The 113,533-nt window shown below is 39.9% G+C and carries 126 protein-coding genes and 1 other annotated feature (1 of these 127 only partly in view); of the genes, 41 read left to right on the forward strand and 85 right to left on the reverse strand.

Annotated elements, in window-relative coordinates; all coding sequences use genetic code 11:
* The first annotated feature begins 29 nt into the window (after nt 1–29).
* Nucleotides 30–596 carry an NADPH-dependent FMN reductase gene (locus SJY16_RS17660; RefSeq protein WP_377891251.1) on the forward strand — a complete coding sequence of 189 codons (567 nt, stop codon included), beginning with the start codon at nt 30–32 and terminating at the stop codon, nt 594–596.
* A gap of 146 nt (nt 597–742) precedes the next feature.
* Here the strand turns inward: SJY16_RS17660 and SJY16_RS17665 are convergent, their stop codons facing one another.
* From SJY16_RS17665 to SJY16_RS17700, 8 genes are all read right to left on the reverse strand, one after another.
* The gene (locus SJY16_RS17665; protein ID WP_377891253.1) at nt 743–2,182 is read right to left on the reverse strand and encodes an NADP-dependent isocitrate dehydrogenase; all 1,440 of its coding nucleotides are present in this window, start codon (nt 2,180–2,182) and stop codon (nt 743–745) included.
* Nucleotides 2,183–2,347: 165 nt separating this feature from the next.
* Complete coding sequence (locus tag SJY16_RS17670) at nt 2,348–2,920, reverse strand: SCO family protein (RefSeq protein WP_377891255.1); 573 nt, start codon at nt 2,918–2,920, stop codon at nt 2,348–2,350.
* Between the two features lie 227 nt (nt 2,921–3,147).
* On the reverse strand, nt 3,148–7,425 hold the full coding sequence (locus tag SJY16_RS17675; protein ID WP_377891256.1) for a S8 family serine peptidase: 4,278 nt from the start codon (nt 7,423–7,425) through the stop codon (nt 3,148–3,150).
* A gap of 693 nt (nt 7,426–8,118) precedes the next feature.
* On the reverse strand, nt 8,119–8,436 hold the full coding sequence (locus SJY16_RS17680; protein ID WP_377891257.1) for an ArsR/SmtB family transcription factor: 318 nt from the start codon (nt 8,434–8,436) through the stop codon (nt 8,119–8,121).
* Nucleotides 8,437–8,558: 122 nt separating this feature from the next.
* Nucleotides 8,559–9,455, reverse strand: coding sequence for a cation diffusion facilitator family transporter (locus tag SJY16_RS17685; protein ID WP_377891259.1), 897 nt, complete (start codon nt 9,453–9,455; stop codon nt 8,559–8,561).
* Nucleotides 9,456–9,649: 194 nt separating this feature from the next.
* Nucleotides 9,650–9,796 (reverse strand): hypothetical protein, encoded by a 147-nt coding sequence (locus tag SJY16_RS17690; protein WP_377891260.1) that lies wholly within the window; start codon nt 9,794–9,796, stop codon nt 9,650–9,652.
* Nucleotides 9,797–9,831: 35 nt separating this feature from the next.
* Complete coding sequence (locus tag SJY16_RS17695; protein WP_377891261.1) at nt 9,832–9,954, reverse strand: hypothetical protein; 123 nt, start codon at nt 9,952–9,954, stop codon at nt 9,832–9,834.
* 102 nt (nt 9,955–10,056) lie between these two features.
* Nucleotides 10,057–10,383 (reverse strand): ArsR/SmtB family transcription factor, encoded by a 327-nt coding sequence (locus SJY16_RS17700; protein WP_377891263.1) that lies wholly within the window; start codon nt 10,381–10,383, stop codon nt 10,057–10,059.
* Nucleotides 10,384–10,646: 263 nt separating this feature from the next.
* On the opposite strand from SJY16_RS17700, the gene ctaG reads away from it, so the two are divergent.
* Nucleotides 10,647–11,552, forward strand: a complete 906-nt coding sequence (ctaG, locus tag SJY16_RS17705) for a cytochrome c oxidase assembly factor CtaG (protein WP_377891265.1) — start codon at nt 10,647–10,649, stop codon at nt 11,550–11,552.
* A 41-nt stretch (nt 11,553–11,593) separates the two neighbouring features.
* On the opposite strand, the gene SJY16_RS17710 is transcribed toward ctaG, so the two are convergent.
* On the reverse strand, nt 11,594–12,061 hold the full coding sequence (locus SJY16_RS17710) for a hypothetical protein (protein WP_377891266.1): 468 nt from the start codon (nt 12,059–12,061) through the stop codon (nt 11,594–11,596).
* 149 nt (nt 12,062–12,210) lie between these two features.
* On the opposite strand from SJY16_RS17710, the gene SJY16_RS17715 reads away from it, so the two are divergent.
* Nucleotides 12,211–12,948, forward strand: coding sequence for a TraR/DksA C4-type zinc finger protein (locus SJY16_RS17715; RefSeq protein WP_377891268.1), 738 nt, complete (start codon nt 12,211–12,213; stop codon nt 12,946–12,948).
* A 37-nt stretch (nt 12,949–12,985) separates the two neighbouring features.
* On the opposite strand, the gene argS is transcribed toward SJY16_RS17715, so the two are convergent.
* The 3 genes from argS to SJY16_RS17730 all read right to left on the reverse strand — a co-directional run bounded on the left by argS (nt 12,986) and on the right by SJY16_RS17730 (nt 15,718).
* Nucleotides 12,986–14,671 carry an arginine--tRNA ligase gene (gene argS / locus SJY16_RS17720; RefSeq protein WP_377891270.1) on the reverse strand — a complete coding sequence of 562 codons (1,686 nt, stop codon included), beginning with the start codon at nt 14,669–14,671 and terminating at the stop codon, nt 12,986–12,988.
* Between the two features lie 45 nt (nt 14,672–14,716).
* Nucleotides 14,717–14,935: a binding site (T-box leader), on the reverse strand.
* A gap of 55 nt (nt 14,936–14,990) precedes the next feature.
* Nucleotides 14,991–15,173: a hypothetical protein gene (locus SJY16_RS17725; protein WP_377891271.1), complete on the reverse strand. Its 183-nt coding sequence runs from the start codon at nt 15,171–15,173 to the stop codon at nt 14,991–14,993.
* 230 nt (nt 15,174–15,403) lie between these two features.
* On the reverse strand, nt 15,404–15,718 hold the full coding sequence (locus SJY16_RS17730) for a hypothetical protein (protein ID WP_377891272.1): 315 nt from the start codon (nt 15,716–15,718) through the stop codon (nt 15,404–15,406).
* 159 nt (nt 15,719–15,877) lie between these two features.
* On the opposite strand from SJY16_RS17730, the gene SJY16_RS17735 reads away from it, so the two are divergent.
* Nucleotides 15,878–16,045, forward strand: a complete 168-nt coding sequence (locus tag SJY16_RS17735; protein WP_377891274.1) for a YfhE family protein — start codon at nt 15,878–15,880, stop codon at nt 16,043–16,045.
* A gap of 178 nt (nt 16,046–16,223) precedes the next feature.
* Here the strand turns inward: SJY16_RS17735 and SJY16_RS17740 are convergent, their stop codons facing one another.
* The gene (locus tag SJY16_RS17740) at nt 16,224–16,865 is read right to left on the reverse strand and encodes an N-acetylmuramoyl-L-alanine amidase (protein WP_377891276.1); all 642 of its coding nucleotides are present in this window, start codon (nt 16,863–16,865) and stop codon (nt 16,224–16,226) included.
* A 154-nt stretch (nt 16,866–17,019) separates the two neighbouring features.
* Between SJY16_RS17740 and SJY16_RS17745 the strand changes: the two genes are divergently transcribed.
* Both SJY16_RS17745 and SJY16_RS17750 read left to right on the forward strand, forming a co-directional pair.
* Nucleotides 17,020–17,583, forward strand: a complete 564-nt coding sequence (locus SJY16_RS17745) for a sigma-70 family RNA polymerase sigma factor (RefSeq protein ID WP_377891278.1) — start codon at nt 17,020–17,022, stop codon at nt 17,581–17,583.
* Nucleotides 17,580–18,218, forward strand: a complete 639-nt coding sequence (locus SJY16_RS17750) for a hypothetical protein (protein WP_377891280.1) — start codon at nt 17,580–17,582, stop codon at nt 18,216–18,218. The genes SJY16_RS17745 and SJY16_RS17750 overlap by 4 nt, the downstream gene beginning before the upstream one ends.
* 45 nt (nt 18,219–18,263) lie before the next feature.
* Here the strand turns inward: SJY16_RS17750 and SJY16_RS17755 are convergent, their stop codons facing one another.
* Nucleotides 18,264–19,313 (reverse strand): ABC transporter permease, encoded by a 1,050-nt coding sequence (locus SJY16_RS17755; protein WP_377891282.1) that lies wholly within the window; start codon nt 19,311–19,313, stop codon nt 18,264–18,266.
* Nucleotides 19,314–19,334: 21 nt separating this feature from the next.
* Nucleotides 19,335–20,189 (reverse strand): ABC transporter permease subunit, encoded by an 855-nt coding sequence (locus SJY16_RS17760; protein WP_377891283.1) that lies wholly within the window; start codon nt 20,187–20,189, stop codon nt 19,335–19,337.
* 167 nt (nt 20,190–20,356) lie between these two features.
* On the opposite strand from SJY16_RS17760, the gene SJY16_RS17765 reads away from it, so the two are divergent.
* The 3 genes from SJY16_RS17765 to SJY16_RS17775 all read left to right on the forward strand — a co-directional run bounded on the left by SJY16_RS17765 (nt 20,357) and on the right by SJY16_RS17775 (nt 22,781).
* A complete protein-coding gene (locus SJY16_RS17765) occupies nt 20,357–21,286 on the forward strand; it encodes a hypothetical protein (RefSeq protein WP_377891285.1) in 930 nt (309 codons plus the stop codon).
* Entirely contained in the window at nt 21,267–22,148 is an 882-nt protein-coding gene (locus tag SJY16_RS17770) for a protein-glutamine gamma-glutamyltransferase (RefSeq protein WP_377891287.1), read from the forward strand. Before SJY16_RS17765 ends, SJY16_RS17770 begins: the two co-directional genes overlap by 20 nt.
* A 93-nt stretch (nt 22,149–22,241) precedes the next feature.
* Nucleotides 22,242–22,781 carry a GNAT family N-acetyltransferase gene (locus tag SJY16_RS17775; protein WP_377891288.1) on the forward strand — a complete coding sequence of 180 codons (540 nt, stop codon included), beginning with the start codon at nt 22,242–22,244 and terminating at the stop codon, nt 22,779–22,781.
* Nucleotides 22,782–22,813: 32 nt separating this feature from the next.
* Here SJY16_RS17775 and SJY16_RS17780 read toward each other — a convergent pair whose 3' ends face one another.
* Complete coding sequence (locus SJY16_RS17780) at nt 22,814–24,091, reverse strand: MFS transporter (protein WP_377891290.1); 1,278 nt, start codon at nt 24,089–24,091, stop codon at nt 22,814–22,816.
* Between the two features lie 151 nt (nt 24,092–24,242).
* Between SJY16_RS17780 and SJY16_RS17785 the strand changes: the two genes are divergently transcribed.
* Nucleotides 24,243–24,776, forward strand: coding sequence for an RNA polymerase sigma factor SigX (locus tag SJY16_RS17785; protein ID WP_377891292.1), 534 nt, complete (start codon nt 24,243–24,245; stop codon nt 24,774–24,776).
* Nucleotides 24,776–25,981, forward strand: a complete 1,206-nt coding sequence (locus SJY16_RS17790; RefSeq protein ID WP_377891293.1) for a GerMN domain-containing protein — start codon at nt 24,776–24,778, stop codon at nt 25,979–25,981. Before SJY16_RS17785 ends, SJY16_RS17790 begins: the two co-directional genes overlap by 1 nt.
* A 195-nt stretch (nt 25,982–26,176) precedes the next feature.
* Here the strand turns inward: SJY16_RS17790 and SJY16_RS17795 are convergent, their stop codons facing one another.
* From SJY16_RS17795 to SJY16_RS17805, 3 genes are all read right to left on the reverse strand, one after another.
* The gene (locus SJY16_RS17795; protein ID WP_377891295.1) at nt 26,177–26,659 is read right to left on the reverse strand and encodes an endolytic transglycosylase MltG; all 483 of its coding nucleotides are present in this window, start codon (nt 26,657–26,659) and stop codon (nt 26,177–26,179) included.
* Nucleotides 26,652–26,855 (reverse strand): hypothetical protein, encoded by a 204-nt coding sequence (locus tag SJY16_RS17800; RefSeq protein WP_224884582.1) that lies wholly within the window; start codon nt 26,853–26,855, stop codon nt 26,652–26,654. Before SJY16_RS17800 ends, SJY16_RS17795 begins: the two co-directional genes overlap by 8 nt.
* A 204-nt stretch (nt 26,856–27,059) precedes the next feature.
* Entirely contained in the window at nt 27,060–27,683 is a 624-nt protein-coding gene (locus SJY16_RS17805) for an NUDIX hydrolase (protein ID WP_377891297.1), read from the reverse strand.
* A 140-nt stretch (nt 27,684–27,823) separates the two neighbouring features.
* Here SJY16_RS17805 and SJY16_RS17810 point away from each other — a divergent pair, with 140 nt between their 5' ends.
* Nucleotides 27,824–28,330, forward strand: a complete 507-nt coding sequence (locus SJY16_RS17810; protein WP_377891298.1) for a BsuPI-related putative proteinase inhibitor — start codon at nt 27,824–27,826, stop codon at nt 28,328–28,330.
* Nucleotides 28,331–28,388: 58 nt separating this feature from the next.
* Here the strand turns inward: SJY16_RS17810 and SJY16_RS17815 are convergent, their stop codons facing one another.
* Entirely contained in the window at nt 28,389–29,069 is a 681-nt protein-coding gene (locus tag SJY16_RS17815; protein ID WP_377891300.1) for a DUF1836 domain-containing protein, read from the reverse strand.
* 172 nt (nt 29,070–29,241) lie between these two features.
* Between SJY16_RS17815 and SJY16_RS17820 the strand changes: the two genes are divergently transcribed.
* The gene (locus tag SJY16_RS17820) at nt 29,242–29,772 is read left to right on the forward strand and encodes a hypothetical protein (RefSeq protein ID WP_377891302.1); all 531 of its coding nucleotides are present in this window, start codon (nt 29,242–29,244) and stop codon (nt 29,770–29,772) included.
* Nucleotides 29,773–29,861: 89 nt separating this feature from the next.
* On the opposite strand, the gene SJY16_RS17825 is transcribed toward SJY16_RS17820, so the two are convergent.
* The 5 genes from SJY16_RS17825 to SJY16_RS17845 all read right to left on the reverse strand — a co-directional run bounded on the left by SJY16_RS17825 (nt 29,862) and on the right by SJY16_RS17845 (nt 36,896).
* Complete coding sequence (locus SJY16_RS17825; protein WP_377891303.1) at nt 29,862–30,032, reverse strand: hypothetical protein; 171 nt, start codon at nt 30,030–30,032, stop codon at nt 29,862–29,864.
* Between the two features lie 65 nt (nt 30,033–30,097).
* Nucleotides 30,098–31,090 carry a zinc-binding dehydrogenase gene (locus SJY16_RS17830; RefSeq protein WP_377891304.1) on the reverse strand — a complete coding sequence of 331 codons (993 nt, stop codon included), beginning with the start codon at nt 31,088–31,090 and terminating at the stop codon, nt 30,098–30,100.
* A gap of 149 nt (nt 31,091–31,239) precedes the next feature.
* On the reverse strand, nt 31,240–33,210 hold the full coding sequence (locus SJY16_RS17835; protein ID WP_377891306.1) for a hypothetical protein: 1,971 nt from the start codon (nt 33,208–33,210) through the stop codon (nt 31,240–31,242).
* A 30-nt stretch (nt 33,211–33,240) separates the two neighbouring features.
* Nucleotides 33,241–34,509, reverse strand: coding sequence for an ATP-grasp domain-containing protein (locus tag SJY16_RS17840; protein ID WP_377891308.1), 1,269 nt, complete (start codon nt 34,507–34,509; stop codon nt 33,241–33,243).
* Between the two features lie 260 nt (nt 34,510–34,769).
* A complete protein-coding gene (locus SJY16_RS17845; RefSeq protein ID WP_377891310.1) occupies nt 34,770–36,896 on the reverse strand; it encodes an ATP-dependent Clp protease ATP-binding subunit in 2,127 nt (708 codons plus the stop codon).
* Between the two features lie 333 nt (nt 36,897–37,229).
* Here SJY16_RS17845 and SJY16_RS17850 point away from each other — a divergent pair, with 333 nt between their 5' ends.
* Nucleotides 37,230–37,694 carry a hypothetical protein gene (locus tag SJY16_RS17850; RefSeq protein ID WP_377891311.1) on the forward strand — a complete coding sequence of 155 codons (465 nt, stop codon included), beginning with the start codon at nt 37,230–37,232 and terminating at the stop codon, nt 37,692–37,694.
* On the opposite strand, the gene mnmH is transcribed toward SJY16_RS17850, so the two are convergent.
* Complete coding sequence (gene mnmH / locus SJY16_RS17855; protein WP_377891313.1) at nt 37,657–38,718, reverse strand: tRNA 2-selenouridine(34) synthase MnmH; 1,062 nt, start codon at nt 38,716–38,718, stop codon at nt 37,657–37,659. The genes SJY16_RS17850 and mnmH overlap by 38 nt on opposite strands.
* A 117-nt stretch (nt 38,719–38,835) precedes the next feature.
* Between mnmH and ymzB the strand changes: the two genes are divergently transcribed.
* The 3 genes from ymzB to SJY16_RS17870 all read left to right on the forward strand — a co-directional run bounded on the left by ymzB (nt 38,836) and on the right by SJY16_RS17870 (nt 40,180).
* A complete protein-coding gene (gene ymzB, locus SJY16_RS17860; protein ID WP_377891315.1) occupies nt 38,836–39,183 on the forward strand; it encodes a protein YmzB in 348 nt (115 codons plus the stop codon).
* A 131-nt stretch (nt 39,184–39,314) separates the two neighbouring features.
* The gene (locus SJY16_RS17865) at nt 39,315–39,677 is read left to right on the forward strand and encodes a DUF4870 domain-containing protein (protein ID WP_377891317.1); all 363 of its coding nucleotides are present in this window, start codon (nt 39,315–39,317) and stop codon (nt 39,675–39,677) included.
* 305 nt (nt 39,678–39,982) lie between these two features.
* Nucleotides 39,983–40,180 (forward strand): DUF2188 domain-containing protein, encoded by a 198-nt coding sequence (locus SJY16_RS17870; RefSeq protein WP_377891319.1) that lies wholly within the window; start codon nt 39,983–39,985, stop codon nt 40,178–40,180.
* Nucleotides 40,181–40,429: 249 nt separating this feature from the next.
* Here the strand turns inward: SJY16_RS17870 and SJY16_RS17875 are convergent, their stop codons facing one another.
* The 3 genes from SJY16_RS17875 to SJY16_RS17885 all read right to left on the reverse strand — a co-directional run bounded on the left by SJY16_RS17875 (nt 40,430) and on the right by SJY16_RS17885 (nt 42,273).
* Entirely contained in the window at nt 40,430–40,807 is a 378-nt protein-coding gene (locus SJY16_RS17875; protein ID WP_377891321.1) for a KGG domain-containing protein, read from the reverse strand.
* Between the two features lie 173 nt (nt 40,808–40,980).
* On the reverse strand, nt 40,981–41,421 hold the full coding sequence (locus SJY16_RS17880; RefSeq protein WP_377891322.1) for a macro domain-containing protein: 441 nt from the start codon (nt 41,419–41,421) through the stop codon (nt 40,981–40,983).
* A gap of 153 nt (nt 41,422–41,574) precedes the next feature.
* Nucleotides 41,575–42,273, reverse strand: a complete 699-nt coding sequence (locus tag SJY16_RS17885) for an AIM24 family protein (protein ID WP_377891324.1) — start codon at nt 42,271–42,273, stop codon at nt 41,575–41,577.
* 161 nt (nt 42,274–42,434) lie between these two features.
* On the opposite strand from SJY16_RS17885, the gene SJY16_RS17890 reads away from it, so the two are divergent.
* Together SJY16_RS17890 and cls are read left to right on the forward strand one after the other, a co-directional pair.
* The gene (locus SJY16_RS17890; RefSeq protein WP_377892319.1) at nt 42,435–42,830 is read left to right on the forward strand and encodes a DUF948 domain-containing protein; all 396 of its coding nucleotides are present in this window, start codon (nt 42,435–42,437) and stop codon (nt 42,828–42,830) included.
* Nucleotides 42,831–42,885: 55 nt separating this feature from the next.
* Nucleotides 42,886–44,385, forward strand: coding sequence for a cardiolipin synthase (cls, locus tag SJY16_RS17895; RefSeq protein ID WP_377891325.1), 1,500 nt, complete (start codon nt 42,886–42,888; stop codon nt 44,383–44,385).
* On the opposite strand, the gene SJY16_RS17900 is transcribed toward cls, so the two are convergent.
* Complete coding sequence (locus SJY16_RS17900) at nt 44,380–44,931, reverse strand: GNAT family N-acetyltransferase (RefSeq protein WP_377891327.1); 552 nt, start codon at nt 44,929–44,931, stop codon at nt 44,380–44,382. The two genes, cls and SJY16_RS17900, sit on opposite strands and share 6 nt — an antisense overlap.
* 203 nt (nt 44,932–45,134) lie before the next feature.
* On the opposite strand from SJY16_RS17900, the gene SJY16_RS17905 reads away from it, so the two are divergent.
* Nucleotides 45,135–45,689 (forward strand): histidine phosphatase family protein, encoded by a 555-nt coding sequence (locus SJY16_RS17905; protein WP_377891328.1) that lies wholly within the window; start codon nt 45,135–45,137, stop codon nt 45,687–45,689.
* Between the two features lies 1 nt (nt 45,690).
* The gene (locus SJY16_RS17910) at nt 45,691–45,879 is read left to right on the forward strand and encodes a hypothetical protein (RefSeq protein WP_377891330.1); all 189 of its coding nucleotides are present in this window, start codon (nt 45,691–45,693) and stop codon (nt 45,877–45,879) included.
* Between the two features lie 42 nt (nt 45,880–45,921).
* Here the strand turns inward: SJY16_RS17910 and SJY16_RS17915 are convergent, their stop codons facing one another.
* Nucleotides 45,922–46,095 (reverse strand): hypothetical protein, encoded by a 174-nt coding sequence (locus SJY16_RS17915; RefSeq protein WP_377891331.1) that lies wholly within the window; start codon nt 46,093–46,095, stop codon nt 45,922–45,924.
* 132 nt (nt 46,096–46,227) lie between these two features.
* Between SJY16_RS17915 and SJY16_RS17920 the strand changes: the two genes are divergently transcribed.
* Nucleotides 46,228–47,565, forward strand: coding sequence for a DUF2254 domain-containing protein (locus SJY16_RS17920; protein ID WP_377891332.1), 1,338 nt, complete (start codon nt 46,228–46,230; stop codon nt 47,563–47,565).
* A gap of 35 nt (nt 47,566–47,600) precedes the next feature.
* Here the strand turns inward: SJY16_RS17920 and SJY16_RS17925 are convergent, their stop codons facing one another.
* The 7 genes from SJY16_RS17925 to SJY16_RS17955 all read right to left on the reverse strand — a co-directional run bounded on the left by SJY16_RS17925 (nt 47,601) and on the right by SJY16_RS17955 (nt 52,208).
* Nucleotides 47,601–48,116, reverse strand: a complete 516-nt coding sequence (locus SJY16_RS17925; protein ID WP_377891333.1) for a redoxin domain-containing protein — start codon at nt 48,114–48,116, stop codon at nt 47,601–47,603.
* Nucleotides 48,117–48,142: 26 nt separating this feature from the next.
* Nucleotides 48,143–48,529, reverse strand: coding sequence for a YueI family protein (locus tag SJY16_RS17930; RefSeq protein WP_377891335.1), 387 nt, complete (start codon nt 48,527–48,529; stop codon nt 48,143–48,145).
* 524 nt (nt 48,530–49,053) lie between these two features.
* Nucleotides 49,054–50,325, reverse strand: coding sequence for a M48 family metallopeptidase (locus SJY16_RS17935; RefSeq protein ID WP_377891337.1), 1,272 nt, complete (start codon nt 50,323–50,325; stop codon nt 49,054–49,056).
* 202 nt (nt 50,326–50,527) lie between these two features.
* Nucleotides 50,528–50,779, reverse strand: coding sequence for a hypothetical protein (locus tag SJY16_RS17940; protein WP_377891338.1), 252 nt, complete (start codon nt 50,777–50,779; stop codon nt 50,528–50,530).
* Between the two features lie 206 nt (nt 50,780–50,985).
* Entirely contained in the window at nt 50,986–51,108 is a 123-nt protein-coding gene (locus SJY16_RS17945) for a hypothetical protein (RefSeq protein ID WP_377891340.1), read from the reverse strand.
* 88 nt (nt 51,109–51,196) lie between these two features.
* Nucleotides 51,197–51,505: an AzlD domain-containing protein gene (locus SJY16_RS17950; RefSeq protein WP_377891341.1), complete on the reverse strand. Its 309-nt coding sequence runs from the start codon at nt 51,503–51,505 to the stop codon at nt 51,197–51,199.
* Complete coding sequence (locus SJY16_RS17955; RefSeq protein ID WP_377891343.1) at nt 51,498–52,208, reverse strand: AzlC family ABC transporter permease; 711 nt, start codon at nt 52,206–52,208, stop codon at nt 51,498–51,500. Before SJY16_RS17955 ends, SJY16_RS17950 begins: the two co-directional genes overlap by 8 nt.
* A gap of 98 nt (nt 52,209–52,306) precedes the next feature.
* Between SJY16_RS17955 and SJY16_RS17960 the strand changes: the two genes are divergently transcribed.
* Complete coding sequence (locus SJY16_RS17960) at nt 52,307–52,876, forward strand: helix-turn-helix domain-containing protein (protein ID WP_377891344.1); 570 nt, start codon at nt 52,307–52,309, stop codon at nt 52,874–52,876.
* 18 nt (nt 52,877–52,894) lie between these two features.
* On the opposite strand, the gene SJY16_RS17965 is transcribed toward SJY16_RS17960, so the two are convergent.
* The 10 genes from SJY16_RS17965 to SJY16_RS18010 all read right to left on the reverse strand — a co-directional run bounded on the left by SJY16_RS17965 (nt 52,895) and on the right by SJY16_RS18010 (nt 63,300).
* The gene (locus SJY16_RS17965) at nt 52,895–54,310 is read right to left on the reverse strand and encodes a dihydrolipoyl dehydrogenase family protein (protein WP_377891346.1); all 1,416 of its coding nucleotides are present in this window, start codon (nt 54,308–54,310) and stop codon (nt 52,895–52,897) included.
* Nucleotides 54,310–55,479 carry a dihydrolipoamide acetyltransferase family protein gene (locus tag SJY16_RS17970; RefSeq protein WP_377891347.1) on the reverse strand — a complete coding sequence of 390 codons (1,170 nt, stop codon included), beginning with the start codon at nt 55,477–55,479 and terminating at the stop codon, nt 54,310–54,312. The genes SJY16_RS17965 and SJY16_RS17970 overlap by 1 nt, the downstream gene beginning before the upstream one ends.
* Nucleotides 55,480–55,494: 15 nt before the next feature.
* On the reverse strand, nt 55,495–56,490 hold the full coding sequence (locus SJY16_RS17975) for an alpha-ketoacid dehydrogenase subunit beta (protein WP_377891349.1): 996 nt from the start codon (nt 56,488–56,490) through the stop codon (nt 55,495–55,497).
* Nucleotides 56,487–57,551, reverse strand: a complete 1,065-nt coding sequence (gene pdhA / locus SJY16_RS17980; protein WP_377892321.1) for a pyruvate dehydrogenase (acetyl-transferring) E1 component subunit alpha — start codon at nt 57,549–57,551, stop codon at nt 56,487–56,489. Before pdhA ends, SJY16_RS17975 begins: the two co-directional genes overlap by 4 nt.
* A 29-nt stretch (nt 57,552–57,580) precedes the next feature.
* Complete coding sequence (locus tag SJY16_RS17985) at nt 57,581–58,681, reverse strand: Glu/Leu/Phe/Val dehydrogenase dimerization domain-containing protein (protein WP_377891351.1); 1,101 nt, start codon at nt 58,679–58,681, stop codon at nt 57,581–57,583.
* A 24-nt stretch (nt 58,682–58,705) separates the two neighbouring features.
* A complete protein-coding gene (locus SJY16_RS17990) occupies nt 58,706–59,101 on the reverse strand; it encodes a thioesterase family protein (protein WP_377891352.1) in 396 nt (131 codons plus the stop codon).
* A 164-nt stretch (nt 59,102–59,265) separates the two neighbouring features.
* Nucleotides 59,266–60,060, reverse strand: a complete 795-nt coding sequence (locus SJY16_RS17995; protein WP_377891354.1) for an ABC transporter ATP-binding protein — start codon at nt 60,058–60,060, stop codon at nt 59,266–59,268.
* The gene (locus SJY16_RS18000; protein WP_377891355.1) at nt 60,026–61,060 is read right to left on the reverse strand and encodes an ABC transporter permease; all 1,035 of its coding nucleotides are present in this window, start codon (nt 61,058–61,060) and stop codon (nt 60,026–60,028) included. Before SJY16_RS18000 ends, SJY16_RS17995 begins: the two co-directional genes overlap by 35 nt.
* Nucleotides 61,061–61,144: 84 nt before the next feature.
* Nucleotides 61,145–62,161: an ABC transporter substrate-binding protein gene (locus tag SJY16_RS18005; protein ID WP_377892323.1), complete on the reverse strand. Its 1,017-nt coding sequence runs from the start codon at nt 62,159–62,161 to the stop codon at nt 61,145–61,147.
* A 167-nt stretch (nt 62,162–62,328) separates the two neighbouring features.
* The gene (locus SJY16_RS18010; protein ID WP_377891357.1) at nt 62,329–63,300 is read right to left on the reverse strand and encodes an NAD(P)H-dependent flavin oxidoreductase; all 972 of its coding nucleotides are present in this window, start codon (nt 63,298–63,300) and stop codon (nt 62,329–62,331) included.
* A gap of 126 nt (nt 63,301–63,426) precedes the next feature.
* Between SJY16_RS18010 and SJY16_RS18015 the strand changes: the two genes are divergently transcribed.
* Together SJY16_RS18015 and SJY16_RS18020 are read left to right on the forward strand one after the other, a co-directional pair.
* Nucleotides 63,427–63,957 (forward strand): gamma carbonic anhydrase family protein, encoded by a 531-nt coding sequence (locus SJY16_RS18015; protein WP_377891359.1) that lies wholly within the window; start codon nt 63,427–63,429, stop codon nt 63,955–63,957.
* A gap of 126 nt (nt 63,958–64,083) precedes the next feature.
* A complete protein-coding gene (locus SJY16_RS18020; RefSeq protein ID WP_377887949.1) occupies nt 64,084–65,436 on the forward strand; it encodes an IS1182 family transposase in 1,353 nt (450 codons plus the stop codon).
* Nucleotides 65,437–65,572: 136 nt separating this feature from the next.
* On the opposite strand, the gene paaX is transcribed toward SJY16_RS18020, so the two are convergent.
* The 10 genes from paaX to lplA all read right to left on the reverse strand — a co-directional run bounded on the left by paaX (nt 65,573) and on the right by lplA (nt 73,961).
* A complete protein-coding gene (gene paaX / locus SJY16_RS18025; protein ID WP_377891361.1) occupies nt 65,573–66,463 on the reverse strand; it encodes a phenylacetic acid degradation operon negative regulatory protein PaaX in 891 nt (296 codons plus the stop codon).
* Between the two features lie 90 nt (nt 66,464–66,553).
* On the reverse strand, nt 66,554–67,330 hold the full coding sequence (locus tag SJY16_RS18030) for an enoyl-CoA hydratase-related protein (RefSeq protein ID WP_377891363.1): 777 nt from the start codon (nt 67,328–67,330) through the stop codon (nt 66,554–66,556).
* Nucleotides 67,331–67,461: 131 nt separating this feature from the next.
* Nucleotides 67,462–68,235, reverse strand: coding sequence for an enoyl-CoA hydratase-related protein (locus tag SJY16_RS18035; RefSeq protein ID WP_377891365.1), 774 nt, complete (start codon nt 68,233–68,235; stop codon nt 67,462–67,464).
* A gap of 15 nt (nt 68,236–68,250) precedes the next feature.
* Nucleotides 68,251–68,574 carry an EthD family reductase gene (locus SJY16_RS18040; protein ID WP_224884670.1) on the reverse strand — a complete coding sequence of 108 codons (324 nt, stop codon included), beginning with the start codon at nt 68,572–68,574 and terminating at the stop codon, nt 68,251–68,253.
* Nucleotides 68,575–68,598: 24 nt separating this feature from the next.
* The gene (gene paaD, locus SJY16_RS18045; protein ID WP_377891367.1) at nt 68,599–69,072 is read right to left on the reverse strand and encodes a 1,2-phenylacetyl-CoA epoxidase subunit PaaD; all 474 of its coding nucleotides are present in this window, start codon (nt 69,070–69,072) and stop codon (nt 68,599–68,601) included.
* A gap of 18 nt (nt 69,073–69,090) precedes the next feature.
* Nucleotides 69,091–69,870: a 1,2-phenylacetyl-CoA epoxidase subunit PaaC gene (gene paaC, locus SJY16_RS18050; RefSeq protein WP_377891368.1), complete on the reverse strand. Its 780-nt coding sequence runs from the start codon at nt 69,868–69,870 to the stop codon at nt 69,091–69,093.
* Complete coding sequence (gene paaB, locus SJY16_RS18055) at nt 69,870–70,211, reverse strand: 1,2-phenylacetyl-CoA epoxidase subunit PaaB (RefSeq protein WP_377891370.1); 342 nt, start codon at nt 70,209–70,211, stop codon at nt 69,870–69,872. The genes paaC and paaB overlap by 1 nt, the downstream gene beginning before the upstream one ends.
* Nucleotides 70,212–70,225: 14 nt before the next feature.
* Nucleotides 70,226–71,173, reverse strand: a complete 948-nt coding sequence (gene paaA, locus SJY16_RS18060; protein WP_377891372.1) for a 1,2-phenylacetyl-CoA epoxidase subunit PaaA — start codon at nt 71,171–71,173, stop codon at nt 70,226–70,228.
* A 124-nt stretch (nt 71,174–71,297) separates the two neighbouring features.
* Nucleotides 71,298–72,824 carry a fatty acid--CoA ligase family protein gene (locus SJY16_RS18065; protein ID WP_377891374.1) on the reverse strand — a complete coding sequence of 509 codons (1,527 nt, stop codon included), beginning with the start codon at nt 72,822–72,824 and terminating at the stop codon, nt 71,298–71,300.
* Between the two features lie 147 nt (nt 72,825–72,971).
* Nucleotides 72,972–73,961, reverse strand: coding sequence for a lipoate--protein ligase (lplA, locus tag SJY16_RS18070; protein ID WP_377892326.1), 990 nt, complete (start codon nt 73,959–73,961; stop codon nt 72,972–72,974).
* A 154-nt stretch (nt 73,962–74,115) separates the two neighbouring features.
* On the opposite strand from lplA, the gene SJY16_RS18075 reads away from it, so the two are divergent.
* Complete coding sequence (locus tag SJY16_RS18075; RefSeq protein WP_224884683.1) at nt 74,116–74,310, forward strand: hypothetical protein; 195 nt, start codon at nt 74,116–74,118, stop codon at nt 74,308–74,310.
* Nucleotides 74,311–74,444: 134 nt separating this feature from the next.
* Complete coding sequence (locus SJY16_RS18080; protein WP_377887949.1) at nt 74,445–75,797, forward strand: IS1182 family transposase; 1,353 nt, start codon at nt 74,445–74,447, stop codon at nt 75,795–75,797.
* A gap of 141 nt (nt 75,798–75,938) precedes the next feature.
* Here SJY16_RS18080 and SJY16_RS18085 read toward each other — a convergent pair whose 3' ends face one another.
* The 3 genes from SJY16_RS18085 to tkt form a co-directional block, all read right to left on the reverse strand.
* Nucleotides 75,939–76,673: an MBL fold metallo-hydrolase gene (locus tag SJY16_RS18085; protein WP_377891376.1), complete on the reverse strand. Its 735-nt coding sequence runs from the start codon at nt 76,671–76,673 to the stop codon at nt 75,939–75,941.
* Nucleotides 76,670–77,629, reverse strand: coding sequence for a DNA-binding transcriptional repressor DeoR (locus tag SJY16_RS18090; RefSeq protein WP_377892329.1), 960 nt, complete (start codon nt 77,627–77,629; stop codon nt 76,670–76,672). Before SJY16_RS18090 ends, SJY16_RS18085 begins: the two co-directional genes overlap by 4 nt.
* 96 nt (nt 77,630–77,725) lie before the next feature.
* On the reverse strand, nt 77,726–79,726 hold the full coding sequence (gene tkt / locus SJY16_RS18095) for a transketolase (protein ID WP_377891378.1): 2,001 nt from the start codon (nt 79,724–79,726) through the stop codon (nt 77,726–77,728).
* Between the two features lie 393 nt (nt 79,727–80,119).
* Between tkt and SJY16_RS18100 the strand changes: the two genes are divergently transcribed.
* Nucleotides 80,120–80,848 (forward strand): amino acid ABC transporter ATP-binding protein, encoded by a 729-nt coding sequence (locus SJY16_RS18100; RefSeq protein WP_377891380.1) that lies wholly within the window; start codon nt 80,120–80,122, stop codon nt 80,846–80,848.
* 55 nt (nt 80,849–80,903) lie between these two features.
* Here the strand turns inward: SJY16_RS18100 and SJY16_RS18105 are convergent, their stop codons facing one another.
* The 10 genes from SJY16_RS18105 to SJY16_RS18150 form a co-directional block, all read right to left on the reverse strand.
* Nucleotides 80,904–81,806: an ABC transporter substrate-binding protein gene (locus SJY16_RS18105; protein WP_377891382.1), complete on the reverse strand. Its 903-nt coding sequence runs from the start codon at nt 81,804–81,806 to the stop codon at nt 80,904–80,906.
* A 13-nt stretch (nt 81,807–81,819) separates the two neighbouring features.
* On the reverse strand, nt 81,820–82,482 hold the full coding sequence (locus SJY16_RS18110; RefSeq protein ID WP_377891384.1) for an ABC transporter permease: 663 nt from the start codon (nt 82,480–82,482) through the stop codon (nt 81,820–81,822).
* Nucleotides 82,475–83,611 carry an ABC transporter ATP-binding protein gene (locus SJY16_RS18115; RefSeq protein WP_377891386.1) on the reverse strand — a complete coding sequence of 379 codons (1,137 nt, stop codon included), beginning with the start codon at nt 83,609–83,611 and terminating at the stop codon, nt 82,475–82,477. Before SJY16_RS18115 ends, SJY16_RS18110 begins: the two co-directional genes overlap by 8 nt.
* A 174-nt stretch (nt 83,612–83,785) precedes the next feature.
* Nucleotides 83,786–86,092 (reverse strand): YhgE/Pip family protein, encoded by a 2,307-nt coding sequence (locus SJY16_RS18120; protein ID WP_377891388.1) that lies wholly within the window; start codon nt 86,090–86,092, stop codon nt 83,786–83,788.
* Nucleotides 86,093–86,273: 181 nt separating this feature from the next.
* The gene (locus SJY16_RS18125) at nt 86,274–86,849 is read right to left on the reverse strand and encodes a TetR/AcrR family transcriptional regulator (RefSeq protein ID WP_377891390.1); all 576 of its coding nucleotides are present in this window, start codon (nt 86,847–86,849) and stop codon (nt 86,274–86,276) included.
* Nucleotides 86,850–86,861: 12 nt separating this feature from the next.
* Nucleotides 86,862–88,109, reverse strand: coding sequence for an ATP-binding protein (locus SJY16_RS18130; protein ID WP_377891392.1), 1,248 nt, complete (start codon nt 88,107–88,109; stop codon nt 86,862–86,864).
* Nucleotides 88,110–88,224: 115 nt separating this feature from the next.
* The gene (gene hemY / locus SJY16_RS18135; protein WP_377891394.1) at nt 88,225–89,640 is read right to left on the reverse strand and encodes a protoporphyrinogen oxidase; all 1,416 of its coding nucleotides are present in this window, start codon (nt 89,638–89,640) and stop codon (nt 88,225–88,227) included.
* Entirely contained in the window at nt 89,637–90,590 is a 954-nt protein-coding gene (hemH, locus tag SJY16_RS18140; RefSeq protein ID WP_377891395.1) for a ferrochelatase, read from the reverse strand. The genes hemY and hemH overlap by 4 nt, the downstream gene beginning before the upstream one ends.
* Nucleotides 90,591–90,608: 18 nt before the next feature.
* Nucleotides 90,609–91,652, reverse strand: a complete 1,044-nt coding sequence (hemE, locus tag SJY16_RS18145) for a uroporphyrinogen decarboxylase (RefSeq protein ID WP_377891396.1) — start codon at nt 91,650–91,652, stop codon at nt 90,609–90,611.
* A gap of 205 nt (nt 91,653–91,857) precedes the next feature.
* Nucleotides 91,858–94,020, reverse strand: a complete 2,163-nt coding sequence (locus tag SJY16_RS18150; protein WP_377891397.1) for a transglycosylase domain-containing protein — start codon at nt 94,018–94,020, stop codon at nt 91,858–91,860.
* Nucleotides 94,021–94,175: 155 nt separating this feature from the next.
* Here SJY16_RS18150 and SJY16_RS18155 point away from each other — a divergent pair, with 155 nt between their 5' ends.
* From SJY16_RS18155 to SJY16_RS18170, 4 genes are all read left to right on the forward strand, one after another.
* A complete protein-coding gene (locus tag SJY16_RS18155) occupies nt 94,176–94,682 on the forward strand; it encodes an antibiotic biosynthesis monooxygenase family protein (RefSeq protein WP_377891399.1) in 507 nt (168 codons plus the stop codon).
* 65 nt (nt 94,683–94,747) lie between these two features.
* A complete protein-coding gene (locus tag SJY16_RS18160; RefSeq protein ID WP_377891401.1) occupies nt 94,748–95,494 on the forward strand; it encodes a PRC-barrel domain containing protein in 747 nt (248 codons plus the stop codon).
* Between the two features lie 181 nt (nt 95,495–95,675).
* Nucleotides 95,676–96,545: a formate/nitrite transporter family protein gene (locus SJY16_RS18165; RefSeq protein ID WP_377891403.1), complete on the forward strand. Its 870-nt coding sequence runs from the start codon at nt 95,676–95,678 to the stop codon at nt 96,543–96,545.
* Between the two features lie 40 nt (nt 96,546–96,585).
* A complete protein-coding gene (locus SJY16_RS18170; RefSeq protein ID WP_377891405.1) occupies nt 96,586–97,470 on the forward strand; it encodes a diacylglycerol/lipid kinase family protein in 885 nt (294 codons plus the stop codon).
* 62 nt (nt 97,471–97,532) lie between these two features.
* Here the strand turns inward: SJY16_RS18170 and SJY16_RS18175 are convergent, their stop codons facing one another.
* Nucleotides 97,533–97,880, reverse strand: a complete 348-nt coding sequence (locus SJY16_RS18175) for a DUF3243 domain-containing protein (protein ID WP_377891407.1) — start codon at nt 97,878–97,880, stop codon at nt 97,533–97,535.
* A gap of 15 nt (nt 97,881–97,895) precedes the next feature.
* Complete coding sequence (locus SJY16_RS18180) at nt 97,896–98,411, reverse strand: type 1 glutamine amidotransferase domain-containing protein (RefSeq protein ID WP_377891409.1); 516 nt, start codon at nt 98,409–98,411, stop codon at nt 97,896–97,898.
* Between the two features lie 166 nt (nt 98,412–98,577).
* On the opposite strand from SJY16_RS18180, the gene SJY16_RS18185 reads away from it, so the two are divergent.
* Nucleotides 98,578–99,012 carry a ferritin-like domain-containing protein gene (locus SJY16_RS18185; RefSeq protein WP_377891411.1) on the forward strand — a complete coding sequence of 145 codons (435 nt, stop codon included), beginning with the start codon at nt 98,578–98,580 and terminating at the stop codon, nt 99,010–99,012.
* A 50-nt stretch (nt 99,013–99,062) separates the two neighbouring features.
* Here SJY16_RS18185 and SJY16_RS18190 read toward each other — a convergent pair whose 3' ends face one another.
* From SJY16_RS18190 to SJY16_RS18205, 4 genes are all read right to left on the reverse strand, one after another.
* Nucleotides 99,063–99,800, reverse strand: a complete 738-nt coding sequence (locus tag SJY16_RS18190; RefSeq protein ID WP_377891413.1) for an EcsC family protein — start codon at nt 99,798–99,800, stop codon at nt 99,063–99,065.
* 42 nt (nt 99,801–99,842) lie between these two features.
* Nucleotides 99,843–101,045, reverse strand: coding sequence for an ABC transporter permease (locus SJY16_RS18195; protein WP_377891415.1), 1,203 nt, complete (start codon nt 101,043–101,045; stop codon nt 99,843–99,845).
* On the reverse strand, nt 101,045–101,785 hold the full coding sequence (locus tag SJY16_RS18200) for an ABC transporter ATP-binding protein (RefSeq protein WP_377891416.1): 741 nt from the start codon (nt 101,783–101,785) through the stop codon (nt 101,045–101,047). The genes SJY16_RS18195 and SJY16_RS18200 overlap by 1 nt, the downstream gene beginning before the upstream one ends.
* A 64-nt stretch (nt 101,786–101,849) precedes the next feature.
* Nucleotides 101,850–101,993, reverse strand: a complete 144-nt coding sequence (locus SJY16_RS18205) for a PCYCGC motif-containing (lipo)protein (RefSeq protein WP_377892331.1) — start codon at nt 101,991–101,993, stop codon at nt 101,850–101,852.
* A gap of 307 nt (nt 101,994–102,300) precedes the next feature.
* On the opposite strand from SJY16_RS18205, the gene SJY16_RS18210 reads away from it, so the two are divergent.
* Entirely contained in the window at nt 102,301–102,732 is a 432-nt protein-coding gene (locus SJY16_RS18210; RefSeq protein ID WP_377891418.1) for an HIT family protein, read from the forward strand.
* Nucleotides 102,733–102,763: 31 nt separating this feature from the next.
* Here the strand turns inward: SJY16_RS18210 and SJY16_RS18215 are convergent, their stop codons facing one another.
* Complete coding sequence (locus SJY16_RS18215; RefSeq protein ID WP_377891420.1) at nt 102,764–103,651, reverse strand: hypothetical protein; 888 nt, start codon at nt 103,649–103,651, stop codon at nt 102,764–102,766.
* Nucleotides 103,652–103,844: 193 nt separating this feature from the next.
* Between SJY16_RS18215 and serC the strand changes: the two genes are divergently transcribed.
* Together serC and SJY16_RS18225 are read left to right on the forward strand one after the other, a co-directional pair.
* Nucleotides 103,845–104,933: a 3-phosphoserine/phosphohydroxythreonine transaminase gene (gene serC, locus SJY16_RS18220; protein ID WP_377891421.1), complete on the forward strand. Its 1,089-nt coding sequence runs from the start codon at nt 103,845–103,847 to the stop codon at nt 104,931–104,933.
* Nucleotides 104,934–105,062: 129 nt separating this feature from the next.
* The gene (locus SJY16_RS18225) at nt 105,063–105,581 is read left to right on the forward strand and encodes a tryptophan transporter (protein ID WP_377891422.1); all 519 of its coding nucleotides are present in this window, start codon (nt 105,063–105,065) and stop codon (nt 105,579–105,581) included.
* Between the two features lie 249 nt (nt 105,582–105,830).
* Here SJY16_RS18225 and SJY16_RS18230 read toward each other — a convergent pair whose 3' ends face one another.
* Both SJY16_RS18230 and yhzF read right to left on the reverse strand, forming a co-directional pair.
* Nucleotides 105,831–106,229: a YkvA family protein gene (locus SJY16_RS18230; protein ID WP_377891424.1), complete on the reverse strand. Its 399-nt coding sequence runs from the start codon at nt 106,227–106,229 to the stop codon at nt 105,831–105,833.
* Nucleotides 106,230–106,357: 128 nt separating this feature from the next.
* Entirely contained in the window at nt 106,358–106,555 is a 198-nt protein-coding gene (gene yhzF / locus SJY16_RS18235) for a membrane protein YhzF (RefSeq protein ID WP_377891425.1), read from the reverse strand.
* A gap of 165 nt (nt 106,556–106,720) precedes the next feature.
* On the opposite strand from yhzF, the gene SJY16_RS18240 reads away from it, so the two are divergent.
* Entirely contained in the window at nt 106,721–107,089 is a 369-nt protein-coding gene (locus SJY16_RS18240; protein ID WP_377891427.1) for a YtxH domain-containing protein, read from the forward strand.
* Nucleotides 107,090–107,167: 78 nt separating this feature from the next.
* The gene (locus tag SJY16_RS18245; protein ID WP_377891429.1) at nt 107,168–107,740 is read left to right on the forward strand and encodes an HTH-type transcriptional regulator Hpr; all 573 of its coding nucleotides are present in this window, start codon (nt 107,168–107,170) and stop codon (nt 107,738–107,740) included.
* Here the strand turns inward: SJY16_RS18245 and SJY16_RS18250 are convergent.
* Nucleotides 107,737–108,081, reverse strand: a complete 345-nt coding sequence (locus SJY16_RS18250; RefSeq protein WP_377891431.1) for a DUF1878 family protein — start codon at nt 108,079–108,081, stop codon at nt 107,737–107,739. The two genes, SJY16_RS18245 and SJY16_RS18250, sit on opposite strands and share 4 nt — an antisense overlap.
* Before the next feature lie 229 nt (nt 108,082–108,310).
* On the opposite strand from SJY16_RS18250, the gene SJY16_RS18255 reads away from it, so the two are divergent.
* Nucleotides 108,311–108,856 (forward strand): DUF3267 domain-containing protein, encoded by a 546-nt coding sequence (locus SJY16_RS18255; protein ID WP_377891432.1) that lies wholly within the window; start codon nt 108,311–108,313, stop codon nt 108,854–108,856.
* A gap of 132 nt (nt 108,857–108,988) precedes the next feature.
* Here SJY16_RS18255 and SJY16_RS18260 read toward each other — a convergent pair whose 3' ends face one another.
* The gene (locus tag SJY16_RS18260) at nt 108,989–109,585 is read right to left on the reverse strand and encodes a YpmS family protein (protein ID WP_377891434.1); all 597 of its coding nucleotides are present in this window, start codon (nt 109,583–109,585) and stop codon (nt 108,989–108,991) included.
* 124 nt (nt 109,586–109,709) lie between these two features.
* On the opposite strand from SJY16_RS18260, the gene SJY16_RS18265 reads away from it, so the two are divergent.
* Together SJY16_RS18265 and SJY16_RS18270 are read left to right on the forward strand one after the other, a co-directional pair.
* Nucleotides 109,710–109,889 carry a hypothetical protein gene (locus SJY16_RS18265; RefSeq protein WP_224884855.1) on the forward strand — a complete coding sequence of 60 codons (180 nt, stop codon included), beginning with the start codon at nt 109,710–109,712 and terminating at the stop codon, nt 109,887–109,889.
* A gap of 195 nt (nt 109,890–110,084) precedes the next feature.
* Nucleotides 110,085–110,987: a peptidylprolyl isomerase gene (locus SJY16_RS18270; protein WP_377891436.1), complete on the forward strand. Its 903-nt coding sequence runs from the start codon at nt 110,085–110,087 to the stop codon at nt 110,985–110,987.
* 45 nt (nt 110,988–111,032) lie between these two features.
* Here the strand turns inward: SJY16_RS18270 and SJY16_RS18275 are convergent, their stop codons facing one another.
* The 3 genes from SJY16_RS18275 to yhaM form a co-directional block, all read right to left on the reverse strand.
* Complete coding sequence (locus tag SJY16_RS18275) at nt 111,033–111,314, reverse strand: sporulation YhaL family protein (protein ID WP_377891438.1); 282 nt, start codon at nt 111,312–111,314, stop codon at nt 111,033–111,035.
* A gap of 98 nt (nt 111,315–111,412) precedes the next feature.
* Nucleotides 111,413–112,696 carry an MDR family MFS transporter gene (locus tag SJY16_RS18280; protein ID WP_377891439.1) on the reverse strand — a complete coding sequence of 428 codons (1,284 nt, stop codon included), beginning with the start codon at nt 112,694–112,696 and terminating at the stop codon, nt 111,413–111,415.
* 90 nt (nt 112,697–112,786) lie between these two features.
* A protein-coding gene (gene yhaM / locus SJY16_RS18285; protein ID WP_377891441.1) for a 3'-5' exoribonuclease YhaM crosses the window boundary here: on the reverse strand, nt 112,787–113,533 show its 3' portion. The gene runs 231 nt beyond the window's last position; 747 of the gene's 978 nt are visible here — the last part of the coding sequence; the start codon falls outside the window, past its right edge; the stop codon is at nt 112,787–112,789.

Here is a 113,533-nt window from a genome sequence, read left to right on the forward strand (position 1 = left end):
TATTTTATTAGATTGGAAGGAGTTTAACTATGAACATTCTCGTAATCAATGGCAGTCCAAGAGAGAAATCGATGACACGCAATTTAACGAATACCATTATCGACCAGCTAGATGAGAAAGGAATCAATGTCTTCTCTTTTGATGTTAACTTTCATGAGCTACCACTGTTCAAAGGAGAGTCTAGCGATTTAGAGCACCCAGAGGTGAAACGCCTCGTACAATATGCAACGAAAGCAGATGCTTTCTTTCTTTGCTCTCCTGAGTACCATAATGGGATGAGTGGTGCTCTAAAAAACGCACTTGATTTCCTAGGTGGCAGCCACTTTAAACACAAGCCTGCAGCCCTCGCATCCGTTGGTGGTGGAGGAAAAGGTGGAATCAATGCCCTTAACAACATGAGAACGGTTATGCGAGGCTTATATGCTCTTGCGCTACCAGATCAGTTCTGTGCTGACCCTACATGTTTTGATGAGAAAGGCGATATGGCAGATAGTAAAGCGAAAGAACGATTAACAGTTGTAGTGAATGAACTAGTATCCCTCACCACCCAGGTTAGCCAAAGCTCAGCACAAAAACAACAAAACGCATCCAGCTAAGGATGCGTTTTCAGATTGTTGAGAAAGTCTTAAGAACCATCTCCCACAGTTATGGTGGTGATTTCCGCTTCTGGATGCTCCAATCAACAGATAGGGAGCTCAATAACCAGGGTTTCTCTACAAACAGAAGAGCGCAAACGGCGCTCTTACTGACCTTGTGCTAATGAATAAGCAATTTTCCCATTGAAACGATAGAGGTTTTCAATCTTAATCCAATCAAGCTCTTCATCTTCAATGCGTGAAAGCAATTCACGAATCTCTGACTGCTTAACCTGTTGTCCTTCTCCCTTATGGAAACGACAACGCCAATGGTCAGAAAGGAACGTCTCAGAGAAACCATTAGGATATACTTTGACACCTCTGTTTGTCATCATCACGAATTCAAACGTATCTCCTGCTGCTCTTTCAAGCTTTTGACCAATTTCATCAACTGTAAGAGTGTTGTTGAATAAGAAGACATCCGTTCCGTCTAGTTCACGTTCCACTTCATGTTTAGGTCGTTTAAAATCTTTTTCTTTTTGAATGGTTTTCTTACTATACGTAACTGGTTCAAGGGTAGATGGAGATTGTCCAAGACGGTCAACAACAGCTGTAGCGAATTCTTTCGTTCCTACAGAAGCTTTTCCTCTTGCCATATCACCTGTTAAAACGCCATCTTCAAGAGTTTTCAACCATGCATTATGAACTTTTTCTGCAGCTTCAGGCTGTCCAATATGAACGAGCATCATGATTGCTCCATGTAAAAGTCCAGATGGATTCGCAATTTCCTTTCCTGCGATATCAGGAGCACTTCCGTGAATCGCTTCAAACATTGCGATTTCATCGCCGATGTTCGCAGATCCTGCCAGCCCTACGCTTCCTGCAATTTGGGCTGCGATATCTGATGCAATATCACCATAAAGGTTAGGAGTAACGATGACATCAAACTCTTCAGGCGTATCTGCAAGACGCGCCATACCGATATCAACAATATAGTGGCTAGATTCGATGTCAGGATATTCAGCTGCAATTTCTTTAAATACTTGATGAAATAATCCATCACTCAATTTCATAATATTATCTTTGACTAAGCACGTAACTTTTTTGCGATTGTTTTGACGAGCGTATTCAAATGCATATCGCACAATGCGTTCAGAGCCAGGACGAGAAATTAACTTCAGGCTTTGAACAACATCAGGAGTTTGTTGGTGTTCGATTCCTGCATATAGATCTTCCTCATTTTCACGAACGATCACTAAGTCCATGTCTGGATGTTTATTTTCGATCACTGGGCTATAAGATACACAGGGGCGAACGTTTGCATACAATCCCATAGCTGTTCTTATCGTAACGTTCAAGCTTTTATAGCCTCCACCCTGAGGTGTTGTAATCGGCGCTTTCAAAAACACTTTTGTTCGACGTAGTGAATCCCATGCTTCTTGTGGAATCCCAGTAGAGTTGCCTGTAAGATAAACCTTTTCACCTACATCGATATACTCTGGCTCGATCTCTGCACCAGCTTTTTCTAGAATGTGCATTGTTGCTTCCATAATTTCAGGACCTATCCCGTCCCCTGTCGCAACTGTAATCGGACGCTTTTCTGCCATGGTTCTCTCTCCTTCTCTCTGGTCAATCTCAAAGATTCTATGATAAACCATTTATGTTATCGCTTTCCTTCGTTATTATAGAAACCCTGTTGTTTTTTGTCAATTTAGCAAGGTACAGTAACGGAATGCTATAAAACAAAAGAACCTCAATCAAGAGGTTCTTTTTTATTGTAGTGCTTTCACATCGTCTACGATTTCTTCGTACTTAACGTTCGAAACACCTTCATATTTTTTTACGACAGTTCCTTCTTTATTAACAAGGTAAAAAGAAGTACCGTGAGTAAATTGGTCAGAATTTGGATCTGGTAACGCTAATGTTTGAAAGCTATTCTTTGCAAATTCTTTTATTTCATCTCCATCATATCCTGTTAGAAAATGCCAGTTAGACAAATCTGCATCGAATTTCTGTGAAAATGTTTCGAGTTGTTCCGGTGTGTCACGTTCTGGATCTACACTAAACGATACGATTTCTGCATCGATATCTTTCTCTGCTAATTTATCTTGAATTTTAGACATATTGGAAGTCATAGGCGGACATACCGTATCACAATTCGTAAAGATGAAGTTCGCAAGCCATACGTCGCCTTCTAAATCCTTAAGACCAAAATCATTGTTCGTGTGATCAGTATATGTAAATTCCTCAACTTCCCAATCAAGATCGTCGGGTACATCTTGTCCGCATGCCGCCAACAGCAAGATACTGATAAGGCCGATAATCAATGTTAGTTTCTTTTGCATTACTCTCTTCCCTCCATACGTAATCGTTCTCCTTCTACCATATATGATATATAATCGACTTGCCATACGTTTTATTCGTTAATTTTGATCATTTATTGAAATAGCAAGAGGCTAGGATCTAACTAGCCTGAAATGTTTAAGACAAAACATAAAAGAGTGGCCCGTAAACAATGACATTGTTCACGGACCACTTTTATTACTAGGTTTTCTCCCAGCCTCTATTCATTCTATTCATCTACATTGATATTCAATAAACCTTCAGCGATTTTCCTCGATTCATTTCCATATGAATCCTTTACTTTCACTTCCACTTTAGTGCCTTTTGCCACAACATTAGAAGTAGCTGTCCAATACCCTTCGTAATGCCCTTCTGATACTTCCATCATTGGAAATTCTGTTACACTATTAGGCATCATAGTTGGATTTACGAGAGGCATTTGAATTGAAAATGTAGCCTTTATTCCAGGTTTACTATCAAACTCAATTTTCACCGATTCACCAGCTTGAAGATCTTTAGGTTGATCAGGCTTTACATTGCTAATCTCCAACTCTTCTTGTTGGGTATAAACAGTAATGGATTGCTTTTTCTTATTTCCTGCTTTATCTTTTGCTACAACTTTGATTTTGTTTTCACCTTGCTCTAGTAAAATGCGAAGCGAATACGTTCCATCTTCTACTTTCGCTTTTGTACCATTCACTTTTACCCAAGCAAGGTTTTCATCGCTGATATCACCTTTGACTGTTACAGAACCTTTATTCGTTTTCCACTCATCTTTTGGAGAAGTGATTGTTAGCTCTGGCTTATCTTTATCCAAAATGACGAGAACGGCATCAGATTCTTCTGTCATTCCTCTGTCGGTAGCTGCCCGCGCAGTCAAGCTATTTTCTCCTTCGCTCAATTGAACTTCTTCTGCAAAGTAACCGTCATCATCCGAAGATGTCGTCACTTTCTCTTCACCATTATTATAAAGGTGTACTGTAGTGGAAGGTGCTGTTTCCCCTTCAACTAGTATCGACGTTTTATTCGTATAAGCGTTATCTTTTGGAGAGGTAATCATAGGTGCTGTTAACTCATAGTCAACAACTGCACGAATCATATAGTTCCCTTCTTCTTCAGGAGCCTTCGACCATGCTCCACTTACATATTGCCAACTACGGTCGACATATTCTCCGTCCTCATCTGTAGCAAGTCCCGGAGCATTTGGATTATCATCTGCTTGAATATAAGTGAGATAAAAATCACCTTCTACAATAACTCCCTGATCAGCGAGGTCGACCATTGTCCATTCACCATTTCGAAGAGCCGTTGCGTCAATTGGACCAGCGAGCTTCTTCCCTGGTGCTCCATCTGGACCTGAAGCATCATGAATTTCAACTTTGAAATCTGTCCCGCCTGGGTTTGGCCATTCCGTATTCCAGAATCGAAATAATCCTCCTGTTACAAGGGCGCGTTCTTGACCTTCTGCCAGTGACATTTTAACGGCCCAACCGTTACCAGCATCATAGAACGCTCGTGCATTTTCTGCCGTGCCATCATCATAGCCAATCTCCCCTTCGTACCCAATAAATGGAGAAAGCTCTGCATGTTGAACAACGGTTTCACCAGCTTCCACTGTGATGGTAAATGTTTCACTATAGTAACCAGCCGCAAGAACTTTTAACGTATAGTCTCCTTCATATCCTGTTAATGAATAGTGACCTTCTTCATTGGTTTGAACTGGTGCTATAGCAGCATCTTCTACTAGTAAGACGGTCGCGCCTTCGATTGGTTCTCCCGTTTCACTATTCGTTACTGTTCCTTCGATCTCTCCCTCAGGAATGGCTTCTAAAGTGAAATCAGCTTCCGTTATTTCATCATCAGCTATTGTTACTTCCTGAGTTTCTGATTGATACCCATATGCTTCTGCAATAGCTGTGTATTCACCTGCTGCATGAGTCATGGAATAGCTTCCATCTTCCAAATCTGTCGTTGACGAGCGCCCTGTTTCTACAATAGACACTTCTGCTTGAAGCGGCAATGCTTGAGGTGCTGGGGCTGGCTTCTGTTGATCAGGAACTTTCACATCGAAAAGTGGTGTAGGTTTAAGTTTGCTAGGAACGACCTTCTCTTTCGCTTTTACGCTAGATTTCTCAACAACCGGCTGGGTAGAGGCTTTCATAGTCTTCTTAGCAGCGACTTCCATCGGCTCAGATGATAACTTCACATCATCAATATACCAGCCCTGCTTCATCACACTACCATCCGTTTCAACGTGAAAAGCCAAATAAATACGTTGATTCTCATAAGAAGATAGATCAACCTCTTCACTCATCCACCCATCAGAAAGATTATTGTATTCCCTAAGGGCTTCCCAATTTTCCTGATCGGTTGAAATGAATAAATGACCATAATCATAGTTTCTTTCAAGTTCATACCACTGACTAAACTGAAGATATGTTTCACCATCTCCGAGATCAATAGGTGGCATCATTAACGTCATATTCGAACTGTTGTCATATGCTCCATCAAGGTTAGTACCATAAACTTTTTCTCCGGAGAAGGCTTCAAGATCGGATGGTGCTCCCCACTCCCAAGAATTGTTTTCACCCCAGCTCATCCATCCATCAGGGTCTGATTCAAAATCACTCTCATAGCCTGTTGTGATGCCAGGAATAATTTCCACTTGATAGTCGTCTGTTGTAACAACATGTCCGCCATAGTCTTCAACTTTAAATCGATAACTAACGGAAGGTTCATCGATATTTTCACCAGGTATAGTAGCTTGATAGGTTCCAGAAAGGTAGTTTCCATCAACTCTCGTAGCACCTGTTGAAATCCATTCTCCCTCAAAAGCATATTCAAGCTCTACATTTGTTACGCTGACATTATCTGAAGCCGTGATGGTCAAAGGAAGATCCATTCCTGCATAAGCTTCTGAAGCTGCCTCATGTTGATAGGTTGGCTCTTCTTCATCATTTCCTTCCTTCATGACCTCTCCTTCTAATGTACCAAGACCACTGATAACAGAAGAAACGGCATCAAAGGCATTTACTAATCCATAACCGTAACCATTATTAGGAGAATCTGGAAATTCATCATCTGTAAGTGGCGTAACGGTACTGAAAAAAATGTCTTCGATTTCATCAACCGTTAACGACGGATCTGCTTGAAGAAGAAGAGCTGCAATCGCTGAAACGTGAGGTCCAGCCATCGATGTACCATTCCATCCTCCTTCATAGTCACCCCCTGGTACTGCGGAACGTATATTGACGCCTGGAGCTGAAACGTCAGGTTTTACTTCATCATAAGGGGACGGTCCTTGCAGTGAAAAGCTTCCGAGTGAATCATTAATGTCTGTCGCTCCTGTAGCAAATGACTCTGGATAATTTGCAGGTGTAGCGATTGACTCTGGGCCCCCTGGATTAAATAACGTTGTATTTCCAGCTGAAAATTCAGGGAATATATCGGCATTTCGCCAATTTTGAACCATTGGACGATACCACTCATCAAGACCTGGCCCGCCTCCCCAGGAGTTATTCACTACGTCTGGTGCTTTTTCTGGATGTGGATTTCCTTCAGCATCTTTCGGAGCAATAATCCATTCTCCTGCTTCAAGAAGATCAATATCTGATCCTCCATCTTCGCTAAATGCCTTAACTGCAATCCACTTCGCACCTGGAGCAACTCCGATTTGATTTGAACCATCCTGTTCAACTCCAACCATCGTACCCATCGTATGTGTTCCATGTGCAAGGTCATCGTATGGAGCTTCTTCGCCGCTAACAGCATCAAACCAGTTAAATTCATGATCTACTCCTTCGGAACTGTAACCTCTATACTGTTCCATTAGAGCCGGATGATCCCACTGAACACCGGTATCAATATTGGCAACGACCGTCCCCGCTCCATCAATTCCCATACCCCAAACTTCCGGAGCTCCTACTCGTTCAATATTCCATTCAATCGATTGAGTATCTGCCATTGTCTTTGGCTTTGTTTTATCTGCAACTGGCTGAATCTGTCTTGTTTCATTAGGAAGTATCTTTTCCACTTCTGGCATTGATGCAAGATGCTTCATTACTTTTTTCGTTGCAGTTACTGCCATCCCGTTCACAATGTAAAATGATTTTATGTCTTCGGCATTGCCTTTTTGCTCTTGTTGTTCTAAGTAAGTTGTGACACCGGCTTGCGTTTCAATAGCAGTAGCTCTAAGTGCATTCACGACTGCAGATCGTTGTGTGATCTCTGCTTGCAATGAAGTTAAATTCTTTTTCTTAGCGTTATCTTTCGCTTTTTTGGCTGCTTTTGTGGTGTCTGCCTGTTCAGCAAATTTTATCAAAAACGTCACTTTTTCGTTTTTCTCGAAAGCTTTGGTTACTTTCTTATTGATTCGATCGCTTTCATCTTTCATCGATACGGACGATGTGTTTCCGGCGTTTGCTTGCATGGCTGGCTGCATGAAGCTCGTGATGAGGAGAATAAAACAAGCAAATACCATGAGCATTCTACGTCTTTGCTTCTTCAAATTTCTTCCTCCCTTATTTGTTGTGGTAAAGCGTCTCCTCCTCCCTCCTGTGTTCCAACTTTATCCTCCATGCTATACCAGTATTTATCAGAATAAAATCAAAAATGACAAAATTTTCAGAAAATACATCAAATAAACCATTGTACTTTTAATATAAAAAAGTGACTTATCTCCTGTTTATTTCTTCCAAAAAGATATAAGAGTTTATATCCTTAGATTTATTCAATACATAGGTCTATTCACCTATAATCGTAAAACACAACTAACAGCTAAGACCAAATAACTACAATTCATTTTCTAATCTTTCAAGCTCCACAAAAAGTAGGATTTTTATCAACATTAAAAGATAATCTTTTTATCATTTATTGAAATTTCTATAAAATATACGATTTTTCGCTAATGATCAGGTCGTCAACCCCTAATCGATTTACACAAGAATTCGACAAGCATCTCGAAATCACACTCATAAAGTCGCAGTAAACAAGTATGAAGTCCAATTTGAATTAACCGTAGGAACCTGTGCCCAGATCACCATAAGAAATAAAAAACCGACGTTATCTTTCGTCATTCGTTTTGCAAACTCATATCCTAATGCATCAGATGTTACAGGAATTAGTGCAGTCTCAACGTATATTTCTTCATTATTTCGATTAGTTTAAACCTTTGAACATTAAAGTTTTAAAAAGAAGAAGACTAAAAGCAAGCTTCTTCTACTTTTTCTAACAAGTGTTTTAATATGGCTACACTATCCTCTAACTGAAGTGAATAGAAACGGGTCGTACCTTGTTTAGACGCAGCTACCAGTCCTACCTCACGCAGGATTTTCAAATGATGAGAAATCGCTGGCCTTGATAGTTTTGATTTCTCAGTGATTTCATTTACACTCAACCGATCATGATTACTTAAAAGCATAATGATATCCTGTCTATAGGGATCACCTAGTGCTTGAAAGATCGGAGTGCTTTTACGAAAAAGTTCAATCGCACCGTTATGTTCCATTTCATTATTCATAGGAATCCACATCCGTTCAAAAGTTTAAACGTATAATCTAATATGATAATAAGAAAGATAAAGATGGTTGTCAACTTGACCCCCCACCTTTACTATCTTATTTGTTAAGAGGCTGTTTATTTCTAACGATCGTCTGATGCCGATTCTTCCATCAGACAATTTTCGTCTTGATAATCAACTTGTATTGTTAGGTGCTCTAAATTAAGCTCCTCTACAAATTCTTGTATTCGTTTCTTTAAGTTAATGATCTCCGCTTTTTCAAGTGATTCTTCCACAACAATATGTGTACTTAAGACGTGCTGTTCACCGTCTAATGACCATAGATGAGTATGATGGGTAGAGATAATGCCTGGTAGAGCTGAAATCTTATTTGTTATTTCTTGGAAGTCCACACCTTCAGGTACAGCGTCCAAGAAAATCATGACTGTTTTTTTTAGGTTCTTGACCACATTAATTAAGACATAAACCGTAATCATGATTGAAAGAATCGGATCAAGAATCGGTATATTCTTAAACATCAATACAATGCTCACGATCAATACTGCTACCCAACCAAGTACGTCCTCAAGGAGATGCCAGGTCACAACTTTTTCATTCATGGATTTTCCACTTCTCAATTTAAGAACTGCCGCCCCATTAACAATAATCCCAAGAATAGCAAGAACCAGCATGCCACTAGCCTGAACTGGCTCAGGATCGAGGAGACGCGGAACTGCCTGAGTCAAGATAAAGAGTGATCCTCCGATTAAGATAATGCTGTTGATTAAAGCCCCAAGAAGAGAGAATCGTTTATATCCAAAGCTGAACGTCGCATTGCTTCCCTTGTTGTTCGATTTCTTTTGGAGATACCAAGATATTCCTAGTGACAGAGAGTCTCCTAAATCATGAAGGGCGTCAGACAAAATCGCCATACTATTTGTTAATAGGCCACCTATGATCTCAATGATTGTAAAACCAAAATTTAGAAAAAATGCCGTCTTAATATTTTTAACAGAATGGTGTTGATGGTGGTGTCCCATCTTATCCCTCTTTTCGATAAATTGACATACCGTTCGCCTTTATTATGTATACCTTCTCTCAAAACTTTTCTAACATAAAAAAAAGACCTTCCTCTTTGGAAAAGTCCTCTTATACATTACCAAATGCCCAGACCCAGTAGGCGACTCCCCATACTGCGCTGATTATAAGTAATATGATTAGCAATCGAATATTTTTACTCCTCATTCTCAGGCATCTCCTTTTGACTCTCTACCTTTCTTTCTTTTCGTTTCATCATATATAGAAAGAAACCAAACAGACCAAAAACCACAAAGAAGAGTACCGTCGACATGACGACCAAAATCGATCCAATGTCCATCATCTCGTCCACCTTCCTACAAAAACAATGTTATTCTCTTAACCACTATAAGATAAATAGATCGATAATGCACCTATCACTACCATCGTTATAAAGGGCAGAATAAACGCAAAGAAAATAACAGCTGATTCTGTTTTATGCTGCTTAATTTTAGTTAACATTCTTATTCCCCTCTCGAACTTGCTACCCACATTATAACGTTGACTATCTTCATTCAACATTCAATTTTATGAACGTTTCCGAACTTTTTTTAGGATTGTTCATTAATCATGGCATGCATGATTGATAGCCTGACTCAAAAGAGCCATCACATGTTTATCATCTGGTGAATAATAAATGCTTGTTCCTGCCCTACGAAACTTTACAAGTCTTAAATTCTTCAAAAAACGCAGCTGATGTGAAACGGTTGATTGAGATAACTGGAGACCTTCCGCTATTTCACTTACGGAACATTCATGATCGGCTAGGAGATTCAATATCCGAATTCGAGTAGGATCGCCTAGAGCTTTAAACGTTTGTGACACGATAAATAATGTTTCTTCGTCAAGATCCAGGTGCTCAAGGATAACGTCTTGTTCTTGATTATCCATAAATCCCCCTCCATTTTATATGAATATACGTTCATGTATCATCCTGTTGTCATTCTATGTGATGCTTCATTCTACTGTCAACTAAATGTAAGAATGTCACGGTTCCTTCACACATTCCTTTGAGGGATTGTTGTATTTCGCTACATTCCTTCTTACAATATTGGTAGACACTGCTAACTAATGAGATTTTCGTAAGATATGGTATGATGGGTATGTTGATTTACTACTTACTGGCTTATGAAATATAGATGGAGGTGTTCCTTATGTGGGAACAATTATCGAGCACGTTTTCCTTTAGTGCTCTATGGAGTCCTGGGTTAATGGTAGGAGCCATTTTTGTGGCGATTCTCTACTTATTACTAACAGGGCCATGGAAGAATTCATTCAAAGATGCAGCTCCTTTCCCATTGTACAAGAAGCTGTTCTTTCTTTTAGGCGTATTTATTCTCTATATTGGTTTTGGAGGACCATTGTCCTTAATGGGACATTTACTCTTAAGTATCCATATGACTGAGATGGCGCTTGTTTATTTAATCGCTCCGCCATTGATGATCATCGGTACTCCAGCATGGGTATTAAGACCAATACTCAACATTAAAGTTGTGCACAAACTAGTGAAGTTCTTTACATTTCCAATTATATCGCTTCTCTTATTTAACGGGCTATTTTCTTTTTATCATATCCCTGAAATTTTTGACTACTTGATGACCCACTATACAGCTCAAGATATTTATAAAATTGCTCTGATTTTATCAGCGTTTGCAATGTGGTGGCCGCTTGTTTGTCCGATTCCAGAGTATGATACGCTATCTGGAGTAAAAAAACTTGGATATATCTTTGCGGATGGTGTTCTGTTAACACCTGCCTGTGCATTGATTATTTTCGCTTCTACACCACTGTATTCTACTTATACAGACCCAACAGTATGGGCAACAGCAATGGGGTACTGTGTCCCTGGTGGCACCGTAGTACCTCCCGAGCTATTTGCTCAATTCAAGCCACTCGGTATCATGGAAGACCAGCAATTAGGTGGAATCATTATGAAAATCATTCAAGAGATTTCCTATGGTTCTGCTCTAGGCTATATCTTCTTCCAATGGGCGCGAAGAGAAAGAGAAAAAGACGATGAAGAGTTACAATCAGCTAATTTTCGTATGACAGAAGTATAACCAAAACAGGCAGTGAAGAAGTAACTTCTTCACTGCCTGTTTTAGTTAGATCGTCGTTGTATTAACAAAGCACGAAGGGCAAAACCTACCATCACCCCTATTCCTATCCCTATGATAGGAACAAATGTAGGTGGAATAGGTAGAGAAACATTCGAGTAAATGACTCCAATCGTTGAAAAATATGCGGCTGAAACAAAAGGGAGAGTTAAATATGATGGAGTAGGCATATTGAGTCGCTCAAACGCCATCACATAACTTTCATAGATTGCAAATAAATACACACAAGGGTAAAACATCGCCCATTCATAGTTTGTCACACTGATTGCAAGCTCTGACTTACCTTGAAAGCTATACAGGATGTTCATATTTAGTTTTGATTTCACATTAATCATGAATTCGAGAAGGATAAAAAAACCTCCGCGTATATAAGCACGATTAAGGATTTGTCCAAACCCTGGAAACGCAATACTCCACAATAGAATTTCAAAAGGATAGAGTTTTCTTTTCATCTTATCACCAGTTTCTCCACGACTTGTACATTATTACTTTTTCCAAATAAATGGAATTGATTCTTTATCTTTGGAATTATTTTCAGAAGTAGCTTGTTTCTCTTTGCCACATACTACAGATATCCATAATAAATAAGGAGGCTGTATGTATGCTGACAACCAATCAGCTTCGTTCATTTAAGACAATCATAAAGAACCGTTTAGCAGAAATTAAACAACAGGAAAATTTTGAACAAGAAGACTTTGGTCTATCGCAAACCTTTGTTCAACAATCAACTGGAGAGCTATCCAATTATGATAACCATCCTGGAGATACAGGAACAGAGTTATTCGAGAGAGAGAAAGATCTCTCTTTAGATGAGCATTTAAAGCAAGAAAAAGCAGAGCTTAACCGTGCGCTACAAAGAATCAACCAGGGTAAATATGGTGTTTGTGAAGAATGCGGAAGAGAGATTGCTTTTGAGCGCCTTGAGGCGATGCCTACTGCAGTAACTTGCGTTGGTCATTCTCCTTCCAACCAAACATCCCAAAATAGGCCTGCAGAAGAAGATACGCTAAGTCCACCTTTCGGAAGATTCGACAACGACAATAAGGATGCAAACTTCTTCGACTCTGAGGATTCGTGGCAACGTGCTGCAAGTTATGGTACTTCAGAAACGCCATCCGACTTCATCGACCCTAAAAAGGATTACGATAATATGTACGTCGAATCGAATGAACCGAATGGATTTGTTGAAGAAATCGAAACGTTTATTACTTCTGACATTGATGGAAAACCGACAGGCGTCATACCCAACGAATCACATGAACGATATGAAGAGAAAATCGATGAATACGAGCAGAACATGTTTGAAGGATCTTTAGAGGATACAGACTATACCGGTTAATAAAAAAAAGCGCCGATCCATAATGGATCGGCGTTTCTTACATTTCTTGCGGCGCATGTAAACCAAGTAGTCTCAAACCTTCTGTTAGCACGATAGAAACTGCAGCAACTAAGTTCAGCCTTCCGACTTTTTGATATTCATCATCAAGGATTCTCACCTGACCATAATATTTATTAAATGAGCGTGAAAGGTCGATTACATACTTTGCCACTAGAGATGGATCAAAGTCTCTGCCTGCTTTTTGAATGACTTCAGGAAAGTCATTAAGAAGCATAATGATTGGCCATGCTTTTTCATCATCAACACCCTGGATTTCGCCTTGTGAATAATGCCCTTTGCGTAAGATCGAACATGCTCTAGCATTCGTATATTGAACGTATGGGCCTGTTTCTCCTTCTACTCTCAGCATGCTCTCAAGTGAGAAGTCGATATCATTACGACGATCATTCTTTAAATCATGGAACATAACTGCTCCTACGCCAACATGTTGTGCAATGATATCTTTATTTATAAGAGAAGGATTTTTTGTTTCGATATTTACTTTAGCAAGTTGAATCGCTTCCTCTAGCACTTCTTCAAGGAGGACAACCTTCCCCTTCCTCGTAGACATCTTTTTACCATCCTTTAACATCATTCCAAACGAAATATGATGCATGTGATCTGCCCAATTAAACTCTAGCTTCTTCAATACCTCAATCAATTGTTTAAAATGTAACCTTTGTTCATTTCCTACTACGTATAATGACTGACTGAATCCAAATGTTTCATAACGGTAGATCGCTGCAGCCAAATCACGCGTCGCATACAATGTCGCTCCATCTTTCTTCTTTATCAAACATGGAGGAAGGTTATCATCATCCATTTCTACGACGAGAGCCCCTTCAGACTCTTGTAGCAATCCTTTGTCATCGAGTAGATGTACAACGCGATCCATTTTATCATTGTAGAATGCTTCTCCGTTCGTTGAATCAAAAGATATATCCATCAGTTCATAGATGCGATTAAACTCTTGTAAGGATTCTTCCCTGAACCACTTCCATAACGTTACCGCCTGCTGACCGCCATCTTCAAGACGCTTAAACCAACTTCTTCCTTCGTCTTCTAGCGTAGCGTCTTTTTCTATTTCTTCATGAAATTTAATATAAAGTGCTAGCAATTCTTTAATTGTATTCTGGCGAACTTTGGCTTCATCGCCCCACTTTAAATATGCAGCGATCAACTTACCGAACTGCGTTCCCCAATCACCAAGATGATTGATTCGTATCGGTTCATATCCTATCTTGGCTAAAATTAATGCTAAAGAATTTCCTATAACAGTTGAACGTAGATGCCCCATCGAAAACGGCTTAGCAATATTCGGAGAAGACATGTCGATTGGAACCTTCCCACCTTCACCAACTTCGCTTGTTCCGTATGTTTCTCCGCTCTCCAAAACCTCACCAATCACTGTGGAAGAAGCCTCTTTTTTTTCTAAGTATAGATTAATGTAGGCTCCAACAGGCTCACATTTTTCAAACAGAGGATGTGTGATTTTCACAGCTAATTCTTGAGCAATTTGCTGAGGAGATCGCCTCATTATTTTGGCAAGATCAAAACACGGAAAGGCAAAATCTCCATAACTTTCTTGGCTTGGTTTTTCAATACGTTTGATGATGTTCTCGTATTCAACCTTCTTCTCAATCGCATGATACAGTTCATTTGCAAAGACACCTTTATAATCCAAATCAAATCCTCCTCCTTAAGTAAACAAAAAAACTCCGCCTCTACGATTAGAGACGGAGTTTTCCGCGGTACCACTCTTATTGCCTGGTTACGACCACCAGTGCCAACTTTTATTCCGTAACGGGGAAAACCGACCATTCCTACTTCTATTTGTTCAGAACAGTATCTTGAAAGTCCGGTTCATGCATGCCTCGGCTCCAGGCTCACACCGTCCCCGGATCGCTTATCCCTTAACAAACACTACTCTCTTTCGCATAGACGTTTTTATATTACTATTCAGTATAGCCAAACCATGCAAGAAATCAATATGTTTTTGATAATTATCCCGAATGTTGTTCCTGTCGTTCTGCATCGGATAATCCTTCTTCGTAAGCTTCACGGTAAATAGAGGTCATATACATATAAATAAGCTGTCTTACTTTAGGTTCAACGTTGACGACTTCTAAGTGCTTCATACATCGATCGACGGCGAGCTTTTCTTTTTGAGAGTTTCTAATCGTCATCGTAAGAACCACCTTCCGATTTAATTAACTTAATTATACATTACTTAAACAACAAGAAACCATACATTCGACATAACTTATCATAACCTTCATCAAAATGATACAAAAGCCCAGCAGTCTCCATCTTTCATCTGAGTCTTTTCTCATATGCTTCTTTTATTCAACTTCTTCTCACTATACAACTATTGAACGTTATAGATACAAAAAGAACGAGAATGTGCCCTCAGAGCTCATTCCCGTTCCACTTTTTCCATTTCTTCGATCTTCGGTTCTTTTGAACCGTGCCACGCATAAGCCACGTTGTACAATTCACCTTCATTAACTAAATTCCACGTGAGTTCATCTTCCACAACAAGCTTTTTCGCTTCACCTTCACCCTCTGGTTGAACAAACACATAGTATTCGTGATGCTCGCTTTCTTTACTTATGATCTCACCTCGTTCAATGTGCTCTTCATGAACATACGTATACTTTCCTAGCAGAAGAGCTCCAACTATTATGAGTAAACTTCCTATTATTAGATTGGTTAATTTCTTTCGGTTCATAGTTCCTCCAATTTATTAGACGACATTCATTTACTAATAAGTTACCACAAAACTTGGTTTGATAACAAAATTAGACTTATATGTTTAACACAAATTCTCACAGGGTACCGATTATTATAAGCCGATAGTTACTTTATACTTACAAGGAGGAATAGCATTATGGCTAAGAACTCTCAATATCAACCGATACACGAAAAAGGTTTTGAATTAAGTGATGCACAAGAAGTCGCATACGCTAAGGAATTTAAGAAAGCAGATATCGCCGGTGGCGTTCGCAAAACGAAAGTAAAACGAGCTAAAAACGAAAATCCTGATTTATTAAAATAAGAACGACGAAAGAGTCATGCATCTTGCATGACTCTTTTGTATTATAGAGAATGTTGATTTCCGCTCCAAACATTCATGATGACAACAGTACAAAATAACATTATAAAAAGAGAAAACCTTAAACTTTCTTATGAGAATGCAAAGGGACTTCCTGACTTCTTCTTGATCTAAAAGTCTTTTAATCCTCCTGCTTGATGATTGCATCATATCCTTTCGCTTTTAATTCGTTACAAAGCCTTAGTGCATGATTCTTTTCTTGAAACGCGCCTGCTTGCACCACATATCTTGACTGCTTCATAAACTTTATAGCAGAAAGTGCGACTGACTCAGCGAGCTTTAAACGAAAGGAATGCGTATGAAGTCTTGCCATGTCATCAATAGAATCTAAGAAACCGTATTCAACTATAATCGTCTCAACTGAACCGGTTAAGCGGTGCATATAGTAATAATCGCGGTTGTCACTTCCCTTCCTTGAGAATATTCGTCGTAAAGGCATACCCGCTTCCTTTAAAGCATGACCTGCTGCTGTAGCAAGCTTTCCATCTGAATAGATGGAATGAATGACTTCTGCACCTTTTCCTCCCCCTGCATTGAAATGATTGCTGATACAAATTGATCCCCCTGAACTTTTGACCTTATTTGTACGATTACTAGGAGTTAAACCCTTATCTTCCGTCCTTGTTAGCATCGTTTGAATTCCTAGATTCTTAAGAAACAACTGCTGATGCAATGATACCTCTAATGTCCAATCCTTTTCTTTTATTCCTTTCGCACATGCACCAGGATCTGTTCCTCCATGTCCTGCATCGATAATAATCATTTGTCATCTCTCCTCATTCTTTTTTTCCTTCCTCAATATATCGATTTAAAAAAGGAAAAAGGGGCACCTCTGTAAAAATACTTATAAATACATGCAACCTTTGGTAATAAATACCGTCTTTAAAAGAAAAAAGGATTTTAAAAGGGCTGATAAGATGAATGAAATCGATCTTAACTTAATAAAGCAAAAAGAAATTTCTTCATATACAACTGTCCAAAAAACACAGCTAATTGAAAAGCTTATGTCGCAATTTGGTGAATCCATCCTTAGACTTTCTTATACTTACGTAAAGGATTGGGGCAAAGCGGAGGACATCGTTCAAGAGGTTTTTCTCACCTGCTTCCTCAAACTTGATACATATCGTGGAGAAGCTTCCTTGAAAAATTGGCTCTATCGAATTGCGGTTAATCGCTGTCATGATTACGTGCGAAGCTGGTCATTTAGAAACATCGTCCCTAGTACAATGCTTAAGTTAATGAAATCCCATGATTCGTCTCCAGAGTTATTACTCGTACAAAATGAAGAATCCTTAAAATTACGTAATGAAATATTGAAGCTTCCTATTAAATACCGTGAATCATTTATCCTTTTCTATCATGAGGATTTATCGATTAAAGAAATTAGCCACCTTCTCGATACAAAAGAAGCTACGATTAAATCTCGTCTGCATCGCGCCCGACGCCTGCTTGAATCCAGCCTGGGTGGAGAAAGTGAGTGAACGAAAGCATGGAAACAAAAGATATGAAAAAACAGGTGAAAAGTGCAATGTTCCAGAAAGAACATTTTACTGAAGCAAAAAAAGAAAAAATGCTCGAAAACATTCTTATCCAGCACTATTCCAGACGCCCTAGAAAGAAGAGCATGGTACTAGAATGGGTAGGAATCGCAGCTTGTCTCTTATTACTTGTTACAACAACTTTTCAATTAACTGGAACAGAAATGTGGTTTCCTACGAACAATAACTCTGCCGAAGAAGAACGTGATTCACCATCTATTAACGCTGCATATATGAAACGCTCTACAGAAATAGCCAAGCGAGACACGGATATTCTTAATGTCACTTATTTCGCTAAAGGAAGGACCCTTCATTTAGAACTGATGGTACCTGAGACGATGTCAGAAGCGAAGATGAAAGAATCTGCTAAAATCTATCTGAAGTTATTATCCCATCTCTACATTGAGGAATATAACGGTCTTGGCGATCTATGGCGCTTCTACTCAGTCGATATTCTCATCACAGCCGAAAACGAATACGTTATACAAAATTATTTTGGGGACAACCAGGATTCAATTTTATTGAAAGGGACGAAAGCAAGAGAAGACACAAGCATCGACTGGCTATCAACAAACTAATAACGCTCAATACCAAAAGCACAACCTTAAAGGTTGTGCTTTTGGCTATCTGTTGACAGCTTTTCGTTCTTCAAATTTCTGATCCTCTTGCTTGATAAAATAAAACGAACTAGCTGAAACCTTCCTCACATCAGTTACACATGCCTTTTCTTTTCTTCTTCGCTTTATTACTGCCTGTCGATCTAAAGTCTGCTTATATCCTTCAAGAGCAATATTCACTGAGAAGATAACGAGCACAAAGAAAAGGATCGGGATAAGAGGGATCCATGTATTATACGGGAGAAATTCATATGTAGATCCAATTAGACCTGACCACTCAGAGGAGACGGAACGATATTCATCTCCTAACGTTGGATCAGGAGAAAAAAGTGTCCCTCCAAAGAATAATTTCAATAATCCGAGATGGAGCAATAGAATGAACACGTTGTTCAACTGTTGTAGGAATATAATCGTCAACCTTGGCCACAAATGAGGTAAGATGTGCCTGAATAGTATACTCATCCTAGAACCACCAAGAATTCTAGCACCTTCGATATAGCTCTTCTGCCATAACGAGTTCGTTTCATTCGATATAAGTACGGTGGTTGTTGGGACAGCGACAGCAGTTAATATAATCACTTCAAAAATGGCTCGTTCCCAGAAGTTATATTGAAATGTGCCCTCCATCCCATTCTCCATTAATACTCCTCGTAAAATAAAATAACTCAATAAAGAAATCGGGATATACTGCATAGCGTCAACCAATCCAGACGTTACTCTAGATGTTTTCTTTGTGAATGTCCCCGAGATTACTCCTGCTACAAACGACAGTGATAGCCTCATACATGCTATTAGAATTGCGATTCCAATTGTGTATTTGGCACCGATTATGATTTGATGAAAGAGGTGATAGCCTAACTTATCCGTACCAAAGGGTTGTACTTGTTTAGGTGTTAATGGAGCTTTATCGATTAAATTTCCATCCTCATTATAGAGCATAAAGGTTTGCGGAATTTCGTCATCATAGACGACAGTATAGTAAACACTCCCTCCAAAGAGTAGTAATAGAATAAGCATCCCAATAAGAAACATTGGATTTTTAAGAACAGTTCGCATCTCTTATCCCCCCTCTCATAATTACAATGCCTCTGCTTTTGAAACGCGTTCTGCAAGTAGCTGGTAGAGTGCTAGTATGATAAAAATCGGCACAAAAAGAAGAAGTGCGCTAGCCGTAAATATTTCAGGATTCGGATGCCGATAAATAAACCGGATGATTCCATTCAAATTAAAAACGTATTCCATAATGAATAAATTCGAAAGTGCAAACCAAACGATTGATTTGGAATGAAAATAAATTGGTAATAAGGCATTTCGAAACATATGTATAAACACGAGTGCAGTACCAGTTAACCCTTTCGTTTTAGCCAGTTCGATATATGGCTTTTCTGCTTCTTCTTCAAAAACATGTAGCATAATTCGATAGAACAGTAAGGCTGGCAAAATCGATAGGACGAGTATAGGTAACGTGTAAATTCGTTCATAAGAAACAATATCTACAAGAAGAATGCTTGTCTTCTTATAGAACCAAATCACGCCAATCTGAACACATGCAATAATAAAAATATCTGGTAACGATTCAAACAAAAATGATATGCGCTTTATGATTCGTTGAAATGGTCTTGGGAGCATAATCGTGATATAAGCTGCACCAAGCCCTACTAAGAAAGCTACTAGTAAAGCGCTAAACAACAAAACCAAGGAGTAGGTCAAATATGTAAAAAGCTCAGGAAATAAAGCATAATGATTATTTCCTATTCTAAACGTGAGTTCTTTATAGTGAATAAGCTTCTGTATCGTAGCTATCAACCGATCCACATAACCTCCAATATCAAGCTTCATGCCATTAAATAAACCCGGAAGTGCACCAAGCAACAAAACTCCAATTAATGAAGCTAAGAATTTCACCCCAATACGGTAGACCCCTCTACTCATGTCAATCCCCTTTCTTACTCTGTAAATTTCTCCCTTTCACTCTTGTAGACGTAAGCTATTCTCAAAGGTTTCAGGATGAAATGATGAAATTTCAATTTCTCTCAGTGATGAATCCTAATAATGGTGAATAGGTTGATAAAAGTAGCTTTATGAGAGGAGGAAATTCTATGAACAGCTCACTTGAGATGATTCGGAATATAAATGGAATAAAAGCTCTCAAGAGTCATTTCACTACCCTCATCGAACAAGATAATAAGCTTGCTGCCTCACATGTAAACAGTGAGGAAGTTTCATTTCCAACGCTTTATATCCTTTCATCTTTAATAACTACAAATCATTTAACAAAGTATTTATCAGACAGAAATAAGGTTGCACTCGCACTACGAAAAGATATCCTAGCCAAAGAACGTTCTCCCGCTACACCGTTCCCATACTCGATATGTGAAACCCCTCAACTCATTCAATCTGTTTTAAGGTGGATCGTGGACACAGGTGCACAAGAAAACTTGAATTCCAAATACCGCTTTGTGTTAGATCGTTCTGCAGGGTTATTAACAACCATTTATCATGATCCTTCTGATCTTCCAGCTGTTTCGGAATTATTGTTTAAGAGAAACCACCAAGGTCATCCAACACATTATTTAACTTGGGCTTATTTCTCTTCACAGAACGTCAGTAGTTTATTACCGATTGGCGAAAGATTAGTATCTGGTGACCAAGTTGAAATGCAATTTGCGATGGAGCTACTCCATTTTATTCCCGGACTAGATGATGCAGATGAACCTTATGACCATTTTAGAAACTGGTATGAAGAAAACCTCCCTTATCTCGTTCTAAATGAAGATAGCTATGAGTTGACTGCTCAATTAGAACCTTACTGTGTTGATTACATGATGAAATACAAAGAACAACAAGAGAATAGCCGAAATCACGATGCATTTCATGCTTTACCTGCAGAAACACAAAAGATGCTTGGGGATTTTTCATATAAATTAAGAAAGTATTCTCGATTAGAATGGAGAGAATGGTTGAAAAGACCTCTAGATGCGCAGGTTCAATCGATTGAGGAGGTAAACCATGATACTTATAGGAGGTAAAGAAGCAACGATTGAAGACTTTGATGAACGTATGATTCATAATCAATTTGAGCGTAACGTACTAGAAGCTCTACTTTCCAGTTTGCTTCCCCACACATACAGTTCTCGTAGTGAAGTTGTATTTGAAATGCAATTTCGTTCAGCTATTACAGCAAGTGCTCGGGAACTTTATTATAGCGGGGCTCAGTTCGCAGACTTTTATAAATCAAGATGCAATCCAATGTTTTGGGATCTCTTACCTGATGGCGCGTTTCAACTAAAGCCAGGAATTCCTCCTTCCGAAGCAATTATCGATATCTTTCGAAATGGAAGGGTTTATGCGTTCGAATGTGCCACCGCAATGATTATCGTATTGTACAAAGCTGCCTTAAGAATGCTACCTCCTGCTAAATTCAACACCTTGTTTGCGGATATTCGTTTATGGGGATGGAAGTATGATACTGACCTACGTATCATTCATAATATTCCAACACAATACGTTCCTGGAGATATACGCTATGTGAAAAACCCTGATGTTAATCCATTAACTCCTGAATGGCAAGGTGAGAATGTTGTAGATATGGGAGATGGCACTTTCTTCGGTCATGGACTTGGGTTTCGTACACTTCCAGGTATTATCGATGCTCTTGCCAGGAGACGACGCCCTGGAGCAATGAGGATGCCTTACATTCTAGAAACGGCGACGCGACCAGGTTTCTCTTATTTATATCAATTTGCAACAATGCGTCTTGAAGAACGCAGGGAAAATGTATTGCTATTCGACGATCAGTTAGCGAATACTTCTGTATCAATAGATGAGTACAATCAGAAACAAGGTGAATTATTAAAGGAATATATTACGATTCGTTTCCCTGAAGCGTAAAGGAAGTCTTGGTTCTTCCTTTCACATAGATGGTTGCCCACCACTCTTTGAATGGTTCTGCATATAGTATAAGAAAAACGGACGGTGCAGAACATGGACACATTCCCTACGCTTATTACATCACGCTTAGTACTAACTGCTCTCCATCCAAAGGATGTCGAGCCTTTACTTTCTGTTTTCGGAGACCCTCTTGTTACGTATTATGATACTGGTGAAATCATGAAAACGAGAACGCAAGCTATTCACTACATCAATGCGTTTAAAGATTCTTCCTCTATCGCCACTACAAATGCCATACGTTTTGCAGTGCGCTTGAAAAGCACCAACCAATTAATCGGGACCGCAGGCTTCCAAAACTGGGATCGCACGTCGTCCAAAGCTGAAATAGGTGCTGTTCTTGCTAGGGAATATTGGCGAGGAGGTTACGGTATCGAAGCAGCAAAATCCATCATTGATTTTGGATTTAATAAAATGAGATTACACAAAATCTATGCCCAAACAATTCAAGACAACGAATCAGCAGTAAAACGATTAAAGCAGCTTGGCTTCAAAAAAGAAGGCTGTTTTAGAGAGCATATCTTTCTCCATCAAAAATATTTTGATGTACTCGTCTGCTCATTGTTCCATAAATAAGCTCCTTCCGATGATTTGGAAGGAGCTTATCGTTATGCTGTTTTCTTTGGAGGTGGAGATAAGAAGGCTGCAATCGTACCGAGGATCGGAAAGATCAAGATAAGTAACAGAATCTCCGTATACCCTCCAAACGTATCGTAAGCTACACCGAAAGGCAAAGGACCAAATGCAGAACCAATTACCATGGTAGTAGTAGCGATTCCTTTTATACTTCCGAGGTTCGCTCTTCCAAAGTAATCAGGCCAAATAATATTAAGCGTAATCCTCTCGATTCCCCCAATGATTCCCCACAATACACCGAATACGATAGCAAGAATATAGGTATCCACTTGAGTTAATAAGAGAATAAAAGCAATCTGTCCGATGAAAGATAGTCCCAACACGATATGGACGTTCACACGTTCAAGGATAAATCCAGAAACCATCGTTACTGGAAAACCAACGATCGCCATTATACTTAAGATTAGAGCGGCAGTATGATCTGGAACCCCTTGCTCCCCTAATATTGAAAAAAGATGAAACGTAAGCCCCGTATTTACGAGTGCAGGAATACTTACACAAAATAATATCAACCAAAAAGCCCGTGTTCTCATAGCTTCCTTTACTGTCCAGTTCGTCTCAAACCCTTCTTCTTCCTCCTCATCCATCTTCTCTTCCTTCCTTTTAGCAAGCCTCTTCTTAGAAATTGCATTATCAGGAAGCAAACCGATGTCCTCAGGCTTGTTTCGAATCAAAAAGAAAACCACTGGCAGAAAAATAATGAGGATGGCACCACCCAGAATTCTCCAAGCATTTTCCCAACCAAATGAAGAGATTAACCATGTGTTTAGAGGTGGGAACGTTGCAGAACTCAAAAAACCACCTATTGCCATGAAGCTTAGTGCTCTCCCTCGCTTAAGAATAAACCATTGTGGGACTAGCGTATTAGGTACAAGAGTCATAGACCCTTGTCCAAACAAACGTAGCATAAAAAAACCGATAAATAACATCACGGGCCCCACTACAAAACTGTTCCATATACAAGCTACTGCGAGTAGCGAACCGACGATCAGCATCATACGTCTCTGACCAAATTTATCTACCATTCTACCAATTATAAAAAGTAATAAGCCAGCCGCTAACGTGGCCGACGAATAAATACCAGAAACGAGTGAACGACTCCATCCAAAATCTGATATATAGTGATCAATAAATACAGAAACCCCATAGGTCTGCCCTGGACCAGAAAAGAATACACCTACGGCAGCTGCTGCAACTATCAGCCATCCATAGAAAAACGGGGATTCCTTTTGCTTTGACGATTGCTGCATTGTGAATCTCCTCTCCTAAAGGTATTAATTCCCATTCTACAGAAAAGAGCTCATATCCCAAAGCACTTTGTCTTTTTGAAGAAATTTCAACCTTACTGTAACCTTTTAGTAAGGCATATCGTTTTGTTATATAGGAGGAGGAGGGATTAAAATGAATGAAACATTTGATCGGCTGTATAACGACTATCACACTACATTATTCCAGTTCTTATTCTATATGGTAAAAAACCGTGCAGTCGCTGAGGAGCTTGTCCAAGAAGTTTATATTAAAGTACTGCGCTCCTATCATTCATATGAAGAAAGAAGCAATGAAAAAACTTGGCTGTTAACGATTGCTAGGAATGTCGCAATCGATTATCTACGAACCCATAATCGAAGGTCATCTCGCTGGCTAAGTAAATTTGAATTCAATAAACAAAATACAAAAGACGATACACCACTCCCTGAAGAAATAGTGATGCAAAAAGAAGAAGTTCAGGCCATCTACCATAGCTTGAAGAACTGCACTCTCGACCAGCAACAAGTACTTATTCTTCGTTACATTCAAGAATTCACAGTTAATGAAACGGCTGAGGTGCTGGAATGGAGTGTAAGTAAAGTGAAAACCACCCAACATCGTGCGATCAAGGCACTTCGCGAACTGTTGGATGACCATACGAAGACGAATTTAAAGGGGGTTTTATAATGAGCGACAAAACAAAATCTCTGCTATCGAAATTGCCCGAAGTAAAGGATCATCAAAGTAAAGAAATGATCTATCAACAAGTTCAAAATAAAATGAAAGAACGGGGTAATAACATGAAGAAAAGTAAGAAACGCTTAACGTGGGTTATTCCATCCTTTGCAACCGCAGCTGTTGTCATTTTATCTCTATTTCTTTTACCTGGTCTATTTGACCAACCTGAGGACCAATCCGAGAGCGCTTTAACAGAATCCTCTGCAGACAAGCAGTCTTCTAATGAAAGTGCCACGACTGCAACATTAGATGAAGAAAAAAAGATCGTGGATGATCCAATCGGAAAAGCGGAAGAAAATGATAAAGGATTTGCTGCAGAAGATAGTACCACATTTGATCATTACAACCCTGCCATGCAGACTGGAACCGAAAGTATAGTACTCTCGTTCCCTGATCAAGAAAGTCTAGCTCTGATTCCTTTAACGTTTAATGTTGATAGTAAGCAAACTCTATCAGAACAAATTGATGAAATCCTCTCCTCATTTGATGCTAGCGGAAAAGGGTTTGGTCAATCACCATTAGCTGAAGCTACCATCGATGTCGAAACAGTTGATGGATCGAAGACTCTTGTGATCGACTTCCCAACACCTGGAGACAGCTTGTCATCGAACGAATCCATCTTGATTCGTAATAGCACGAAGTGGCTTGCAGATAGTATTGGAGTAAAACACATCACTTGGAAAACAAACGGTGAGAATGGATATACGCTTGGAAATTTCGGTCCTGCTGAACAAAGCATCGAAGAACAGCTTGCACCTTACTTTCTATTCGAAACAAACACAGGCAGTCGATACCTTGTAAAAGGATCTCCTCTCTATGGTGAAAGTGCACCTGACTTAGAAAGTGTACTCTCACTTATGAAGGATGGTGATAGCGAACACAGCGCATACTCTCCTTCGATTCCAGAAAATGTTTCAATTGATTCTGTTGAAAAAAGAGACAGCCTGGCGACGATAACTTTCACAGAAGATAGTAAATTTAATTCTGAAGAAGAAGCTATGGAAACCCTTGAGGCAATCATGCTAACCGCATCACAGTTCGGTTACAATAAAGTCAGTTTCCTTAATACTGGATTTGAAAAAGTGGGACCGTACTCCCTTTATGAAGCTATTCAAATCCCTCAATCTCCAAATGCAGCTTCTCTCAGTGAATAAGTACTTTTTTAATTACTCTATTTAAGAGGAACACAGACATAGTCATAGATTAAGGTCACAACAAACGCATCTGAACCTACAGATGCGTTTTTCTTATCGAGTGAATCTTATAAAAGAGTGAAAAGTCTCTTGTTATAAATACAAAAAGAGCTTGGTGGCATAACATGCCATACCAAGCTCTTATAAAGTGGTTGATTATCTTGCTATTTCAGTAATGATCTCAGCAGGTGTCATTTCAGTATTTAGCTCATGATCACCTGGTTGAATAGCTGTTTCTTTACCTTTTTTCCTTAATACATCTATGAATTCATCCGCACTTTTCACTAGCTTATGACTTTCGAGACTTTGCGCTACTTCTTGGCTAGTCATGCCCTCTTTAATGGTGAAATCGACCTTTTTAAGTTTTGGCTTTTCTTCTTCGGCATCTTTTTTATCATCAGCTGGCTCTTTAGCGGTTTGCATCGATTCTAATTTCTTCAGTGAATCCTGTAGTGATTCGTATTCTTCTTTCTTTACCATCACCATATTCTTTTCATTTAATTGCTCTTCAATCAATTCATCGGTAGACTTCTTGCTATCTTCTGCTAAAACATTAGAAAACATAAAATAATAAGCCCCGAGAAGGACTGCAGCAACTAAAAGACCTACAGCGATACCCTTTGCTTCTTGCTTACTCATTGCTACCACCATCAGCGATTTTCGTTTGACGTTCAAGTAGTTCTGTACGTTGTTTTACAACCTTTAACTCTCTCATCAAATTGATATACACATCATCAACTTGCCCTTTAACTTCCTTTGCATAATCGTTTACAAAATATGAGTAAATAAAGAAGCCAAGTGAACCGGCGAGCAATAGAAAAATGATCAAAAGCATTATTATCCCCCTACTAACTGTTTTTTGCATTTTCTATATAAACGTATTTCTTCCATCCAATTCTTTCGTTTCTAATGAAGGCTTTCTGTCTATTTCAGCCTTTATTAAAAAAACGGAACACAAAAAACTAGAAAAAATACGACACGAATCGACCTTTTCTAGTTTACCTATTATTTATTAAACTGGCAATACATTTAAGTCTTACTAATGATCGTTGATAAGTTGGATGAAATGATAAAGAATCCTTGCAGTCATGCCCCAGATTACGTAATCCTCAAAGTAATAGAAATACTCCGGCATCACAGAAGATGACCAATTATATTGCTCACCATTTGGAATAAGGTGGAAAGGGAACGTGTCTTCCGGTTTCATATGTAGTTTAATATCGTGGCGTTCAGGAGGATTCGCTATGAAATAATTCAAAGGAACTGTAAATACTTCTTCTACCTCCTGAGGATTGTGAGATCGTTTCGTATCTTTTCGAATTATTCCTAAGAACGGATAGACAATCGATTGAAAAGACGAAACAAGATAATCTAGCTCGCCAATTACGCGGAGATCTTTTTCTGTTACCCCTAACTCTTCGCACGTCTCCCTCTTAGCCGCTTGTAATGGACTAGCGTCGGATTCATCAACTTTCCCACCCGGAAAACATACCTCTCCAGGTTGTCTTCTTAAAGTATGTGCTCTTACTTCGAACAACACGTGGATCTCACCATCTATTTCCATTAAAGGAAGAAACACTGCAAATTTAAAAAAACGTTCATTTCCTAGTACTTCACCAGTTCTCCCTTCAACTTTAGAGTGAATATCTTGCCATAACTGCATTCTATCGAACTCCTTCTATGCTTCCTTCTCTAGTTATTATACCTATAAAAAAGGTCATTTTCATAATTTGCGCAAATTTTCTCATAATATTTGTAACCTTTTTCTGTTTCAAGACGTCCAATTAAGAAAAGGGTGATTATATGTTTAAATACGTAGCTATAGGTAGCATCGCACTTATGACGTTAACCGGATGTGGAGAAGGGAATGAGTCTATGAATTCAACGAATAATGGAAATGACGTTAGCGAAGAAGTTACCTCTGAATCAACTTCTGGATCTTCTGGATCATCTGGTATTGTTGCTGGTTCAATGGAACCATCACTAACATTGGAGTCAACAGATAATGGGAAAGCGATCTTTACTTATCGCATTCAAAATCAAACAGAAAAGGTACAAACCATCACTTTTCCAACAAGTCAGAAATACGACTACAAGCTCTATAATGAAAAGGGTGAATCTCTGAAAACATATTCTGCTAACAAAAGTTTCATCAAAGAAACGGAAATAGCTGAAGTGAAACAGGCTGAGAAGTTGGATTACACTATAACACTTGATTCTCTATCAAGTGGGTCTTATACTCTTGAGATCTGGCTTACTGTTGAAGGCGAGGACAATTATAAGAAGAAAATTGATTTCACGATAGAATAAGTCAAACCAGCTGGCATCTGCATCGGATGTCAGCTGGTTTAATTATACGATCGTAGAATTAACGTAGTGCACGCTCAAGATAACGTTTGGACATTGTTTGAAAGTATGCAGCTTCAACAGATAGTGACGATGAAATAAGAAGACTTTCCATCGCTTCACTCTGGAATGATGTTAAGCCACTATTTGAACACAGTTCCTTCGCTTTCGTTTTGATAACCACCGCTGAAAGAGTGTTATTTGAGTGAACCTCTTCAAAAAGAGAGGCATATGCGTGATAGAAAATAAGCGGGTTGATCAAATCATCATTTCGATCAGCAGGGTTATTGAACGCAAATTTCAACAACAAACGAATACTCTCAAAATCATGTGTATTCTTTAAATCCTCTACAATGAATAAAATTGCTGCCTGTTCGATCGAATATTTTTTCCCGTGTTGCGGAGACCCAATCCAGTCCTTTATATCCCTCTTCACCCAATTTTGAACAGCGGTGGAACGAAAGCTTGCATATTCAATTTGATTACCAAGGCTGACGATTTCGTTTATAGAAAGACCAATCGCCCTTTCTTCAGCTTTTAGAAGCTTTTGAAATATAGGAGGAAGGTTGTGATTATCTTCAAACTCCCCCTTACTTCCTGTACGTTTCCACGCCTCTACCAAGATGTCGTATGGATTTTCTTGATTTCGAATACATTGCAATATTTTTCCCATTTCTAATCTAGTTAAATAATAGCCTTTCATCTTACACCCCTACACCTTATAAGGTCATTTGAACTTATCGTATATTTTCTTTATGGAAATATCAAGAAGGAGTGATTCAGAATTTAATATTTGGGCTATTTACCCGTTGGTTAGTTGTAACTGTTTCGGAATTGGGTGAATATCCTGTGTTATGTAAAGGAGGAATTTGCTTATGAACATGTACAACAATCCTTACGGTAACCAACACGTACAGGGTGCTATGCAGGGAGCGAACATGCCGAATCAGCAAGTTCAGGGAACTATGCACGGACCGAATATGCCGAATCCACAAGTTCAGGGTGCTATGCAAGGACCGAATATGCCAAATCCACAAGTTCAGGGTGCTATGCAAGGACCGAATATGCCGAATCCACAGGTTCAGGGTGCTATGAAAGAACTATCGGGTGATATGAAGAAGCTATGTAAGAAGTATAATAACTATCATGCTAACGTTCGAATGAGTGATGGAATGGAGTATGAAGGGATCATTATGGACTCAGACAGTGAACATGTTTCTTTATTACTACCTCAAGAGGTGGAAGAAGAAGAAACAGAGCGTCAGTATGGGTACGGACGTCGACGTTACCGTCGTTACGGAAGGTACTTCTTCCCGCTTGCTGGTATTGCTGCACTTAGTTTAATACCTTATTACCGCCCATACCCTTACTATGGCTACCCACCTTACGGATATCCTTATTATTAAAATACCTAAAAGAAGACGAAAAGGAAGCCTATAATGGCTCCCTTTCGTCTTTTTTTATGGTTTACATGTTAATGAAGAAGGTCATTTACTTATCGTTTTCTTTGTTGACGTATTTCCTTTTTTGAAATAAGCTCATTTCCTTGTTCGGAAGTAAACCGTTGATTGAGTGAATGATCGGAAATACTGTCAAAAACCATATCTGGATTTAATGAGGTATTCATCTTGATATCCTGTTTTGACCTCTTCCTATTTTCCGTCATGATATCCACCTCCATCATTACATATCATGACCTGAACTATTAGAAACATACCTTCTAAGCAGTGATTACATGGTAATTACAACTTTTCCAAATTGTTTTGCTTCCGATAAATGATCGAATGCCTTCTCAATATGAATTAATTTGTAAGTTGTATCAATGATTGGCTCCACAGAATGCTTCGTTGCAAATTCAAGCATAGCGCTAAATTCTTCTGCGCTCCCCATTGTGGATCCAAGGAAATTATATTGCCCATAGAAGAAAGATCTTAAGTTGATTTCTGCAGTATCTCCAGTAGATGAACCGAAGATCACCAGTGTTCCCCCGCGCATCAATAGATCTAAAGAACGGTTGATTGTAGCTGCCCCTACGCTTTCGATCACTAAATCGATCTCTTCATCTTGTGTTGCCTCACCCCAATCTTCTTCATTGGAAAGAACAACATCTGCTCCAAGTTCGAGTGCTCTCTTGCGTTTCTCTTCACTTCTCGAACTTACGATAACTCTAGCACCGATGGCTTTAGCAAACTGAAGTAAGAATGTTGCCACACCTCCACCGATACCAGGAATGAATACCGTTTGTTCACTCTTCAATTGACCTCGTGTGAACAAAGCACGATATGCTGTAAGTGCAGCTATGCCATATGAGGCTGCCATCTCATAAGACATAGAAGCAGGTTTTGGAACGGCGTTTTCTTCAGGAAGCACAATGCTTTCAGCAAAAGTACCGTTTCCCGGAAATCCAACAATTTGAAACCCTTCTGGGGGAACCGCAGAGGTCTCCTTCCAACCTATTCCGGGGTTAATGAGAACCTCGTCTCCTACTTTTACCGAATCGACGCCTTCCCCAACTTCACTTACGACACCAGCACCGTCTGAACCTAAAATTACCTCAGGATCACCATTTGATCGACGTTTAGGGACAGATAGGTCTCTATGGTTTAAGCCTGCAGCTTTCAGTTGTATTTTCACTTCCCCCTTGCCTGGGCGAAGCTCTTCTAAATTGTCTTTGTATGTTAGTCCTTCTTTTCCTTTCACTCCACCGTGTACGTATCCTTGCATATGTATTTTCCCTCCTAAAATAATTTGCATCCTTATAAGCGGTCATGCTCTACCTATTCCTGGGTTTGGACGTTTGTAAACCCCAGTGATTCCTACATTATCACAAATAACAATAAACGCATCAGGAACTCTTCCTGATGCGTTTATGTTTAGCCACTAATCCATTTGTATTCTTGTCCCCAGCTTTCTTTCGCAAGGTTTTTTACATTTGCAACACTGTCTCGCTCAACTGCGTACGAATCACCTTGCTCGTACGGATTGTAATGAAACGCATAGAGACGCGAAGTAAATTCTTCAAAAGAAAGAGAGCTCTCTCCAAAGTTCTCTCCGTTCCCCATCACTGTACTAACGATTCCCTGACCCCAGTTCTGAGAGCCATCGTTGTTAGGGTTGTAGAAATAAACACGGTAGTTTCCTTTAGGACATTGCGCTATTCTTTGAATTGACACCGCATGAAAACCAAGCATCTTTCCATGTACATTCGTAATAAATATACCTACTGGATTTGGGTAGATCAATTCATATTCATCGTTATATTCGGGATGGTGCGTGGCATAAAATAGCCTCACAAAACCTGGGTAATCAGCGATGTTACCAGTTATAGGCTCAATTACTGTGCTGAATCCTTTTTGTACCCAATTTCCATAAAACGCAGGATTCACCCATCGATGGCCATCTTCCCCTCTTAAGGCTACGCGTGTCATCATTTCGCTATAGATTCGATCCAAGTGAGGAACTAAAACAATCGATACAGGATCAAGCTCAGGATGAAGTTCTGGCGCTAAGCCTCCCTGTAGATCTTTTGAGTAGATACTCACACCTTCGAATACCATATCGATTTCACCATCACGTGCTGCTCGAGGGATAATTTCAAGCAGATAGCCAGGAGCATGCTGAGCCCATAAACTGATTCCTCTTGCTGCCTGACATGTTGGGTTTAATCCCTGACCCACTCCAAGCGGTTGGCCGAGTACGCTGATGACACCAGCTAGAAGAATACTGTTTGCTGTAAGACCTTCTCCTTCATTAGCTGATTTAAATAGAGCATTTCGAACTTCCGGTCGAATATCAAGCTCGATCAGTCTTCTAAGCCCAGGAATGACCGGTGAAGCCGACAGAACCCCTCTCTCTAATAACAGCGCTAACCCATATACCGATTGACATGTCGATGGGAAAAGAGCGACTTTAATAAGCTGATGAACGAGTTCAGCGTGCTCCTCAAAGTTCGCTTTCCCTTTTCCACTCAACTGCAAGAGTGCCGGAAGAAACTCTGGAGATTTCCTACTTAATACGCGTGCGAGAACGCTATGATGCGGTGAACAAAGACCGGTTTTTCTCATCGAACGACCCAGAATCTCACTTTCTCTTTGTAGCTCTTCTGCAGAAAGATTCATTAATTGCTTGCGATATTCATTAGGCTGTGAATATAAATGGCTTAAATTCGATGGTCCTTCAATCGAAGCTACAAATTGCTGAAGAACCTCTCTCTGACTATCATTCTCATGTGTCTTAAGCATCTCTTTTGCCATTTTGATAATCGAAACGGTGCGTTTAACCATTATAGGACGTTGCGCAGTTAATCGTTTGATTTCGTGTATCAGGGTTTCAGAGAGCGCACTAGACGAAAGATAACGAGAAATGAACTCAAACAATCGCTGAGCCTCAGCCGCATTTTCCTTTTTTTCAATCCTTGAAGCTTCTGTTGCTTGAGGAAATAATAAATCTAAATTAAGAGCCATGACTTCATTTAGAAAATCCATAGCCATTTCTTTGGACACGTTAGAATGCGGTACCTTTCCTTCAGCAATGGCTAACATACGTAAATTGCTCATCATTTCGATGACGTATGGAAGCCCCTTTGCTTGTAGGGACCCTGCCACTAGTGGTGGCTGAAGCTTTGATGCATCTTCCCATGGCCCATCCTGGAAGACTCCAGCTTCATCGAATTTATCTGCATATTTAAATAGGATTTCAAGCCCTTCATCTGTTTCAAGAAGACGATTTGCTTCTTGATAAACGTCCGTCTGATATCTAGATTTTGCGTATGCGGGCGCTTCGTTAAGCTTAGTCAATGACTGGGAAAACCTTGCAATCTTTCCTTCTGTTACTTCAGATGGCATGCTTAATTCTCCTTTATGATAAAGAATATTCTATAAGTAGAAGTCGTACTTTTCATAGTATTCAAGCAAACGCCTCATCTCAGCACTATCATCTCCAAAGAAGAAGATCGTACCATAATGATTCCCAAATCCAACTCGCTCGGCTACCTTTCCTTGCGGAGGCGTGAACATGTCATGCTTTTCGAAGAAGGGATGCTCTTCTAGCTCCTCTGGAATCGTTAACTCTTCAATGAAATTGACGTGAGGATGTACCATGAGACAACCAGCATATCCATTAGCCTCATCTTCAGATGGGAAGAATTTTCTCAGCTCTTCTTCCGTTGTGTTAGGGTCACTACAAAGAATTTGTGCTTCATATGCACTAAAGCCGTAAGCGCGTTCAATCAAATCAAAAATATGACCTCCAGGAACACGTGCAGCTACTTCTCCAAAGTGTAACGTTCCATCTGGCATGATGAAATATTCTGGGTGTATCACACCGTTTTCAATTTCAAATGCTTCGATGAGTTGCTCAATCGCTTGTCGTATAACTGGTCGTTTGGACTCTAGAGACGGGGAAGGCGGAACAAAGTTTGAATACCCTAATTTCACATATTCTGTGATGTTAAGGAATTGAATTTGTCCTTTATGAACAAAAACCTCACATGAAAACTCTTGTCCATCAAGGTGACTCTCCATCAATAATGGGAAATCACTCTCTGTTAGAGCTTCGATATCAGCTGGATTATCAATCGCACGGTGACCTACAGAACCAGCCTTATCGAGCGGTTTACAATGAATAGGATCGTATTTATCACCATCAACTTTAAGAAGTGCCTCATTTACTCTTTTGAGGAATCGTTTTACATCATCCTTATCTCTTGCTTCTTCAAAGACGCCAACTTTAATTCCAGCAATTTGTGCCTTTCTCTTCATCATCCCTTTATCTCTTAACAAAAGAGAACGATTAAAGAGACGAGGTTCTTGGCGGAATCTGGCATTTAATGCTCCTGCCCACTCTACGCATTCTTCATATAGAGGAACAGCTACTTCAGCACCTAATACTTTCAGTTGCTTATAGAGCTTGTCTGATCCCTCATTCAAACGATCAAACTCCCACCCTACAAATGTGATATTATGTTTCTCAGCGTAGTCTTTGAATTCAGGAGGACCTACCACTACAAAAGGCCGTTCTAATTTATCACAGGCCTCAATCGCCGGAAGACTCCATCCAATTAAAGCAGTTAAATATGGAATTGTTTTTCCTTCTGGCTGACTTTCTTCCAACGTCTGGTTTATTTCTAATTGATCCAGTTCCATTCGTTTTCGCTCCTTTTTTCATATAATAGAGAAATCTTCCTGACCTTCCCTCTCTAACGTAGCAGATATGACATGACTTTTTAACTAATATTCTGACTTTTAGCCAAATTACGACAAAAGAAGTCGGTATTCTTTGTTATTCGAGTTAATTCGACTACTCTTAGATCAGAAAATCAGCTACTATTCTATTCCCTAATTCTTCTAATTTCTAACAAAAAAAGAAAGCCGCTCTGGAGTGAGCGGCTTTTAACAGTAATGGTTTATGATTCGTTTTTCACGCTGATCTCACCTTCGACTACATCTACCTTTACTGATGTAACGTTTCCTTCATCTACAAGTAAATCAGCGATGCCATCTTCTACATGTTCCTCGATGACTCTTCTTAATGGACGAGCACCAAACTGAGGATTATACCCTAATTCGGCAAGTTTGGATTTCGCCTCTTCCGTAACGTGCATGGTGATTTGTTGGTCATTTAAGCTTTCGTTTAATTCTTCGAGCATTAAGTCAACGATTGATACAAGACTTTCTTTTTCGAGTGATTTGAAAGATACGATGGAATCAAAACGATTGAGAAACTCAGGTCTGAAATACGAGCCGAGACTTTCCATAACATCCGCATAACGCTCTGCTGATTCGAACCCTACTGTTATTCGACGTTCTGAACTTCCAGCGTTACTCGTCATAATGATGACAGTATCTTTGAAGCTCACCGTTCTTCCCTGGCTATCTGTTAAGCGTCCATCGTCTAATATTTGTAGAAACATATTTTGAACGTCAGGATGTGCTTTTTCAACTTCATCGATTAATAAAATACTATACGGCTTTCGGCGCACTCGCTCTGTTAATTGTCCCGCCTCATCATGTCCCACATACCCTGGTGGTGATCCGATGAGTTTAGAAACAGAGTGCTTTTCCATGTATTCACTCATATCGAGTCGAACCATCGCGTCTCTATCTCCAAATAATTCTTCTGCTAATGACTTAGACAATTCTGTTTTACCAACACCAGTTGGTCCGACGAACAGGAATGACCCAATCGGTCTGTTTTTTCGTTTCAACCCTGCACGACTTCTTCGAATAGCTTTTGCCACTTTGTGAACCGCATCTTCCTGACCGATTACGGTGGCATTAAGCTGATCAGCAAGGTTCTTCATCTTCATTTGCTCATCTTCTTGAAGTTTCCTTACAGGTATGCCCGTCTTACTCTCGATGAGTTGTTGGATATCTTCAAGGTTAACGAGAGCATCCGCCTCATTGTTTTCTTTCAAGGATTCCTCTAATTTCTTCTCCAGCTTAAGCTCTTCATCCCGAAGCTTAGCAGCTTTTTCATAGTTTTCTTCTGTTGTAGCTTGTTTTTTGTCTGCGGCAATCTGCTCCAGACGTTTCTGTAGTTCATCATGGTTCGAAGCTGTAATGGTTAAATTCATTTTTGCACCAGCTTCATCTAATAAGTCAATTGCTTTATCAGGTAGAAAACGATCCTGAATGTAACGATTGGATAATGTTACACATCCATGTATCGCTTCTTCAGTAAACTTAACTTCATGGTAGTCCTCGTATCTTGGTTTAAGTCCTTCCAAGATTTGAATTGCTTCTTCTATTGTAGGCTCATTCACCATCACGGGCTGAAAACGTCTTTCAAGTGCTGCATCTTTCTCAATTTGACGGTATTCTTTCAACGTTGTCGCACCCATTAATTGAAGTTCACCTCTTGCTAGTGCTGGTTTTAAGATGTTGCCGGCATCCATTGAACCTTCTGCCGAACCAGCCCCAACGATTAGGTGAATCTCATCGATAAACAGAATGACATTTTTTCTTGCTTGTAGTTCAGCTATTAGCTGTTTCATTCTCTCTTCAAACTGACCACGAATACCTGTATTTGATACGAGAGATGCTACATCTAATAAATAGATTTCTTTATTTTGAAGTTTAGAAGGTACATTACCTTCCGAAATACGAAGCGCTAGTCCTTCAGCAATAGCCGTCTTCCCTACACCTGGCTCTCCAATCAAGACAGGATTGTTTTTGTTTCGACGATTGAGTGTTTCGATAACTCTAGCTACTTCTTCGTCTCTTCCGATGACTGGATCGATCAAACCAGCTTTTGCAGCGTCAGTTACATTCTTACCTAATTCATCTAGCAGTGCGCCGTTTCCACCATTGGTTTGTGGTTGTGCTTCTTTATTTTGAAAAAATTCTTGATCTGGTTGTTTCATAAAAGACTGGAAGAAATCATCAAATTGACTTTTTGATGAAGGTGTTTCTTGACCATTCAACACGTTTGCATAGCATGAACTGCACAAATGAACACGCTTTTTATTGTGGTTAATTTGAACATTCAACTGTACTTTCGCAGTATTTTGATTGCATTTTTCACAAAGCATATGATGGCCTCCTAAATATGTTTTATTTATATGAAAGTGACTATCTTTTTTATCAAGGTCAATCTTCCTCTGACTTTGACTATATTTGACCTTGTATTTATATTATAATCTGACTATCTTTGACTTTCAAGTATTTCGTTTTTTCTTAAAGCCATTTATTCATATAAGAGTAGCCACAACAATTGTATCGCAACTTAAAAAATGTAATATTTGAAATAAAGGAATTTTTTCTAAGGTTGGATAATAGATTGTATTAATCTACTTTTCGACAAAGGGTATACAAGTTTACTAGTCTGGCAACAATGGTGATAGATTAAAAAGGGAGGAATACCAATGAATGATTCAGTCTATCAATTGATAGTTGAAACCACCGTCAAGCGCGTGCCTACCTGTCATGAATCACCTGGTGATTTCTTTATTGCCCTCGACAGCTCTGATTACCCATACCTCATTCTACCGACACCGAGAGAAATGTTTGATAACGACGATGTTTTTACCATTCGCCTGATCCCAGATGTTTTGAATAAATTCCGCTATGAATTGGACAACTCTTACACAAAGCTATCGTTCAGTCGATTTTCTACTTTTTTCGATGATAAAACGTATTACTTTGGCCCTGAAGAAAACATGCTTGTTACATTCTTAACTTCCACTATTTACAAAAACTATGTTGCCTGGATCAGTCACCTTTACTTCAAACGTATCGATGACTTGATTGAACAATATAATAACGAACCGGGAAAAGAGCAGAAAAAAACAATCAAAGCGAAACTTTCTCGCCTTCTGATCGAAGCTTAGATACCAGACAATCGATTTCATTCTGGACAAGGTGGCATCCTTCAACAAGAGAGCGATAATGAATATTGACGATTTCCCCTTCGTTTTCTGTTGCCTTATACGTATATCGGGGATCATAATAATCCAGCAGAAGTTTCTCAACGACTGTTCCATACTTCTCTTCTTCAAGCGCTCGGTAAATAAGCTGACGATTTTCATCTGACAGTCGTTTCTCAATTTTGTGGATGCCTTTCACTATTTTCTCAGCATTCTGCTCAGGATGATACGTATTTAATATCGTTTGGATTCGGTAAGAAAGCGGGGCGTGAACATGGATGCGCGTCCCTTTTTGTTTGCCTTCAAGGATGAAATCAGGGACGATGATATTCCCTAATCGTTTACTTTCAGACTCAATTACATAATAATCGGTGTCCCCTATTTCATTAAGTCTATCGTATAACTTCGCTTCAAACTCCTTTTGACTTCTCCCAGGTAGATTCACTCTTCCGAAAACTGAACCTCTATGAGCTGCTAATCCTTCTAAATCAATGACAGGATACCCACTTTCTTCCAAGCGTTGTAAAATCTCCGTCTTTGAAGTTCCAGTCAAACCTTCTAATACCACAAAAGGGATCTCTCTCTCAGAATATGTTCCAAGTTGATCGATTACTTTTTGTCGATAAGCACGAATTCCTCCCACTAACTGAAGGCAAGGTAGACCCATCATTTCAAAAATAACAGCAAGACTTTTGCTTCGCATACCGCCCCTCCAGCAGTAAACAACGAACTCCTTACCTTGCGAAATCGTTTTTGCCCGCTTATAAAATTCAGGGAGGGATGGAGAAACGAGCGAAATTCCAAGCTCCTTCGCTGCTTCTGTTCCTTCTTTTTTATATGTGGTCCCTACTATCTCCCTTTCTTCATTAGAAAAGATAGGCATATTAACAGCACCTGGGATATGAAATTGTTCGTATTCTGCTGGAGTCCGCACATCTATTATTGGAAGTTCCCTATCCAGTACTTCATCTATCGAGATAGTTTTCATAACGACTCATCCTTTATCTCTCATTATTGAGTTCATTATATCACCCGTGTTCTAATCACCTTAAACCCTTGTTTATGCACTTTGAAATCGGGGAACTTTATAACGAGGTGAAAAAAAATGGAAACGACCGAAATGATTACCCGCATACAAGATAATTTAAAGAACTGGATGGGCGGACATCTGATCATCGAAAAAAAAGAAAACGAAGACTTAGATAAAGCAATTATGCTTTTAAATGACATCACTTTTTTGCATAAAGGCGAGACTATCGATGACTATACAACTTCGACACTTCTCCAACTAAAAGGAAAAGGAAAGATCATTTCTGAAGTAGATACCGTTCCCCTTCCCCACTCCAAATTTGACATTCAATTAGAAGATTTAATGAAAATCAATCAAGTAGAAGATGAGCTAACAATCACCACAGAAAGAGCAAGGTACACTATCACATACAACTCAAACTAAAGGGGCCTTAGATTCCTTTTTTATTGCTTTGTCCTAAAGGGGCCTTAGGTTCCTTTTTTATTGCTTTGTCGAGAATATCTAGAACTCCTTCTTAATATCTTTTATATAGACTGTTATGAAGGAGGTATTTAATGGAGCAAAATGACATACAGGTACCCGATGAAGAGACGCGCTCCTGGGCTATGTTTGCTCATCTGTCAGCACTTTCAGGCTATTTAATTCCATTTGGTAATATTATTGCCCCTTTAATCATTTGGTCATTAAAGAAGGATGTTCATCCTTTTATCAATGAGCAAGCAAAAGAAGCATTGAATTTCCAAATCTGCATGACAATTTACGGATTAATTGCTGGCTTACTCACTTTGATTTTGATCGGATTTATTCTTCTTCCAGCTATCTTTATCATCCAACTGGTTTTTATCATCATCGCTTCGGTAAAGGCGAACCAGGGTGAGGACTATCGATACCCACTGACATTTAGAATGATCACCTAAGTTTCTACAAATTTCGGGTAATCCACATAATTTAGGTTTGTCCATGTTATAATGGAAGTAAACTTATAATGTGGAGGGTGTGCCTTGGCTACAAAAGGGAAAGACCAATTAACAGTATGGGCGCTTGCATTCATGGTGTGGGCAGTACCAATCGCTTTTATTATCGGTTTCTATATCATAACTAGACCACAGTAAACCAGCGAACCGCTGGTTTTTTATTTTTTCTCACTATTTATGCTCAGGTTTTAGCTTCCTATTAGTTGGGAAAGAAGTATTTATACACCAACTAAAGGAGGAACTAAATCATGAAAGAATTCACAGTAGCACCAAACAAAGATGTAACAGGCTGGTATGTAAAAGTTGAAGATGTTGCACCTACCGATTTATATAAGATGCGCTCTGATGCAGTGGAGAAAGCTGAGGAACTAGCACAGGGAGATACACCAAGTAAGGTTCTTATCCTTGATGAGAAGCATGAAGTTGAAGAAGAACGAAAGTTTTAATAATAGCTAGCATCCCCTTCACAAATAATGAAGGGGTTTTTCTTTTGTTTGGCTAGATTGATTTCAAAATAAGATGGACATTGTTGCTATAAGAGCGGGGACTCCGATCTGTCCCTCTAGTCCCTCAGTAGTCGAGCACCTTCCACTCCAATCAGTTAAGTGTGAGTATTTTATTCAAAACTTCTTCAAGAAAACAATCTTTGAGAAAAGAGCCATATAAAAAGAGCGGATCGTCATCCGCTCTTCAACTTAGCTATTGCTGTTATTGTTGTTTCCGCCTTTTTTTCCAATCTCTTTATAGAACTCTTTGTCATGGTTCTTAGATGTTTGCTCTCCGCCCTTTTCGCCTATCTCTTGATAAAATTCTTTATCATGTTCGCGAGCAGTTTTCTTACCGCCTTTTTCACCTATATCTTCGTAGAATTCTTTATCATGTTCACGCGCTGTTTTGTTACCTCCCTTTTCGCCTATTTCTTGATAGAATTCTTTATCATGTTCATTTGCTGTTTTTTCTCCACCTTTTTGACCAATATCCTGATAAAAGTCTTTATTGTGCTCTCTCGAAGTTTTCTTACCACCTTTACGACCAGCTTCTTCTCTACTCATTTTCTCATTGTTATTAGCCATTTCTTCTTCCTCCTTTAAATGTTCTTTTTCTTTTTTTTGCTACATTTTTGATATTCCACGGTAGATAATTTCAAAACCAAATTTTGGAGTTATTTTACAAATTTAAGCCAATTGTACCAAGCTCACTCGATCTATTTTCATATAAAAAAGCCCCCGAAGCGGGGGCTTACCTATTAAGAGTAGTAAACATGGATCGGTCGTTCATATTTCTTCGAGAGCTTTTCTAATGATTTCTTTACATTGATCAAATCGTCTTTATCTATTCCACAACCAATTTTTATCTTAAAACCTTTTTCTTCAAATGGCTTCAATTCTTTAATCATATGTTCAAAAGATTTTAACCACGCTGGATAATTCGTTTGTAATCCGGCCGGCTTATATTGTCCATAGAGATTAGCGATAATTCTCTTGTTATCTTGACTTAAAGCAAATGAGCACTTGCCGAGTTTCTTCTTTGGAGGAAATGGGAAGTTCTCATCAGCTTTAGCTGCTTCAGGGTATGTTTCTTTAACTGATTTTGCAATCCCGACATCTAAAGCATTGAAGCAATCACATTGGTGCGCAATAACAGTACAATCACTTTTAAGAAGGTTGCCTTTTTCTAATTGAATCATACATGCACTCTCCTTTTAGAGAACCCTTTTGTATGATTATAATGAAAAATCAGATAATTTCAATAGGAATATTTTCCTTCAATCTGCATATTATGATAGGATTCGCTATTTTAATAGGATTTCACTCGTCTAAAAATTTTTATTTTATACTTACTACCCCTGGCTGTTTTGCATATAGACTTCTTCAAATGGTTGAACCACTACAAATCCTGATCCTTCAAACTTCATTTGGATCGACTCTCCGCTACCTCTTCCAAAGAAGGACTTTAATGAAACATCCGTTTGGAAATCTGGTTTTAAATTTCCAGACCATGCTACGGTGGCATTTGGATCTGTAATAACAGGTTTATCTGGCGTTACACGGATCGTGAGTGGTTCATAATGACTCGTAATTGCGATCATACCTGGGCCATTACACGTCACATTAAATAGTCCACCAGCCATCATACCAGTAATACGTTTCATCATTCGGATATCCCAATCGATCCCTTCTTCAAATGACAGGAGATCATTCCCATTTACACTGATCGACTCTCCTTCACCTAGATGAATAATAGAAATTTTCTTACCGGCATCTGCTAAGTATAACTTTCCTCTTCCTTCTGCTTTCATAAGTGAAGCACCTTCACCCGTAAATGCTTTTTTGAACATTTTTCCGAGGCCGTGTTCTAAAATTCCTTCTCTTTCAAATTTGATTTCCCCATTATACGTAATCATGGCACCCGCTTTTGCCCAAACCTTACCGTTTAAGTTCACTTCTAGCACTCTTTCAGTCTCAAGTTCAAAAAAACCTTCACCTTTATCCTGTTGTACAGTAGATTTAACGAATTCGTCCATCGAATACCGATTCATAGAAAACTCTCCCTCCTCATTCTTACCACCATTTTACAACATTACCTATTACTTCTCACACAGTTCGTTTACACTGTATATAAAAGGTTTGTTTTGAAAGATCTTGCACAGGGTACATTAAACCTTATAAGACTAAGACTGGAGGTATGATCTTGATTATCGTGTATGCTAGCATCGCAATTGTTGTTCTTTCACTCGTTTATCTCGGCATCGTAGCAGTTAAAACCTCTAAAGAAACGAAAGTATCACTGAACGATTTTTCTGCCACTGCTGCAAGACTTCAAGAAAAAGTAGATCGAATCAATGAAGAAACGAATAACTTATCAAACACATCCAACCAAATTTCCGAAAATATTCAAGCAAAGAAAGAAACGATTCAAGGCGTGATTGGGCAGGCAAAAGAAACTCCTGAACCATTCAAGAACCTTATTACTTCAATCAAGAACACTCCAAACCCTCAAAAAGAGGTAACGGACGAAAGGTTAACCGAATTAGGAGATAGACTGATCGAGATGTGGGGCCGCTACCGCGTAAAGAAGAAATCGAAAGCGGAGTAAGGGCATAGCCCTTACTTTTTTTGTTCTGTAATACTTTAAATTAGGTGGGCTATTTATGAAACAAATAAGACAAATCATTTTCTTTATATTAATGACAGCAAGCATTTATATTATGTTATTCACCTCTGTCCCCACCTTATGGAAGTGGGTAGCGGGGACAATCTATTTCTCGATTTTGTTTTCTATTCTATTTGTTCTCATGCTGGAACAGAGGTCGCCTTACAAAACGTTACTATGGATGTATGTGCTCATTTTCTTTCCTATCATAGGGTATGTGTTCTTTCTCTTCTCAGGTCAGTTAGAAGTACAGGGACATCTATTTAAAGAGAAGCGTACTAACGGCCTTGAGTTTTTCCAAAAGCACGTGAACTTCTCTGCCTCAGAACGTTGGAACGATTTAAACGAGCGGAACCAAAACTTTTCAAATCTTATCGCAACGATGGTATCTAGTCCAATCAGTATGCGATCTCAAACGAAGCTCCTTCTTAACGGCAGTGATACATTCTCCGCTATTAAAGAGGAAATCAAAAAAGCCCAAACGTATATCCACTTGGAATACTATACTTTTCGTTCTGATGAATTAGGGAAGTCAATCATTCAACTTCTTGTTGAGAAAGCGAATGAAGGCGTTGAAGTTCGAGTTCTCTACGATTCCATCGGAAGCCACAATCTATCTCGATCTTCAAAGAACGCGTTAAGAGCTGCAGGTGCAAGTGTTCAGCAGTTTTTACCCATTAAGTATGGATTCTTCAATCAAACTGTTAACTTTCGAAACCATAGAAAGATCATTGTGATCGATGGACGTACAGCTTTCGTTGGTGGGCTGAATATTGGTGATGAGTACGCTGGTGATTATAATGGGATGAAATACTGGCGAGATTCACACCTACTCGTAAAAGGTGAAATTATCTCCGCAGTTCATGGGGTATTTCTTATGGACTGGGAATACATGGCTGGTGAAAGTCTTCTATCAGAAAAGTATTTGGAAGCCTATGAGGTAGAAGGTGACGGTGGTACCCAGGTGGTCCCAAGTGGTCCAGATACAAAGAGAAGTGCAATGACAGACTTATACTTCAATTTAATCACGACAGCCAAAGATCGAATATGGATTGCAACACCTTACTTCGTTCCCAATAAGGCACTTAGAGCAGCGCTTTCCATCGCAGCGATGAGGGGTGTAGAAGTAAAGTTAATCGTGCCTGAAGTGAGTGATGGGTTCCTTACTCAATATGCTACCCGTTCCTACTTCTCACAACTACTGGAATACGGTGTTGAAATCTACATGTATCAAAGAGGATTCTTACATCAAAAAATAATGATCGTAGATGATGATATCGCAACGATCGGAACCGCGAATATGGACATGAGGTCCATGCATTTAAATTTCGAAGTAAATGTCTTCTTGTTCCAAGCAAGTACCATTTCTGACCTGGTTCAGGCATATCAAAATGATATCGAAGACTCCGTAAAAGTCGACAAGAAAAGATATCAAGAAAGAGGATTGCTTCATCGTACGAAAGAATCGTTTGCTAGACTTTTTTCTCCAGTTCTATGATTTCCTCCAATCTTTCTTTAAAAGAGAATGCATGATGAGGTCGATATAATTGCCCCTAGCAAACGCATAGTCTCTAAGAATTCCTTCCTCCTGGAAACCAAGTTTATGTACTAATTTTCGGGAGGATGAGTTATCTTGATGAATCAATGCCCCGATTCGATTCAGTTGCAATTCATCGAAGCCATACGGAATAATGGCTGATAACGCTTCTGACATATACCCCTTCCCTTCTGCTTCCTCTATTAAATCGTAGCCTAACTCAATCCTGCCTACTCGCTTCGACCAATTGTGAAACCCACACGTTCCTATGATTTCGTTAGTATCCTTTCGTGCAATGCCCCATCTTACAGCTTGTTGATTCTCAAACCCTTTTTGAAAGCTCATTAAGACCCCTTCTGCTTCTTCCATGTTCTGAATCAACTCGCTACCATAGTACTTCATCGTATGCTTACTTGAAAATATAGCAAATAATGCCGGTAAATCTTTTTCACCTATCTCTCTTAATAACAATCGTGAGGTAAGTAAGTCTGGAAATTCTTCCTTCACATGCGACACTCTCCATTCACAAAAAATTCCCGGAGAACAAAGATCACATGCTCTCCGGGCCAATCTAAAAATAAGGGGATTAATAATAAGACGAACCAAACCAAAATAAGTTTCAATTTTTCGAATTTCTTTTTTAATCATTTGTTACACATGATAATATTTGAGATAAGATCATTTATAGTTAAAGGAAAGGAGTGATCGTAGTGGGGAAAAACCTGTATCTTATACGTCACTGTGAAGCAGAAGGACAAGCACATGACGCTTCATTAACTTCAAAAGGACGAGAACAAGCTGTTATGCTAGCTGATTTTCTTAAAGACATATCATTCGATAAGCTTTATTGCTCTCCTTACACTAGAGCGCTTCAATCCGTTGAACCCCTTGCGCTCCAATTAGACAAGCAGATTACGATTGATGAACGCTTAGAAGAAAGGAAGCTCTCCGAGAGTCTTCTCGATAACTGGATGAAAGAATTAGAAAAAACATTTGAAGATTTTTCATATAAGCTAGCTGGCGGAGAATCTAGTACTGAGGCTGCATACAGAGGAGTTGAAGCAGTGATGGACGTAGTTCGTGTAACAAAAGAAAATGCACTTGTTGTAACGCATGGGAACCTTTTTACGCTGATTCTAAATCACTTTGATCGATTTCATGGTTTTGATTCTTGGAAGTCACTTACTAACCCAGATTGTTATAAATTGATTTTCGATAATGATACCCTTACATCGATTGATCATATCATTCTGAGTGATCATTAAAATGACTACTGGGCTATATTCCAAATACCATTGTTGTGCAACTTGCATCCACTTTGAAGTCGTGAAAAACACTCGTACGACTTATCGATGTAAGCGACTTGGTTTTGAAACGAAACCAACTTATCAATTCAACTGCTGGGAACCTAAAGACATCGTGAAGAAGCGAATGAAAAAAGACAATAAATCTTAATTCTCATTATCAGTACCTCCTCAATCTGTGGGAGGTATTTTTTTAGAAGGTCGTTTCGATATCGGTCACTTCATTCATCCATTTATCAATTGCCTCTTGAGGCAGGTCCCAACTGATCCATGAAGCCATTACTTTTAACTCTTCCGATTTCACAACCCAGTATTCATAACGCTTTTCATGTATATTGCGGTATACTCCTGATTTATGGATTAGCATATAGCCATCTCCTCCTCTTTTTCTGTTATAAACGTTCATACCCCTTTTATATTAAAAGTAACACGCCGTATGTATGATTTGTTACTCAATAATCAAATACTAACCTAACTATGATATTGGGGGTGAGCCTTAATGAAGTACAGTAGTTTACGGCAAATTCAATCTAGCTTCTGGTTTATACCGACCTTCTATGGTGTAGGAGCGCTAATCGCAGCTATTCTCACACTCATTTTCGATAGACACATTATTCACGGCGAAGCCATTATCCTACCTTACTTCTTTTTTGCGACCTATGATACAAGTATAACAATCTTAAGTACACTCGTGTCTTCTATGTTAACAATGACGACCATCACTTTCTCTACAATCATGGTTGTCCTGACTACATATTTATCTAATTTCTCTCCAAGAACACTCCAGAACTTTATTACTGATCGTGTCACCAAACGAGTTCTCGGCATTTTCGTTGGTGGGATCATTTATTTTATCATCCTTCTCTTATTGATCGAACAGAACACAGAGGAAGGATTTGTGTATTTTGCACCAGTACTAGCTGTGACTTATGCGATTATATGCGTAGCTTACTTCGTATACTTCATCCACCATGTCGCAAACTGGATACTTGTCGGAAACTTGATCAAACATATATCGAAAAACACGTTAGAAACGATCGACCGAACTTATACAGATTATGAAAAAGCAAACGAAGGTAGAGCGGCTGCATGGGATTCATGGGAACTTGATGAAATCAAAATGAAAGAGCCTCGTACGATTTCTTCCGATAAATCTGGCTATTTACAAAATGTAGCGATTAACGATTTATTAAAGATTGCTATAAAGCACGATTTCATTATTAAACTAGAACGCGATATTGGTGAATTCATTGATGAAGGAACCGTTGTCTTTTCCTACTGGTCGACGAAAGAGCATCCCGAAGAGGACAAGATAATGGATTCTTTATCACTCGGAACCGAAAGAACAACTGATCAAGATATTGAATATGGCATTCAAAAGCTTGTCGAGATAGCGCTAAGAGCGATTTCTCCAGGAATAAATGATCCTAATACCGCTATTAATTGTATTAATCGTTTAGGAAGGGTCTTATCAAGATTAGGACAAAAGCATATTCCGCAACCTCTGTATCATGATGATAACAAGAATCTCCGTGTCATTACGAAGCCTGTAACCTACAGCACCTATTTATATAAAAGCTTCTATCAGATTAGGCATTATGCGAGGGAAGATGTCTCTGTTCTCGGCTCGATTCTCCATTCTCTCGAATTAGCAGCTGATGGAAATAAGCACGACATTCATGAGACAATTTGGGAATTCGGTCAGTTTGTCATACGCGGATTCGATCCAAACGTTCTTGACGAGCTAGACTTCAGATTTATTAATGAGAAGCTTAAAAAAGTTGCCAAAGCAACAGGGTTCCAAGAGGCATACACTCCGCTCAGAAAGCCTATATAGGTTTACAAAAAAAACGACCGTAATCGGTCGTTTTTTCATGATGCAGATCGCAACCATTCTTGCATTTCCTCTAAAGTCAAAGGCCCCACTCTTTTTTCTACAATAACACCTTCGCTATCGATCATATATGAAGTCGGCATAGAAAGAACTATATAAAGATCTTCCCCTACCTTTCCCTCGGTATCCATCAATATAGAGAACCTCAAGTTATTTTCTTTTACAAAGGCAGGCACTTCTTCTTTACGCGGTTCAAATTTAGTGAAATTCACCGATAATACTTCAACTTCTTCACTATATTTATCAGTAAAGGTTTGGATATCTGGCATTTCTTCTTTACATGGCGGACACCACGTTGCCCAGAAATTTATAAATACGGGCGTTCCTTCAAAATCGGATAAGCTTACCTTCTTGTCTCCCTCAAGCGTTGATAATGTAAAATTAGGTGCACGATCACCAACTTCTGTACCAACACTTGGTTCGGCTATCACAGTGCTATAAACTCCCCATCCAAGTGCGATGAGAATAATAAGAAACACGATTCGTTTAATCATCTAGATTCTCTCCTTCGCCTTACCTACTAATCGATAGAAAAATATTCGTCGCGAACGAAAATATCTTCACGATTCACTGCATTTTCCTTCGATGCTAAGACTAGCCCTAATGGAGTATCGGTTTCTTTATCATTAATGATTGTAAATGACACTGACGCCTTAGATGCTTCTTTAATATATTTCGATAACATCGAATAGGAAAGATCCCCGTTCAAGAATAGTATAAGTTCGCCAGAATGCTTCATATAGTTCTTAACGGCTGAATAAACTTCTTTCTGTGCAGTTTGTCTTTTCGTAAGAGCAACGTAAACACGCTCTCGAAATGTTGATAAATACAATGCTTTTTCTGCAGGCTTTAACTCTGGGGTACCATGAATGCCTGCGTCTAGTGCTTGTTTAATTTCTTTATCCACTTCATACACCTCTTCTTGATAATTAAAGCTAGTGTCTCACATTGTATAGGTTTAATGCTAGTAAATAGAAACGCCTTCTGTGTTACTTAGAAGGCGTTTCCTAGTTTGTAGGGAATCCTGATTAATGTGTTCCCTAAGCCGTAGGAGTTTGAATACCGCTTGCTTTCCTGTGGACGAACGCCCGAGCCTCCTCGCGGATAAAAAGCCGTCCACTCCGAGTCTCGAACGCCCGTTTTCCACGGGAGTCAAGCGGTATTCACTCCTACTAGGTTGCAATCAATCAAAGCAAACTTTCCGACTGATTATGATGAAGTAGTTCTCTGCTTTATTTTTCTAGAAGTAATTTAATTTGCTTTTGTCTTGTTTTCAAAACTACATATCAATGTTGATTGGAGCGGAAGGAGGCTCACCGCCCGCCCCGCGGAAAGCGAGCATCCTGGAGCGGAAACCCCTCTTATTATATGTTAAAGGTAAAAAAGAAAAGCTACAGAGACTTCCTCGACAGATTAAGAAACGCCTTATGACTACTCAGAAGGCGTTTCGTTTTCGTATTCATTTAGCATAATTAATCGTTCCATCATTGTTGGATGACCATATTTTAAATACTTCACCAAGAATGGAGGATTTACTTCGTTTAAACTGTTAACTGTTAGTTTCTGAAAAGAACCTACAGCAGCATCGACATCGTCTGTCATTTCAATCGCATATTTATCAGCATTTATTTCAGCATGTCTTGAAATAGCAAGCTCGACTGGACTCGCAATAAAAGACATAATTGAGAAGAGAAGCAGTAATGCAGGTAGGGTAGTGATATCTGAAACTGACTTCGCCCCCCATGCATCTCCCCACTTTTCTACTACTTTCCCCAAAATACGATAAGCGATATATAAACCGAACAAGCTCATAATAAGAGCACCCGCAAGGTTTCCATATAAGTGGTTCATCACATAATGCCCCATTTCATGGGCCATAATGAAAAGCACTTCATCATCTTGAAGCTTGTTTGTTGTCGTATCCCATAACACGATTCTTAAATTTGAACCTATTCCAGTAACATAAGCATTCATAGCATTTGTTTTTTCTGACATGTTCACTTCGAACACTCGGTCAGCCGGAATATTCGCTTCATTCGCCATATCGAGTATTTGCTCTTCAAGCTCTTTATCCGATAGTGACGTAAAGTCATTATAGAGTGGGTCGATGACAACTGGTTGGATATACATCATGAAAGCAAGATATGGAACCATCAATCCCCACGCTGCAAGCCACCATCTTTTTTCATAACGCTTAATCAATAAATATAATACCCCGATCACGAGGGAGGTTAGACCAATGTCGATCCAGAAAGAGACCATCTCATCTTTCATCCAATCGGAAAATGCTTGAGTATTGATTCCATACTTCACAGAAAGTGATCTACTCCAAAATTTTAGAGGAAAGGTTACGATCCATGTAAATGCAGATAAAAGTACGATATATACAGGTATAATCACAAAACCCTTTTTGGATATTCCTTTACCGAATGATTGAAACATCTTCGAGAGTCCAAACCCTAATACAAGGAGATAAATGCCCCATTCATACGGAATGGAGATGAAGGATAGAAAACTTCTGTATCGTGAATATTCTTCTGACAGCTCAAGCTGTTTTTCGGACATAAATGTAGCAGGATCTGCCGCCGTACCTCGATAAGCGTCAGGTACACCAAAATCAGCCCAATAAAACAAATAAAACCCCATTAAAAGGGCGTACGCGGAGAAGCCAAGAATAAACCACCAGGTTACTCGTCTTTTCATACTATTTCTCCTCCCGAATACTTTCTCTATATTATTTGTACGAGCAAATCTCACAAATAGAACCCTGTCTCTATGTTAGGGATATGTAATTCCGTTTCACCATTAGTCTTTTTATTTCCTTCAATATTATTTCTTGAGAAGTGACTTTATATAATAAAAAAAGAAAATCGGCGGATTTTCCGCCGATTCTACATGACTTCTATTATTTACTCTCTACATAGACATTCGTACGATCATAGCTATGATCGAATCGATTCATAATTCCACAGTGTGGACATTTTGCGAGCACGTGGAGCTCCACGACAGGAGCCTGACTACTCTTTGTAGTTACTGCAGTTGCTTCAACCCTATCTTGTAATTGATAATTTTCCTTCGCGATTGGAATGAACCACGTATAATCACTGTCGCACATTCTACATGTTGATTTTTCTTCTATTTCGGTTGGTTTTAACATGTTTCCAGCTCCTTTAGCAGGTTATTTCTCTAGACTGCGAGAACAAGGCTCCGGAAAACCTCCTTATTAGTTGGGAATCCCTTCCTGTTATCACAAATTCCCGCTTAGAAGAAACTGAAACGTTATTACTCAAATAGTTTTGATTTTTTCGTTAATTTAATCTGTTTGTAAAAAAAGAAAGAGCTATATTAGCTCTTTCAAGGTTATTAATGTTTTTTTGTAAAGAAAAAGTCAATAAAGGAGCTCAACATCTCCACAGATTGAAACCATACTAGTGAGACAGCAGTCATCGAGAAAAATCCAATCATTAAGAAGCGAAATAGATGCATAGTTTTGTCCTCCTTAACAACATGAAATTCTATCGTGAATTAGTTATATCATGAAACTTCTTTTACTGGAAGTGAAAAATTTCCTGTTTCACAAAAAAAAGTAGGCATAAACACTAAGCGCCCCGACTGAGGTCATCACGACTACAATTAAATTGGCACCAAAATAAGCTGTTACGAATGCAACCATTGCTCCGATAAGACCAAACTTAATATCTTCATGGATCGTGAGGATCCCGGGGAAGATTAGAGCTCCCAAAATTGCAAACGGCACATTCTTCAATATGTTTTGAAGCGCGGGATGGATATAATCAGAGTTAAAGAAAACGAGTGGAATCATTCTTGGAATGTATGTTACGACCGCCATACCAATAATGATCAGTAGCATTGTACTAGACATTCTCTTTCCTCCCCATAACAAACTCTACAAGAATTGATGATAATAGCGTAGCAAGGACAATAGACCATCCTGTCGACATGTTAAAGTAGGAGAAGAAACTATTAAAGACAGCAGCTACTCCCGCTAGAATCACGACTTTCCGACTTTTCTTCGATGAAGGAACAAGGAGGCCCACAAACATCGCATACAGCGCAACACTCATTCCTTGTTGGATGACACTCGGAAGTGAAGCACCTACCATATATCCAGCACCTGTAAAGACTACCCAACTAGAATATGAAATCAAACAGAGTCCAAGCATGTAACCCGATGTAAGATTACCAGTTTTTGTTGCAGCTACTGTAAACGTCTCATCAGTAATGCCAAATGCATATAGCGCCTTTTTCCACACTGTATCTTCTGTTACTCTTTCGTTAATGGAGGCGCTCATCAGTAAATGACGAATATTCACAATGAAAATAGTAAAGATGATTTCAAATGCTCCTGTGCCTATCGCAAGTAAGCTTAGTGTTATGTATTGTGCTGCCCCTGCAAAAACGAACATACTCATTAATATCGCTTCAAATACCGTGAGCCCAGTCGTCCTTGCTAATAAGCCAAACGTTAGCGCTACAGGCATATATCCTATCGCTATGCTCATCCCTGCTCTAAGTCCAGTTGCAAAACCTGACTCACTTCTCATAATACTTGTGATCGCCTGCATACCATCACTCCCATTGGCAACAATTGTATAATATATTATACTTATTGTATGTTATATTAAACAAACCTTCAATAGATAGTTTAGAATAGGAGATAAGAATGAAAGATCAATCATTAACAAAGCAAATCGGAGAGAAACTAAAGAAGTTACGCCACGAGAATGAGCTAAGTCTTGATCAACTCTCTTCAAAGTGTTCTGTAAGTAAGCCCATGCTCGCTCAAATTGAAAGAGGCGCTTCAAACCCAACGGTTAACACACTTTGGAAAATCGCTAACGGACTTGGCGTATCCTTTACAACGTTTATAGATGACGAACAGCCCTTGATAAAAAAGGTGAACAGAGATGAAATCGAACCGCTTTTTGAGGAAAGTGGAAAAATGAAAGTCGTTCCACTTTTTCCAATGGAGCCAGGCAAATCGTTTGAGAGTTTTTCAATCACTTTAGATCTGGACTGCAATTATCACTCAAACCCTCATCCTGAAGGCGTAGAAGAGTATCTTTTCGTAGAAGAAGGTGAAATGCAGCTAGTAGTAAATGACCTCTCATACACCATTAAAAAGGGCGAGAGCTTACGGTTCACAGCCAATTATCCACACAGTTACTTGAATCACTCACCATCACGATGCAAAGCGTTGATGATCATTCATTATCCATCGCGCCATAGATAAACAAACAACGCTGAAACATCAGCGTTGTTTTTGTTTCTTCGATTCAAGTTTAGATGGTTCCAACGAGAACTCTGTCGCCTCAATCCATGCTTCACCAAAGCCTGGATGAGGTGTATAGGGATAAATAAAGTCTTCATCTCGCGCTGCCATTTCAAGTGCGAGCGTACCTTTTTCAATAAGTTCAATCGCACCTATCCCAATAGCATGGAACCCGAGTAGAAGGTGTGATTCTTCATCTCTTATCACTTTCACAAGTCCATCTGATTGACCATGTAAGGTAGCATACCCATTCGCTCTCATCTGTGATATTCCTGTAGAAACGGGATATCCTGCAACGTTTGCTTCTTTTTCCGTCAAACCGATGGATGCCACCTTAGGCAATGTATGAATAACAATAGGCAAAAGGTTCAGTTCGCTCACAGCAGAGAAACCACAACAATGGTCCGCTGCCACCTTTCCTTGTTTAATTGCTTTAACGGCAAGAGAAGGCCCCATCGTAATATCACCACATGCATAGATACGATTGTTTGATGACTGACATGATTCATTAGTAGCTATAAAGTGATCTTCAGTCACCTTAACGTTCGCATTTCCTAAACCAAGTGCTTCGAGATGACGCACTCTACCAACTGAATATCCAAGCATGTCTCCAAATAACTGTAACCCTTCACCTTTAGAATCTTGCGCAGTTACTTTAATCGAGTTTCCTTCTTCTATAATCGTGATATTCGTTATCCCGGTAGAAACGTGAATCCCTTGTTTCTTAAATTGCCTTCTTAATTCTTTCCCAATCGTTTCATCAAGATCTGGGAGAAATGTCCCTTCCTCTGTGATCACGTGTACAGTAGAGCCTAGTGCTCGGAAACTGCTTGCTACTTCTGCTGTAATATAGTCTCCTCCATATAGCACAAGTGTTTCTGGCACACTCTCAATACTGTAAAGTTCCTCAACTGAACGTACAAGTTCACTGTGTTCTTCATAAAAAGAAGGTGATTTCGGACTACTTCCTGTTGCGATAATCGCATGATTAAAAGACCACACTTCAAACTTCTCACCTTGCTCAACACCAATTCGCTCCTCAGATAAGAACGAAGCATTCCCTTCAATAAATTCGACTTTGTTCGATTTAAATAATGAATGAAGACCTTTTTCTAAATTTGTAATGACATCTCTTTTCTCATCGTTCCACTGTTTCATTGAAAATGAAGCAGACATTGTAAGACCAGGGGCTGATTCTTTCATTTTACTCGCTGAAACTGCGAGTAACTTTGAAGGAATACATCCGCTATGTAGACATTCTCCACCAGGATGCGTGCGATCGATCAACGTAACATCTCGTCCTTGCTTCGCTGCACGGATGGCCGCTTGATAGCCTCCTGGCCCTGCTCCTATAATCACTAAATCTTTTTCGTAAACTAATTCTCCTACTACCATTATTTCAACTCCATTAACAGCAGTGCAGGCTGCTCGATTAATTCCATCACTCGATTCGTAAATTGCATAGAAAGTGCACCATCCGCTATCCTGTGATCAAACGTCATCGATAGATTCATCATCGAGCGAATGACGATTTCATCACCTTCTCCAACAACTGGCATTCGCTTAGTCTTATGAAAAGCCATCAGTGCGGCTTCTGGATAATTGATGATTGGCGTTGCTCCAGTACTTCCTAGAGGTCCCGCATTACTAATCGTAAAGGTACTTCCAGACATTTCTTTTGAAAGAAGCTTATTTGTACTAGCTGCTTCATATAACCGCTTCATTTCTCTATGGATTTCTTTCACAGAAAGCTGATCACACTGGTGAATAACAGGTACGATTAATCCCTCTTCCGTATCTGCTGCGAGTCCGATATTAATAAAAGGCTTTAAGTGAATAACCCCTTCCTTTTCATCGAGCTCTGAATTGAAAACAGGAAATTCCCTCAATGCGATACATACCGCTTTAATATAAAACGCAGCAACCGAAATGGAAGTCCCTCTTTTCTCTAAAAGCGCCTTCATTTCAAGTACATTGGAAACATCGACTTCATCAAAATGTGAGACGTGAGGAATCGTGAGTCTAGACTTCGACATCTTCGCCGCGATTTGTTTACGTCTTCCCTTAAATGGAATAGTTTTAGAGGATGGTTGAGATGACTCCTCTTTTCTCTCTGCTTTCTTGTGCTGTATAGGTTCCGGTTTCTTCACACTGGTCTTCATGTGGTTGATGACATCTTCGTCCATGACTCGCCCTGCTGGACCAGTTCCTTTCACCCTTTCGATATCTACGCCATTTTCCCTGGCGATCTTTCTAGTAAAAGGGGCAGCTAGTATTCTATGATGTTTGCGACTTTTGTGTTCTTCTGATTCAGTAGCTTGCTGAAACTGTTCTGTCGGAGCAATCGTTACCATGATACTTCCTACTTCGATAACATCACCAGGTGAAACGAGAATATCTTCAATCTTTCCAGCTATAGGTGCAGGAAGCTCTGCCGTCACTTTATCTGTTTGAACTTCTAGTAACGGTTGATCTACGGTTACAACATCTCCAGGATTGACGAGGAGTTGAACAACCTCTCCTTCAGACATTCCCTCACCAATATCATGAAGCCTTACTTCCATTATCGTTCACCCTTCCTAAAAACGAGTCACTTGTTCGATTGCTCGATAGATTTTCTTTGAATCAGGTGCATAATCATCTTCAAGAGTAAATAGTGGAACAGGCGTATCATATCCAGTAACTTTTTTTATAGGAGCTCTCATATAAAGGAAGGAGGTATCATTGATGATTTCGATAAGATCATTACTGACACCACCTGTTGAAGGAGCTTCATGAACAATAATAGCCCTTCCTGTTTTCTGGACAGATTCTGCGATTGCTTCTTTATCTAACGGATATAACGTTCTGAGATCGATGACATCACATTCGATCCCCTTTTCACTCGCTTCTGCAGCTGCTTTCTCCGCAACCCTTACCATCGCACCCCAAGCGAAAATCGATACATCATCGCCTGTTCGCTTGCTTGAAGCTTTACCAAGTGGAATGGTGTAGCTCTCATTCGGGACTTCTTCTTTTCCTGCTCGATAGATTTTCATCGGTTCGAGGAAGAGGACAGGATCAGGATCTTTAATACTGCTGATAAGAAGACCTTTTGCATCGTATGGATTAGAAGGAACAACGACCTTAAGACCTGGAATGTGCGTGAAAAGTGCCTCGGTACTATCACTATGAATTTCTGGTGCTCGTACACCAGAACCATAAGGAGCACGGATGGTAAGGGGAACGGTATAGCGACTTTGGGTTCTCGTTCGAATACGCGTGGCATGCGTGATCAACTGATTGAAACCAGGATAAATAAAACCTAGGAACTGAATCTCTACTACCGGCCTAAAGCCATTCATTGCAAGACCGATCGCTGATCCAATCAACCCTGATTCTGCGAGCGGAGTATCGATTACTCTGTCATCACCGAACAAATCATAAAGTCCATCTGTCGCTCTGAACACACCACCGTTTTTACCTACGTCCTCCCCGAGTACCAATACGGATTCGTCTTCTTCTAGCATTTCTTTAAGAGCATCAGTAATCGCTTGAACAATCGTCAACTTCTTAGTATTGACCGCAGTACTCATCTTTTCTCGCTCCCTTCATAAAAGAAACGATCCTTCTGCTCCTGAACGGGCCAAACATCAGTACCGAAAACGTGATCAAACATGAGGGCTTCATCGGATTTCACCGTTTTCTCCATTTCGACCACCGCTTCATTAAGCTTCTGTTCTGCTTCTTCATTTACTTGTTCAGCCCAATGTGAATCCCAAGCACCTTCAAACTCGAGAAACCTTTCCAGTCTAGTTATTGGATCATCACTTTCTCTTCTCCTCTTACTTTCAGACTGATCACGGTATTTCGAGGGTTCATCTGTTGTCGTATGAGCCCCATACCTCCATGTAACTGCCTCAATTAGAGTTGGCCCGTTCCCGTTTCTTGCCCTATCTATTGCTTTCATCGTTTCATCATAAACAGCAAAAACATCATTTCCATCGACCCGAACCCCAGGGATGTCATAAGCTAATGATTTCTGAGCGATTGTCTTAGATTTCATCTGTCGCTCAAGAGGTACACTGATCGCATAGCCATTATTTTGGTTGAAGAATACGACAGGTATATTGAATACGCTGGCAAAGTTTAACCCCTCATGAAAATCACCCTCAGAAGTAGCACCATCACCGAAGTAAACGAGAGATACCCTGTCACTCCCCTTCTTTTGTTCAGCCCAGGCTGTACCAGTAGCATGGAGAATTTGTGAAGCGATCGGAACGGAAGGAGGAAAAATATGCTTTCCTTCTGGAGGTACACAGCCCTCGATACATCCTTTCCAATAGAGGAAAATATTCTTTAACGAATGTCCGAACGCTGCCGTAGCAGCATGATCACGATACGTCGGAAACATCCAGTCTCCATCCTCCATTGCCAGTGCACTCCCAATTTGGGAAGCTTCTTGTCCCTCAAAAGGAGCGTACGTCCCAATACGCCCCTGCCTCTGGAGATTTACTGCTTTCTGATCGAACAAACGCGAAAATACCATATGTTCATAGAAGAGCTTTGCTTTGTCGATCGTGATGTGTTCAGAAACAGCTCCTGTTCTCCTGCCGTCACCTGTTATTAGCTGTACGATAGGAAATTTTTCATTCATATCCATACGAATCCTCCTGTTTTTTGCATTTAAGAACGCACAGCCCATTTTCCAGGCTTTTTGTGAGAAAAGAAGCTATTTCTCTTTTTGCGGCTTTCAATTCTTTCTTCACAGAAATAATTCGCTGCCTGCACAGTCGATATCGAACTGTCTTCTGCGTTCTTGAAAACCGTATGAAGCGTATCGTAAATGGCCTTCGTCTTCTGCAACACACGCATAGGATGAGGTGAATAAAGCTCATCAGATACTTGTATCAATCCACCACTGTTGACGATGTAATCTGGAGCATATAAAATCCCTCTATTATGCAAACGATCACCGTGTTCGACCGTAAGGAGCTGGTTGTTAGCTGATCCAACAACAGCACTCACCCTTAACTTGTCAATCGTTCGATCATTAATGATTCCTCCGAGCGCACATGGAACAAAGACATCTGCGTCTGCTTCGTATATTTCATCCCCAGAAACAACCTTAACCTCACCCTTCAATTCGATCGCACGTTGAATGAGGCGGTCGATCGCATGGCGGTTAATATCAGTCACAATGATTTCTGCTCCCTCTTCAAGTAACATTTCAGCCACTTTGTATCCTACTTTTCCAAGACCTTGAATAGCGTATGTTTTTCCGCCAAACTCTTCATTACCGAAAACCATCTTATTCGTAGCTTGGATGCCGTATAAAACGCCTTTTGCAGTAGGAATGGACGAATCTCCGCTTCCACCATATTCTTCAGGCACACCTACGATACAGTTCGTCTCTCGCAGAGAATGGACGAAGTTATCAGGTGTTGTCCCCATGTCTGTGCCTGTATAAAATCTACCGTTAAGTGACTCAACGAATTGTCCGAATGCCCGAAATAATTCAGGTGTGCGATCTGTAAGTGGATCTCCTATTATAACGGCTTTACCACCTCCGAAGTCCACATCTGCAGCAGCACATTTGTATGTCATGCCTTTTGAGAGTCTCAGTACATCCTCTAAGGCATCATCCACCGTTTCATATGGTCTCATTCTACAGCCACCAAGCGCAGGACCAAGTGTTGTGTTATGTATAGCAATAATTGCTTTTAGTCCTGTAGCAGCGTCGTTACAAAAAAGTACCTGTTCATGCTCAGCTATTCGATCAAACATGATTTTCCCCCTTAGTGAAATCGCTTACAATTTAGCGGTCGCTAATTTCTCTTCTATTACCTTCTTTGGAAGGACAAACTGAACAACGGAACCTGTGCCAATAATGTCGAGTCCCCTTCTCACTTCCACATTGCTTATCACTGATTTACTCGTCAAAGAGGTGACCGTTGCTGTGATCGTGATCTCCTGCCCCACACATGCCGGTCCAAGATGCTTCATCTCAACTCCTCCACCTATCCCCTCTTCTTCATCTTCTAAGTATGGAAGAATGAGCTTTCTCGATGCCCATTCCATATGATAGACCATTGAAACGGTAGAATATGCTGGATGGACAACGTCCCCTTCAAACTGCGCGAACATGTCTGATGTCACTTTCGTTGTAACAGTTGCTTTCTGGCCAATTGCGATACCATCCTTCACTCGCTTCAACCCCTATTCATCACACCAAAATATATGACGTTTATTTAACGATATAATAACATCACGTCTAATAACCGTCAATTAATTGTCAAAAAATTAAGATCTTTCCATTTGGAAAAAATAGACTGCCGAACAAATTTCGACAGCCTCATCAATCAGGTAGTTTATCCAAGCAGTGCCCGGTCACTATTTAGCTTTGATCCTTTGATTCTCTGGAATTCATGTAACAATTCTTCAATCGTTAGTTTTTGTTTATCTTCACCATCGACCTCTAGAATAATTTTACCGCTGTCCATCATGATGAGACGATTTCCTAAGTCCAGTGCTTGTTGCATATTATGCGTCACCATGACCGTTGTTAGGCCCGTTTTCTCAACGATTTCACCGGTTAACTTCGTAATCAGTTCAGCTCGAGCTGGGTCCAGCGCCGCTGTATGTTCATCAAGCAAAAGAATTTTCGGATCCGTAAAAGTTGCCATCAATAGTGAAAGAGCTTGTCTTTCACCCCCTGATAACATTCCCACTTTTGCGTTTAACCGATCTTCTAATCCTAGGTGAAGGGTTTCAAGAGCTTCTCGGAATGTTGTTTTTAGTTTCTTCGTCACACCTTTTACGAGTGTTCTCCTCCGGTTCCTACAGTAAGCCATCGCCAAATTTTCTTGGATGGTCATGGAAGGTGCTGTGCCTGCCATCGGATCTTGAAATACCCGACCGATTAATTTAGACCGTTTGTATTCTGGCATTGCTGTTACATTATTATCATCGATATAAACATCACCTACATCAGGTGTTAACACGCCTGAGACCATATTCATAAGCGTCGATTTACCTGCACCGTTGCTTCCAATCACGGTGACGAAGTCTCCAGGTGCTAGTTTAAGGTTGATATCTTCGAGGGCAACTTTTTCGTCTAATGTGCCTTCGTTAAACACTTTGTGAATCTGATTTAGAAGAAGCATAATCCTTACCCCCGTCCTGAAGTTCTTTTAACTTCATTTCTTGTTGTAGGCGCTTGCGCTTTTTCCTATTCCGTTCTTTTTGACCATCTATTAACTGAGGGAAGATTAAGGCACCGATTACAATGATTGCTGTAATCAGTTTCATATCACCCGTTTCAAGAAAATCGACTCGTAACGCCAAACTTACAACGAGACGGTAAACAACTGCTCCTCCAATAACAGCAAAGGTTGTCACTGCGATCGTTTTCGTGCCAAATATCGCTTCTCCAATAATAACGGATGCGAGACCGATGATAATCATTCCTATCCCCATTCCAACATCCGCAAATGAACTGTACTGCGCGATCAAGGCACCAGATAGAGCAACGAGTGCGTTAGAAATTCCCAATCCAAGTATCGTTAGTTGATCCGTATTGGCTGAAAAACTTCTGATCATCCTTTTGTTATCTCCTGTCGCTCGTAATGCGAGCCCGACCTGCGTTCTTAAGAAAAAATCGGTTAAGACTTTAATAATCGTTGTAAGTAGAATCATACTGATTAAAATGGACCAAGTAGAAGTGATGCTCCCAAGCCCTATGGCTGAAGCTATACTATTCATTAATGACTCAATACCAAGCGTTGAGAAAACCTCTTCCACTTTCGTGAAGATCGACTCTTCATTTAACAGCGGCACATTTGACCGCCCCATAATTCTAAGATTGATGGAGTAAAGAGCAATCATCATTAGAATACCTGCAAGAAGTGGATTTATTTTCCCCTTCGTATGTAATAACCCTGTCACGCAACCTGCTAAAAATCCTGCACCAATCGCAATCAATGTTGCGAAGAAAGGATTCGTTCCATTCACGATAAGAATTGCAGCAATCGCTGCCCCTGTTACAAAACTCCCGTCCACTGTTAAATCCGGAAAATCTAATATTCGGAATGATAAGTAGACACCGAGCGCCATGATGGCATAGATTACACCAGATTCGACCGCACCGAACAATGCTGACATCATATAGAATGCCTCCCCCTTCTTATACGTTAGAAGTAAAAAAAATGGTTCGAAAAAGAAGCTGACTTCTTTTTCGAACCTGGCCTGTTACTCTGTAAATTCCCCCTCTTCCTCCCATTCTTTCTTGATATCGATTCGCATCTCTTCAGCTGCACTCTTATTCATTTTCAACTTTAGATTCTGTGGATATTGCACGGGAAGCTCGGAAGCAGTCGCATCTCCCTTTAAGATTTTTGCTGCCATCAAACCAGCTTCGTAACCAATATCCTTATAATCAAACCCGTAAGCCGCAAACGCTCCTCTTTCAACGGAGTCAAATTCACCTGCAAACATCGGGATGTCTTTGTCGTTTGCAACGCTTATAACGGACTCGAGTGCTGATACAACAGTATTGTCAGTAGCAATGTAGATAACATCCACTTTTCCTATGAGTGCTTCAGCAGCTTGCTTTACTTCTGCAGAAGTTGAAACACTTTTTTCTACAAATTTCAAATCATTACTTTCCAATGCTTCTTTTACAACTTTAATTTGTGCAACAGAGTTTTGTTCTCCAGCATTATAAATTAACCCAACATTCTCAGCATTAAATTCCCTTGAAATAAATTCAATCGTCTTTGGAATCGCATCAGGATGAGTATCAGTTGTTCCTGTGATATTTTCCCCCGGCTTTTCAAATGATTCCACTAGTTTTGCCCCGACCGGATCAGTAACAGAAGTGAAAATGATTGGAATTTCTGATGTAGCATTCAGTGCTGATTGAGCACTTGGAGTAGAGTTCGCAAATATTAAATCCACATTATCTCCAACTAAATTCTGTGCGATCGTATTGCTATTGTTCATATCGTTCTGTGCATTTTGCACATCGTATGTAACGTTTTCCCCTTCCTTAAATCCATTCTCCTCTAAAGCCATTTTGAAGCCTTCAAATGCTGCATCCAATGACGGGTGTTCTACGATTTGCGTCACGCCAATGGTGTGCATCTTCTCTTCAGATCCGCCTTCCCCACCGTCTGAATTTGTCGAAGCATTATTGCTTCCACACCCCGTTAGTCCCAAGATGCACACTAGCGAAATCCCAACCCACTTTTTCAACGATTTCAAAATCATTTCCTCCCCCTGGTCGTTTATTGCAAAAGTTCGACGTTCATGTAGCCATCTGTCATATTTTATCGTTATGGTACACCGCCATATAATGCTTGTCAACGAATTATCAAATAATTAACACTATTAATTATTTTTAAAATATTTATCAGGAAGTTATATTAACCATTTCACTTATTCGTTTGTTTGAAGCTATTAAGTTGTGCTGTTTGATACTCAAGAGCTTCCATAGCTTCGCGCATCATGGTTACTAAGAGTTCTTCCACAGTCGGCAAAGAATCGATTAATCCACTCACCTGTCCACCATTAATAAACCCTTCTTCCAATCGTCCTTCGATCGCTCCGATGATGTGCTTATCTTCTCCTGTCATCTTTGCGAAATCGTTAGGGTGAACCCCATTATTCTCAGCTTCTTCTAACATCGTCGTATAAGGAGTTTTAAGTAATCGCCTTACTTGCCCTACACTCCGCCCTACTACTACAGTTCCAATGTCACTCGATTGAAGAATCTGATCCAAATAATGCGAATGATAAGGAGAGTCTTTTGTTGCGACAAGCCTAGTTCCCATTTGTACCCCTTCTGCTCCAAGTACAAATGCTGCCGCCAGCCCTTTCCCATCTCCTACACCACCAGCCGCTACAACTGGAATCGAAACACTAGCTTTCAGTTGTGGGATTAGTGTTAAGGTTGTAAGTTCTAAGGCTGAATTGATTCCAGCTGCTTCAAAGCCCTCACCTACTATGATATCTGCTCCTGCATGCTCAGCTTTCATCGCATGCTTCACACTAGCTGTCACACAAATTACCTTTATTCCATGCTCTTTAAAATACGGAATATAGGGTGAAGGATTTCCTGCTGAAAGAGAGACAGCCTTGACGTTGTGTTTTACAACTAGCTCACACATCTCTTTAAAGTATGGAGTGACGTTAATCGGAATGTTCACAGCATACGGTAAGGAAGTTCGAACTTTCATATCTAAAATCAATTTCTCTACCTCATCTGGCGACATCGTTCCTGCTCCAATCGTGCCTAGACCACCCGCGTTCGAAACAGCTGATGCTAACTCAGAGCTCGAGATATTCCCCATCCCCCCTTGAATAACTGGATAGCTGATTGATAACAATTCACAAATTCGATTCATGTTGTCCTCGCCCCTTTGCTTGTAACGCTTTTATTACGTTAAATAAAATACGTGTTATACTCATTATAAACATTCAAAGAATAGATACTGAATTCCTGCAAAAAAACATGAAAGAGAGGATTTTTAATGTTATTTTCGTACAACGGTCGTAAACCATCCCTAAGCAAAGATGTCTTTATAGCTCCAGGAGCTAAAATAATTGGAGATGTAACGATAGGTGAGGAATCAAGCGTGTGGTTCAATACGGTTTTACGAGGAGACGAAGCACCAATCACGATAGGGAACGGTTGTAACATCCAAGATAATTGCACATGCCACCTATTTGAGGGATTTCCTCTTGTTTTAGAAGACGAAGTTTCTGTTGGTCATAATGCCATTCTTCATGGGTGCAAAGTGAAGAAAGGTGCGTTGATCGGTATGGGCGCTATTGTACTTGACGGAGCTGAAATTGGTGAAGGAGCACTGGTTGGTGCGAACACTTTAATTCCAGCAGGCAAGAAAATTCCGCCGAATACGATGGTTTTAGGCTCACCTGGCAAGGTAGTAAGAGAGCTAAACGACAAAGACAAAGAACTGATTTCCTTAACGATCGAAACGTACAAAAAGAAGGGAAAAGAATTTCTTGAACAAATCGAAGAAGCTCAAGAAATTCGCTAATCAAAAAAAGGAACGGGGATCCGTTCCTCAGGTTGTCGAGAAAGTCTCGACAACCTATTTTTTTTGCCTTTTTTTATTTCACCCTTTTGTTAAGCTAGAGATAGATTCTTTTTAGGCGGTGATGTAATGTTTCAATCTAAGAAAGATCGGCAGAATGAATTAGAAATGGTAACGATTGATGAACTTGTCCCTGATAACCACTTATTACGTAAGATCGACCACTACATAGATTTCTCCTTTATCCCTGAAAAAGTCCGTCCTTATTATTGTGAAGACAACGGCCGTCCATCCCTTGATCCCCTAGTATTATTTAAGATGATGTTTATTGGATATATTTACGGCATTCGCTCTGAACGCGAATTAGAGCGTCAAATTCAAACGAATGTCGCGTACCGGTGGTTCCTCGGATTGAATTTAACCGACGCCGTACCCCATCACTCTACGATTAGCTGGAATCGCAGAATGCGTTTTAATGAAACGGATATTTTCCAAGAGGTTTTTGATGAGGTCGTCCACCAGGCTATGAACCATCGAATGGTGTCAGGACGAGTTCTCTACACCGATTCCACACATCTAAAAGCGAGCGCGAATAAGAAAAAGTTCTCCAGGAAAGACGTTCATGTAGAAACGGCCGACTATATAGATGAACTCAATGAAGCAGTGGAACAGGACAGGTCTGATCATGGAAAAAAGCCTCTAAAAGAAAAGAAGGAGGTGAATAAGACGAAGGAAATCAAAGTCAGTCATACTGATCCTGAGAGTGGTTATTTATATCGAGAACATAAACCTGAAGGTTTCTTTTACTTAGATCATCGCACCACAGATATGAAATTCAACATCATTACCGACGTCCATATTACTCCAGGTAATATTCACGACTCCAAACCTTATTTACAACGGTTAGACCGCCAGGTAAAACGCTTCGGTTTTAAAGTAGAAGCAGTCGGTCTAGATGCAGGATACTTAACAGCCCCTATTTGTCACGGACTCGAACAACGAAACGTATTTGGCGTTATCGCTCATCGTCGCTACCAAAGTAAAAAAGGATTTCTTCCGAAATGGAAATACAAATATGATGAAAACCTCGATCGATATGTTTGTCCTCAGGGTGAGGCACTGGCGTACGCGACGACGGACCGAGAAGGGTATCGTCACTATAAGTCGGACCCCACGAAATGTAAGACTTGTCCTCTTCTGGCACAGTGCACTGAGAACCAGAAGCACCAGAAAACCATCACACGCCATGTGTGGGAAGGGGCAAAAGAAAAGGTTCGTCAGAACCGACTTTCCAATGAGGGAAAGTGGATTTATCGCATGAGAAAAGAGAAGGTTGAGCGTAGCTTCGCAGATTCAAAAGAACTGCATGGGCTGCGTTATTGTCGCTTGCGTGGAAAACAAAAAGTGCGAGAACAAGCGTTACTGACTGCCGCCTGTCAAAATATGAAGAAGATTGCCCTTCACTTAGACCGGGTGAGCTAGGTGAAGGAGAGTTTTTTTCATATTACTAACATTAAAATTCAAAAAAACGACCTCAAAATACAAACCAACAAAAAAAGCTTGTAGAAGAACCTGGGGTTCCTCTACAAGCTGAGGAACGGGGATCCGTTCCTTTTTCTTATCGATCGATTAAGAGAGGATGCTGAAGCGCATCGTAACGATCATCTTTCTTTTTCAATTCATTACCCTCTTTAAACACTTCCTCAAAAAAGCGAGAAGAAGGCTCCGCAAGAGTACGGTAATAGTCGCTGAACAGCATCGCTGCGTGTTCACCAGGCCACTCATCCGGAAGTAGCTCTGGAGGAAGCCCTGGATCAACAAATAGAAACTTACGATACTCATGCACAAGCTTTGCTCTTTCTACAAAGCATTCTCCATCGGTCATTTTGCCCTTTTCAATTTTACTACGATCGATGACGAACTTTTCGCTGTAGTTTTTGATGAAGGAGCGATACTTATCGCTGATATCCTTCAGATCCCAACATTCGTTTACAAGGGCCGTATTCTTATGGGGACCTTTATAATCAGCTACAAAAAAGTGAATGTGTTCTTTAATATCATATTTCTTGATCAATACTTCCACCTGTTCCTCTAGATGATTAGGAGACATCCATAAACTCGCTGAAGAGCTTCCGAATCCACTCCAGACAAGTTCCTTCCTTAACTCATCTCGGATGTGCCTTTTCTCTTCTGGAATCGTATAAAGAAGCATACGCCAGCTTCCATCCCAGGAGGAAGGCTGAAGTTTAAAGATACGTCTCGCCGCTTCATCAATTCTTTTCACTCCAAGGTCTGTTAAGAAATAGTAGCTTTTATTTCCTTCTTTTCTTGATTGAACCCATCCCTGCTTATTCATTCTTGAAATCGCAGCTCGAACAGACTGATCATTATGTCCAAACTCCTTCAACAACTTGATCAAACTGCCGATCCATATCTCATTGCCGTAGTGACGGATATAGTCTCCGTACAATGTGAAAATCATCGACCTTGTATTTAAACTCTCGTTCATGACAAATTCCTCCGCTCAAGGTATACCGCTTTTAAAACGCATCCTAAATATGATGTTATACTACCAGAGCGCGGAGGACATCGCAACTCATTACTCTCCTTTGAACTCAGGCCTTCTCTTCTCAGCAAAAGCATCAAGAGCCTCTAAACGGTCTTTTGTAGGAATGGTTACTTCGTACGCTTTCGATTCGATCGCCATACCAGTGTGACGATCTACATTCATCCCTTCGCGAACCGCGAATTTAGCTTGCTGGACAGCAACCGGCGCATTCTTGCATATTTCAGAAGCAAGGTCTTCACATTTACTGAGAAGCTCTTCTGACTTCACCACGCCATTTAGTATGCCATAATCTAAGGCTTCTTCCGAAGTTAATTTTCTCGCAGTTAATACAAGCTCAAGCGCCTTCGCAGACCCGATCAGTCTTGGTAGTCTTTGTGTTCCACCGGCACCTGGAATGATTCCTAGACTCGTTTCAGTCAATCCCATTTTGGTCCCTTCAACTGCATATCGGAAGTCGCAAGCTAGTGCTAATTCAAACCCACCACCGAAAGCATATCCGTTAATTGCTGCAATCGTTGGTTGGGGAAGAGCTTCAACTGACGAAAAGACTTCACGGATCTTCTTAACGTTTCTCTTCACTTCACTTTCAGATAGCGAACGTCTTTCTTTCAAATCTGCTCCTGCGCTGAAAGCCTTTTCACCTGCGCCCATAAAAATAACAACCCGCACATTCTTGTCCGTATAAATCTCGTCAATAATACCTTGAAGCACGGATAGTGTTTCATAGTTAAAGCAGTTTAAAACATCTGGACGATTCAATGTAACGTATCCTATGTGGTTTTTTACTTCATATGTAACAACAGCCAATTTATTTCCTCCTCTAGTTAAGTACATAGGAAAGAGCCTGGCAGTTGATGTGGATTTCCAACCAACCTCCAGGACCCCTTTCCCTACATCTATTCTCGATATTTCCCCCTATTTCCTTCTTCTCTATACTATTATGACCCTTGAAACACCGGACGTCTTTTCTCTATGAATGCTTTCACACCCTCACGATGATCGTCTGTTTGACCTGCCTTAGCTTGAGCGTCGGCTTCAAATTCTAGAACTTCCTCAAGACTACTATCCCAGCTTTTTGCCATTCCCTGTTTAATGAGTGAAACTGCTTTTGGAGGTAGACTTGATAAGCGCTCAGTAAATTTGTTAACACCTTCATCCCAATCTTCCATATAATACACATCATTAACCATTCCAAGGTCTTTCGCTTGGGACGCGCTCACCTTATCACCGAGCATCGCGAGCTCAAGAGCTTTAGCATGCCCGATCAATCGCGGTAAAAAGTACATGCTTCCAGAGTCTGGCACAAGACCAACATGTACAAAAGCCTCAATAAAACTAGCATTCTCATTAGCTACACGAAAATCACACGCAAGTGCAAGACTCATTCCAGCACCAGCGGCTACTCCATTAACGGCTGCAACAACAGGCTTCTCACAGTTCACGATTTGCTTGACCATCGGGTTATAAGCGGACCTGAGCACATCACCGTGATCAAGTTCCTCGTCCACACCTTTCAAATCTTGTCCTGCGCAAAATGCCCTTCCGTTACCCGTAATGGCAATACAGCGAACGTCTTGATTAGCTTCTCCTCGCTCCACTGCTTCCTGGACTTCCTTATTCATCAGCATTGTAAACGCATTCATTTTGTCTGGTCGATTTAGGCGGATCCACGCGATGTGGTCCCGTACTTCGTATTCAATCGTTTCGTACATCCTCGCGCCCCTTTTCTATTGCTTAGTATTTGCGGTTTCGTGTACTTCTTCCCCGATCATTAACGTAACGAGATCCCCAGCAAAGCCCATCAGGTCTTTCCCAGATGCTTTTCCTTCTTGAGACTTCATACCTGCCTTCATCGATTCATGGTCCTCATAGTACATTTCACAAAGCAAATAAAACTCACTCTCTCCCATTGGAGAACCAACAATTCTTGTTACTTCCATTTTCTTTAATCCTGGAATCTTAGAAGTGATAGGCGCGTGTGTATTGAAATAGTGCTCATCAAATTTCTGTTTGTTCTCCGGCTGTTTGTACAATGCGATTACTTTTACCATTTTTCATCAACCTTTCAGTTTGTATTATATTGCTACTGGCTTCATGGCTTCAAACGGGTTTTTACAGCTTTTACAATAGAGAATACTTCTACATGCAGCTGGACCGAAGATGTTATCCATCGTGGTATATACGGAGTCACAATAAGGGCAAGGAACACGCCATTCGCTTCCGATTTTCTCATCTGGAGGGGCTATTCCAAATTCTTTTAACTGGACCCTTCCTTTATCCGTCACACGAGCAGTGGTCCATATCGGTTCACGTATATATTTCACTTCTACTGATGTGATTCCTTCTATCGTTTCGATAGCATTTTTGATATCCCGCTTTATGATGTCTAAAGCCGGACATCCAGAAAATGTAGGCATCGCCTCCACTTCCACTCTCCCACCGTCTACCTTCACATCATAAATAATACCAAGGTCCACGACACTTACGGAGGGAATTTCAGGATCTTTAACCGTATCAAGCTTCTCTAGAACTTTCTTTCTCGTTGTCATAACAAAGCTCCTCTCAAGCTACCATTCCGCAGATGGTACAGATTGATAGACTTCTGAAAGTGTTGATAACGCTCGTTCAAGATGATCAGTATGATTACCGTTTCTTCCTTCTAATGAGCTCATTCCGATTTCAAGAGGAAAGTCTACCTTTTCGCTGAGAATCGCTCTCCACCTCTGAATGAGGGTTTCTTCACTTTCTATTAAGGAAAGGCGAACCATCTTTTCACCATCAAGTCCATACGAGAAAACACCTTTCATTTCCATAAGGACGACGTCGACCGCCTCCGTCATTTTTCTCTTTGCTTCTGGAGTGCTGTTTATCAATTGATCGAACCACGTTTCCCAATGCATTAGATGGTATGACATCTCAATCGAAATCTTCTGTACAATCTGCTGTAGGGTTTCATAAGAGTTTTCCTTAATCGAATTCAAGCGAACCTTTTTTGCAAGCGTGTAGAAATAATTCCTTACTACAGTGAAGGCCCAATCGTAGTTAGGTTCTTCGAGATAACTTCCAGGCCCGTTTGGGAGTTCCAACAAAACAGCATTATGAAAATTCTCGGGTGACCTATCATGCGTTAATTTATCAGCATCTCCTTCACCCAGTTCCTCAAGTAAAGAAAAATATAATGCAGCATGCCCCATTAGATCCTGACTGATTGAAGAAAACGCAACATCCTCTTCGATATGTGGAGCGAGCCCAAGCCACTCAGAACCTCGATATGAAAGAATAAAGTCATCATCAGCAAGCTGGTAAATCAATTCTATGAGACTACTTCGATATTCCGCTGACTCCATTACGTTTTCCCTCCTCCCATAATATCTTTTTCTGTTAGCTGCTCCTGTTCATACTTTCTCCACTTTTTCTTCAAGTAGCCATAGCCTTTCGTTTCTCGGTAGGCTTTATCAAGATTCTTAATACCTTCTCTCTCTTCTTGGGTCATTGTTCGTATGTCGTCTCGTTTCACAACCCAGATATCTGCCGGTTGCTCTCTTCGGAAAAAGTTTTCCTTGGCCATGATAAAAGCCAGTTCACGATTCGGAGCTAGGAGACTGAACTGGTACTGAAGTGGTGCGGTATCAGTTTTCTTGCTAAACACTTCGAATACTTGATAGAAATCTTTTTCAGCTTCACTCATTTCAAAACACCTCACTAGATATGCTGTGGTCTTTTACCAAGAGCCTCACGCACCCAACTATTCATTTCATAAGATCGTACTCTAAGCGCTAATCGTTCTTTGGACTTAGGTCCATTTCCAGTGACGATTTTTTTGAACTCTGACCAATCGGGATCTGCGTATTCCCACTCTGATTTCTCTTCATCGAATCGTAGAGTAGGATCTGGAATCGTCAATCCTAATGACCAAACCCTCGGTACATACTTCGTCAAAAACTCTTGTCGTAGCTGTTCGTTTGTCTTCGTACGCAGTTTATACTGCATGTTTTTATCTTGATTCGAATGACCCGTTTCATTTTTGGATTTAGGACCGAAGAACATTAATAGCGACGTCCACCATCTGTTTAGAGCATCCTGCAGAAGTTCACGCTGTTCTTCTGTTCCTTCAGCGAGCGCCATTATGATACTCTCGCCGTGTTGCGCATGAAATACCTCCTCAGCGCAAATCCGCTTTAAAGCTCTACCATAAGGACCATAAGAAGTGCCGAGCATCATCGTCTGAGAAATAATAGCAGCCCCATCTACAAGCCACGCAATGATTCCCGCATCCCCCCATGTAGGAGCTTCCATATGAAAAACATTATGAAACTTTAACCGACCTGAGAATAAATCTTTCATAATGTCATCTCTATTCTTACCGAGCGGTGCCATTAAATCTTCTGCAACACGTAGTAAAAGCTGACCATGCCCCATTTCATCCTGAACTTTTGCCATGATTGCTAATTTCCTATGAAGCGTAGGTGCCTTTGGTACCCATTCCTTCTCAGGAAGTGCCCCCATAATTTCGCTGATTCCATGCATTGAAATCAGGCGGATCAATGCCTCGCGGTAATCGTCTGGCATCCAGTCGTCAGCTTCAATCTTCTCGCCATTATTAATTCGATCCATGAAATGATCGATCTTTTGCTGATAAACAGCTTCCATTCCTACACACCTCCGATATAACGTTTATTTAACGTCATTATATTTTATTGTCATATAAATATCAAATATTTTCTGACTATTTTTTCTAAATAAAAAACCGACTCAACTCGAGTCGGCACCGTTTCTATACGTTTACATGCTTACGTAGCGCTTTTCTTAATATTTTTCCTGTCGTATTTTTTGGTAGTTCATCAATAAATTCCACAATCGTCGGACATTTATATTTAGCGAGGTTCTCTCTGCAATAACTCTTAACCTCATCTTCTGAGAGCTCATCCTTTGTAACTACAAATGCTTGAACGGCTTCACCGAAATCAGGATCAGGAACGCCAACTACAGCTGCCTCAACAATGCTCGGATGCTGATACAGTATTTCTTCCACTTCTCGTGGATAAACATTGTAACCTCCAACGATCACGAGGTCTTTCTTACGATCTACGATATAGAAGTAGCCATCTTCATCCATCTTCGCTAAGTCGCCTGTATAGAGCCATCCTTCTCTAATTGTCGCAGAAGTGTCTTCTGGTAATTTGTAATAGCCATTCATCACGTTAGGCCCTTTCACAATCAGCTCACCAACAGTTCCAGGAGAAACTTCTTTTCCAAGTTCATCAACGACCTTATTTACGACATTCGTAATATTGGTTCCGATAGAACCTGGCTTCCTCGGACGATCTAATGGATTAAAGCACGTAACGGGTGCTGCTTCAGATAAGCCATACCCTTCAGATACCTTAACATTGAACTTCTCTTCAAAGCGATGTAGTAGTGCCACTGGTAATGGAGAACCACCAGATATACATATTCTTACATGCTTAAAATACTCCGCTCGGCCTTCTGGGAATTGAAAGAGAAAATTATACATGGTAGGAACACCTGCAAAGACAGTTGCTTTATACTTCTCTGCAACACGGAAAACTTCTTGAGGACTGAACTTCGGCAAGATTAGGAGGGTACCTCCTGCAATTAGAGGCGCATTCATAGAAACAGTCATACAAAATACGTGGAACATAGGTAGGGCAGTAATAACAACATCATTAGAGTTAAACTCCAAATAATCTGCAGTGTCAGAAGCATTGCTCACTATATTTTTGTGAGATAGCATTGCACCTTTGGGTCTCCCCGTTGTCCCAGAAGTGTAGAGGATGACAGCGAGATCGTCTTCTTCCGTATGAAATGATGGTACCTTGTTGCCTTCATCACTAACCATCATTGCAAACGGTTTCATTTTAATGTTTGATAAAAACTTTTCATTAGTCGCTTCACCTACAAAGGTAACGAGTTTTACTTCAGGAAGTTGACCCGCCATCCCTTCAACAAGTGGTAATGCCTGCTCTAGCGTTACGATAGCTTTCACATCACCATTATGTAGCAAGTAGCCAATCTCATTAGGGGTATAGATCGGGTTTATTGGAATAACGACTGCCCCAGCTCTTAATGCTCCATAATAACTGATGATAAATTCTGGTGAGTTCCCCAGTATCAATGCAACATGGTCGCCTTTAGTAATATTCTCAGCGGCAAGGTTCGCTGCGAAAAGAGATACTTTCTGGTCAAGCTGTTCATACGTTACGGCATGATCCTCATAAATATACGCCTGTTTTTCCGGATGAGATACTGCCGCTTGTGTAAGTTGTTCCGAAAGATTCATTCGCTCTCCTCCTGGTATGAATGAATAATCATTCATTTTTAATTTTCTAAATATATTATATTGGAAGAAAAATTAACAAGCAAGAGGAAAGCGATATACCACCTCTGTTCAAATCGAAATAGGAGCTGATATACCAGCTCCTATCGCCTAATAAAGAAGATTTATAAACTCTTCTTCTGATATGTTCCCAAAATAATGTTTTACATCTAAACCTTTAAGCGAACCTCTAATGGACTCTGGTTCATACTTTGTATCTGTGAGTCGCTCTTCTAGCTCCTTCACATCACCAACTCCGAAGAAATCGCCAAAAATGGTTGCTTGCTTAATGTACCCTTTTTTCACTTCTAGACGGACGTCGATCGACCCAATCGGGAACCTTTTTGAGTGCTGAACATTGAATTTCGGTGAGCGCCCATAATTCCAATCCCAGTTTTTATATCGCTTATCTGCAATACTGTTAATTTCATCCCAATCGTCTTCTGTAAGCTGATAAGTAGGCACTTCGTCATATTCTTCGAAAATTGATTGAAGAAGCTTTTGTTTAAATTCCTCACGCGTCATGTCCTCATCCATATGTTCACTTATATTCGTTACGCGACTTCTGATCGACTTGATTCCTTTTGATTCAATTTTCTCTTTGTTCACTTTTAATGCTTTCACAACGTTCTCTAGATTAACATCGAACATTAAAGTACCGTGGCTGTACATTCTTCCTTTTGTAGAGAACTGGGCATTGCCAGATATTTTCTTCCCATTTACGAGAAGGTCATTTCGTCCGCTTAATTCAGCATCTACGCCCATCTTATGGAGTGCTTTTACCACAGGGTCTGTGAACTTCTTGTAGTTATGAAAACTATTACCATCATCTTTCGTGATGATACTAAAACTTAAATTACCTGGATCGTTGTACACAGCGCCGCCTCCAGAAAGACGTCGAATAACAGCAACATCATTCTCACGTATGTAGGTTGTATCGATTTGTTCGATTGTGTTTTGATTTTTCCCTACGATAACAGTAGGGTTCATTGAATAAAAAAGAAGATAGGTTTCTTCAGGGTCAAGCTCTTTAAGGATGTATTCTTCGATCGCTAGGTTGATCCCGGCATCCATAATATTTTCGTTATCTATAAATCGCATCATGTTCCCTCCAGTTTGTTCTCATTCTATTGTAATGAATTGTCTTAAACTAAGCAAAAAAGCACCATCTCCATAAAATGTCATGCGATTCCTCCCCGTTCTTTTTTCCTACGCTTCGAATACTTCTAGTAAACGCAAATGAGGAGGGGCACAAATGAAGATTGTGTATTATGAAAAAGGGGATATCCCTGTAATTGTAGGTGCTTCAAGCTTAAATTCGAGCTTAACGATAGAGCAAATTAAAGCAGAAGGTGAAAAGAAGTGTAAGGAGATCGCACGCCTGCTTGGAAGAGAGATTGGTTTCTTGATGGATATGAATGGTAAACTTGATTCCAACAATCTTGACTAATACTTTAAAAGGACTGAAGGAGACTCCTTCAGTCCTCAGGTTGTCGAGAAAGTCTCGACAACCTATTTTTTTTGCCTTTTTTTATTTCACCCTTTTGTTAAGCTAGAGATAGATTCTTTTTAGGCGGTGATGTAATGTTTCAATCTAAGAAAGATCGGCAGAATGAATTAGAAATGGTAACGATTGATGAACTTGTCCCTGATAACCACTTATTACGTAAGATCGACCACTACATAGATTTCTCCTTTATCCCTGAAAAAGTCCGTCCTTATTATTGTGAAGACAACGGCCGTCCATCCCTTGATCCCCTAGTATTATTTAAGATGATGTTTATTGGATATATTTACGGCATTCGCTCTGAACGCGAATTAGAGCGTCAAATTCAAACGAATGTCGCGTACCGGTGGTTCCTCGGATTGAATTTAACCGACGCCGTACCCCATCACTCTACGATTAGCTGGAATCGCAGAATGCGTTTTAATGAAACGGATATTTTCCAAGAGGTTTTTGATGAGGTCGTCCACCAGGCTATGAACCATCGAATGGTGTCAGGACGAGTTCTCTACACCGATTCCACACATCTAAAAGCGAGCGCGAATAAGAAAAAGTTCTCCAGGAAAGACGTTCATGTAGAAACGGCCGACTATATAGATGAACTCAATGAAGCAGTGGAACAGGACAGGTCTGATCATGGAAAAAAGCCTCTAAAAGAAAAGAAGGAGGTGAATAAGACGAAGGAAATCAAAGTCAGTCATACTGATCCTGAGAGTGGTTATTTATATCGAGAACATAAACCTGAAGGTTTCTTTTACTTAGATCATCGCACCACAGATATGAAATTCAACATCATTACCGACGTCCATATTACTCCAGGTAATATTCACGACTCCAAACCTTATTTACAACGGTTAGACCGCCAGGTAAAACGCTTCGGTTTTAAAGTAGAAGCAGTCGGTCTAGATGCAGGATACTTAACAGCCCCTATTTGTCACGGACTCGAACAACGAAACGTATTTGGCGTTATCGCTCATCGTCGCTACCAAAGTAAAAAAGGATTTCTTCCGAAATGGAAATACAAATATGATGAAAACCTCGATCGATATGTTTGTCCTCAGGGTGAGGCACTGGCGTACGCGACGACGGACCGAGAAGGGTATCGTCACTATAAGTCGGACCCCACGAAATGTAAGACTTGTCCTCTTCTGGCACAGTGCACTGAGAACCAGAAGCACCAGAAAACCATCACACGCCATGTGTGGGAAGGGGCAAAAGAAAAGGTTCGTCAGAACCGACTTTCCAATGAGGGAAAGTGGATTTATCGCATGAGAAAAGAGAAGGTTGAGCGTAGCTTCGCAGATTCAAAAGAACTGCATGGGCTGCGTTATTGTCGCTTGCGTGGAAAACAAAAAGTGCGAGAACAAGCGTTACTGACTGCCGCCTGTCAAAATATGAAGAAGATTGCCCTTCACTTAGACCGGGTGAGCTAGGTGAAGGAGAGTTTTTTTCATATTACTAACATTAAAATTCAAAAAAACGACCTCAAAATACAAACCAACAAAAAAAGCTTGTAGAAGAACCTGGGGTTCCTCTACAAGCTGAGGACTGAAGGAGACTCCTTCAGTCCTTTTTTATTCTTCCCAGGTTAAACCACTTGCTGCGAGTACAACTTTTCCATCGAAATACTGTTTCGCATCCTTCTCTAATTCTTCTAATACACCAAAGTGTGGAAGGTGGGTTAGCATGAGCGTTCCAACATTAGCTGCTTTTGCTATCGTTCCGGCATCTATACTATTCATATGACCCATCTTAGACCCATCCATATGACTGTATAAATTACATTCACATAGTAGAAGATCGGCACCCCTTGCGAACTCTTCAAACTCTTTCAAATAACTTGAATCTGCAGTAAAGACCATATCCTTTTCACCATCACTTATTCTCATCGCGAAGCATGTTACGGGATGTGCTGTCTTAAGAAATGTAATCGTAAATGGACCAACTTTGAGCTCTTCATCTTCCTTATATGGTTTTGCCACTGTATAAGGTTCATGACTCAGTTTGTTAAACTCCTCTTTATTATGCGGGTGCGCATAAATCGGCAACTCAGGAAGTTCCTTACTGATTTTAGACTGTATGAGTCTGCCATGATACAAAACACCGATATCCGCAATATGGTCTGGATGATAGTGACTAATGATGACAGCATCGATCTCTTCTACAGGCAAGTAATGCTGCAATTGTGCCAATACACCACTTCCACAATCCACTAGTAAGTTAAATCCTTCTTTCTGAACAAGATAACCCGCGCTAGCCTCACCGGCTTTTGGGTAACCTCCCCAGGGACCTAGAACCGTCACTTTCATTGCTGATTTCTCTCCCCTTTCAATTCAAGTAAAGCTCGAGCTGTATATTGATCAGTAACAAGAATGTTCGCAAACCCACCCTTTAGTGCTCCATATATAGCTTCCACCTTCTTAGGCCCTCCTGCTACCAAGATCGACTTTTCCTTTTTGGAAAGTTCTTCAAGATCGATACCAATTGTTCGATCGTTTAAATTCTTATGAATTAGTCGACCGTTCTCATCAAAAAAGCGCGAGCATATCTCACCGACAGAGCGTGAATGAATGACCTCTAATTCTTCCTCTGTTACATACTCAGCTTGCACGATAACTGATTCTTTTGTCGGTATTCCAACACTGAACAAGGCTACATTAGCATCTCGTCCCATATCGAGTACTTTCCTGATATGTCGATCAGCCTCCATCGTCTCCTTCACAAGCAGTTGATCTACGATAGCCGGTACAGGCAAGAAGTGACTTGCCGCATGGAAAGAGCGGCTGAGCATTTGAATGACTTCGTATGCATATGTATTGGTTTCTGAGTAGCTAATCCCTCCGTTTAACTGGACCACTGAAACATTTTTCAGGAGTTTATGACGTAGATTTTTTCCCATTTCATTAAGGGTTGTTCCCCATGACACACCGATCAAGTCATTATCTTGAATCGTCTCATTAAGAAACAATGCAGCAGTCTTCCCAACGTGATGCTTCACAACGCCTTCTTCGAACTGAGGAACAATTGCAACTTCAGCATCGATCAGATCGAAAGCTTCTACGAGCTCTGAACTTAATCGATGTACATCTTCAGATGGATCATGAATGGTTATCTCTACGACACCTTCCGCTTTAGCCTGTTTTAATAACCTGGATACGGTTGGCCTCGAAACCGACAGCTTACTTGCGATTTCTTGCTGACTGAAATCAAGCTGATAGTATAACCGGGCAGCCTCTACAACCTTTTCAAGTTTTCCCTTATCCATAGCAACACCTGTAATTTCATATTTATTTGCCATCGTCAAACCCTATAAAAAAGGCTTTCAGAAAGACCTTTTCGCCTTCTGAAAGCCTCTCAAGTGTTATCTTGATAGCATTGCTTTTACTCTTTTAACAACGTTTTCTGGAGTGAAACCAAATTCTTTGATGACAGTGTTTCCTGGTGCTGAAGCTCCAAAGCGGTCGATCGCTAGAACATCACCTTTGTCTCCAACATAACGGTCCCAGCCCATGGATGCGCCCATCTCAATACCAAGACGAACGGATACATCATCAGGTAGAACTGTTTTCTTATAGTCTTCTGGTTGCTGTTCGAATAGATCCCAGCTTGGCATACTTACTACCGAAGCAGTAATTCCTTCTCTCTCAAGAAGCTTCTGTGCTTCAACAGCAAGGCCAACTTCAGAACCAGATGCAAGGAGAAGAGCATCAGAGTTATTGCTACCTTCCACAATATAAGCACCACGTTTTACGCCTTCGTATGCTTGTTCGTGAGAATCAGTCACAACAGGTAAATTCTGACGAGATAGAACAAGTGCTGTAGGATTAGTTGATGTTTCAAGGGCTACTTTCCAAGCTGCAGCTGTTTCGTTTCCGTCAGCTGGTCTGATAATGGAAAGACCAGGCATAGCACGAAGAGAAGCAAGTTGTTCTACAGGTTCATGTGTAGGACCGTCTTCACCAACCGCTACACTATCATGAGTGAAGACATAAGTTGCAGGTACACCCATCAATGCTGATAAACGTAAAGCAGGACGCAGGTAGTCAGAGAATACAAAGAATGTAGCTCCAAATACTTTAAGACCTTTATGAAGTGCCATACCATTTAGGGCTGATGCCATTCCAAACTCACGTACACCAAACCAGATGTTTCTTCCGCTATAATCCGCTGCTGAGAAATCTTTCTCATCTTTAAGCATCGTCTTATTAGAAGATGCAAGGTCAGCAGATCCACCGAAGATTTGTGGATTGTTTTTCGCAATTGCATTCAGTACTTCACCGGATGCTGCACGAGAAGCGGTGCTCGTACCTTTTTCATATGAAGGAATTTCACTATCCCAGCCTTCAGGAAGCTCACCTTTCATCGCTGCTTTCAACTGAGCAGCAAGTTCCGGGTACTTCTCTTCATAGCTAGCGAAAAGTTCATTCCACTGCTTTTCTTTCTTATCTCCATTTTCTTTAATTTCAGCGAAAACACTTTTCACTTCTTCAGGAATATGGAATTCATTTTCGTAAGCCCAGTTGTAATTCTCTTTTACTAGAGAAATTTCATCCGCTCCAAGTGGGGCACCATGAGAAGTGTTACTTCCACCTTTGTTAGGAGAACCATATCCAATCGTCGTTTTCACTTCGATCATAGTTGGCTGATCAGTGTTATTCTTTGCTTGCTTCAATGCGTCAGCAATCGCAGCCATATCGTTACCATCTTCAACGCGGATTACTTGCCAGCCGTACGCTTCATAGCGCTTCTGAACATCTTCAGAGAATGACTGATTCAAGTCTCCATCAAGAGAAATATCATTTGAATCATACATGACGATCAGACGTCCAAGTTTAAGGTGAGCAGCTAATGAAGCTGATTCAGAAGAAACACCCTCCATTAAGTCTCCATCACCACAAATGCTATATGTGTAATGATCAATAACGTTAAACTCATCTCTATTGTAAGTCGCAGCTAAGTGACGCTCTGCCATAGCCATACCAACTGACATCGCAAGACCTTGTCCTAATGGACCAGTCGTAGCATCTACCCCTGGAGTCTCACCATATTCAGGGTGTCCTGGTGTGTTACTACCCCACTGGCGGAAAGTCTTCAAGTCTTCCATGCTAACGTCATACCCGAACAAATGAAGCATGCTATATAGAAGTGCTGAGCCATGTCCTGCTGATAGCACAAAGCGATCACGGTTAAACCAATCAGGATTTGATGGACTATGGTCCATGAACTGGCTCCATAATGTATATGCCATCGGAGCTGCTCCCATCGGCATTCCAGGGTGTCCGGAATTTGCTTTCTCAACTGCATCGATGGAAAGCGTACGAATTGTATTTACTGCAAGTGAATCCATTTGATTTGTTGTCATATGTATACACTCCTTTTTTTATAGTGAAATTTAGTAAAATATACTTTGAACAAATGTACATTGATAATTATACATGAGTGCTTACAAAAGAAAAAGGAAAGATGTCTGATTTCACAAAAAAATATCTAGACCACAAAATTATCTTCCCTCTAAAATGATTTTTCAATCATGAAAGTTCCAACAACTGGTGTAGAAAATAAAAAGCGCGAGAATACCGGTCTTTTTATTTAGGGCACTTTTCCAAAGAAGATAATGAGTGGATACTTTCCGCGGACGAACACCTGAGCCTCCTCCTTCCTCTTTCAATTTTAGAAGAAAAGTTGGTATAATGGGGCTATTCTTCACTACCTTACCAAAGGGTATTAAGAGTTTTGTCGAGAGGGGTTCTACTACATGAGTATCATTCAGGTCAAAAACTTAAAAAAGTCCTTCGGGGATTTAGAAGTATTAAAAGAAATAAACACTGAGATTAAAGAAAAAGAAGTCGTCTGTGTTGTTGGTCCATCAGGTTCTGGCAAAAGTACGTTTCTTCGTTGTTTGAATAAATTAGAAGATATCACAGGTGGCAGCGTCATTGTGAATGGACATGACATCGCTGATCCTAAGACCAAAATCAACAAAGTTCGGCAAGATGTTGGAATGGTCTTCCAGCATTTTAACCTCTTCCCGCATAAGACTGTTCTTGAGAATATCACGGTCGCTCCTATTAAAGTCAAAGGAAACAATAAACAAGCTTCTAAGGAACAAGCATTGGAATTACTTCACAAAGTAGGACTAGCAGAGAAAGCAAATAGCTACCCTGGTGAGCTATCTGGAGGTCAAAAACAGCGTGTCGCGATCGCGAGAGCATTAGCTATGGAACCAAGCGTGATGCTGTTTGATGAACCGACTTCAGCTCTTGACCCTGAAATGATTGGAGAAGTTCTCGAAGTAATGAAACAGCTTGCAAAAGAAGGGATGACGATGGTTGTCGTAACTCATGAAATGGGCTTCGCAAGGGAAGTTGGTGACCGAGTTTTATTCATGGATGGTGGCTATATTGTTGAAGAGAATGTCCCAGAAGAGATTTTTCAAAACCCACAAAATGAACGTACAAAAGCATTTCTAAGTAAAATTCTATAAGTAAAAACGTGCAGATGTGAGATCTGCACGTCTTTTGTATACATAGCTAACAAGGTTAATCGATAAGTCCTTTTTCTTTTAAGAAGTTCACCGCAATCTTCTCTGGTTCCTCTCCGTCTATATCCACTTTCGCATTCATTTCAGACATCTCTTCTTCTGAAATTTTCCCTGCAAGTTCATTCACAATGTCAGCTAATTCAGGGTGTGAATCTAGCGTGTCTTGCCTTACAACAGGTGCAGCATAATAAGGTGGGAAAAAGTTCTTATCATCTTCTGTACTAACAAGATTATATCGAGCAATGCGACCATCTGTAGTAAATGCAGGGATCACATCGACTTCTCCCTCATTCAATGCATCATACATAATGTTAGGGTCAAGACTTTCTGTCTCTTTAAAATCATAGCCATATGTTTCTACCATCGCTTCATACCCATCGTACCTTTCATAGAAAGGATGTGGCCCACCAAACACCAATTCATCTGAAACAGGGACTAAATCTGAGTAAGTTTCAGCATTCAAGCCTTCGTTCGTTTCTTGTGTAATCGCAAGAGTATACCCATTTTCAAAGCCTAGTGGCTCAAGCCAAACGAGGTCGAACTCTTCTTTATATCCATCTTTTACTTTTCGGAATATTTCATCTGCAGATTGAGTTGAATCAGCAGTTTCTTTTAACACCGCTTCAAGACCTGTACCTGTATACTCAACGTACATGTCAACATCCCCATCAACAAGTGCCTGATGAATAACATTAACCTCACCGACAGCTTCGTCAATTTCGACCTCATAATCACTATTCGCCTTTATGTATTCACCCACAATGTGCGGTAAAATATACTGTTCAGTCCATGGCTTACCAGAGATAACGATTGGATCACTCTCACTACTCCCGCTATCGTTACCACCACAAGCGGCTAGAACCATAGCGAGACCTAGCATTAATACAGTAAACTTCTTCAAATTAATCTCCCCTTTATTTTTTTGCTTTAATCCCTTTTGGAGTTGCCGCATTTTCTAATAATTTCAGAATTAAGTCGAAGCTAAGTGCAAGAATCGTAGCAGGTAGTGCTCCTGCTAGCACAAGCTCGTCTTTATTCGATGTCAGTCCTCTGTAAATGATATCTCCAAGTCCTCCAGCTCCAACAAATGTCGCTAGCGTCGCAACACCTATCGTCAAAACCGTCGCTGTCCTTACACCTGCCATAATAACTGGTAGTGATAGAGGAATTTCTATTTTAGTTAGAATTTGTGAATCTGTCATTCCCATTCCTCTGCCAGCTTCGATCGAGGATTGATCGACTGAGGTGATTCCAGTATATGTATTTCTCAAAATAGGAAGCAAGGCATAAACAGTCAAGGCAATAATAGCGGTTGTACTTCCAATTCCTAGAAATGGAATCAAGAAACCGAAGAGGGCCAAACTAGGAACGGTTTGAAAGATCGCAGAAATAGCGATAAATGGCTCCGCAAGTTTTTTTCTTCGAGAAATGAATATCCCTAGAGGTACGGATATTAGAATCGCGATAACGATCGATATAAACGATAGAAAGAGATGCTCTTGTAGAGCCACAAGAATATCATCCCAACGACCCTGAATTGTTTCAATGAACAATACAAAGAAATTACGATCATTCATTTAGGCCACCTTCCTTTCGTTGACTTTCTTGATCGAGACCGGCTAGCCCTCTCATCATACTGCCATTGGTAATGACACCTTCAAGTTTACTTTGATTCACTACAGGAATCATACCTTGAGTTTCTTCGGCGAAGCGTTTTGCGATTTCTGGATAGAGCGTATCGATTAAAACCGGTTTTGGTTCACTCATCACATCTACAATACGTTTCGAGTCATCATCATGTTGCTGCACAACCTCCAGTGTAACGACTCCCTTATATACGTGATCAGAACTAGTAACAACGAGACTTTCGACGCACTCTGACTTCATTAATCGAATTGCCTCAGCTAAGCCAAGACTTTCTTTCACAGTAGCAACTTTTCGGATCATCAAATCACTAGCTGAAGGGGTCTGTCCTTTAGCAATCCGTTCATCACCTACAAAGTCACGAACAAAGTCATTCTTAGGGTGACGTAGGATGTTATCAGGTGTATCCAGCTGCAGAATTTCGCCATCTTTCATAATCGCGATTCGGTCAGCTATCTTCATCGCTTCATCCATATCATGAGTCACAAAAACAATCGTTTTTTGTATTTCCTTTTGAAGCTTAACAAGTTCATCTTGAAGCTGTTCTCGGCTAATCGGATCGAGGGCACTAAAAGGCTCGTCCATTAGTATGATTGGAGGCTCTGCAGCTAACGCACGAATAACGCCTACACGCTGTTGCTGTCCACCACTTAACTCTAGGGGGTACCGCGTTCTAAATGTAGAAGGTTCGAGGCCAACTAGTTCTAATAATTCATCGACACGGTTTTCTATTTTATTCTTGTCCCATTTTTTTAATTTTGGTATTAACGAAATGTTCTCTGCTATCGTCATATGGGGAAGTAGCCCAATCTGTTGAATAACATAACCAATACTTCTTCTAAGCTCTACAGGATCCTGTTCTGAGATCGATCTTCCATCTATGTATATCTGACCACCTGTGGGCTCGATCAAACGATTGATCATCTTCATAGTCGTTGTCTTCCCACAACCACTGGGACCGATCAACGTTAAGAGTTCGCCCTTTTCAATATGTAAATTAATGTCCTTAAGAGCGGTTGTTCCATCAGGAAATTGTTTGCTAACATTCTTAAAAGTAATCATTGTTCCCCTTCTCCCTGCCTCCTTAAAAATACCTATCCTCAATCTTTACCCTAACCTTCTATATCCAAACCAATCTACAAGCTATACTACAACAATCTTACTATTACTCTATCCTTTTTCGAAGCATAATTCAAAGAAATAAGCCTTCTCATCATTGAGAAGGCTTCATTACACTTATTCTGTCATTGCAGGTTCATCGAACCCTTTATTTCTACGCTTTTTCATTTCCATAAAGAAGAATATGATCGTTCCAACAGCAAAGATTAACGTGAATCCAAGTAAGATAAACACATTGTTCCACATAAATTCAAAATCTCCACTCGAGATTACTGCCTTTAACCCAGATACGGTGTAAGTCATAGGCAACCAAGCGTTAAAGATTTGAAGACCTTCTGGAATCAATTCAAGTGGGAATGTACCGGCACTTGTAGTTAACTGTAGAATCAAAATAATGATCGCTACAAATCGCCCTGGATCTCCCATCGTTGTGACGAAGAACTGAATCATCGCCATATACGTTAAGCTTGAAATCACTGTGAAAAGAATGAAGTATGACACACTTTGCACTTCGATACCTAATCCATATAGTAAGACAGCATCTGCGACTAATGCTTGGATCACACCAACTGTAAGAAGTACTCCATACTTACTTACAAACCATCCCAATGCAGACTTAGGAGTCCCTGCTGGTTCACGAAGTGGAAAGACGATTGACATAAGAAGAGCTCCAACAAATAACCCAAGTGATAAGAAATATGGCGCGAAACCAGTTCCATAGTTTGGAACAGAATCAGTTGCATCACTTTCTACGTCAACTGGATCTGCAAACATATTGTATGTCTCATCATCTGCTTTCGTTTGAGCAGTTTCTTTGGCTGCCTCGTCTAACTTACTATGAAGTTCATTTGATCCGTCAGTTACTTTCTCGGCTCCGTTGTCTAACTTCTTAGACCCTTCTAACAGCTGACCTGCACCTGAAGAAAGTTCGGAAGATCCTCCCTCGAGATCCGTTAAGCCAGTTACAAGAACCTGCGACCCATTTTCTAATTCCACAACGCCGCTATTTAGTTTACTTACATTCGTAATCATTTCTTGCCAACCAGAAGACACATTAGCCGTTCCTTCAGCCACTTTATCAGCACCAGCTTGAAGTTGTGATACATCTTCTCTAGCAGTATCTATCTCGTTTCCAAATCGTAGTAAGCCTTTTTCAATCTTCACTTGTCCATCATATAGACTTTGTAGCGCGGTGATGAGTTCATTCTGGCTTGTTTTCATTCCATCTACATTTGATGAAATACTTTTCGAAACAGATTCTAACTTCGTTCCTCCCTCCTTAATGGATTGAGCAGCTCCTGCAGATTTCTCTGCAATCGGTTTAAGCTGACTAATTAACGCTTGTTTCTCTTCTTCCGAATAGCTTTCATTGGATTGGATGTTTTGTATAACACCCTGCAACTCTTTCGAAACTTGTGCGGCTCCTTGACCACCGTTAGTAATCGGTTCTTTTACACTTGCGGCAGTTGTACTTAATTCAGTAACTTCTGAAGACTTGTTCTTAATTTTGGTTATAAGTTGATCAATACCATCTCGACTTTGTTTAACACCACCGAGAAGGTTTTCTTGACCTGACTTAAAATCAGTTAAACCGCCACTGAGTTTGTTGACACCTCCACTTACTTGCCCTGCACCCGCACTTAATTCACTTATCTTCGATTGTTTTTCTTTTAATGTTGTTAGCAACCTCGTGGAACCCTCGCTCGCGTCTTCTAATCCGTTCGCGAGTTTGACTGAGCCATTTTGTAATTCACTCACGCCATTAGTCAGTTCGATCGAACCATTATTAAGTTCTGCTAAATTCTCTTTTAACTGTTGCGTCCCGACTTTGAGATCAGAAGATCCATCAGCTAATTCTCCAGCTCCTTCAGAAGCTTCAGATAATCCATCTGCAATTTCACTGAACTTATCAAAAACGAGTTCACTATAATTTTCAGTGATGTTGTTTGCAATTTGAGATTTAATTTCACTAACAGCCGTTCCACCGATTTGTCCCGCAAGGAAGTTAAAGCTTTCATTAGGAACATACTTTAAATTAAGTTTTTCTGGCTGTTCATTCAATACCGTCGTTGATCTTTCTGAGAAATCTTCAGGAATTTGAATCTTCATATAGTAAGTTTGATCCTCAAGTCCTTTATTTGCTTCTTTTTCATTAACAAATTCCCACTTAAATTTCGGATCGCCTTTTAGCTTTTCAACTAATTCATCCCCGATTTCGATATGCTCTCCTTCAAAATCAGCACCAGTATCTTCATTTACTACAGCAACTGGAATTTCATCCAAATTCTCGTATGGATCCCAAAATGCCCACAAAAACATTCCACTGTATAACACAGGAATAAATAATACTGCGAGAACAGGAATGAGTATTTTTTTATTCGTAAATAACGCACGCCACTCAGAACGGAGATGACGAAATTTCATAGTTACTACCTCCCGATTGTCTATATGACCAATTTTGTCATTTGGTCAATTAAGCTAAAAAAAAGAACACCTATTACTATCTGTATATGTTTCCAAGGCGTTTTTTGACTAAAATTTAATTCCAGTCATTTTAACCACAGATAGTAATATATCATCCTTTTTTTATTAAAGCAATAGACATCTATAGCTTCTTAATTCCCTCCATGGTAAATAATTCAAGGTGATGGGCTATTTCTTCTTTTGTAAGTGATCGATTTGTTTTCTCCCAGTCAAAAACAAGGGCAATATACATCTTAAAGAGTAAGAATGCCGTTAGCGAGGGGTCGCATTCTTTTATCTCATTATTTCTGATTCCTCTCTCGATCTCTTGTTTGATGAAAGACGTAATCGCTTGCTCAACTAGATTGAGCGCTTCTACCGCAGCAGGAGTGCCTATTTCTCGAACTTCTTGTGAAAGCTTTATCGCAAGTTTATGTTCTTTACGATGTTCGAGTACATCAAATAGGGCACGATGAAGGTTTTCAAAGAAAGTATCTTTTTCATTGATGGAAGTTTGGGCAAGTTCTTTCATCTCACCTACCATTAGATTTACGATTTCATTGAAAAGCTCCTCTTTGTTCTTAAAGAAGGTATAAATCGTCCCTTTCCCTACATTCGCTATTTTCGCGACTTGATCCATGGTTGTTGCTTTGTATCCGAACATTGAGAATGATTTTTCAGCAGCATTAATAATGCTGATTTTCCGATCAAATCCCATAGTCCTCCCCCTTTATCTTAATGTAGGAAGGGTTACAGTGACCGTCGTCCCTATTCCTTCCGTGCTTGTGTAAGTTATTTTTCCGTTCATATTCCTTATCAGTCTATTTGTTATCATAGTGCCCAATCCTGTGCCCTTCGATTTCGTTGTGTAAAAGGGCAACCCGATTTTCTTCAATTCTTCCTCATTCATCCCGGCACCGTTATCTTTAATGATGATGTCTACTGTATTTCTTTTTGTACCGTTTTGCAATTTGATCTCAATGAGGCCATCTTTTTCAATTGCCTCAATCGCATTTTTAATAAGGTTGATAAGACACTGCTTAATCTCCTGTGGATTCGTCAGGATTTTATATTCCCCAACTTCTTCATAAGTAATTTTAACAGCATGGTAAACCCCTAACACTGATGTTAATTCAATCGTATCACTAACGACTTTATTTAGGTTCACCTCTACATGGTCTAACTTTGTAGGTTTAATAAGTGTCAAGTAATCTGTAATAATCTTATTTGTTCGATCGATCTCATCCAACATTAAAGGCGCATATTTTTTTACCTGCTGTTCTTTTGAATCCGTGGAAATAAATTGAAGCAATCCTCGTACAGTCGTAAGTGGATTTCGTATTTCGTGTGCGATAGAAGCAGCCATTTTCCCAGCAACCGAAAGTTTTTCAAGATATACCGTTTCCTCGAGCTGGAGATTGATGATCACAAGCTTCTCTGTTAAATAAAATATAAAAAAATAAGCGATAGCGAAAGAAACGAAATAGATTGGATAAAAATAAGGCTCTGACGGTTGTACTAACCACAAAATAATCGCTATATATGTAATAAGAAATATAACGCCAACCTGTAGGATTACATTCCATTTACGGTTCGCTTTTTGGAAAAGGTCTCTATACCCCCATGACAGAAAGAATGCGATAACTGCCAAGCTCACACCTATGTATGCAAATTCTCCGCCCATCCAAAATCGAGCGATCGATATAACGACAGTACAAATAATTCCAGGTATTACTCCACCGTACAACGTAACAAGAATAAGAGGAACCACCCGGAGGTCAAATACGGTATCTCCGAACTTCTCTAAAGGGAACAGCATACACAGGAGGGCCATCAAAGAACTAATAGCGCCATATAAGATTTTATCTTTCAAACCTAACGACCTTGACCGTGTAAAAGGCATGACCATATTCCAGATGAATAGTACTGAAAATAGCATTGCAATATTTACAAGTAGAGGTCTTGCCATATTCAACATAGCCAAGTCTCCTTTTTCTATATGTTGCCATTTCATTCTATCATTAGAGACACGATGAGACTATCCTATAAGAGGTATATTAATGCGCACAAAAAAGATTCACCGCTAGGTGAATCTATTTCTGACTACTTAGATAAGAGATGACTGACGTAACTGATTCTACTCCCTGGTCGATACAATCCGGGAGTCCTACTCCACCGTATGAAGCTCCTGCAAGAAAGACACCAGGCATCTTACTTCTTAATCCTGATTGTACTTCTTCGAATCGGTTCCTGTGCCCAACTTCATATTGAGGCATAGCTTGGCGCCACCTTGTTATTCGATAGAACTCCGGATGACCTTCGATTTCCATGATTTGATTTAAATCATTAAGTACAGTTTGTACAATTTCTTCATCACTTTTTTCGACGATTTCTTCTTGGCCGGCTCTACCAACATAGCACCTCAGAAGAACTTTTCCTTTTGGAGCTGCATGTTGCCATTTACGATGAGTCCACGTACAAGCCGTTATCGTATAATCAGCGTTCCTTGACACCACAAAGCCTGTACCATCTAGCGATTTCTTTACTGCCTCCTCTGGAAAGGCCATTGCAACGGTTGCAACAGTTGTTGAAGGCATATCTTCTAACGGAGCCACTTCTTCATGATCCCTCAGCATCCTGGTCACTTGCTGATGAGGCGTCGTAACGATAACAGCATCCGCATCGATTTGTTCTCCACTCATGGTTGTAAGCTTATAAGACTCCCCATTCTTACTTATAGAGTCAACTTTTACACTCTTTCTGATAGCAACATCTGTTAAGTGATCTTCGATCGCTTTCACAAATGACTGCAAACCAGATTTAATTGTTAAAAAAGCCGGTTTCTTTTTACCCGTTGTTCTTCTTGAAGCTGGTGTTGTTTTCTTCATCCCGAGGATTAAACTTCGATGCTTCTGTTCTACCTCATAGAACTGTGGAAAAGTAGACATAAGACTTAATTCATCAATATTCCCAGCATATATACCTGATAGTAAAGGTTCGATTAAATTCTCAACAACTTCATTCCCTAATCTTCTTCTGAAGAATAGTCCTAGAGACTGATCCTGACCATGGTGATCACGTCTTGGAAGTACCAAATCTAATGCCGCTCTAACCTTCCCCTTAAAGCTAAAGAGATGCGTGGATACGAAAGGCGCCATCTCAGTTGGAATCCCCATTACAGACCCACCTGGTATAGGATAAAGCTGATCATTATTTAAGATAAATGCATTACCTGTTGCGTTCGGTACAAGCTGACCTTCGAGTCCAACTTCCTTCGCTAACTTGGCTGCACTCTGTTTCCTTGCTAGAAAAGAATCTGGTCCTCTTTCAATTACGAAGCCATTCGTCGTATCCGTGAGGATCTTACCACCGAGTCTATCACTGCCTTCAAGTATCGTGATCTGATAGGATTGTCCAGATTCTTTCATTTCTTTTTGAAGATAGTAGGCGGCTGTTAAACCAGTGATCCCGCCTCCAACTATCACAATCTTCTTTGTTGGATTATTCATGATTTATCATCTTCTTTTTTTATTAATTCTTTCGTCACGACAGAAGCTAATATCTCTATAAATTCGTCTCGTGCATTGGGCATATCGGGTCTATGATAGGTAGCACCAAGTTCATCTGTTACTTGCTTACATTCATAATCATTGTCGTAAAGCACTTCAAGATGATCAGCAACAAAACCAACAGGACAATAGATGAAGCTAGTATAGCCTTCTTGCTCAAATAAATCTCGAGTTAAATCCTGCACATCAGGGCCGATCCAGGGTTCTGGAGTATTGCCTTCACTTTGCCATGCAACTGCATAATGTTGAATCCCGGCACTTGTTGCAATATGACTTGCCGTTTCCTCTAATTGAGAAGGATAAGGATCTCCATGTTGCAACACCTTTTCAGGTAAGCTATGAGCTGTGAAGATGACGATTGTCTTTTTCTTTTCTTTGTCATCGATGTTCCTCAGACAAGAATTCAATTCCTCTACCCAGTATTGAATGAATTTAGGTTCTTTGTACCACTCTTCGATACAGTGGATATCCGGAAAACCGAGCTTCCGAGCAGCCTTATTGGCTCTATCATTATAAGCTTGAACACTATGGCTAGAATAATGAGGAGCAAGAACGATGCTGATTGCTTCTTGAATGCCGTCTTTCTGCATACTTTTCACTGCATCTTCTACAAATGGTTCAATATGCTTTAGACCTAAATAGCTTTTGAACGCTATTTCCCCATCGAAAAGCTCATTCATTCTGCTTTCGAGCTTTTGAGATTGTTCTTTTGTGATTTCGTATAGCGGAGAAATGCCGCCTATTGCCTCATACCGTTCAACTAGATCTTGTAGCATTTCCTCAGTTGGCCTTTTCCCTCTCTGAATATGAGTATAATATGGTTCGATTTCCGCTTCGCTCCGCGGTGTACCATAAGCCATTACTAGGAGACCTATTGTTCGTTTCGGCATATTGCACCTCCCGTTCCCCTACCTATTCTTACTTGTATAGTCGTGAACAAAACGAGTTAATCGTTGTAGCGTTTCAACCTCAACCTGCGGGAATACACCATGTCCAAGATTGAAAATAAATCCTGGCTCTTGCATACCCTGATCCAAAATTTCTTTCGTACGCTCTTCAATTACTTCCCATGGAGCAAGAAGTAATGCTGGTTCAAGGTTCCCCATAAGAGGCTTCGTAATTCCCTCTTTACCACGTGCATTCTTAATCGTGATTCTCCAATCGATTCCAATCACATCAACAGGTAGCTTGTTCCACTCTTGAATCAGATGACTTGCTCCCACTCCAAATATAATAAGAGGGACGCCAGTTTCTCTTAAACTAGAGAAAATACGATTCATGACAGGCGCTATGTACGTTCTATAGTCCGCTTCGTTTAAAGCTCCAACCCATGAATCGAATAATTGCAATGCCTGAGCACCAGCTTGTACCTGAGCTTTTAGATAAGCAATCGTCATATCGCCTAATTTATTCATCAAACGGTGCCACGCTTCTGGATCTGAGTACATAAGTGCTTTTGTTTTATAATAGTTTTTCGAAGGTCCACCTTCAATCATATAACTTGCTACTGTGAATGGTGCACCACTAAAACCAATTAAAGGTACAGATAATTCCTCACGAAGCATCTTAACGGTTTCCATAACATACGGAATATCCTTTAGTGGATCTAATTCGCCAAGGCGATCGATATCAGAAACGGTACGAATAGGATTGTCGATTACCGGTCCAACACCTTTTTTGATTTCTACATCGACACCGATCGATGGTAATGGTGTCATAATATCAGCAAATAATATCGCAGCATCAACACCTAATTGTTCAACAGCAAATCTCGTTACTTCAGCGGCAACTTCAGGATTCAAGTTCATTTCATGGAATGAATACTTCTGTCTTATTTTTCTATATTCAGCCTGATAACGACCAGCTTGCCTCATATACCATACAGGTGCAAAATCTGTTTCTTCTCCTCGACATGCGCGAAGAAATTGATCATTAAATGGAGCTTTACTCATGGTTGTCCACCTTTCTCATACTCATAGTGCTATACGTTCATTTATTCATCCCTACATATAATAGCGATGGAATCGTTACGTGTATAGTCATTAAAATAAACTGTCATAAAATTGTCTTTGTTTGAAGCCGTTTACACTTATTACCTTAACACAGGAGAGCATAATTACGAGGTATTAACACATTATTACCCTCTTTTGTAAGCTACTACCCTGCTTCTTCCTCATTACGATCCATAAACCGGTCCAAAATTCGAAATGACGTTTCGTTTGAAGGTGTTCCTTCTTGTTCAGTTAGTGGGTTAACAGGAACAACTTGATACGATACAGATCCAAAGAAGGAAACGGAATACTTGGTGAATTCACCTTTGCCTTCCACCGTATCAATTTTCTTTCTGTTACCGTCTTTTATTTCATATATTTGATACTCTATTCTTTCATCTGAAGAAGGGGTCCATTTTAATTTCACTGCTGGTAATCCATAAAGAAAATCAATCTCAGCTTTTAGATCTGCGATTTCTGGAAGTTGCACAGGCTTTTCCATTTCCTTTACATCAGAGGGCTTTTCAAAAGCGGTTGTACTGGATTTATGTGCGTTCACGACCTTTTTAAACAATTGAACGGGATACTCACTTCCACCTGTAAGATACTGGTCATTTGTCGTTCTGTCATATCCCATCCATACCGCTCCTACAATCTCAGGTGTAAATCCAACAAACCATGCATCTCTTACTCCACCGTCAACACCTTCAAATGAGGTCGTACCTGTCTTTCCAGCTAAAGCTGTGTTAACTTTACCACTTTGAGCAGTGCCGTTCTTAACAACACCTTCAAGTATACGTGTCATGTACCAGGCCGTTTGCTCTGAATACACAGTTTCTTTCTTAGGTTTTGCTTTTCCTACAAGTTTATCTTCATGATCGTAAAGTTCTTCGATAAAATACGGCTCTACTCTTTCACCTTCGTAAGCAAAAGGTCGATAAGCTTCCATCATCTCAAATGGCGTAACGCCTTTATCGATCCCACCAAGCGCGATTTTCAAATCCTTGTCTTCAATTGAAATACCGCTTTTCTCTAAATATGATTTCGAATGAGAAATGCCTATTTCATTTAATAACCACACTGCTGGCGCATTCGCAGAAACCCTAACAGCGTCGTATAACGGCATTTCCCCTGAATATTGATCATTGTAATTGGAAGGGGAATAGCCATTATAGTCTTCTTTCTCATCCTTTAAAAGTGTATATGGATTATAATCTTTTTTATCAAGAGCTGGACCGAAGACAGCAATAGGCTTGAAAGAGGAGCCAGGCTGTCTTCTAGTATTCACGTGATTCAACCCTTTTTGAACATAATTCCTTCCACCTTGAACAGCGACTACACCACCACTCTTAACATCCATCATCGTAAGTGCACCTTCTGGAAGAGTATTTGGGTCACTTCCTTTGAAGAAAGCTTTGTTTTGAAATTCTGTGTAAGCCGTTTGTTGAAGAGGAACATCCATAGGAACGACAATCTTATAACCGCCCTTTAACACTTCTTCATTCGACAGGTTATATTTCTTCTTCGCCTCGTCTAAGGTCATATCGACATATGTCAGAAACGCAGGGTCCTTTGTCACCTCTGCAATATCTAACGCTACCGTTTTCCCCTGTAATCGAACTGCTTTTTCAGGTGTTAAGTAGTCTTGTTTTTCCATTAGCGAAAGAATTAAGTCTCTTCGTTCTTTACTTTTTTCAGGGTGCTCGATCGGTGAATAATGAGATGGCGCTTTAGGAAGGCCTGCTAACAACGCCCCTTCTTCGATACTTAATTCTGTTGTTTCCTTATTAAAATACAGTTTAGAAGCTGACTGAAGTCCGTATGCGCCATGACCAAAATAAATTTGGTTCAAATACATTTCAAGTATTTTATCTTTGCTATAATTTCGCTCGAGATTAATCGCGATAACGGCTTCTTTTGTTTTTCTTAACCAGGATTTATCATTCGTTAAAAATACGTTCTTAGCTAGCTGTTGAGTGATTGTACTACCACCTTCAACTTTCTCACCAGCTAAAATGTCACGATAAAGCGCACGACCGATCGCTTTAATATCTAGACCATGGTGATCATAAAAACGACTATCTTCCGTCGCTATGAAAGCTTCTTGTACATGATCCGGAATATCCTCGATCGCAACCGGGTCTCTATTCTCAATATATAGTTTTGTAATTAAGTCACCTTCTGTTGTAACGAGCTTAGTCGCTGAGTTCATCACAAGCTTTTTCTCGTCGATTGCGTAATTTCCTGCAAGTAGAATGCCTAAATACCCTAGCAGTCCTACTAGGAAAACAGCAATCGTTGCAATCAAGCCTATACCGAGCTTTTTCATTATGTACGGCACTCTCCTTACAAGTCGAATAAAATTAAGCTTACATCACCGACTTCATTTTTTGTACATCATTATTTGACAGTTCTGTTTAGTTTTCGCAAAAAATGGGTAAAGTATCAGGCGATTCCTATCTTATTGTTGAAAGGATTGATGACGTGAAGGTTTTTGTCACATATGGTACATACGACTACTTATATAAAGTAAAAGAAGAAAACAGTAATGAACAGATGTATCTACTATCCAACGATGAGGGAGCAGCCCTCTATCACGAAACTTCTTCAGAGTCAGTCTTCAAGAGTGGTAAAGAGTACGAAATAATGGACCAAAAAGGTGAGGTTTCAAAACCTACATTCGTCGTTTTAAACCATATCCCAGTAGAAGAAAGTGAACGCCCTACCTTTGAAGAACGATTCAAAAATAGAGCTGGCAAAGTAGAGAACGAGCCAGGATGTGAAGGCATTCGAATTCTACGTCCAATCCACAATGATCCATACATCGTTGCTACTTTCTGGAGTAATGAAGATGCATTCAAAAAATGGCAATCCTCAGAAGCTTATAACGTAGCTCACAAAAATAGAAACACAGATAAAGGCCTTCCCAAAACTGTATTCAGAGGCAAGCCATATGTCAAAACCTATCATGTAGATGACACTAGCGTTTAATCGAATCTAATCAAGGGTATTTTCTTTGCAACAGATTACTATTATTTTTTCAGGAGTGGTAACTCATGCTTGTAGGTGAAAATGAAATCTACAAATACAGCATCGATACAAGCGACGGCGAAAAGGGCGCATTGAAAGAGCTGTACTTTGATGATGAACACTGGACAGTCCGATATTTAGTTGTTGATACCCATAAATGGTTGCCAGGAAGAAAGGTATTACTTTCACCATACTCTATCGAGAAACTTACGCACGATAAAGAAAAAATCTCGGTTTCCCTTTCAACAGATGAATTGGAAAACAGTCCATCGATCGATATGGATCAAACAATCTCTAGAAAGCATGAAATGTCGATCAATAAGCATTATGGCTGGCCCTACTATTGGGTAGGAACCGGTGCCTGGGGGAGTGGAATGTATCCAACCCCACAATCGGAAGGAACGAATCCTGAATTCTATAATGATGAACCGGGTGATGATAATCACCTTCGCAGTACAAAAGAGATCTCGAACTATCATATAGAAGCAAATGATGGTGAAATCGGACACGTTGAAGATTTTATATTCGACGACGAAACGTGGAAGCTTCGATACTTTGTCGTAGACACTAAGAACTTCCTACCTGGCAAAAAAGTTTTGTTGTCTACTGAATGGATCGATGCCATTCATTGGAGCGATCGTAGTGTCGTAGTAAACGTTACGAAAGAGAAAATAGAAAATGCTCCAGAGTATCTATTAAATGAGCCTCTTACACGACGTTTCGAAGAAGATCTCTATACTCATTATGGCAAAACTGGATATTGGAAATTCTAGATATAGAGCGAGATGGTGACCATCTCGCTTATTTTCCGACAGAGACCATGTGCATTTCCCAGGAAATCTCCTTTTACGATAGCAACCATTATATTTAGGCAAATAAAAACATGACATGAGCTTTTTGGACAAGTAACTGCATAATTTTTTTGCAAGAATAGTTGAAGTTAGGAGACTTGTAATGGCCAATCAAGATAAATCTAAAAACAAGGAAGGTAAAGCTACTTATCCGGAACGACAATTCTACTTTCCTGCTCAAATCGTTGAAACATTTATCGTTAAGGGCGAGTCTCATAGTGCAAGACCACTAAATCGACAGTTTATCTTATCAATATTAGCAGGAGCATTTGTAACATTTGGTTCGATTCTATCCGTTCTAATAGCTCTTGGAGTTGAAACAACAGGGATACATAATCTTCTAGCGGGGGCAGGATTCGTAACCGGGTATGCAATCGTATTTATCTCAGGGGCTATTCTATTTACAGAAGTTAACGTATTGTTACCAAGTTATATTCTACAAAGAAAGTTCTGGATTCCAAAACAACTTATGAAATTCTGGATTGTATGCTATCTAGGAAATATTATTGGAGCACTTATGGTAGGATTGCTAGTCGTGCTGTCAGGGTCTCTTTCTCCTGAGTTCTATACTGAACTGAATGTATATATTGAACATAAAATGAAGTTTTTATCAGATGGAACAAAAGGCTGGTTTCAAATCCTTCTTTCAGGAATCATCGCAAACTGGTTGATTGGAATGGCGGCATTCCTTGCAACTGCCGCTAGGGACTTAACCGGGAAGGTACTTGCTACAGCACTCCCCGTAATCATTTTCGTTGCGGGTAATTTCCAGCATAGTGTAGCAAACATGGGGTACTTTGGAACAGCGATCTTTCACAGCGCAGAATATACGTGGGTGGAGTTCTTATTATTTAATCTCGTTCCTGCCAGTATCGGAAACCTTATTGGAGGCGGAGTATTAGTAGCACTCACCTTCACTTATGCTTACAAAGAAGAAATTAACGAAGAGCACTTCCCTCGAGAAGAAGCTTAATAAAATAATAAATCAATCTAACCGAAAGGAGAAATAGCCTTTGACACATGCGGCATTGTTACTTAATCCAAATGCGGGAAATCAAAAAATGATTAGACAAATCGATACGATAAAAAACAGACTCGAGGAAAACTTTGATCATTTTACATTCTACGAAACGGAATACCCTGGTCACGGAGCTGAAATCGTGGATGACATTTGTGAAGAAGTAGATGTTCTGATTGGGGCTGGTGGCGATGGCACGATCTATGAATTAGCAAATGCGCTCTGTAGTAAAGAAAAACGCCCCGTTTTCGGCATTATCCCAGGTGGAACGTGCAACGATTTCTCACGAGCTATTGGCTTGAACCAGAACCCTCTTTTAGCTGTTGAGCAAATCATCCAAAACAATAGGAAAACCATCGATGTTGGTCGATCAAATAATGAGTACTTCCTTAATTTCTGGGGCATCGGGATGATCACACAAGCTTCAGAAAATATTGATCCAAACACGAAGGAACTGTTTGGGAGACTTTCTTATTATATTAGCTCTGCTCAAACGATTAACGACCCTTCTCCATTCCACCTGAAGGTAGAGTCAGATGATCGCCAATTTGAGGGTGAAGCAGTGATGATGCTTGTAGGAAATGGTCCCTTTACTGGGGGCGTGCAAGCATTCTTTCCTGAGAATAACTTAACGGATGGGAAATTCGACGTTCTAATCATTAAAGAATCTTCCCTACCAACGTTCTGGTCTTTCTTTCAGTCTAAATTCACAAAAGAACCTGCATTAAATGAAGACATCATTCATTTTCAAACGAAGAAACTAAGTATTACCGCTGAGCCCGAACAGAAAATAGATTGTGATGGCGAACGTAACTATACCACTCCATCAACATTAGAACTACTTCCTGAACACTTAACCGTTCTCGCTGGAGAACTTTAGGTGACAGGCACTTGTCGAATATTAGACACTAGAAAAGCCGCTGAAGATTCAGCGGCTTTTCTTTATTTTTCCTCTTTTAATACCATTCTAACGAGCATGTGCGCAAGGGCATGGCGATGCTCTTTTTCACCAACGAGCCACAGCTCTTGAAGAAGCTTTTCTTCTCTATTCTTCGGCTCTTCTTTATGCGCTAAATAATCAGCAACCTTCTCTGCTGCTTGTGCTAATCTCTCTTCACTGAGTCCGAGTTTTTCGCCCACTTCTACTTTTTCAGCAAGGTACCCTTTGAACTGTTCAAAATTGCTGAGAATATCGTCAATTCGATCTTCACTAATACGATCGATTGTGTCATCCACTTTTTTAAGATCTAATTCACTTTTCTTATTCACTATATGATTTTTTTCGCTCATTCTCATTCACGCTCCTTAGCTATCCATTATAGATAATGACTTTTCAATAAACGCTGGGATATCATCTGGATTTCGACTGCTTACTAATGTTTCGCCACACACTACTACTTCTTCATCAAAAACATTTGCTCCAGCGTATTTTAAATCTGTTTGGATTGACTTAAACCCTGTAATGTTGCGACCATGAAGGGCTTCAGCAGATAATAGTAGTTGAGGGCCATGGCAGATTACGAGTGTTTTCTTGTTAAGGTACATCATTTTCTTTGTGAAGCTTACAAATCGCTCGTCCGCTCGTAGGTCATCCGGAGAGACTCCTCCCGGGATGAACAATACATCAAAATCCTCTGCTTTGACTTCATCGATCCCTTTATCTGACGTCACAGTCGCTTCTTGCTGTTTACCGGTTAACTCTTCTCCTGCTTGGTGACTTATAACTGTCAGCTCATGCCCAGCATTAGCGAATTGCTCAGCTGGTTTTGTATACTCTACATCTTCAAACATATTGGTCATAAGTACTGCAACTTTACTCAACGTTAGTCCTCCTTGCATTTAGATAACTTTCTAGTTGACTATTACCCCTTCATCACCTATGCAAACATTTGAGTACGCAGCTGCAATTATTGTTGCCATGTTTTATTAAATTCATGAATGGGTAAAAATAGGATGGAACGAATTTTGACGAGAAAGGGTGTTTTGAATGGAAGAGAAAAAGCAGGAACTGATTGAAGGATTAAACGTAGACCTTGCAAATGAATACGCAGCGAGTATCATGTATACGTACAATGCGGCAGTTGTATCGGGCTTGTATCGTCAAACGTTAAAACCCTTCTTTGAGAGCGAAGTAGCAGACGAGCAGGGACATGCCCTCTACCTTGCAGAGAAGATTAAAGTTCTTGGTGGTACCCCTACAACAACACCAGCCGAGGTCAAACAATTGAACGACGTAAAGGAAATGCTCTTAGAAGCAAGACGAGCTGAAAAAGATACAATTGATCGCTACGAAAACCGCAAAAAGCAAGCTGAAGAACTAGGGTATACAGAACTAGTTGTGAAGCTGGATGATATGATCGCAGACGAAACGCACCATATGGAAGAGATGGATCGTATTTTAAGCGACTCACGATTCGAATAATAGCAAAAGAGCCGGCCTGGGTACTGTACCCCTGGCCGGCTTTTTCTGTACTATATCTTTTGGGATGTTAACAACCTTTGACGGTACACATTCATCGCGACTTCCCCTAACCAATCGATAAAGTGGAAATTCACGAATGCTCCAACAATTGCCCCTAGCCCTGGAATCATTTGAAGGAGCTTTGGCAAATCAATGTAATCTCTATATTCGAGTTGAAACGACTTCCAATTATGCTCTTTATCAAATGAGGTCTTTTCTTTATAGGCATTGTTCGGATCTTCCCAACCTTTTAACCTTCTGAAAACCTCTTTACGTGTTTGATCTGAGGAAAAAGCAAGTTGAAAAATAGTAAGAATGAAAACCCTCTCTTCAAATCGTCTAGCATCGAAGCCATAAATACTAGCCAAATCAAATAGGAACTTCATCTTAATCGACAATAACAGTGGGAAGTCCGCAATTCCTAATAAGATGCCACCGGCTCCTGTTCCAGCTCCTTCAATAGCAGCAACTCGTTTGAAGGTAACCGTTGCTTCCCTTGCTAATTTGTCTCTTTCTTGAAGAGATAAGTTCTTCAACGGTTTTTTCACAGTATAAGAGTTACCAGCTAGAACTCCTTCAACCATCGTTCGAATACTACTCGTTACGACTGTATGGACACGTTCAGGAATAACATGATTGACTTTGTTTTGTAGTTTTTTAGTAGCTCTCGAAAAGATAGGAGCTTTACGAGTCATTTTCCTTTCCCATATGACTAGTTCATCTTTGACTTCTGCTTCATAGCGATTCATAGCAATCTTCCTTTATGTATGAGTTTGATGTTACATAAAGAATTACGATTTACTTACCTTTTTCATAGTAGCAAATAGCACAGTAACGCTTCCTACTAAGGCCATTAGGATGAAAGTGATAACGTTCTGAGTAAGGACTAGGACAACTAGTGCAAACAAAGCGGCCTGTACTCCTAATAATCGTTTGAGAATTTTTCGAAACGCCTGGTCTTTCTGCCCGCCTTTAAGTGGATATAACTTTATCATCACATGTGCTTCAAAATGAGGATAAAGGGTTCTGAGCTGTGTAGCGGTTAAATAGATAAATAGACCTGCACCAATCACTTTACCAGTTGTTCCAGGAACAAAAACGACAACCAATAGACCAATGAGTAAGAGGCGTATATAGATGCCAAGATACTCATTACTTCGAACGAACGCTTTTTGATAAAGTTTTTCATAAACGGTATTGTTCGGAAGAATGGTATCAGCGATTGAACTCATTACTTTTCTTTCTTTAACAGATTGCTTTAATTTCGGGACATCCGTAAATAAATTGGCCGTTCTATAAAACTTCATACTTTGCTTTTCATCTAATGCAAGAAGCTTTTCCCACTTGATCGCATACTTTCCTTGTAGAGGAAAGTACATAAACAATAGAACGCCAACGATTCCAATTGCGGATAGTGCGACGAACACCCATGAAGCCTGAACAAACAATAAATAAGAAAGCAGCATCGTCATCACCGTACGAACAACTACGAATCCAACAACCGAACGATGTGCGGGTAAGTGCAATTCCATCCATTTCATTAAAACATTTAGACCTTTTAGCAACAGCATGATAGCAATTACAAATATATAGTAACTCGTTCCAGTTGCCATTTCATGTTGATAGAGCGGTGCAAGAATAACCATTGTCACAACTGTTATAAATGCCTGAAGCATAAAGCTGTAAAAGAGAGAGCGGCGGAAATAATCCTTGAGCTTACTTTCTGCAGGCAATAAGAAAACCAAATCCGCTTCCGACAAAAAGAACCGAAGAGGGGTTTTCACAATAACAAACGCCGCAATAATCGTGATCACTGTCACCCCTGGGAATGTTTCTGGCAGTACTTTCAATAATTCACTATAATAATATGCTCCAAAAATGAGCGTCAGGACGAGCGTAAACAAAAAGCTGCTATTACCAATTAAACGAAAGTAACGAAGAGCAATATTCCAAAAAGCCCCTGCCCTTTCCTTCCATAATGTTTCGAGCTGCATCAGTTACCGCTCCTGGTCGCTTTAATATAAATCTCATCTAATGTAGCATTCGGTTTCCCGATTTCCTTCTGTAATTCTGTCATTGTTCCTGACATAACAATGACGCCATCGTGAAGAATGATGAACCGATCACAGTACCTCTCAGCAGTAGAAAGAATATGAGTCGACATCAACACACCCGCACCTTTTTCTTTCATTTGTATCATCGTATCTAAAAACGATTGAATGCCAATTGGATCAAGTCCAACAAAAGGTTCATCCACGATATAGAGAGAAGGCTGTACAAGAAACGCACACATAATCATAACCTTCTGTCTCATTCCTTTTGAAAAGTGACCCGGAAACCACGTTTTCATTTTCGTCATCCGAAATTCTTTTAAGAGATCCTCTGCTCTTTGCTGCCATTCTTCATCTAATTCATACGCTAGAGCCGTCAATTGTAGATGCTCCCATAACGTTAATTCATCGTACAAAAGAGGCGTTTCAGGTATATAAGAAAACTTTTTTCGATAGGAATCTTTATTTTCACTAAACGTATTTCCTGCAACACGGATATTCCCTTTCATCGGATCAAGCAGACCTAGAACATGCTTTATGGTGGTACTCTTTCCTGCACCATTCAACCCGATTAACCCCACGATTTCATTCTCATTCACGTTTAAAGATAAATCATGTAAAACAGGTTTATTCGCCTGGTAACCACCAGTTAAGTTGTTCACTTCTAAAATCGAATTCGTCATAATGGCCCTCTCATTTCTTTATTTGACTCCATTTTAACAAACTTTGATACCCTCGGCGAAACTGCTACGCTTCGGGTAACGGTATTGGAGTTGCTTTGCCATATCCACTTTCATAATTTTCATCGACATATGTTCTAATTTCAGTAACTAACTTTCCATTTTCCTTCATATTGATTGCTTTCAGGGCTATTACACCCTTTTCGTACAGATATCATCAGCAATAGGGACTAACGATAGAATACGAACCCTCCTCTTGTCTCTCCTTCATTTACTAAATCTGTACACATCATATCTTGATTAAACGAATGATTCCATAACTTCATAAGAATATTCGCAAAACAGTTACATCTAGTTGAATAGTTTGTTCCTTTTCAGAGCAACATAGTATGGAGTGTGACGTCTTCCCTGAAACAAGTTACGCTCACGGCTCTGCACCCCCGGCAGAGCCTTTTTGTTTTTTCAATACATATGTAAAATATGGTACGATAAACAAAAATGATGAAAGGATGATCGTAATGAGTCATTCTCCTGACTGTATTTTTTGCAAAATAATTAACGGTGATATTCCATCAGCAAAAGTGTATGAATCTGAAGACGTACTCGCTTTCCTCGACCTCACTCAGGTAACAGAAGGACACACACTCGTCATTCCAAAGAAACATAAACAGAATATTTATGAGTTAGACTCTGACACGGCATCGAAGTTATTTGAAGCTGTTCCAGAAATCGCAAATGCCCTAAAAACAAACTTTGCACCTGAAGGGATGAACATTCTAAATAACAATGAAGCGATTGCTGGACAATCTGTGTTCCACTACCATCTTCACCTTATCCCACGCTATGGAAAAGGCGATGGATTTGGAGCTGTGTGGAAAACGCACGAAAGTGAATACGATGCCGATAAGCTTCAAAAACTTGCAGAAGGTATTCGCTCACAATTTAATTAAAATAAGAAAAGGAGGCCGAAGCCTCCTTTTCTTATTTATATGATCTCTTCATTTCTTTTAACGTATGAAATCCAGTAGGCTCGACCCAATCAGAATGGTCGAACTTCTCTTCCATTCCAGCAAGTAAAGTAGGTACTTTTGATTGCAGGATTGAATTCCATCGCAGTTCATGTATGAACTCTTCTCTATGTCCCTCGTACCCCATAAGACCTTTCAATTCATTCAACAAATCAGCCTGCCACATGGAAGGCAAAGGAGACTTTCCTGGGATATCCATAAACCGAACCATGGACCCTTCTCTTAAAAGTGCATGAGGATAATAATATGCATATACACGCTCAAAGCGTTCTCCTGTTGTAAGAGTAAGCTTTTCGTGTTGATGTTCCCTGAGCACATAACTTCCTTCAGTACGGTTCAATAATTCAAGTTGTTCTCTTTCAACAAACGTGACCCACACTTCCGTATTCGCTCCTGAAACAGGCGCAATTACAGCCGGAAGCGCTCCATATGGTGCTAGGAAAGATCCAACTACTACATCGGTATCTACTATATTAGCTCGGAAGAACAAGATGAAATCATTCACATCAGGATTAAGGCTAAACTTATATCTCAGCTGTGCTAAACACACATTAGAGCCATATGCCAATAATGGAATTCGATCTTCTATTGGAGCTAGCCCTTCACTTTCCAACAATTCATTAACCGTCATTTTCGTTGGAGCTGAGAAGGCTAGTGTTCCTGTGACTTCGTTTCCCAATGAATAATGAACAACCTGGTCTTCGATTGGGACACTTTGGGCTTCATCGATTCGATGAGCTTTCCCGTCATGATACACGAACGAAGAAGATGGTCTAGGTCCTGGATAAATATCTGGATGATCGTATGGTCCAATGTGAATAGGTTTACTTTCACGATACATGATGTGATTCACTCCTTTTTCATTCGCTCTTATAAGGATAGCAAAACATAGCAAGTAATCAAAAATAGATGTAGGTGCGAATAAATATTTTATAAGATTCAGAAAAAATATAGCGATAAGGTTTCTATTAATGATAGGATAATTACAAACAAAAACAGGTTATCGCATTACTACACTAAAGGAGTGTCTTCTCTTGAATAGACGTTTTAACTTTAATGCCGGCCCTTCGGCACTACCTCTTGAAGTATTAGATCAAGCGCAATCAGAATTGGTCAGCTATCAGCAATTCGGTATGTCGGTCATGGAATTCAGTCATCGAAGTAAAGAATACAAAGCTATTCACGAGGGAGCAGTAAGCCTATTACGGGAGCTGCTGAAGATACCTGATGATTATGAGGTCCTCTTCTTACAGGGAGGCGCAAGCTTACAATTCTCCATGGTACCGATGAACTTTCTGCAGGACGGTCAACAAGGAAATTATTTCATAACAGGCAGCTGGTCACAAAAAGCTCTGAAAGAAGCTCAAAAAGTAGGTGAAACGTTCACAGGCGCAACTGGTGAGCCTACAAATTTCAGCCGTATTCCTAATGAAGATGAATTAACCTACAGTGATCATGATGCTTATGTACACCTAACTTCTAACAATACGATTCACGGAACGCAGTGGAAAAAGTTCCCGAAGAAAGCAAACAAGACGTTTATAGCAGATATGTCGAGTGATATTTTAAGTCGTTCGATTCCAATTGAACAATTTGGATTAATCTATGCAGGAGCTCAGAAAAACCTTGGCCCCGCAGGCGTAACAGTTGTCATTATAAAGAAAGATCTGCTCAAAGACACACCTGATAACCTCCCAACAATGCTTGATTACCGAACGCATGTTGAAAAGAGTTCCCTATATAACACACCGCCGTCTTTCTCTATTTATATGCTTTCACTCGTTCTTAAATGGACGAAGAAATACGGAGGTATCGAGGCGGTTGAAGAGTGGAACAAGCAGAAAGCAAACCTTCTCTATCATACGATTGATGAAAGCAAAGGCTTTTATACTGGCATTGCAGATAAAGATAGTCGCTCTAGTATGAACGTCACATTTACATTACCTGAAAAACAATTAGAAGAATTATTTCTAAAAGAAGCAGAAGAAGAAGGTTTTGTAGGACTGAAAGGCCATCGATCAATCGGAGGTTGTCGTGCTTCCATATACAACGCTGTTCCACTCGAGTCAGTTGAAGCTTTATGCGACTTTATGAACACGTTCCATCAAAAGCACAATATTTAACACTTTTCAATAGACAATTCGTTTGTTACTATTAAACTAGTTCTTTCGCAGGAGGCACGTAGCGCACTTCTGGAGGGAACCACCGTCACACTGACGGAAAATGAGATGAGAAGAGGAGAGAGTTTCTTTATGAAAACAAAAAATTTGGTATTGATGGCTTTATTACTTGGGATTGGAACGATTTTGCACGCTATTATTCCAGGACTTATTTCTGGTATGAAAAACGACATGCTACTAACGATGATGTTCCTAGGTATTCTATTATTCCCTGAGCGTAGAAGCGTCCTTGTACTTGGTTTGGCCACTGGCGTTATTTCTGCCGCAACAACAACTTTTCCTGGTGGACAACTTGCCAATGTAATCGATAAGCCTATTACTGCTTTTGCATTCTTTGGTTTATACTTGCTTGTTCAACGATTTGGTAACTCACTCGTTACTGCAGGTGCATTAACGGCAATCGGTACAATGATTAGTGGCGCAATATTCTTAGGTACAGCGCTTATGTTTGCAGGTTTACCTGGCGGCGCAGCCTTTACAGGACTATTTCTTACGGTGGTTCTTCCAACCGCTGTCGTTAATACAATCGCAATGGTCTTCATTTACCCAGTAGTACAATCCATTCTTAAACGCACAACTTTCGCCTTTTAAATAAATCGTAAAGTAGGCTGTCGAGATTTTTCTCGACAGCCTACTTTTTGTCTATTTTCTCCCCTGAACTCCAGCTTCTTCTATGGTGACAATCAACTCGAAACCTATAGAAGGAAAACCAATCTTAATCTAGTAAACCAATTAGAGAAAGCCGCTTACCTTCTTCCATTTTCATGGATGATTGAATTCTCGAATCGTTATTCAAGACCATAGAAAGAGAAGGCGTTCCTTCGCCCTCTCAGAATAAAATTAAACCTTAACTCCTGTTTCCCACTCGCGGAACTTTTCCAATTCTTGTTTTAATTGACCTGCGACAAAGCCGATAACTGCTACGTCATCTAAAAGTCCCACTCCTGCAAGAAAATCTGGTACAGCATCTAGAGGACTTATGAAATAGAGTAATCCACCTACAATCATAATAACGGCTTTCCGAGATATATCTTTATACTCCCCTTTTCTTACTTCCTGTACGAGTCTAGAAAACGTTTTGACGTCCACCACCATATCATTCATACCCTTTTTCCCTTTATAAAGAGCTCCTTTTTTTAAGGATTCTAAGGATACTTCTTTTAATTGATCTTTGTCTTTTACAACGCTGACAGCTTTTTGCGTCATTTTCTTAAACACACTTCTTACCATTCTATTCATAGTCATTCACGCTCCTTTGATCCTTCTTTATATAGGATACCTCAAATGAGCGTGTTTCTAACCTTTACCTTCTAAGGGTTTGTAGATCAAGTTATATGGGAAAAATAAAGAATGAACGATTTCTCTTATCAAAATACTAAGAAAGCCATTGAAACACCGAGTAGTAAAAAGACAACAGCGAACGTTCCGAACAAAAATGCATTTCGTTTCTTTTGTATAATCTGTTCGGTATAAAACGAGTATTTTCTAATCAGTAACAAACGATTTACCGTTGCTAACAGTAGTAGACACCCTAACGCAATAAGAGCAAATATAAAACCAGCCATATTTATGCCTCCTATTCCCGAGTCATGAATTCATTACTAAAAGATATATGTACAAAATAAGCATTTCATGACCGGGTACATAGTGATAAAAAAGAAGGAATTCGCACTTAAACGGAGAACTACTGTCATAGAAGAATAGGATTGTCAGGAAAGGATGAATTCATCATGGGAAAAACAAAAGCACTAGCGACCGGATTTGTTATCGGGGGAGTCGTTTCCGCCGCATCAGTCCTGTTAACCACACCAAAGTCTGGCAAGGACATGATTACTGACGCAAAGAACAAAAGCGATGAAATAAAGGAAAGCTTCAGCATGCTAAAAGAAGACCTTAATGAGTTAACGACTCATATCAAACAGCTTTCGTCCGAAGGAAAGCAAATAATCGCTGAGGTTACTTCAGACCTAAAGCGTTCCATTTCTTCCTTCCAAGAAGATATTCAACCAAACCTCACTCGTCTCAAGGATGACATTGAGGAAATGCAACATTCAATCGAAACTGTAAAAAGTGAAGTTAACAAACCGGCTCCAAAATAGCCGGTTTTTTTACAACATCATAACAGTATTCTAATATAGATTTCCCCATCAGGATGGAAATCTGTTAAGGAGGCAAATATGAAAGGTAGTCAGGATATATCTATCCAAGAAGCTATGATTTTCAGCCACCGAATCGGTCAATTAAGCAAAGCGCTTTGGAAATCAGTTGAACGAGATTGGCAGGAATGGTTAAAACCCTTCGACTTAAATATTAATGAGCATCACATTTTATCCATCGCCTACCACCTTGATGGATCTTCGATTTCTGATATCGCGAAGTTCGGGGTTATGCACGTTTCGACAGCGTTTAACTTTTCAAAAAAACTCGAATCACGCTCCCTACTCACTTTCTCAAAAAGAGAGAATGATAAACGGAATACATATGTACAGCTAACAGAGGATGGCGAAAGACTTCTCAAACAAACATGGGCACATTACTCACCAAACAGAGATAGTGTTTTGAAAGCATCTATGCCACTTAGAGAGCTTTATGGGAAGTTTCCAGAATTCAATGAAATGATGAGCGTGATTAAGGGCCTTTATGGTGATGACTTTTTGGAGATATTCCAGAAATCATTTACAAAGCTTGAAGGAGAATTCTCAAAAGACGAGAAATTTGTAAAGGACGAGAACGAACAAAACACCTATTAGTTTTCTGGAGAAGCAGAAAGAAGTTCTGTCATTAAATTTGTGTATTTCTCTTCTTGGGACTGTATCGCTTTAATAGTAGGTAAAGGCTTTAATTTCATATCTAACATTCCAACAAAATGTGTGAGCAATGAAGTTCGGCTAAGAAGCCCCTCTTCCATTTGCTCATGCATTTTTTTCTGTATCTCGTCACAAAGATGAAAAACACCTTCAACCTCTTCTTCTGTTAGACCTTGCTCAATTACTAGTCTATAGAAAGGATACTTGCCATTCTCTTCATACATTCTAGCAAGTAGACGATTATGATATTCTATTTTATCAAGACGTTCGTGAATAGATTCCATCTATAAATAACTCCTCACTCTGCGATCAATTGTACTTATATTTTAACGGACTAGGGTAGGAATGAAAACGTCTTTTCCAATAACAACCAATGCGAAAAAACGAGTATTTTGTCTAAAATTTTTTGACATATTTCAATTCTAAAAAACGTATTGATTTCTGCAGAAAATCGCTGTACAGTATACGAGTATTCATCATAATTTACATCTTAGACGGAAGCAGGTGATCCTTATGAATTGCTGGAAATCAATCTATTTAAATCGCGAATTCGGAATACACCGACTGACGATTTTCTCAACGTTATTAACGTTACTTTACTTTATTGCTTTTTACCTGACGTTCAGTATGTTCTATCCTAAAACAGAACACGCGATTGTGCCTATCTTGCCGTTTCTTGGCTCGTTGGCTATCCTTTTCCCTATTCATAAGCTTCTACACTGGCTTCCTTTAACATTGGCTGGAATGAAAGCGACAATGAGATTGGAAAAGGGTATGGCAATCGTCCCGAAGATGCATTGCGAAACATGTAATCCAATTTCACGGAACCTTTATCTGACCGCTGCATTAAGTCCAGCTATTGTCATAACAGCTGCTGCTATTGGTTTCTCTATTACAATGCCTGCATATGTATCGTTTTTCTCAATACTTGGTGCGATTAATCTCGGCTTTAGTTTCAGTGATTTTCTATATGCATCACAAGTATTCAAAGCTCCGAGACATGCATTTGTAGAGGATCGTAGCGAAGGATTTCACATCTTAATCAAACGAGCATCTTAATTGTAACGATTCAATATAAGAAACGAAACAGAGCGCTATCCATAAGCGCTCTGTTCTTTTGCATATAGCTCAAAAGCCGGCAGTATTGAATTCTCATAAGACTTCCTTCATAATAACAATAGGATCACAGATCTAGTTAATAGGATAGTAAGCATCGAAAATAATTTGATCATTCGGTAGGTCAAATGATTGCGCTCTTAATTTCATACCATTCTTTAACTCTAGATCACTAACAGCCATATAGATTGTTCCTTCTTCGGCATCAATCGTAATTTCAGGCGGTAACGATGCCTGTTTTTTTATAAAAGAAAGTACTTTGTCGCTAGGCAACTCAAGAATTCCGATTTGAAATGCCTTTTCTTGTAATAGGAGGTCACCATTAGGTCGGACCTGCGGTTCAAATTTTAGAAAGAAATCAACTTTTCGATTAAAGAGGGTTATATAGCCTTGAAACGTTGCAAGCTCATCAAGGCTTACACTATAACCGAGATTTTCTTGTTTATCGCTATACTTTTCTAGCTCATTGTTTATAATCTCATTTAGTTGGTCTTTCTTCATCTGAATAGAAAAAGTCGTTTCAAAGGACTCTTCTTCTGCCGTCGTATCTGGAATTCTAGCAAACTCACTTTCAGGGAAATAATAGTGATAGAATCCAACTATAGCCACTACAACAATAAAGACTACAGAGGCAAGTGCGATAAAGGCTGTCCGCCATTTGTGTTTTAACAATCTAACCATCTCCTTGTGGAACGAATCTTTTTCATCATACTACGAATAGACAGCTTAAGGAAACACTGTTATACATTCCTTCGAATTATCGAATTGGACTCTGGGAGGTTTTCAAATGACAATTATCGGGTTGATTTTCATCCTGTTTGCAACAATGATACTACTTGCTTTTAACTCAATGACGAATGCGCTTTGCACGAAGAAGAATATTCCAGAAGAAAAGCAACCTAATGTATTTCGAACGATTAATGTTTTAATCACCATTCTTCTTATTTCATCTTATGTAGAAATTCTCTTTACTTAAAAACGATTTACACACTTATTGGATGGGGCTATTGCCCCATCTTTTTTATTATAATCAACGCTTTCGACTTTCGCTTTAATATGTAATTTCTCTCATATTTCTCACGCAATTTAACTTCATCATACAATTTGTGCTATAGTATTAATTGTGACACAAAAATGTTAAATTTAACTAACGCTTAGGAGTGTATGCTTGATGAAAAAAATGTTCATTTTACTTACTGCTTTCATCGCAATACTTGCTATATCAGCATGTAGTAATAATTCTGGCGATGATTCAGAAGTAGTAGTAGAAACAGGTGCTGGTAACATAACGAAAGAAGAATTTTATCAGGCTATGAAAGATCAGGCTGGTGAAACTGTACTTAGCGATCTCGTTCAAACAAAAATTCTAGAAGATAAATATGATGTTTCCGACAAAGAAGTACAAGCTGAATTAGACAAGATCAAAGAAAACTTTGAGTCAGACGAACAACTTGAAGAAGCACTACAAGCAAATGGGTACAAAGATCTTGAGCAGTTTAAGACCGATGTTCGTAAACAGTTACTTGCTCAGAAAGCAGCTACCGAAGGCGTAGATGTATCAGATGAAAAATTAAAAACGTTCTATGAAGAAAACCAAAATCTTTTTACAGAGCTAGAAGCAAGTCATATTCTAGTTGATGATGAAGAGACTGCAAAAGAAGTCAAAGAAAAATTAAATGATGGTGGAGATTTCGCCGAACTAGCAAAAGAATATTCCAAAGACGGATCAGCTCAAAATGGTGGAGACCTGGGCATTTTCAAAAAAGGTGACATGGTTGCTGAATTTGAAGAAGCTGCATTCGCTCTAAAAGAAGGCGAAGTTAGTGATATCGTTCAATCACAATTTGGGTTTCACATCATCAAGCTAAAAAGTAAAACTGTAAAACCTTATAAAGAATCAAAAGAAGAAGTGAAAGAACAATATCTACAACAAAACGCTAAAGATGTTCCTGCTGTAATCGACGAATTAATCAAGGAAGCAGACATTAAAGTAAAAGACGATCAGTTTAAAGATCTTTTTAAAGAAAAAGAACAAAAAGCTGAAAAGGAAGCAACGGAAGAAAGCGCTGAATAACATAAAAGCCGAGAGGGAACACTCCCTTTCGGCTTTTTTTATTGCTTATTGACCGCTCACACGGGCTTTTTTTCTTCTTTCTTTCTCATCTTCCATCCGTTTCACATAGATTTTCCCTTCTTCTTCAATGTGAATTTGATCAACTTTCCGATCTTCAACCGTTAAGGTCATGGACTTATACCCGCTGTAAATGATTCCAGCTAAAACAAAATAAATCCACCAAGGTAAACTTGATGCAAACGCAGTAACTGTCGAAAAGATTTCAGTAAGCTGGAGGATACTAATAATAAATAAAACTCCAAGTATAACAAGAATTCCTCTTCTCACTTTTTGCGCCTCCCTTTCATTCACTTCTTGCGTACAAGCTCTTTGGATTACTACAACTTATGAAGGAATAGAAAGGAATATACCATCTTTAGCCACAATCATAGAACTCTATGATGAAACTCTTCTTCCTTTGCCTCTTTTATGTTAAACATGATGGAATACAACAATGCTGCAACGAGCGCTAATAAACTGATGAGAGAAAACGTTAAAGGAAATCCGATTACTGCGGTCAATGGGATAGCTAGAGGAGCAATCGTTCTACCTATTGTAAATCGCAGACTAGCTGCAGCAAAGTATTGCCCTCTCATATGTTCAGGAGCTAATCTCGACACGAATCCTTCCTGAATCCCTACTACCATAAGCTCACCCATCGTGAACACAAACATAGCTAAAACAAGGATCCAAACGTGTGTAGTATAGCCAAACATCACCATACTTATGGCATAGATCAAGCAAGAAACAATAAAAACATACTTCTCATTAAACCGACTCATCTTTGTGGTCATATACACCGTTAACAGAGCTACGAGCAATCCATTTTCAGCAATCAGCCAACCAAAGACTTCCTTCCCGTTCGCTCTGATATCAAGAAGCTTACTCACGGTTTGTTCTTGTACTGATTCACTAAGGTGAACAGCGATCAAGAGGTCTAGTTGCATAAACGTCTGGGCAACAAAGATTCCAGCAAGAATGAATAGAAGGAAGACTTTATCTTGCACGATAACTCTATAATCTTTGAGCTGCTCTTTCAAAAACCCTTGCCATTTCGTAGAAGAATCTTTAACAAGCTTCTTCTCCATCTGATCTGGAGCTGTTTCTCTAATGAAAGCTGCGATCAAGAAAGCAACTCCGAAGCTCACAATAGCAGCGGTTAGTAATAAACCAAATCGATGCTGGAAGAAAAAGATTCCTCCAAGTATAGGTCCCACGACAACTGAAATATTTAGAGCCGTGTAAAAAACGGCAAACACGGCATTTCGATCCTTCTCTTCTACTACATCAGCTACCATCGCATGACTAGCAGGCCAATAGAGTGATCCGAAAATTCCTAGGACTGAAAAGCTCAAGAATGTTAAAACAGGCGAAACAAGCCAGGGTGAGTTCGCATATGCAAAAAGAAGAAACGTCATTCCCTCACCAATTGCAGCAATCAACATCATTCTTTTCCGACCATATTTATCTGCACAGTAGCCTCCGACAAGATTGGCCAGTACACCAAATACTTGAGATAGCACTAGAAGAAGCCCGGCCATCCCTTTCCCGAATGAATCAGAAAAATAGATAGCCATGAACGGGAAAAACATCCAGAACAGAACATTGATCATGCCTTCCCCCAACAGGCGGATTTTTAGATTTCGATCCCACTCTCTTAATTTCATCATCTTTTCCTTCCTAGCATAGCAATGACTATGATGTTAGCTAACAGTAAAATAGAGAAACGCCTGCTAGCGATTCTCTATCGATCTACAACTTTATGAATTGGAAGGTTCTTTTTGAACCTTTGCTGGGGTATTAGGTTTATAGAATGAACGATTATCAAGCGCGAATACGCGATCAGTGAACTCACCAGGCTCTACTTTATCTAGTGCACGATCAAGCATATTCATTTTCGCATCGATGTTATCGATCATATGGAGCATTTCTGCTTCTCGAATCATTGGAGGTTTAGGACTACCCCACTCAGCTTTACCATGGTGGCTAAGTATCAAATGTTGAAGGAGCGTAACTTCTTCTCCGTCAATTTCTAGGTCTTTTGCTGCTTGTCCAATTTCATTCACCATGATTGAAATGTGTCCTAGTAATTTTCCTTCTTTCGTATAGCTTGCTGCTACAGAACCAGACAGCTCAACGACTTTCCCTAGATCATGTAAGATGATGCCTCCATACAATAAATCCGTATCAAGCGATGGATAAAGAGTAGCAAGAGACTTCGCAAGATCTAACATTGAAACAACATGATAGGATAATCCTGATACAAACTCATGATGATTTTTCGTAGCCGCTGGAAAAGTAAGAAAATCATTTTGATGTTTTTTTATAAGATGACGTGTAATTCGCTGTATGCGAGGATTACGCATTTCAAATACGTACTGTGTAATCTTTTCCATAATGTCATCCACTTCAAGTGGAGCAGATTCAACAAAATCTCCCACTTTTACTTGATCCATTTCGGTGGCTAGACGAATCGTTTTGATTCGAAGTTGATTTCTACCTCTATA

This window comes from Alkalihalobacillus sp. R86527 (assembly GCF_042466185.1).
Taxonomy (GTDB): Bacteria; Bacillota; Bacilli; order Bacillales; family Guptibacillaceae; genus Guptibacillus.

What these genes read in the sequence shown, in the direction of transcription:
- SJY16_RS18035 (WP_377891365.1), bottom strand. Translation starts at nt 68,235, where the DNA reads ATGTACGAAACGATTGAATACGAAGTACGGGACCACATCGCGTGGATC.
- SJY16_RS18110 (WP_377891384.1), bottom strand. Translation starts at nt 82,482, where the DNA reads ATGAATGATCGTAATTTCTTTGTATTGTTCATTGAAACAATTCAGGGT.
- yhzF (WP_377891425.1), bottom strand. Translation starts at nt 106,555, where the DNA reads ATGGCTGGTTTTATATTTGCTCTTATTGCGTTAGGGTGTCTACTACTG.
- SJY16_RS17735 (WP_377891274.1), top strand. Translation starts at nt 15,878, where the DNA reads ATGGCTAAGAACTCTCAATATCAACCGATACACGAAAAAGGTTTTGAA.
- SJY16_RS17670 (WP_377891255.1), bottom strand. Translation starts at nt 2,920, where the DNA reads ATGCAAAAGAAACTAACATTGATTATCGGCCTTATCAGTATCTTGCTG.
- hemY (WP_377891394.1), bottom strand. Translation starts at nt 89,640, where the DNA reads ATGAATAATCCAACAAAGAAGATTGTGATAGTTGGAGGCGGGATCACT.
- SJY16_RS18085 (WP_377891376.1), bottom strand. Translation starts at nt 76,673, where the DNA reads ATGAAAGTGACGGTTCTAGGTCCCTGGGGAGGTTACCCAAAAGCCGGT.
- SJY16_RS18185 (WP_377891411.1), top strand. Translation starts at nt 98,578, where the DNA reads ATGGAAGAGAAAAAGCAGGAACTGATTGAAGGATTAAACGTAGACCTT.
- paaC (WP_377891368.1), bottom strand. Translation starts at nt 69,870, where the DNA reads ATGGAGTCAGCGGAATATCGAAGTAGTCTCATAGAATTGATTTACCAG.
- SJY16_RS17785 (WP_377891292.1), top strand. Translation starts at nt 24,243, where the DNA reads ATGAATGAAACATTTGATCGGCTGTATAACGACTATCACACTACATTA.
- SJY16_RS18160 (WP_377891401.1), top strand. Translation starts at nt 94,748, where the DNA reads ATGCTTGTAGGTGAAAATGAAATCTACAAATACAGCATCGATACAAGC.
- SJY16_RS18115 (WP_377891386.1), bottom strand. Translation starts at nt 83,611, where the DNA reads ATGATTACTTTTAAGAATGTTAGCAAACAATTTCCTGATGGAACAACC.
- SJY16_RS17830 (WP_377891304.1), bottom strand. Translation starts at nt 31,090, where the DNA reads ATGCAAGGATACGTACACGGTGGAGTGAAAGGAAAAGAAGGACTAACA.
- pdhA (WP_377892321.1), bottom strand. Translation starts at nt 57,551, where the DNA reads ATGAATGAAAAATTTCCTATCGTACAGCTAATAACAGGTGACGGCAGG.
- SJY16_RS17820 (WP_377891302.1), top strand. Translation starts at nt 29,242, where the DNA reads ATGAACATGTACAACAATCCTTACGGTAACCAACACGTACAGGGTGCT.
- SJY16_RS17770 (WP_377891287.1), top strand. Translation starts at nt 21,267, where the DNA reads ATGATACTTATAGGAGGTAAAGAAGCAACGATTGAAGACTTTGATGAA.
- SJY16_RS17790 (WP_377891293.1), top strand. Translation starts at nt 24,776, where the DNA reads ATGAGCGACAAAACAAAATCTCTGCTATCGAAATTGCCCGAAGTAAAG.
- SJY16_RS17960 (WP_377891344.1), top strand. Translation starts at nt 52,307, where the DNA reads ATGAAAGATCAATCATTAACAAAGCAAATCGGAGAGAAACTAAAGAAG.
- SJY16_RS17920 (WP_377891332.1), top strand. Translation starts at nt 46,228, where the DNA reads ATGAAGTACAGTAGTTTACGGCAAATTCAATCTAGCTTCTGGTTTATA.
- SJY16_RS17955 (WP_377891343.1), bottom strand. Translation starts at nt 52,208, where the DNA reads ATGCAGGCGATCACAAGTATTATGAGAAGTGAGTCAGGTTTTGCAACT.
- SJY16_RS17795 (WP_377891295.1), bottom strand. Translation starts at nt 26,659, where the DNA reads ATGAGTAAGCAAGAAGCAAAGGGTATCGCTGTAGGTCTTTTAGTTGCT.
- SJY16_RS17740 (WP_377891276.1), bottom strand. Translation starts at nt 16,865, where the DNA reads ATGATTATTATCGATGCAGGACATGGAGGAACAGATCCTGGTGCATGT.
- SJY16_RS17880 (WP_377891322.1), bottom strand. Translation starts at nt 41,421, where the DNA reads ATGATTCAATTAGAAAAAGGCAACCTTCTTAAAAGTGATTGTACTGTT.
- SJY16_RS18040 (WP_224884670.1), bottom strand. Translation starts at nt 68,574, where the DNA reads ATGGTAAAAGTAATCGCATTGTACAAACAGCCGGAGAACAAACAGAAA.
- SJY16_RS18255 (WP_377891432.1), top strand. Translation starts at nt 108,311, where the DNA reads ATGAATTGCTGGAAATCAATCTATTTAAATCGCGAATTCGGAATACAC.
- SJY16_RS18020 (WP_377887949.1), top strand. Translation starts at nt 64,084, where the DNA reads ATGTTTCAATCTAAGAAAGATCGGCAGAATGAATTAGAAATGGTAACG.
- SJY16_RS17780 (WP_377891290.1), bottom strand. Translation starts at nt 24,091, where the DNA reads ATGCAGCAATCGTCAAAGCAAAAGGAATCCCCGTTTTTCTATGGATGG.
- SJY16_RS17925 (WP_377891333.1), bottom strand. Translation starts at nt 48,116, where the DNA reads ATGATTAAACGAATCGTGTTTCTTATTATTCTCATCGCACTTGGATGG.
- SJY16_RS17815 (WP_377891300.1), bottom strand. Translation starts at nt 29,069, where the DNA reads ATGAAAGGCTATTATTTAACTAGATTAGAAATGGGAAAAATATTGCAA.
- SJY16_RS18280 (WP_377891439.1), bottom strand. Translation starts at nt 112,696, where the DNA reads ATGATGAAATTAAGAGAGTGGGATCGAAATCTAAAAATCCGCCTGTTG.
- SJY16_RS18240 (WP_377891427.1), top strand. Translation starts at nt 106,721, where the DNA reads ATGGGAAAAACAAAAGCACTAGCGACCGGATTTGTTATCGGGGGAGTC.
- SJY16_RS17730 (WP_377891272.1), bottom strand. Translation starts at nt 15,718, where the DNA reads ATGAACCGAAAGAAATTAACCAATCTAATAATAGGAAGTTTACTCATA.
- SJY16_RS18015 (WP_377891359.1), top strand. Translation starts at nt 63,427, where the DNA reads ATGTTATTTTCGTACAACGGTCGTAAACCATCCCTAAGCAAAGATGTC.
- SJY16_RS17775 (WP_377891288.1), top strand. Translation starts at nt 22,242, where the DNA reads ATGGACACATTCCCTACGCTTATTACATCACGCTTAGTACTAACTGCT.
- SJY16_RS17835 (WP_377891306.1), bottom strand. Translation starts at nt 33,210, where the DNA reads ATGCCATCTGAAGTAACAGAAGGAAAGATTGCAAGGTTTTCCCAGTCA.
- SJY16_RS17805 (WP_377891297.1), bottom strand. Translation starts at nt 27,683, where the DNA reads ATGCAGTTATGGCAAGATATTCACTCTAAAGTTGAAGGGAGAACTGGT.
- SJY16_RS17700 (WP_377891263.1), bottom strand. Translation starts at nt 10,383, where the DNA reads ATGGATAATCAAGAACAAGACGTTATCCTTGAGCACCTGGATCTTGAC.
- SJY16_RS17910 (WP_377891330.1), top strand. Translation starts at nt 45,691, where the DNA reads ATGACTACTGGGCTATATTCCAAATACCATTGTTGTGCAACTTGCATC.
- SJY16_RS18225 (WP_377891422.1), top strand. Translation starts at nt 105,063, where the DNA reads ATGAAAACAAAAAATTTGGTATTGATGGCTTTATTACTTGGGATTGGA.
- SJY16_RS17755 (WP_377891282.1), bottom strand. Translation starts at nt 19,313, where the DNA reads ATGCGAACTGTTCTTAAAAATCCAATGTTTCTTATTGGGATGCTTATT.
- cls (WP_377891325.1), top strand. Translation starts at nt 42,886, where the DNA reads ATGAAACAAATAAGACAAATCATTTTCTTTATATTAATGACAGCAAGC.
- SJY16_RS18125 (WP_377891390.1), bottom strand. Translation starts at nt 86,849, where the DNA reads ATGGGATTTGATCGGAAAATCAGCATTATTAATGCTGCTGAAAAATCA.
- SJY16_RS18250 (WP_377891431.1), bottom strand. Translation starts at nt 108,081, where the DNA reads ATGGAATCTATTCACGAACGTCTTGATAAAATAGAATATCATAATCGT.
- SJY16_RS17915 (WP_377891331.1), bottom strand. Translation starts at nt 46,095, where the DNA reads ATGCTAATCCATAAATCAGGAGTATACCGCAATATACATGAAAAGCGT.
- SJY16_RS17760 (WP_377891283.1), bottom strand. Translation starts at nt 20,189, where the DNA reads ATGAGTAGAGGGGTCTACCGTATTGGGGTGAAATTCTTAGCTTCATTA.
- SJY16_RS17745 (WP_377891278.1), top strand. Translation starts at nt 17,020, where the DNA reads ATGAATGAAATCGATCTTAACTTAATAAAGCAAAAAGAAATTTCTTCA.
- SJY16_RS18175 (WP_377891407.1), bottom strand. Translation starts at nt 97,880, where the DNA reads ATGAGCGAAAAAAATCATATAGTGAATAAGAAAAGTGAATTAGATCTT.
- SJY16_RS18190 (WP_377891413.1), bottom strand. Translation starts at nt 99,800, where the DNA reads ATGAATCGCTATGAAGCAGAAGTCAAAGATGAACTAGTCATATGGGAA.
- SJY16_RS17660 (WP_377891251.1), top strand. Translation starts at nt 30, where the DNA reads ATGAACATTCTCGTAATCAATGGCAGTCCAAGAGAGAAATCGATGACA.
- SJY16_RS17825 (WP_377891303.1), bottom strand. Translation starts at nt 30,032, where the DNA reads ATGACGGAAAATAGGAAGAGGTCAAAACAGGATATCAAGATGAATACC.
- SJY16_RS18010 (WP_377891357.1), bottom strand. Translation starts at nt 63,300, where the DNA reads ATGAATCGAATTTGTGAATTGTTATCAATCAGCTATCCAGTTATTCAA.
- SJY16_RS17975 (WP_377891349.1), bottom strand. Translation starts at nt 56,490, where the DNA reads ATGAGTACTGCGGTCAATACTAAGAAGTTGACGATTGTTCAAGCGATT.
- ymzB (WP_377891315.1), top strand. Translation starts at nt 38,836, where the DNA reads ATGGAAACGACCGAAATGATTACCCGCATACAAGATAATTTAAAGAAC.
- SJY16_RS17765 (WP_377891285.1), top strand. Translation starts at nt 20,357, where the DNA reads ATGAACAGCTCACTTGAGATGATTCGGAATATAAATGGAATAAAAGCT.
- mnmH (WP_377891313.1), bottom strand. Translation starts at nt 38,718, where the DNA reads ATGAAAACTATCTCGATAGATGAAGTACTGGATAGGGAACTTCCAATA.
- SJY16_RS18080 (WP_377887949.1), top strand. Translation starts at nt 74,445, where the DNA reads ATGTTTCAATCTAAGAAAGATCGGCAGAATGAATTAGAAATGGTAACG.
- SJY16_RS18100 (WP_377891380.1), top strand. Translation starts at nt 80,120, where the DNA reads ATGAGTATCATTCAGGTCAAAAACTTAAAAAAGTCCTTCGGGGATTTA.
- SJY16_RS17845 (WP_377891310.1), bottom strand. Translation starts at nt 36,896, where the DNA reads ATGCTTTGTGAAAAATGCAATCAAAATACTGCGAAAGTACAGTTGAAT.
- SJY16_RS17885 (WP_377891324.1), bottom strand. Translation starts at nt 42,273, where the DNA reads ATGAATCGGTATTCGATGGACGAATTCGTTAAATCTACTGTACAACAG.
- hemE (WP_377891396.1), bottom strand. Translation starts at nt 91,652, where the DNA reads ATGAGTAAAGCTCCATTTAATGATCAATTTCTTCGCGCATGTCGAGGA.
- SJY16_RS18270 (WP_377891436.1), top strand. Translation starts at nt 110,085, where the DNA reads ATGAAAAAAATGTTCATTTTACTTACTGCTTTCATCGCAATACTTGCT.
- SJY16_RS17950 (WP_377891341.1), bottom strand. Translation starts at nt 51,505, where the DNA reads ATGTCTAGTACAATGCTACTGATCATTATTGGTATGGCGGTCGTAACA.
- paaD (WP_377891367.1), bottom strand. Translation starts at nt 69,072, where the DNA reads ATGACAACGAGAAAGAAAGTTCTAGAGAAGCTTGATACGGTTAAAGAT.
- paaA (WP_377891372.1), bottom strand. Translation starts at nt 71,173, where the DNA reads ATGGAAGCTGTTTATCAGCAAAAGATCGATCATTTCATGGATCGAATT.
- SJY16_RS17870 (WP_377891319.1), top strand. Translation starts at nt 39,983, where the DNA reads ATGAAAGAATTCACAGTAGCACCAAACAAAGATGTAACAGGCTGGTAT.
- SJY16_RS17710 (WP_377891266.1), bottom strand. Translation starts at nt 12,061, where the DNA reads ATGAAAAGAAAACTCTATCCTTTTGAAATTCTATTGTGGAGTATTGCG.
- SJY16_RS17965 (WP_377891346.1), bottom strand. Translation starts at nt 54,310, where the DNA reads ATGGTAGTAGGAGAATTAGTTTACGAAAAAGATTTAGTGATTATAGGA.
- SJY16_RS17840 (WP_377891308.1), bottom strand. Translation starts at nt 34,509, where the DNA reads ATGGAACTGGATCAATTAGAAATAAACCAGACGTTGGAAGAAAGTCAG.
- paaX (WP_377891361.1), bottom strand. Translation starts at nt 66,463, where the DNA reads ATGAACGAGAGTTTAAATACAAGGTCGATGATTTTCACATTGTACGGA.
- tkt (WP_377891378.1), bottom strand. Translation starts at nt 79,726, where the DNA reads ATGACAACAAATCAAATGGATTCACTTGCAGTAAATACAATTCGTACG.
- paaB (WP_377891370.1), bottom strand. Translation starts at nt 70,211, where the DNA reads ATGAGTGAAGCTGAAAAAGATTTCTATCAAGTATTCGAAGTGTTTAGC.
- SJY16_RS17995 (WP_377891354.1), bottom strand. Translation starts at nt 60,060, where the DNA reads ATGCTTCTTCTAAATCAGATTCACAAAGTGTTTAACGAAGGCACATTA.
- SJY16_RS17940 (WP_377891338.1), bottom strand. Translation starts at nt 50,779, where the DNA reads ATGTTAAAACCAACCGAAATAGAAGAAAAATCAACATGTAGAATGTGC.
- SJY16_RS17945 (WP_377891340.1), bottom strand. Translation starts at nt 51,108, where the DNA reads ATGCATCTATTTCGCTTCTTAATGATTGGATTTTTCTCGATGACTGCT.
- SJY16_RS17690 (WP_377891260.1), bottom strand. Translation starts at nt 9,796, where the DNA reads ATGATGGACATTGGATCGATTTTGGTCGTCATGTCGACGGTACTCTTC.
- SJY16_RS18000 (WP_377891355.1), bottom strand. Translation starts at nt 61,060, where the DNA reads ATGATGTCAGCATTGTTCGGTGCGGTCGAATCTGGTGTAATCTATGCC.
- lplA (WP_377892326.1), bottom strand. Translation starts at nt 73,961, where the DNA reads ATGCGATTTATAGATAACGAAAATATTATGGATGCCGGGATCAACCTA.
- SJY16_RS17985 (WP_377891351.1), bottom strand. Translation starts at nt 58,681, where the DNA reads ATGTTTGATCGAATAGCTGAGCATGAACAGGTACTTTTTTGTAACGAC.
- SJY16_RS17680 (WP_377891257.1), bottom strand. Translation starts at nt 8,436, where the DNA reads ATGAATAATGAAATGGAACATAACGGTGCGATTGAACTTTTTCGTAAA.
- SJY16_RS18150 (WP_377891397.1), bottom strand. Translation starts at nt 94,020, where the DNA reads ATGAAAAAGCTCGGTATAGGCTTGATTGCAACGATTGCTGTTTTCCTA.
- hemH (WP_377891395.1), bottom strand. Translation starts at nt 90,590, where the DNA reads ATGCCGAAACGAACAATAGGTCTCCTAGTAATGGCTTATGGTACACCG.
- SJY16_RS17865 (WP_377891317.1), top strand. Translation starts at nt 39,315, where the DNA reads ATGGAGCAAAATGACATACAGGTACCCGATGAAGAGACGCGCTCCTGG.
- SJY16_RS17665 (WP_377891253.1), bottom strand. Translation starts at nt 2,182, where the DNA reads ATGGCAGAAAAGCGTCCGATTACAGTTGCGACAGGGGACGGGATAGGT.
- SJY16_RS17800 (WP_224884582.1), bottom strand. Translation starts at nt 26,855, where the DNA reads ATGCTTTTGATCATTTTTCTATTGCTCGCCGGTTCACTTGGCTTCTTT.
- SJY16_RS18245 (WP_377891429.1), top strand. Translation starts at nt 107,168, where the DNA reads ATGAAAGGTAGTCAGGATATATCTATCCAAGAAGCTATGATTTTCAGC.
- SJY16_RS17850 (WP_377891311.1), top strand. Translation starts at nt 37,230, where the DNA reads ATGAATGATTCAGTCTATCAATTGATAGTTGAAACCACCGTCAAGCGC.
- SJY16_RS17695 (WP_377891261.1), bottom strand. Translation starts at nt 9,954, where the DNA reads ATGTTAACTAAAATTAAGCAGCATAAAACAGAATCAGCTGTTATTTTC.
- SJY16_RS18065 (WP_377891374.1), bottom strand. Translation starts at nt 72,824, where the DNA reads ATGAATCTTTCGGAACAACTTACACAAGCGGCAGTATCTCATCCGGAA.
- SJY16_RS18130 (WP_377891392.1), bottom strand. Translation starts at nt 88,109, where the DNA reads ATGTTGAATATGGCAAGACCTCTACTTGTAAATATTGCAATGCTATTT.
- SJY16_RS18210 (WP_377891418.1), top strand. Translation starts at nt 102,301, where the DNA reads ATGAGTCATTCTCCTGACTGTATTTTTTGCAAAATAATTAACGGTGAT.
- SJY16_RS17875 (WP_377891321.1), bottom strand. Translation starts at nt 40,807, where the DNA reads ATGGCTAATAACAATGAGAAAATGAGTAGAGAAGAAGCTGGTCGTAAA.
- SJY16_RS17970 (WP_377891347.1), bottom strand. Translation starts at nt 55,479, where the DNA reads ATGGAAGTAAGGCTTCATGATATTGGTGAGGGAATGTCTGAAGGAGAG.
- SJY16_RS17935 (WP_377891337.1), bottom strand. Translation starts at nt 50,325, where the DNA reads ATGAAAAGACGAGTAACCTGGTGGTTTATTCTTGGCTTCTCCGCGTAC.
- SJY16_RS18075 (WP_224884683.1), top strand. Translation starts at nt 74,116, where the DNA reads ATGAAGATTGTGTATTATGAAAAAGGGGATATCCCTGTAATTGTAGGT.
- SJY16_RS17810 (WP_377891298.1), top strand. Translation starts at nt 27,824, where the DNA reads ATGTTTAAATACGTAGCTATAGGTAGCATCGCACTTATGACGTTAACC.
- SJY16_RS17715 (WP_377891268.1), top strand. Translation starts at nt 12,211, where the DNA reads ATGCTGACAACCAATCAGCTTCGTTCATTTAAGACAATCATAAAGAAC.
- SJY16_RS18120 (WP_377891388.1), bottom strand. Translation starts at nt 86,092, where the DNA reads ATGAAATTTCGTCATCTCCGTTCTGAGTGGCGTGCGTTATTTACGAAT.
- SJY16_RS18230 (WP_377891424.1), bottom strand. Translation starts at nt 106,229, where the DNA reads ATGAATAGAATGGTAAGAAGTGTGTTTAAGAAAATGACGCAAAAAGCT.
- SJY16_RS18165 (WP_377891403.1), top strand. Translation starts at nt 95,676, where the DNA reads ATGGCCAATCAAGATAAATCTAAAAACAAGGAAGGTAAAGCTACTTAT.
- SJY16_RS18200 (WP_377891416.1), bottom strand. Translation starts at nt 101,785, where the DNA reads ATGACGAATTCGATTTTAGAAGTGAACAACTTAACTGGTGGTTACCAG.
- SJY16_RS18215 (WP_377891420.1), bottom strand. Translation starts at nt 103,651, where the DNA reads ATGTATCGTGAAAGTAAACCTATTCACATTGGACCATACGATCATCCA.
- ctaG (WP_377891265.1), top strand. Translation starts at nt 10,647, where the DNA reads ATGTGGGAACAATTATCGAGCACGTTTTCCTTTAGTGCTCTATGGAGT.
- SJY16_RS17725 (WP_377891271.1), bottom strand. Translation starts at nt 15,173, where the DNA reads ATGACGATTAGAAACTCTCAAAAAGAAAAGCTCGCCGTCGATCGATGT.
- SJY16_RS18090 (WP_377892329.1), bottom strand. Translation starts at nt 77,629, where the DNA reads ATGGATAAGGGAAAACTTGAAAAGGTTGTAGAGGCTGCCCGGTTATAC.
- SJY16_RS17685 (WP_377891259.1), bottom strand. Translation starts at nt 9,455, where the DNA reads ATGGGACACCACCATCAACACCATTCTGTTAAAAATATTAAGACGGCA.
- SJY16_RS18195 (WP_377891415.1), bottom strand. Translation starts at nt 101,045, where the DNA reads ATGCAGCTCGAAACATTATGGAAGGAAAGGGCAGGGGCTTTTTGGAAT.